This window comes from Luteimonas wenzhouensis (genome assembly GCF_007859305.1).
Lineage (GTDB): Bacteria > Pseudomonadota > Gammaproteobacteria > Xanthomonadales > Xanthomonadaceae > Luteimonas > Luteimonas wenzhouensis.
In genome coordinates, this window is the sequence record NZ_VOHE01000004.1 from 87,232 (window position 1) to 200,786 (window position 113,555).

At 72.0% G+C, this 113,555-nt stretch carries 95 protein-coding genes, 1 tRNA gene and 1 pseudogene (1 of these 97 running past the window's edge); 41 read left to right on the forward strand and 56 right to left on the reverse strand.

The window, feature by feature from the left end; translation table 11 throughout:
• From FQY79_RS15375 to plsB, 3 genes are all read right to left on the reverse strand, one after another.
• Positions 1-745 (reverse strand): BapA/Bap/LapF family prefix-like domain-containing protein (locus FQY79_RS15375; protein ID WP_186759906.1); only part of this gene is annotated, 745 nt, incomplete at its 3' end.
• Positions 746-1,149: 404 nt separating this feature from the next.
• Entirely contained in the window at positions 1,150-1,866 is a 717-nt protein-coding gene (locus FQY79_RS09130) for a response regulator transcription factor (RefSeq protein ID WP_146312619.1), read from the reverse strand.
• Complete coding sequence (gene plsB, locus FQY79_RS09135) at positions 1,863-4,502, reverse strand: glycerol-3-phosphate 1-O-acyltransferase PlsB (protein ID WP_146312620.1); 2,640 nt, start codon at positions 4,500-4,502, stop codon at positions 1,863-1,865. Before plsB ends, FQY79_RS09130 begins: the two co-directional genes overlap by 4 nt.
• Before the next feature lie 216 nt (positions 4,503-4,718).
• Between plsB and FQY79_RS09140 the strand changes: the two genes are divergently transcribed.
• The gene (locus FQY79_RS09140; protein WP_246123065.1) at positions 4,719-7,631 is read left to right on the forward strand and encodes a TonB-dependent receptor plug domain-containing protein; all 2,913 of its coding nucleotides are present in this window, start codon (positions 4,719-4,721) and stop codon (positions 7,629-7,631) included.
• Positions 7,632-7,677: 46 nt separating this feature from the next.
• On the opposite strand, the gene FQY79_RS09145 is transcribed toward FQY79_RS09140, so the two are convergent.
• From FQY79_RS09145 to FQY79_RS09160, 4 genes are all read right to left on the reverse strand, one after another.
• Positions 7,678-8,415 carry an endonuclease/exonuclease/phosphatase family protein gene (locus FQY79_RS09145; RefSeq protein ID WP_146312805.1) on the reverse strand — a complete coding sequence of 246 codons (738 nt, stop codon included), beginning with the start codon at positions 8,413-8,415 and terminating at the stop codon, positions 7,678-7,680.
• A gap of 31 nt (positions 8,416-8,446) precedes the next feature.
• Complete coding sequence (locus FQY79_RS09150; protein WP_146312621.1) at positions 8,447-9,313, reverse strand: thiol:disulfide interchange protein DsbA/DsbL; 867 nt, start codon at positions 9,311-9,313, stop codon at positions 8,447-8,449.
• Between the two features lie 67 nt (positions 9,314-9,380).
• Complete coding sequence (locus FQY79_RS09155) at positions 9,381-10,019, reverse strand: thiol:disulfide interchange protein DsbA/DsbL (protein ID WP_246123066.1); 639 nt, start codon at positions 10,017-10,019, stop codon at positions 9,381-9,383.
• Between the two features lie 32 nt (positions 10,020-10,051).
• Positions 10,052-10,933: a c-type cytochrome gene (locus tag FQY79_RS09160; protein WP_146312622.1), complete on the reverse strand. Its 882-nt coding sequence runs from the start codon at positions 10,931-10,933 to the stop codon at positions 10,052-10,054.
• A gap of 147 nt (positions 10,934-11,080) precedes the next feature.
• On the opposite strand from FQY79_RS09160, the gene yihA reads away from it, so the two are divergent.
• Together yihA and FQY79_RS09170 are read left to right on the forward strand one after the other, a co-directional pair.
• Positions 11,081-11,686 carry a ribosome biogenesis GTP-binding protein YihA/YsxC gene (yihA, locus tag FQY79_RS09165; RefSeq protein WP_146312623.1) on the forward strand — a complete coding sequence of 202 codons (606 nt, stop codon included), beginning with the start codon at positions 11,081-11,083 and terminating at the stop codon, positions 11,684-11,686.
• Positions 11,687-11,814: 128 nt separating this feature from the next.
• The gene (locus FQY79_RS09170; protein ID WP_146312624.1) at positions 11,815-14,292 is read left to right on the forward strand and encodes a cation-translocating P-type ATPase; all 2,478 of its coding nucleotides are present in this window, start codon (positions 11,815-11,817) and stop codon (positions 14,290-14,292) included.
• 25 nt (positions 14,293-14,317) lie between these two features.
• On the opposite strand, the gene FQY79_RS09175 is transcribed toward FQY79_RS09170, so the two are convergent.
• Positions 14,318-16,156 (reverse strand): glycoside hydrolase family 13 protein, encoded by a 1,839-nt coding sequence (locus FQY79_RS09175; RefSeq protein WP_146312625.1) that lies wholly within the window; start codon positions 16,154-16,156, stop codon positions 14,318-14,320.
• Positions 16,157-16,385: 229 nt separating this feature from the next.
• Here FQY79_RS09175 and FQY79_RS09180 point away from each other — a divergent pair, with 229 nt between their 5' ends.
• Together FQY79_RS09180 and ppc are read left to right on the forward strand one after the other, a co-directional pair.
• On the forward strand, positions 16,386-17,750 hold the full coding sequence (locus FQY79_RS09180; protein WP_146312626.1) for a glutamate--cysteine ligase: 1,365 nt from the start codon (positions 16,386-16,388) through the stop codon (positions 17,748-17,750).
• Positions 17,751-18,036: 286 nt separating this feature from the next.
• Positions 18,037-20,754: a phosphoenolpyruvate carboxylase gene (gene ppc / locus FQY79_RS09185; RefSeq protein ID WP_146312627.1), complete on the forward strand. Its 2,718-nt coding sequence runs from the start codon at positions 18,037-18,039 to the stop codon at positions 20,752-20,754.
• 68 nt (positions 20,755-20,822) lie between these two features.
• Here the strand turns inward: ppc and FQY79_RS09190 are convergent, their stop codons facing one another.
• From FQY79_RS09190 to FQY79_RS09210, 5 genes are all read right to left on the reverse strand, one after another.
• Positions 20,823-21,308: a hypothetical protein gene (locus tag FQY79_RS09190; RefSeq protein WP_146312628.1), complete on the reverse strand. Its 486-nt coding sequence runs from the start codon at positions 21,306-21,308 to the stop codon at positions 20,823-20,825.
• A gap of 25 nt (positions 21,309-21,333) precedes the next feature.
• Positions 21,334-22,890, reverse strand: a complete 1,557-nt coding sequence (locus tag FQY79_RS09195) for an XVIPCD domain-containing protein (protein WP_146312629.1) — start codon at positions 22,888-22,890, stop codon at positions 21,334-21,336.
• Positions 22,887-23,561, reverse strand: a complete 675-nt coding sequence (locus tag FQY79_RS09200) for a hypothetical protein (RefSeq protein WP_146312630.1) — start codon at positions 23,559-23,561, stop codon at positions 22,887-22,889. Before FQY79_RS09200 ends, FQY79_RS09195 begins: the two co-directional genes overlap by 4 nt.
• Positions 23,562-23,597: 36 nt before the next feature.
• Positions 23,598-24,143 carry a hypothetical protein gene (locus tag FQY79_RS09205; protein WP_146312631.1) on the reverse strand — a complete coding sequence of 182 codons (546 nt, stop codon included), beginning with the start codon at positions 24,141-24,143 and terminating at the stop codon, positions 23,598-23,600.
• A gap of 298 nt (positions 24,144-24,441) precedes the next feature.
• On the reverse strand, positions 24,442-25,113 hold the full coding sequence (locus tag FQY79_RS09210; protein ID WP_146312632.1) for a hypothetical protein: 672 nt from the start codon (positions 25,111-25,113) through the stop codon (positions 24,442-24,444).
• 210 nt (positions 25,114-25,323) lie between these two features.
• Here FQY79_RS09210 and FQY79_RS09215 point away from each other — a divergent pair, with 210 nt between their 5' ends.
• From FQY79_RS09215 to FQY79_RS09240, 7 genes and pseudogenes are all read left to right on the forward strand, one after another.
• A complete protein-coding gene (locus FQY79_RS09215) occupies positions 25,324-25,956 on the forward strand; it encodes a glutathione S-transferase family protein (protein WP_146312633.1) in 633 nt (210 codons plus the stop codon).
• Positions 25,957-26,190, forward strand: a pseudogene (locus FQY79_RS15785) (DUF4326 domain-containing protein); the annotation flags it as partial.
• A 78-nt stretch (positions 26,191-26,268) separates the two neighbouring features.
• Positions 26,269-26,544, forward strand: coding sequence for a metal/formaldehyde-sensitive transcriptional repressor (locus FQY79_RS15605; RefSeq protein ID WP_246123085.1), 276 nt, complete (start codon positions 26,269-26,271; stop codon positions 26,542-26,544).
• 63 nt (positions 26,545-26,607) lie between these two features.
• Positions 26,608-27,717: an S-(hydroxymethyl)glutathione dehydrogenase/class III alcohol dehydrogenase gene (locus FQY79_RS09225; protein ID WP_146312635.1), complete on the forward strand. Its 1,110-nt coding sequence runs from the start codon at positions 26,608-26,610 to the stop codon at positions 27,715-27,717.
• 76 nt (positions 27,718-27,793) lie between these two features.
• Entirely contained in the window at positions 27,794-28,636 is an 843-nt protein-coding gene (fghA, locus tag FQY79_RS09230; RefSeq protein ID WP_146312636.1) for an S-formylglutathione hydrolase, read from the forward strand.
• Positions 28,637-28,725: 89 nt separating this feature from the next.
• Positions 28,726-30,519, forward strand: coding sequence for a methyl-accepting chemotaxis protein (locus tag FQY79_RS09235; RefSeq protein WP_146312637.1), 1,794 nt, complete (start codon positions 28,726-28,728; stop codon positions 30,517-30,519).
• A gap of 72 nt (positions 30,520-30,591) precedes the next feature.
• Positions 30,592-31,161 (forward strand): hypothetical protein, encoded by a 570-nt coding sequence (locus FQY79_RS09240; protein ID WP_246123067.1) that lies wholly within the window; start codon positions 30,592-30,594, stop codon positions 31,159-31,161.
• On the opposite strand, the gene FQY79_RS09245 is transcribed toward FQY79_RS09240, so the two are convergent.
• The 5 genes from FQY79_RS09245 to FQY79_RS09265 all read right to left on the reverse strand — a co-directional run bounded on the left by FQY79_RS09245 (position 31,116) and on the right by FQY79_RS09265 (position 36,169).
• Positions 31,116-31,859, reverse strand: coding sequence for a Dph6-related ATP pyrophosphatase (locus tag FQY79_RS09245; RefSeq protein WP_146312638.1), 744 nt, complete (start codon positions 31,857-31,859; stop codon positions 31,116-31,118). The two genes, FQY79_RS09240 and FQY79_RS09245, sit on opposite strands and share 46 nt — an antisense overlap.
• A gap of 171 nt (positions 31,860-32,030) precedes the next feature.
• Positions 32,031-32,366: a hypothetical protein gene (locus tag FQY79_RS09250; protein WP_146312639.1), complete on the reverse strand. Its 336-nt coding sequence runs from the start codon at positions 32,364-32,366 to the stop codon at positions 32,031-32,033.
• 74 nt (positions 32,367-32,440) lie between these two features.
• Positions 32,441-33,382, reverse strand: a complete 942-nt coding sequence (locus tag FQY79_RS09255) for a DegV family protein (protein ID WP_146312640.1) — start codon at positions 33,380-33,382, stop codon at positions 32,441-32,443.
• Between the two features lie 100 nt (positions 33,383-33,482).
• The gene (locus FQY79_RS09260; protein ID WP_146312641.1) at positions 33,483-34,790 is read right to left on the reverse strand and encodes an amidohydrolase family protein; all 1,308 of its coding nucleotides are present in this window, start codon (positions 34,788-34,790) and stop codon (positions 33,483-33,485) included.
• Positions 34,787-36,169, reverse strand: coding sequence for an amidohydrolase (locus tag FQY79_RS09265; RefSeq protein ID WP_186759908.1), 1,383 nt, complete (start codon positions 36,167-36,169; stop codon positions 34,787-34,789). Before FQY79_RS09265 ends, FQY79_RS09260 begins: the two co-directional genes overlap by 4 nt.
• A gap of 254 nt (positions 36,170-36,423) precedes the next feature.
• Here FQY79_RS09265 and FQY79_RS09270 point away from each other — a divergent pair, with 254 nt between their 5' ends.
• Positions 36,424-36,969 (forward strand): DUF924 family protein, encoded by a 546-nt coding sequence (locus FQY79_RS09270; RefSeq protein WP_146312643.1) that lies wholly within the window; start codon positions 36,424-36,426, stop codon positions 36,967-36,969.
• Positions 36,970-37,096: 127 nt separating this feature from the next.
• Here FQY79_RS09270 and grxD read toward each other — a convergent pair whose 3' ends face one another.
• Positions 37,097-38,023: a Grx4 family monothiol glutaredoxin gene (gene grxD, locus FQY79_RS09275; protein WP_146312644.1), complete on the reverse strand. Its 927-nt coding sequence runs from the start codon at positions 38,021-38,023 to the stop codon at positions 37,097-37,099.
• Between the two features lie 99 nt (positions 38,024-38,122).
• Between grxD and FQY79_RS09280 the strand changes: the two genes are divergently transcribed.
• On the forward strand, positions 38,123-38,929 hold the full coding sequence (locus FQY79_RS09280; RefSeq protein ID WP_146312645.1) for a polysaccharide deacetylase family protein: 807 nt from the start codon (positions 38,123-38,125) through the stop codon (positions 38,927-38,929).
• A 5-nt stretch (positions 38,930-38,934) separates the two neighbouring features.
• Here FQY79_RS09280 and FQY79_RS09285 read toward each other — a convergent pair whose 3' ends face one another.
• The 3 genes from FQY79_RS09285 to FQY79_RS09295 are packed head-to-tail and all read right to left on the reverse strand — an operon-like array spanning position 38,935 to position 41,536.
• Positions 38,935-39,618 (reverse strand): methyltransferase domain-containing protein, encoded by a 684-nt coding sequence (locus FQY79_RS09285; protein WP_425463204.1) that lies wholly within the window; start codon positions 39,616-39,618, stop codon positions 38,935-38,937.
• Positions 39,619-39,638: 20 nt separating this feature from the next.
• Positions 39,639-40,271, reverse strand: a complete 633-nt coding sequence (locus FQY79_RS09290; RefSeq protein WP_146312647.1) for an SGNH/GDSL hydrolase family protein — start codon at positions 40,269-40,271, stop codon at positions 39,639-39,641.
• A complete protein-coding gene (locus tag FQY79_RS09295) occupies positions 40,268-41,536 on the reverse strand; it encodes an aminotransferase class I/II-fold pyridoxal phosphate-dependent enzyme (protein ID WP_146312648.1) in 1,269 nt (422 codons plus the stop codon). Before FQY79_RS09295 ends, FQY79_RS09290 begins: the two co-directional genes overlap by 4 nt.
• 132 nt (positions 41,537-41,668) lie before the next feature.
• Here FQY79_RS09295 and rsgA point away from each other — a divergent pair, with 132 nt between their 5' ends.
• Positions 41,669-42,760 (forward strand): ribosome small subunit-dependent GTPase A, encoded by a 1,092-nt coding sequence (gene rsgA, locus FQY79_RS09300; RefSeq protein ID WP_425463199.1) that lies wholly within the window; start codon positions 41,669-41,671, stop codon positions 42,758-42,760.
• A 4-nt stretch (positions 42,761-42,764) separates the two neighbouring features.
• Here rsgA and FQY79_RS09305 read toward each other — a convergent pair whose 3' ends face one another.
• Together FQY79_RS09305 and FQY79_RS09310 are read right to left on the reverse strand one after the other, a co-directional pair.
• Complete coding sequence (locus tag FQY79_RS09305) at positions 42,765-43,700, reverse strand: LysR family transcriptional regulator (protein WP_146312649.1); 936 nt, start codon at positions 43,698-43,700, stop codon at positions 42,765-42,767.
• Positions 43,701-43,738: 38 nt separating this feature from the next.
• Positions 43,739-44,971: an FAD-dependent oxidoreductase gene (locus FQY79_RS09310; protein WP_146312809.1), complete on the reverse strand. Its 1,233-nt coding sequence runs from the start codon at positions 44,969-44,971 to the stop codon at positions 43,739-43,741.
• A gap of 270 nt (positions 44,972-45,241) precedes the next feature.
• Between FQY79_RS09310 and ggt the strand changes: the two genes are divergently transcribed.
• The 4 genes from ggt (at position 45,242) to FQY79_RS09330 (ending at position 52,781) form a co-directional block, all read left to right on the forward strand.
• The gene (gene ggt / locus FQY79_RS09315) at positions 45,242-46,972 is read left to right on the forward strand and encodes a gamma-glutamyltransferase (protein ID WP_146312650.1); all 1,731 of its coding nucleotides are present in this window, start codon (positions 45,242-45,244) and stop codon (positions 46,970-46,972) included.
• 296 nt (positions 46,973-47,268) lie between these two features.
• A complete protein-coding gene (locus FQY79_RS09320) occupies positions 47,269-48,363 on the forward strand; it encodes a serine hydrolase domain-containing protein (protein ID WP_281289308.1) in 1,095 nt (364 codons plus the stop codon).
• Positions 48,364-48,579: 216 nt separating this feature from the next.
• The gene (locus FQY79_RS09325; protein WP_186759911.1) at positions 48,580-51,324 is read left to right on the forward strand and encodes a TonB-dependent receptor; all 2,745 of its coding nucleotides are present in this window, start codon (positions 48,580-48,582) and stop codon (positions 51,322-51,324) included.
• Positions 51,325-51,413: 89 nt separating this feature from the next.
• Positions 51,414-52,781 carry a serine hydrolase domain-containing protein gene (locus tag FQY79_RS09330; RefSeq protein WP_186759914.1) on the forward strand — a complete coding sequence of 456 codons (1,368 nt, stop codon included), beginning with the start codon at positions 51,414-51,416 and terminating at the stop codon, positions 52,779-52,781.
• A 12-nt stretch (positions 52,782-52,793) separates the two neighbouring features.
• On the opposite strand, the gene gltS is transcribed toward FQY79_RS09330, so the two are convergent.
• Together gltS and FQY79_RS09340 are read right to left on the reverse strand one after the other, a co-directional pair.
• Entirely contained in the window at positions 52,794-53,987 is a 1,194-nt protein-coding gene (gene gltS, locus FQY79_RS09335) for a sodium/glutamate symporter (RefSeq protein ID WP_146312654.1), read from the reverse strand.
• 13 nt (positions 53,988-54,000) lie between these two features.
• Positions 54,001-55,662, reverse strand: coding sequence for an N-acyl-D-amino-acid deacylase family protein (locus FQY79_RS09340; protein ID WP_146312655.1), 1,662 nt, complete (start codon positions 55,660-55,662; stop codon positions 54,001-54,003).
• 207 nt (positions 55,663-55,869) lie between these two features.
• Here FQY79_RS09340 and FQY79_RS09345 point away from each other — a divergent pair, with 207 nt between their 5' ends.
• Positions 55,870-58,188, forward strand: a complete 2,319-nt coding sequence (locus FQY79_RS09345) for an NADP-dependent malic enzyme (RefSeq protein WP_146312656.1) — start codon at positions 55,870-55,872, stop codon at positions 58,186-58,188.
• Positions 58,189-58,533: 345 nt separating this feature from the next.
• Here FQY79_RS09345 and FQY79_RS09350 read toward each other — a convergent pair whose 3' ends face one another.
• From FQY79_RS09350 to FQY79_RS09360, 3 genes are read right to left on the reverse strand one after another with little or no spacing between them, the layout of a single operon-like run.
• A complete protein-coding gene (locus FQY79_RS09350) occupies positions 58,534-58,935 on the reverse strand; it encodes a response regulator (RefSeq protein WP_146312657.1) in 402 nt (133 codons plus the stop codon).
• Positions 58,936-58,941: 6 nt separating this feature from the next.
• On the reverse strand, positions 58,942-59,382 hold the full coding sequence (locus FQY79_RS09355; RefSeq protein ID WP_146312658.1) for a response regulator: 441 nt from the start codon (positions 59,380-59,382) through the stop codon (positions 58,942-58,944).
• Positions 59,382-61,193 (reverse strand): sensor histidine kinase, encoded by a 1,812-nt coding sequence (locus FQY79_RS09360; RefSeq protein WP_146312659.1) that lies wholly within the window; start codon positions 61,191-61,193, stop codon positions 59,382-59,384. The genes FQY79_RS09355 and FQY79_RS09360 overlap by 1 nt, the downstream gene beginning before the upstream one ends.
• Before the next feature lie 476 nt (positions 61,194-61,669).
• Here FQY79_RS09360 and aceE point away from each other — a divergent pair, with 476 nt between their 5' ends.
• Entirely contained in the window at positions 61,670-64,360 is a 2,691-nt protein-coding gene (gene aceE / locus FQY79_RS09365) for a pyruvate dehydrogenase (acetyl-transferring), homodimeric type (protein ID WP_146312660.1), read from the forward strand.
• 345 nt (positions 64,361-64,705) lie between these two features.
• On the opposite strand, the gene FQY79_RS09370 is transcribed toward aceE, so the two are convergent.
• Complete coding sequence (locus tag FQY79_RS09370) at positions 64,706-65,512, reverse strand: protein NO VEIN domain-containing protein (protein ID WP_246123069.1); 807 nt, start codon at positions 65,510-65,512, stop codon at positions 64,706-64,708.
• 203 nt (positions 65,513-65,715) lie between these two features.
• Here FQY79_RS09370 and FQY79_RS09375 point away from each other — a divergent pair, with 203 nt between their 5' ends.
• The 3 genes from FQY79_RS09375 to ahr all read left to right on the forward strand — a co-directional run bounded on the left by FQY79_RS09375 (position 65,716) and on the right by ahr (position 69,019).
• A complete protein-coding gene (locus FQY79_RS09375) occupies positions 65,716-66,513 on the forward strand; it encodes a type I restriction enzyme HsdR N-terminal domain-containing protein (protein ID WP_146312661.1) in 798 nt (265 codons plus the stop codon).
• Between the two features lie 220 nt (positions 66,514-66,733).
• Positions 66,734-67,975 carry a GGDEF domain-containing protein gene (locus tag FQY79_RS09380; RefSeq protein WP_246123070.1) on the forward strand — a complete coding sequence of 414 codons (1,242 nt, stop codon included), beginning with the start codon at positions 66,734-66,736 and terminating at the stop codon, positions 67,973-67,975.
• A 27-nt stretch (positions 67,976-68,002) separates the two neighbouring features.
• Positions 68,003-69,019 (forward strand): NADPH-dependent aldehyde reductase Ahr, encoded by a 1,017-nt coding sequence (ahr, locus tag FQY79_RS09385; protein ID WP_146312662.1) that lies wholly within the window; start codon positions 68,003-68,005, stop codon positions 69,017-69,019.
• 171 nt (positions 69,020-69,190) lie between these two features.
• On the opposite strand, the gene FQY79_RS09390 is transcribed toward ahr, so the two are convergent.
• A complete protein-coding gene (locus FQY79_RS09390; RefSeq protein ID WP_222434273.1) occupies positions 69,191-69,646 on the reverse strand; it encodes an SRPBCC family protein in 456 nt (151 codons plus the stop codon).
• 138 nt (positions 69,647-69,784) lie between these two features.
• On the opposite strand from FQY79_RS09390, the gene FQY79_RS09395 reads away from it, so the two are divergent.
• Both FQY79_RS09395 and FQY79_RS09400 read left to right on the forward strand, forming a co-directional pair.
• Entirely contained in the window at positions 69,785-71,365 is a 1,581-nt protein-coding gene (locus FQY79_RS09395; RefSeq protein WP_146312664.1) for a tannase/feruloyl esterase family alpha/beta hydrolase, read from the forward strand.
• A gap of 551 nt (positions 71,366-71,916) precedes the next feature.
• Positions 71,917-72,588, forward strand: a complete 672-nt coding sequence (locus FQY79_RS09400; protein WP_146312665.1) for an SDR family oxidoreductase — start codon at positions 71,917-71,919, stop codon at positions 72,586-72,588.
• A gap of 38 nt (positions 72,589-72,626) precedes the next feature.
• Here the strand turns inward: FQY79_RS09400 and FQY79_RS09405 are convergent, their stop codons facing one another.
• Positions 72,627-73,412, reverse strand: a complete 786-nt coding sequence (locus FQY79_RS09405; RefSeq protein WP_146312666.1) for a hypothetical protein — start codon at positions 73,410-73,412, stop codon at positions 72,627-72,629.
• A gap of 37 nt (positions 73,413-73,449) precedes the next feature.
• Positions 73,450-73,662: a hypothetical protein gene (locus FQY79_RS09410; protein WP_146312667.1), complete on the reverse strand. Its 213-nt coding sequence runs from the start codon at positions 73,660-73,662 to the stop codon at positions 73,450-73,452.
• 209 nt (positions 73,663-73,871) lie between these two features.
• On the opposite strand from FQY79_RS09410, the gene FQY79_RS09415 reads away from it, so the two are divergent.
• On the forward strand, positions 73,872-74,270 hold the full coding sequence (locus tag FQY79_RS09415; RefSeq protein WP_146312668.1) for a hypothetical protein: 399 nt from the start codon (positions 73,872-73,874) through the stop codon (positions 74,268-74,270).
• 39 nt (positions 74,271-74,309) lie between these two features.
• On the opposite strand, the gene FQY79_RS09420 is transcribed toward FQY79_RS09415, so the two are convergent.
• From FQY79_RS09420 to FQY79_RS09430, 3 genes are all read right to left on the reverse strand, one after another.
• Positions 74,310-76,580 (reverse strand): HzsA-related protein, encoded by a 2,271-nt coding sequence (locus tag FQY79_RS09420; protein ID WP_146312669.1) that lies wholly within the window; start codon positions 76,578-76,580, stop codon positions 74,310-74,312.
• Positions 76,581-76,817: 237 nt separating this feature from the next.
• Positions 76,818-77,492, reverse strand: coding sequence for a DUF998 domain-containing protein (locus FQY79_RS09425; RefSeq protein ID WP_146312670.1), 675 nt, complete (start codon positions 77,490-77,492; stop codon positions 76,818-76,820).
• A 109-nt stretch (positions 77,493-77,601) separates the two neighbouring features.
• Positions 77,602-77,678 (reverse strand) — tRNA-Met (locus FQY79_RS09430).
• 148 nt (positions 77,679-77,826) lie between these two features.
• On the opposite strand from FQY79_RS09430, the gene FQY79_RS09435 reads away from it, so the two are divergent.
• The 3 genes from FQY79_RS09435 (at position 77,827) to bfr (ending at position 79,376) form a co-directional block, all read left to right on the forward strand.
• Entirely contained in the window at positions 77,827-78,417 is a 591-nt protein-coding gene (locus FQY79_RS09435; RefSeq protein ID WP_146312671.1) for an RNA pyrophosphohydrolase, read from the forward strand.
• 157 nt (positions 78,418-78,574) lie between these two features.
• Positions 78,575-78,790, forward strand: coding sequence for a (2Fe-2S)-binding protein (locus FQY79_RS09440; RefSeq protein WP_146312672.1), 216 nt, complete (start codon positions 78,575-78,577; stop codon positions 78,788-78,790).
• 115 nt (positions 78,791-78,905) lie between these two features.
• Positions 78,906-79,376: a bacterioferritin gene (bfr, locus tag FQY79_RS09445; protein WP_146312673.1), complete on the forward strand. Its 471-nt coding sequence runs from the start codon at positions 78,906-78,908 to the stop codon at positions 79,374-79,376.
• Positions 79,377-79,412: 36 nt separating this feature from the next.
• Here bfr and FQY79_RS15890 read toward each other — a convergent pair whose 3' ends face one another.
• From FQY79_RS15890 to FQY79_RS09460, 3 genes are all read right to left on the reverse strand, one after another.
• Positions 79,413-82,283 carry a hybrid sensor histidine kinase/response regulator gene (locus FQY79_RS15890; RefSeq protein ID WP_425463200.1) on the reverse strand — a complete coding sequence of 957 codons (2,871 nt, stop codon included), beginning with the start codon at positions 82,281-82,283 and terminating at the stop codon, positions 79,413-79,415.
• Between the two features lie 12 nt (positions 82,284-82,295).
• Complete coding sequence (locus tag FQY79_RS09455; RefSeq protein ID WP_246123071.1) at positions 82,296-84,110, reverse strand: EAL domain-containing response regulator; 1,815 nt, start codon at positions 84,108-84,110, stop codon at positions 82,296-82,298.
• A gap of 213 nt (positions 84,111-84,323) precedes the next feature.
• Complete coding sequence (locus tag FQY79_RS09460; RefSeq protein WP_146312675.1) at positions 84,324-84,905, reverse strand: DUF4126 domain-containing protein; 582 nt, start codon at positions 84,903-84,905, stop codon at positions 84,324-84,326.
• Positions 84,906-85,002: 97 nt separating this feature from the next.
• Here FQY79_RS09460 and FQY79_RS09465 point away from each other — a divergent pair, with 97 nt between their 5' ends.
• From FQY79_RS09465 to FQY79_RS09480, 4 genes are all read left to right on the forward strand, one after another.
• Positions 85,003-85,755, forward strand: coding sequence for a DUF6776 family protein (locus tag FQY79_RS09465; RefSeq protein ID WP_246123072.1), 753 nt, complete (start codon positions 85,003-85,005; stop codon positions 85,753-85,755).
• A 57-nt stretch (positions 85,756-85,812) separates the two neighbouring features.
• Positions 85,813-86,175, forward strand: coding sequence for an iron-sulfur cluster insertion protein ErpA (gene erpA, locus FQY79_RS09470; protein WP_146312676.1), 363 nt, complete (start codon positions 85,813-85,815; stop codon positions 86,173-86,175).
• Positions 86,176-86,180: 5 nt separating this feature from the next.
• On the forward strand, positions 86,181-87,071 hold the full coding sequence (nudC, locus tag FQY79_RS09475; protein ID WP_146312677.1) for an NAD(+) diphosphatase: 891 nt from the start codon (positions 86,181-86,183) through the stop codon (positions 87,069-87,071).
• 65 nt (positions 87,072-87,136) lie between these two features.
• Positions 87,137-88,054 carry a hypothetical protein gene (locus FQY79_RS09480; protein ID WP_146312678.1) on the forward strand — a complete coding sequence of 306 codons (918 nt, stop codon included), beginning with the start codon at positions 87,137-87,139 and terminating at the stop codon, positions 88,052-88,054.
• Between the two features lie 15 nt (positions 88,055-88,069).
• Here the strand turns inward: FQY79_RS09480 and FQY79_RS09485 are convergent, their stop codons facing one another.
• A complete protein-coding gene (locus tag FQY79_RS09485; RefSeq protein ID WP_146312679.1) occupies positions 88,070-90,013 on the reverse strand; it encodes an MFS transporter in 1,944 nt (647 codons plus the stop codon).
• A 149-nt stretch (positions 90,014-90,162) separates the two neighbouring features.
• Here FQY79_RS09485 and ygiD point away from each other — a divergent pair, with 149 nt between their 5' ends.
• Positions 90,163-91,023: a 4,5-DOPA-extradiol-dioxygenase gene (gene ygiD / locus FQY79_RS09490; protein WP_246123073.1), complete on the forward strand. Its 861-nt coding sequence runs from the start codon at positions 90,163-90,165 to the stop codon at positions 91,021-91,023.
• Positions 91,024-91,035: 12 nt separating this feature from the next.
• On the opposite strand, the gene FQY79_RS09495 is transcribed toward ygiD, so the two are convergent.
• The 6 genes from FQY79_RS09495 to prmA all read right to left on the reverse strand — a co-directional run bounded on the left by FQY79_RS09495 (position 91,036) and on the right by prmA (position 97,760).
• Positions 91,036-92,175 carry a pyridoxal phosphate-dependent aminotransferase gene (locus FQY79_RS09495; protein ID WP_146312680.1) on the reverse strand — a complete coding sequence of 380 codons (1,140 nt, stop codon included), beginning with the start codon at positions 92,173-92,175 and terminating at the stop codon, positions 91,036-91,038.
• A gap of 2 nt (positions 92,176-92,177) precedes the next feature.
• On the reverse strand, positions 92,178-93,467 hold the full coding sequence (gene purD / locus FQY79_RS09500; protein WP_146312681.1) for a phosphoribosylamine--glycine ligase: 1,290 nt from the start codon (positions 93,465-93,467) through the stop codon (positions 92,178-92,180).
• 95 nt (positions 93,468-93,562) lie between these two features.
• A complete protein-coding gene (gene purH, locus FQY79_RS09505; protein WP_146312682.1) occupies positions 93,563-95,149 on the reverse strand; it encodes a bifunctional phosphoribosylaminoimidazolecarboxamide formyltransferase/IMP cyclohydrolase in 1,587 nt (528 codons plus the stop codon).
• Between the two features lie 73 nt (positions 95,150-95,222).
• Positions 95,223-95,561: a DNA-binding transcriptional regulator Fis gene (fis, locus tag FQY79_RS09510; protein WP_146312683.1), complete on the reverse strand. Its 339-nt coding sequence runs from the start codon at positions 95,559-95,561 to the stop codon at positions 95,223-95,225.
• 86 nt (positions 95,562-95,647) lie between these two features.
• Positions 95,648-96,190 carry a DUF3426 domain-containing protein gene (locus FQY79_RS09515; RefSeq protein ID WP_146312684.1) on the reverse strand — a complete coding sequence of 181 codons (543 nt, stop codon included), beginning with the start codon at positions 96,188-96,190 and terminating at the stop codon, positions 95,648-95,650.
• Between the two features lie 652 nt (positions 96,191-96,842).
• A complete protein-coding gene (gene prmA / locus FQY79_RS09520; protein WP_146312685.1) occupies positions 96,843-97,760 on the reverse strand; it encodes a 50S ribosomal protein L11 methyltransferase in 918 nt (305 codons plus the stop codon).
• 114 nt (positions 97,761-97,874) lie between these two features.
• On the opposite strand from prmA, the gene FQY79_RS15625 reads away from it, so the two are divergent.
• The 6 genes from FQY79_RS15625 (at position 97,875) to FQY79_RS15380 (ending at position 104,980) form a co-directional block, all read left to right on the forward strand.
• Positions 97,875-100,571, forward strand: coding sequence for a glycosyltransferase family 2 protein (locus FQY79_RS15625; RefSeq protein WP_246123074.1), 2,697 nt, complete (start codon positions 97,875-97,877; stop codon positions 100,569-100,571).
• Positions 100,572-100,692: 121 nt separating this feature from the next.
• The gene (locus FQY79_RS09530; RefSeq protein WP_146312686.1) at positions 100,693-101,319 is read left to right on the forward strand and encodes a superoxide dismutase; all 627 of its coding nucleotides are present in this window, start codon (positions 100,693-100,695) and stop codon (positions 101,317-101,319) included.
• 176 nt (positions 101,320-101,495) lie between these two features.
• Positions 101,496-102,059, forward strand: coding sequence for a YqgE/AlgH family protein (locus FQY79_RS09535; protein WP_146312687.1), 564 nt, complete (start codon positions 101,496-101,498; stop codon positions 102,057-102,059).
• Complete coding sequence (gene ruvX / locus FQY79_RS09540; RefSeq protein ID WP_146312688.1) at positions 102,056-102,517, forward strand: Holliday junction resolvase RuvX; 462 nt, start codon at positions 102,056-102,058, stop codon at positions 102,515-102,517. Before FQY79_RS09535 ends, ruvX begins: the two co-directional genes overlap by 4 nt.
• Positions 102,518-102,591: 74 nt before the next feature.
• Positions 102,592-103,533, forward strand: a complete 942-nt coding sequence (locus tag FQY79_RS09545; RefSeq protein ID WP_146312689.1) for an aspartate carbamoyltransferase catalytic subunit — start codon at positions 102,592-102,594, stop codon at positions 103,531-103,533.
• 28 nt (positions 103,534-103,561) lie between these two features.
• Complete coding sequence (locus tag FQY79_RS15380; RefSeq protein ID WP_186759917.1) at positions 103,562-104,980, forward strand: hypothetical protein; 1,419 nt, start codon at positions 103,562-103,564, stop codon at positions 104,978-104,980.
• A gap of 58 nt (positions 104,981-105,038) precedes the next feature.
• Here the strand turns inward: FQY79_RS15380 and FQY79_RS09555 are convergent, their stop codons facing one another.
• The 10 genes from FQY79_RS09555 to FQY79_RS09600 form a co-directional block, all read right to left on the reverse strand.
• A complete protein-coding gene (locus FQY79_RS09555; RefSeq protein ID WP_425463201.1) occupies positions 105,039-105,848 on the reverse strand; it encodes a carboxylesterase family protein in 810 nt (269 codons plus the stop codon).
• A 90-nt stretch (positions 105,849-105,938) separates the two neighbouring features.
• The gene (gene mgtE, locus FQY79_RS09560) at positions 105,939-107,300 is read right to left on the reverse strand and encodes a magnesium transporter (protein ID WP_146312690.1); all 1,362 of its coding nucleotides are present in this window, start codon (positions 107,298-107,300) and stop codon (positions 105,939-105,941) included.
• Positions 107,301-107,446: 146 nt separating this feature from the next.
• Positions 107,447-109,174, reverse strand: coding sequence for a phosphoenolpyruvate--protein phosphotransferase (ptsP, locus tag FQY79_RS09565; RefSeq protein ID WP_146312691.1), 1,728 nt, complete (start codon positions 109,172-109,174; stop codon positions 107,447-107,449).
• On the reverse strand, positions 109,174-109,443 hold the full coding sequence (locus FQY79_RS09570) for an HPr family phosphocarrier protein (protein ID WP_146312692.1): 270 nt from the start codon (positions 109,441-109,443) through the stop codon (positions 109,174-109,176). The genes ptsP and FQY79_RS09570 overlap by 1 nt, the downstream gene beginning before the upstream one ends.
• Positions 109,444-109,451: 8 nt before the next feature.
• Entirely contained in the window at positions 109,452-109,847 is a 396-nt protein-coding gene (locus FQY79_RS09575) for a PTS sugar transporter subunit IIA (RefSeq protein WP_146312693.1), read from the reverse strand.
• Between the two features lie 110 nt (positions 109,848-109,957).
• Positions 109,958-110,803 carry an RNase adapter RapZ gene (gene rapZ, locus FQY79_RS09580; protein WP_186759936.1) on the reverse strand — a complete coding sequence of 282 codons (846 nt, stop codon included), beginning with the start codon at positions 110,801-110,803 and terminating at the stop codon, positions 109,958-109,960.
• 50 nt (positions 110,804-110,853) lie between these two features.
• Positions 110,854-111,822: an HPr(Ser) kinase/phosphatase gene (gene hprK, locus FQY79_RS09585; RefSeq protein ID WP_146312694.1), complete on the reverse strand. Its 969-nt coding sequence runs from the start codon at positions 111,820-111,822 to the stop codon at positions 110,854-110,856.
• An 8-nt stretch (positions 111,823-111,830) separates the two neighbouring features.
• On the reverse strand, positions 111,831-112,298 hold the full coding sequence (locus FQY79_RS09590; RefSeq protein WP_146312695.1) for a PTS sugar transporter subunit IIA: 468 nt from the start codon (positions 112,296-112,298) through the stop codon (positions 111,831-111,833).
• 15 nt (positions 112,299-112,313) lie between these two features.
• A complete protein-coding gene (hpf, locus tag FQY79_RS09595; protein ID WP_146312696.1) occupies positions 112,314-112,643 on the reverse strand; it encodes a ribosome hibernation-promoting factor, HPF/YfiA family in 330 nt (109 codons plus the stop codon).
• Between the two features lie 127 nt (positions 112,644-112,770).
• Positions 112,771-113,555: the 3' portion of an RNA polymerase factor sigma-54 gene (locus FQY79_RS09600; protein ID WP_146312697.1), read on the reverse strand. 658 nt of this gene lie beyond the right edge of the window; 785 of the gene's 1,443 nt are visible here — the last part of the coding sequence; the start codon falls outside the window, past its right edge; it ends in the stop codon at positions 112,771-112,773.

Sequence of the window (113,555 nt, forward strand, 5' to 3'; positions counted from 1 at the left end):
CGTTCACCGGGGTCACGTCGATGGTGACCACGCTGGTGGTGGTGCCGCCGTTGCCGTCGTCGACGGTGACGGTGAACTGGTCGGGGCCGTTGTAGTCCGGATCCGGGGTGTAGGTGTAGGCGCCGGTCTCGGGATCGATGGTGACGCTGCCGTTCGCCGGCGGCGTGGTGACGGTGTAGGTCAGCGTGTCGCCGTCGATGTCGGTGCCGGTCACGGTGCCGGTGACCGGTGTGTCTTCGGGCGTGGTGTGGGCTGCATCGTCCGCCGCCGGAGGACGGTTCGGCGGCGGTGGCGGGGCAGGAGGCGTGCTGTCGCCACCGCTGTCCCCGGACGCCCGGCTGAGCAGGCCCGCGCCGCCGGCAACCCCCAGGATGACGCCAGCCCACGCCGGAAAGCCGCCCGCCTCGGGTAGCAGCAACGCGGCGGCCGCGTAGTCCTCCTGGATCTCGGTGAAGTGGAATTCGCTCCACGGGCTGGTGTACTGGCCCCACCAGGCCACGCCCTCGGCGTCTTCCAGCACCAGGTCGTGGCGCTCGCCGTCCTCGTCGACGACGAAGAAGTTGTGGATCGTGATCGTGCGGCCGTCCTTGAGCACCAGCTGCAGGTCGTCGCCGACGCGCTCGAAGCGCGCCACCTGTTCCGGCCCCAGCTTGAGCCTGATGATGCCGGCCTGGTCGAGGGCGATGTCGCCGGTCCCTGCGGACACGGTGTTGCCGTCAGCCTTATGCACGATCTCTGTGGACACGGATATCTCCAAAGTGGGTGGTCAGGAGGGGCCGGAGCACAGCCGGCCCCGACGGAGCGGCAGGGGGCGCTCGCGTCGCAGGTGATTTCTGTGGTTTTCGCCGAGCCATCCGCGCTGGCGCTCGACGGCGCATTCCAGCAATGGCCGCACCCATCGGGGGGGCATATTTGTAACGGCCATCACACAATTGCGCAAGGCTTGCACCAGTCCCTACGCTCCGGACAGTGGGTGTCCGGGGCGGCGGTCGAGGGAACGTCCTGGCTTGCGTCGGCGTCATCCCCGGCAGGCGTGTGGCGCGAGTGACCCGGCGTCGGGCGCACGTATTGCGCATGGCCCGTCGCGATGCGCGCCGGGACTAGGGGCGAGTGCCTGCACGTGGGCAATAACGCCCGCCTCACCGAACCTCACTGCCGGGTGAGGGTGCGGTCGCGGCTTTCCCTTGGGCTTTCCCTTGTCTTTGCCGTCCCCCTTGGCGAGCGACCGCATGCGACGAAAGGCGTGGATGTCCTGGCTCGAAGCCCCGGCGATCGCCGATCCGGTCGACCGCCGCAACGCCCGGATCCTCCATGTGGCGTTGCTGGTGCTGGGCACCATGCCGCCGCTGCTGTGGCTCTATCGCACAAGCCACAGGGCCAGCTGATCGTGGTCCCGGCGGGGGTGTGCAGCCCCCAGCCGCCCTGGGCCAGGGACCATCCGGACCGGCCGCCCGCGCGCGTACCGTCGCCGGCGACCCGCCGCCCCAGGTTCCGCAGGGTCTGCACGAGTTCGTCCATCGCCAGCGGCTTCACCAGGTACGCGTCGACGCCTGCCCGCAATCCACGCAGGCGGTCGACGCCGCGGCCGTGCGCCGAATAGATCACGATCCCCATCCGCCCGCCAAGCGCGCGCAGGTGGCGGGCGATCTCCACGCCGTCCTCGTCGGGCAGGCCTACGTCCAGCAACACCAGGTCGAAGGGTGCGCGGGTCCATTGCCGATACAGCTCGAGCGCGCTGCGGAACCCCCTCGCCTCGAAGCCCGACGCCTGCAGCGCCGGCAGCAGGATCCGCTCGCGCAACTCCGCGTCGTCCTCGACGACGGCCAGGCGCAGGCTCGGCGCAGGCGCGTCCGGCGTACCCGTCATGGCGCCGGCGGCGCGGACCCGGTCTCGTCGGGCCGCACCGCTTCGGGGCTGACCTTCTCGATCGTGTGCCGCAGCTCGCGGCCGAGGATGATCTTGGCGTCCTTGGCCCAGCCCTCCAGGCGCTGGTCGAACACCAGCTTGCCGTTCTGGTCGAGCTTGACGAGCCCGAGTTCGCGCAGCTTCTGGATGAAGCCGCGGAACAGGCTCCTGTCGAAGAACTCCGGCGCCGCGGGCGCGTACAGCAGGCTCAGCCGCTGCGCCGCGAGCTGGCACAGGCCCTCGAGTTCGGCCGCGCCGAGCGTGCCGGACCCGTTCTTGGCCAGTACCGAGATCGCGATGTAGTAGCGCTCGAACGCCTGCTGCAGCGGATGGCCGAGCGCGCGCAGCCGGAACACCTCGTCGGACTGGCCGGCGTTGCGGGCCAGGATCCCGCCGTCGTCCTCGCCCACCTGCTCGAGCAGGCCCTCGCGCACGAACACCTCGATGGTGCGGCTGATGCGCCCGGCGAAGCCGTCCTCGTCCCAGGGCAGGAACAGTTCGCCCTGCAGGAACGGGTACACCGCGCGGCCGAGCCGCAGCAGGGTGTCGCGCGCCATCCGCCGGTTGTGCTGGAAGCAGCAGGCGATCCAGGCCGAGGCGGTGAACAGGTGCAGCACGTTGTTGCGGAAGTAGCTCAGCAGCACCGCGTCGTCGTCGCCGACGCTGAGCACGTCGCCCAACGGGTGCGGGATGCGGCGCAGCACGCCGATCTCCTCGCCGTGGGCCACGATCTCCTCCGGCGAGTGCGGGGTCACCGTCACCCGGTCGGAGTAGGGGACCTCGGCCAGCAGCATCTTCGACAGCGCGATCTGCGCCAGCAGGTCGGCTTCGCCCATCGCGTGCTTGGGCGTGGACAACAGCGCCAGCGCCAGCAAGTTGATCGGGTTCACGTCCGCGGCGCGGTTGATGTTGACCTGGATCCGCTGCGCGGCCGCGTCCACGGTGCGCGACAGCCACTCGGGCTTGTCCTCGTCCGGGAGCGCCTTGCCGTCCCAGTCGGTCGCATGCTCGGCCAGCAGGTCGGCCAGCGCGATCGGCTCGCCGAAGTTCACCACCACCTGGCCGTAGTTCTGCCGCAGCACCTTCGGAATGCCCCACAGCAAGGCCCAGATCGATTCCTTCTCCTTGGGCTTGCCGCTGAGTTCGTCCAGGTAGCTGTTGCCCTCCATCAGCTTCTCGTAGCCGATGTACACCGGCTGGAACAGCACCGGGCGCGAGAGCTGGCGCAGGTAGGCGCGCACGGTCATCGCGATCATGCCGCCCTTGGGCTGGAGCAGGCGCCCGGTGCGCGAGCGCCCGCCCTCGATGAAGTACTCGATCGAGTAGCCGCCGGCGATCAGCAGCGCCACGTACTCGGCCAGCACCGCCGAATACAGCGCCGAGCCGCGGATCGAGCGGCGGATGAAGAACGCGCCGCCCTTGCGCAGCAGCGAGCCGACCACCGGCAGGTTGAGGTTGATCCCGGCCACGATGTGCGGCGGCACGATGCCCTTGGTGTAGAGCAGGTAGCTCAGCAGCAGGTAGTCCATGTGGCTGCGGTGGCTGGGCACGTAGATCACCTCGTTGCCCGGGGCCACGGCCTTGAGGTGGTCGAGGTGGTGGACCAGCACGCCGCGGTAGATCCGGTTCCACACCGAGGTCAGCAGGAACGAGGCCGAGCGCACCACCGGGTGCGAGTAGTCGGCCGCGATCTCGTAGGCCATCGCGTGGGCCTTCTTCCACGCCTCCTCGACCGAGGTGCCGTCGCGGCGGGCCTGGTCGGCGATCGCGTCCTTGACCGGCTGCGAGGCCAGCACCTTGTCGATCAGCAGCCGGCGGGTGGACAGGTCCGGCCCGATCACCGCCTCGCGCAGGCGGTTGAAGTGGGTGCGCAGCAGGCGCGAGAGCTTGCGCACGCTGCGCTCGGGCGGCAGGTCCTCGGCCAGCAGCGCGCGGATGCTCACCGGGGCGGAGAAGCGCACCAGGGTGTCGCGGCCGTTGAGCAGGATCGCGAGCAGCCGGCGGAAGCGGCCGACGATCGCCCAGTTCTCGGAAAACAGCACCGAGAACCAGCCCGAGGCCTTGTCCGGCGAGCGGCCGACGAAGATCGACACCGGCACCAGCTGCACGTCCAGCGCCGGATCCTCACGGTGGGCGTCGAGCAGGCGCGCCAGCGATTCGGAATGGGTCCGGCGCTGCGGGGCCTGGCCGGTGGCCAGCGCCAGCGCCGAGGACGCGGTGCGCCGCGACAGGGCCACGTAGGCGCGGCGGCGACCGAGCGGATCGCCGGGCAGCGGCCGCAGCGGGGCGGGCATGCCGGCGTCGTGGCAGGCACGGTCGAGGATCAGGGCGTTGGACAGGCCGTAGTCCTCGAGCACGTAGCAGACCGGGCGGCCGTCGACCAGCGAGGCCGGTTCCTGCGGCTCGATCCTCAGGCTGATCCAGGGGCGCAGCAGCCGCCCCAGCAGCCGCGCCCACAGCGGGCGGCTGCCGCGCGCGGGCGTGGCGCGGGCGGGCGGTCCCGCCGGCGCGCGCGGGCCGGCGGGACCGGGGTCGGAGTCGCCGCCCTGGGGCGGCTCGGCCTCGAACAGGTTCGGTTGCGTGGGCATTCGGACCATTATGCCCAAGCCGGTCCGGCGGACCCGGCCGAGGGGTACGGTCAGCGATGTCAAGAGCAGCTGAACGGCTGCGCGGGACCCAGCAATGAACCGTGATTTTCGTCACGCAATCCCACCGGACGGGACTTGCGCGGCTTTACGGTTTGTTTACAAGCAGGGGTGCGGCGAAGGGGGCGCGCGCATTGCAGTGACTTCCCTGTCTCCTGGAGAGGAACCATGTCGCCCCGACCCACCCGACTGGCCATGGCCGTCCGCAGTTGCCTCGTCCTCGCCCTGCTCCCGCTCGCGGCGGCCGCGCAGCAAGAGGATGCGTCCACCCCTTCCACCCGCACCCTGGACGCCGTCCAGGTCACCGGTTCGCGGATCAAGCGCGCCGACCTGGAAACCCAGGTCCCGGTGCAGATCCTCAGCCGCGAGGACATCGACCGCAGCGGCTTCACCTCGGTCGCCGAGGTGGTGCAGGCCCTCACCGCCAGCGGCGCGGCGCTCAACACCAGGTTCAATTCCTCCGGCAACTTCGGCTTCCCGCCCGACGGCGGCGGGGTCGGCGCCGGCGCGGCCACGGTCGACCTGCGCCACCTCGGCGCCAAGCGCGTGCTGGTGCTGGTCGACGGCATCCGCTGGGTCAACGAGTCCTCGGCCTCGGGCGTGGGCTCGGCGGTCGACCTCAACACCATCCCGCTGGCGATCATCGAGCGCATCGAGGTGCTGGAGGACGGCGCCTCGTCGATCTACGGCTCGGACGCGATCGCCGGCGTGGTCAACATCATCACCCGCAAGGACGTCGACGGCGCCAGCGTGCAGCTGCACTACGGCGATTACGGCGGCCTCGCCGGCGGCGAGACCTGGGGCGTGGACCTGGGCTGGGGCGGCAGCAGCGAACGTGCGCGCTGGTTCGTCGGCGCGTCCTACCTCAAGCAGGAGGAAATCGCCTCGACCGGGTACGGCCCGGCCAGCGTGCCGGTGCCGGGCACCGGCCTGGCCAACGGCAGTTCGGCCACGCCGCAGGGGCGGTTCGTGTTCCAGGACCCCGGTACCGGCACCGTCTACGACATCACCCCGGACACCGGCGTATCCGCGCCCGGCTACCTGCCCGGCCTGCCGCCGTGCCGCGACGCCGACGGCAATCCCACCGGGCCGCGCGCCGACGACTTCCACTGCTTCGGCACCGCCGACCGCTTCAACTTCGCCCCCTACAACCTGCTGCTGACCCCGTCCGAGCGCAAGTCGGTGTTCGGCCAGGTGCAATTCGACTTCACCCCGACCTTCGGTGCCTACGCGCGGGTGCTCTACAACGAGCGCGAATCGGCCAACCAGGCCGCGCCCGAGCCGATCTTCCTCGGCACCGACGCCGGCGTGTACAACGAATGGGCCGAGACGCGGCTGGTGATCTCCGCGGCCAATCCCTACAACCCGTTCGGCTTCGACCTGACCACGGTCGGGCCCGACGCCAACCTGTTCCTGCTCGGCCGGCGCCCGGTGGAGGGCGGGCCGCGCCGCTACGTGCAGGAGGTCGAGACCTGGTACGCGGCCTTCGGGCTCAACGGCCTGTTCGATGTCGGCGGCCGCCAGTGGAGCTGGGATCTCAACCTGGTGCGCAGCGAGAGCAAGGCCGAGCAGACCAACACCGGCAGCTACAACGTGCGCCGCATCAACGAGGCCCTGGGCGACCCGGCGGCCTGCGCCGCGATCAGCGGCTGCGTGCCGCTCAACCTGTTCGGCGGCGTCGGCACGATCACCCCGGAGATGCTCGCCTTCATCCAGCCGGTCGTGCGCGACCGCAGCAGCAACGAGCTGAGCGTGGCCTCGGCCAACCTGACCGGCGACCTGTTCGACAATTGGGCCGGCACGGTCGCGTTCGCGGCCGGGGTCGAGTACCGCGAGTACGAGGGCGAGTACCAGCCCGACCCGATCACCGTGGCCGGCGAGTACAACGGCGTGCCCTCCGGCGCCACCCGCGGCCGGTACGACGTGCGCGAGGCCTATGCCGAGCTGCTGGTGCCGCTGGCGCGCGAGGGCCGGTTCGGCAAGAGCCTCGACCTGAGCCTGGCCGGGCGCTGGTCGGACTACTCCAACTTCGGCAGCACCAATACAGGCAAGATCGGCCTGCGATGGCAGGTGGCCGACGAGTTCCTGCTGCGCGGCTCGTTCGCGGAGGGCTTCCGCGCGCCCTCCATCGGCGAGCTGTACGGCACCCTGAGCCGGTTCGACGCGACCCTGGTCGATCCCTGCAACAACGAAGCCTCGACCACCCCACAGTGCGTCGCCGACGGGGTGCCGCCGGGCTACGAGCAGTCCAACCCGCAGATCTCGGTGGTCACCTCGGGCAACGTCGAACTGCAGCCCGAGACCAGCCGCAGCCTGATGCTCGGCGCGGTCTGGAGCCCGTCCTTCGCCGACGATGCGGCCTGGTCGGACGCGCTCGACCTGGGCCTGACCTTCTACCGCCACACCATCGACGGCGCGATCCAGGCGCTGGACGCGCAGACCATCCTCGAGCGCTGCATCGAAGCCCGCGATCCGCTCTCGTGCGGCTTCTACGAGCGCAACGAGCGCGGCCAGATCGTGCGCTTCGACAACATCCTCGGCAACGTCGGCACCATCCGCACCGACGGCTGGGACTTCAGCGCCGACTGGCGCCTGCCCGAGCAGGGCTGGGGCCAGCTGGCCTTCGCCTGGAAGACCACCTGGGTGACGAAGTACGAGCTGGTCAACGAGGCCGGCCAGGCCGAGCCGCGCGCGCCTGGCGTGGAAATCAACAACAGCGCCATCCCGGTGCGCACCTCGACCCTGGCCGCGGTCTGGCGCGGACCCGGCGGCTGGCAGGCGGGCTGGACCGCGCGCTACATCGACCGCCTGCGCGAGTCCTGCGCCGGCGCCAACGGCTTCGACATCTGCGACGACAGCGCCAACGACCGCAACGACCTCGGTGCCACCACCTACCATGACGCGCAGCTGTCCTGGGGCACGGATGCGTGGATGAAGGACTTCCGCCTCACCCTCGGCGTCAACAACGTGTTCGCCAAGGATCCGCCGATCTGCCTGAGCTGCTCGCTCAACGGCTACGACGCCTCGACCTACGACCTGCCGGGCAGGTTCTGGTACGCGCGGGTGGGCTTCGGCTTCTAGCGGGCGTGCCGCCACGCCCCGTCCCGTGCGCGGGAGCGGGGCGTGGTCAGCGCTGCAGCGCGGCTTCGGGCACGTCCAGGTTGAGCGACAGCGCCAGGTGGTCGGAGTAGGCGGCCGGGACCGCGCGCAGGCCTTCGCAGCGCAGGTTGTCGGAGACCAGGATGTGGTCGATCGCGCGCTGCGGCTTCCAGGAGGGGAAGGTATGCACCGCGCACTCGGGCGGCTGCAGGCGGGTCTTGCGGAACAGGTTGCCCATCTCGGGGCAGTCGGCCACACAGTTGAAGTCGCCCATCAGCACCGCGTTGGGGAAGTCCTGCAGCAGCTCGGCGATGAAGTCGAGCTGCATCCGCCGCGATTGCGCGCCCAGCGACAGGTGCGCCACCGCCACCGTGAGCCCCTCGCGCCCGGCGCCGAAGTGCCCCAGCAGCACGCCGCGGCCCGAGAGCCGCCCGGGCAGCGGATGGTCGCTCACCTCCACCGGCTCGAGCCGGCTGAGCAGGCCATTGGCGCTGGAGGCCACGTTGCCCACGCGCCGGTTGGGCTGGTGGGTCCAGTAGTCGAAGCCGGCGCGCTCGGCCAGGTAGTGGGTCTGGTTGGTGAAGCCCGAGCGCCAGCTGCCCGGATCGGCTTCCTGGAGGCCGACGATGTCGTGCTGCCCGACCAGCTCGGCGATCGCGTCCAGCGACACCCGCTTGCCCACCGGCAGCACGTGCGACCAGCTGCGGGTGGCGTAGTCGCTGTAGCGCCGGGTGCTCGATCCTGCCTGGATGTTGGCGCTGAGCAGCCGCAACCGTTGCGTCGACATACCCGCTGCGTCAGCCGCCGGCGCGCACCTGCGCGATCACCCGGTCGGTGTTCTGGATCACCTCTTCGAAGCTGCGGCCCTTGATGCGGTACCGGCCGTTGACGATGATCGTGGGGGTGGAGTTGGCGCGCTGCTGGGCGATGTACTGCCTGGCGCGGCCGAACTTGGCGTTGACCGTGAAGCTGGCCATCGTGCTCACGAACTGGGCCGGGTCGGCGCCGAACTTCGCGTACACGCGGGCGATGTCCTCGGGCGAATCCTGGCCGCGCTCGCCGCGCAGGCTGCGCTCGACGTGGATGGCGTGGAAGATGCCGTCGTGGGCCTTGTCGGCGATGCCCATCGCCTCGGCGGCGTAGTAGGCGCGCACGTACGGGTCCCAGTTGCCGCCGAAGGCGGCCGGCACGTAGGTGAAGCGCACGTCGGCCGGCTGGCGCGCCTTCCAGCTGTTGACCAGCGGCTGGAACATGGCGCAGGCCGGGCAGACGTAGTTGAACACCTCGACCACCTCGATCTTGCCGTCGAGCGGCTCGAACGGCTGCCCGCCCTGGATCAGGTCGTAGTGCTCGCCCTGCGCGGCGAAGGTGACGGCGGGCGTGCCCGCGTCGGCGGGCGCCGGTGCCGCGGACGCGCCGGCGCCGGCGTCCGCTTCCGCCCCCGGCTCCCCGGCGGCTGCGGCTGCTTCCGCGGACGCGGCGGGATCCAGCGCCGGTTCGCCGGCGATCGCCTCGTGCGGGGCCGGGTCGGCAGCCTGGCCGGCGGCCGCGTCGGCGGCCGGTGCGGGGGCGGCCGCGTCCGGCGTGGACGGCTGGCAGGCGGCCAGCAGCAACACCAGGGCGGCGGTGGAGAGGACACGTCGTGGAACGGAGCGGAGGTTCATCTGCAATGGCTTCCTGGCACGTAGGCGGTCAAGCGTACCGCGGCGCGGCCCGGGCCTGGCGCGGCGGTCAGCGGGCAGCGGCGCGTTCGCGTTCCATCGCGACCAGGCCGTCGGCGATGCGCAGGCTGTCGTCGAGCGTGCGTGCCTGTACGCGGTACCTGCCGTTGATAATGAGGGTCGGTGTGCCCTGGATCCCGCTGCGCACGGCGAACGCGTACGCGGCGTTCATCTTTTCGTCAGTCGCCGGGGCGTCCATGGCCGCGGCGACGGCCGCCGGATCCAGGCCCTCGCCGGCGAGGAACGCCACGATTTCCGCGCGCGAGGCGTTGTGCGCCGGCAGCGTGGCCTCGCGGTGGATCGCGTCGAACACCCGCGGGTGCAGCTCGGCCGCCCGGCTCAGGGCCTCGAGCGCGAAGTAGCCGCGGGCGTAGGCGTTGTCGGGCTGGTAGGCCGCGGGGACGTGGTACACCCGGACGTCCGCGCCGGCGCGCCGCGTCCATTGGGCGAGCATCGGCCGGAACCGGTCGCAGTGGCCGCAGGGGTAGGCGAAGACCTCGACCACCTCGATCGTGCCCGGCTCCGGGCGCCAGCGCTCGCCGCCGGGGATGCGGACATAGTCCACGCCCTCCACCGGCGCCTGCGCGGCCGCCGGCGCGACGGGCGCCAGCGCCAGCAGGCACAGCAGCAGGGACAGGCGGGTCAGCACGGGCGCGCAGGGGCCGGCGGCGGCCGGCCGGGTCAGCTGCCCTGGGCGTCGGCCTCGGCGGCCGGTTCGGCCGGCTCGGCCGGTGCGGGGGCGGCGGCGGGCGCCGGGGCGGCCGTCGCGGCCGCTTCCATCGCCGCCAGCGTGGCGGCGTCGGGGCGCTCGTGCAGGCCCTGCAGGTAGCTGGCCAGGGCCTGGATCTCCTGGTCGCTCAGCGGCGCGGCGATCTGGGCCATGATGTCGAACAGGCGGCGGTCCTGCAGGCTGGTGGTGCCCTGGCGGTATTCCTGCAGGCGGCGTTCGACGTAGGCCGCTTCCTGCCCGGCGACGGCCGGGTAGGCGGGGCCCGGGTTGCCGGCGCCGGCCGGACCGTGGCAGGCCAGGCACGCGGGCACGCCGCGGCTGGCGTCGCCGGCGCGGTAGAGCTTCTCGCCGATCTCGTAGAACTTCATCCCGTCGTAGGGGCCGCCCGCGACCGGGGAGTCGTCGGCCAGCCCGGCGCCGGCGGCCTTGGTGGCGAAGAACGCGCCCAGGTCGCGCATGTCCTGCGGCGACAGCGGGGTCGCGAACGGGATCATTGCCGCGGCCATGCCGCTGTTGCGCTCGCCGCTCTTGAACAGGGCCAGCTGCTGGGCGACATAGCGCTCGCTCTGCCCGGCGATGCGCGGGTAGGGCAGGCCGTCGGGCGGGTTGCCGTCGAGGCCGTGGCAGGCCGCGCAGGGCGCGGCCAGGCTGGCGCCGCGCTCGGGGTCGCCGGCCTGGGTGGTGGCCAGGGCGGCCAGCGCGCCGCTGTCCAGCGGCGCGACCTCGACCGGCGGGTTCTCCGGCAGCGGCTCGACGGTGGACTGGGCGAACGCGACGGCGCCGGCCACGAGGGCAACGAAACCGGCGAAACCGATGGCGCGGGCGTGGCGCATTGCTTGGCTCCGGGAAAACGGTAACGCGGCCGCCGGGGCGCGGTCGCAAGACCGGGATTATCGCGGTGGCCCACCGGGACGGTCAAACCGGCCCCTGCGCCGTGAGAAGCTAGGCGGCCAAGCCGCCCGTTCCCTGGACCTTTCCGGATGTCGAACCCGTTCGTGCGCGCCAGCTACCTGCTGGCCGCCCATACCCCCCGGCAGCTGCCGCCCGACGGCGGCGCCGAGGTCGCCTTCGCCGGCCGATCCAACGCCGGCAAGTCCAGTGCCCTCAACGCCCTGTGCCAGCAGAACGCGCTGGCGCGGGTGTCCAGGACCCCGGGCCGGACCCAGCAGCTGGTGTATTTCGCCCTGCCGCCGCACGAGGGCAAGTACCTGGTCGACCTGCCGGGCTACGGCTACGCCAGGGTGCCGATGGCCCTGCGCGAGCACTGGCAGGCCTTCATCGACGGCTGGTTCCGGGACCGGGCCGCGCTGCGCGGACTGGTGGTGGTGATGGACATCCGCCATCCGCTCAAGGACTACGACCAGCAGATGCTCGGCTATGCCGTCCGCCGCGGCCTGCCCGCGCATGCGCTGCTGACCAAGGCCGACAAGCTCTCGCGCGGCGCCGCCGGCAACGCGGTGCAGGCGGTGCGCCGCCAGCTCGCGGGCGCGTACGGCGACAGCGTCGGCGTGCAGGCCTTCTCGGCCGAGAACAAGATGGGCGTGGACGAGCTCAGGGCGGTCGTCGCCGGCTGGCTGGAACTCTAGGCCGGCCCCGGCCGCGCGGCGCGGCGCCGGCCTGCGCGGTTCCAATCGGTCGCGACAGGTGGTGCACTGGACCCGGCCCGTCCTGCCGGGGGCACGGAGGGGCCGGCGGCCGGCCGTCGGGGAGAGACATGCACGCAAACATCCCGTCGCAGCGTTTGCAGGGTCTGCTGGGCACCGATGCCGGCCTGTCGCAGGCCGAGGCCGCGCTGCGCCGCGCGCACTACGGCCGCAACGACATCGTCGAGGCGCCGCCGCCGACCTGGTGGATGCTGGCGCGCGAGACCCTGCGCGACCCGATGCTGTGGTTCCTGCTGGGCACCGCGGCGCTGTTCGCCTGGCTGGGCGACCGCGTGGAGGCGACCATCCTGCTGGCCGCTTTGATTCCGCTGGTCGGCATGGACGCCTACCTGCACCGCCGGACCCAGGCCTCCACCCAGGGCCTGGCCAGCCGTCTGGCCGGCACCGCCCGGGTGCTGCGCGATGGTGCCTGGACCACGCTCCCGTCCGGTGAACTGGTGCCCGGCGACCTGGTCGAGGTGGGCCCCGGCGAGGCGGTGCCCGCCGACGCCCTGGTGCACGCGGGCGAGGGCCTGCAGGTGGACGAGTCGATGCTCAGCGGGGAGTCGCTGCCGGTCTCCAAGCAGCCGCTGCCGGCCGGCGCGACGGCCGCCGCGCCGGGGCACTGGATGGCCGCCGGTACGCGCCTGCTCACCGGGACCGCCCGGATGCGCGTCGCCTACACCGGGGCCGAGACGCTGTACGGCGATATCGTGCGCCTGGCGGTGCAGGGCTCGCATGCGCGCACGCCGCTGCAGCAGGCGATCGCGCGCCTGGTCGGCGTGCTGCTGGTGGCCGCGCTGGCGATCTGCGTGCTGCTGGCGGCGATCCGGCTGCTCCAGGGCCACGGCCTGGTCGATGCCCTGCTCAGCGCCGTGACCCTGGCGGTCGCGGCGTTGCCGGAGGAATTCCCGGTGGTGTTCACCTTCTTCCTGGGCGCGGGCGTGTACCGGCTGGCGCGGCGCCAGGCGCTGGTGCGGCGCGCGGTGGCGGTGGAGAACATCGGCCGGGTCAGCTGCATCTGCTCGGACAAGACCGGGACCATGACCGAAGGCCGGCTGGCGCTGGTCCACCGGCTGCCGGCTGCAGGGCTGGATGCCGATGCGCTGCTGGGGCTCGCGGCCCTGGCCTGCCGCGGCGACAGCGGCGATCCGCTCGACGAGGCGATCCTGGCGCTCGTCGCGCCTGCCGCCGAGGGGGCGCCCGGGCCGCTGCGGGTGTTCCCGTTCACCGAGGCGCGCCGGCGCGAAACCGCGCTCTGGCCGGCGGCCGGCGGCGCGGTGCGGGCGGTCACCAAGGGCGCGCCGGAAACCGTGCTCGCCCTGTGCACCCTGGCCCCGGAAGAGGCCGACGCCTGGCGCGACCGCGTGGCCGGGCATGCCGACGCGGGGCACAAGGTCATCGCCTTCGCCTCGCGCACGCTGCAGGCCGTCGACCCCGACGCCGCCGAGCCGGATGCGGGGTTCGCCTTCGCCGGCCTGCTGGTGTTCGCCGATCCGCTGCGCGCGGGCGTGCGCGAGGCGGTGCGCGCCTGCGACGAGGCCGGCATCCGCGTGATCATGGTCACTGGCGACCATCCCGGCACCGCGCGCGCCATCGCCCGCGAGGCGGGGCTGGGCGGAGGCGAGCCGCGGGTCGCGACGATGGACGAACTGGGGCAGGACGAGGCGGCCCTGGCCGAAGTCGACGTGGTGGCGCGCGCGGTGCCGGCGCAGAAGCTCGAGCTGGTGCAGCGGCTGCAGCGCCAGGGCGAGATCGTGGCGGTGACCGGCGACGGCGTGAACGATGCGCCGGCCCTGCAGGCGGCCGACATCGGCATCGCGATGGGTGGCTCGGGCTCGCAGAGCAGCCGCGAGCTGGCCTCGATCGTGCTGCTCGACGACAACTTCCGCACCATCGTGGGTGCGATCGCCGAAGGCCGGCAGCTGTTCCGCAACCTGCAGTCGAGTTTCGCCTACCTGCTGGTGGTGCACCTGCCGCTGGTGCTGACCGCGGCGCTGGTGCCGCTGGCGGGCCAGCCGCTGCTGTACCTGCCGATCCACATCGTCTGGCTGGAGCTGCTGATCCATCCCACCGCGCTGCTGGCGTTCCAGGATCCGCCGCCGCCCGGGCGCATGGCCCCGGCCGACCGGGGCCGGCGCGCCGCCTTCTTCGGGCGCCGGGCCTGGGCCGCGATCGTGCTCACCGGGCTGGCCGTGACCGCGGCGGTCCTGCTCGCCTATCGCGCCGGACTGGCCGCGGGCGATCCGACGCTCGCCCGCACCCTGGCCATGGCCACCCTGGTGCTGGCCAGCGTGGCGGCCACCGCGGTGCTGTCGCGGCTGTCCTCGCCCACGGCGCGCGCGGTGGCGCTGGCTTCGGCGGCTTCGCTGGTGCTGCTGGTCCAGGTGCCGGCGCTGGCCGACTGGGTGCACCTGCGGCCGCTGGGCCCGGGCGAGTGGGCGCTGGCCGCGGTGGCCGGCCTCGGGACGGGCAGCCTGGCGCAGCTGTCCACCCGCTGGAGCGGACGGCCGCGGCGGCGCGCCCGCGCGCTGGCCGGCGCCGGCTGAGCGGCGGCACGCCCGCGGCCCGGGCTCAGTCGAGTTCCAGGATCAGCGGCGCGCGGGCCGGCAGGCGCAGCACCTCGCCCAGCGGCATCCGCCGGCCGGTCAGCACGTCGGTGCCGGTGCGCGCGTCGCCGATCGACCCGGCAAAGCGTCCGAGCGCGAGCGGCGCATCCGCCGGGTTGCGGTTGAGCGCGACCATCACCTTGCGGCCTTCGTGTTCGCGGAAGTACACGTACACCCCGTCTTCCGGGGCGTAGTGCACGAGGCTGCCCGCGTGCACCGCGGTCGCGCCCTTGCGCCAGTTGAACAGCCGGCGCACGAACTCCCGGGCCTCGCGCTGCCGTGCGTCCAGGCCCTCGCCGGTGAAGGCGTTGGCCGCGTCGCCGGCCCAGCCGCCGGGCATGTCCGCGCGCAGCTGGCCGTCGTGGCGTTCGGCCGGGCCGCGCAGCAGCACCTCCGAACCGTAGTAGAACTGCGGCACACCGCGGATGGTCGCGACCCAGGCCAGGCCGAGTTTCCACAGCCCGAGGTCGCCGTCGACGTGGGCCAGCAGCCGGGTGGTGTCGTGGTTTTCGGCAAACACCACCAGCGCGCCAGGGTCCGGATACAGGAAGTCGTTGGCCAGCGCCTCGTACAGTGGCATCCAGCCGCTTTCCCAGGTGTCCGGCCGCAGCAGCGCATCGCGCAGGGCGATGTGGGTGGGGAAGTCCATCATGCTGGTCATGTGCGGCACGTGGCCGCTGGCGTTGGCCTTGCCGCGCTGCCAGTGGGCGACGATCGCCGGGTTCGGGCTCCACTCCTCGCCGACCATGTCGAAGTCGGGGTATTCGTCCATCACCGCTTTCGCCCACCGCGACAGGAAGTCCGCGTCGGCGTAGCCGAAGGTGTCCTCGCGGATGCCGGCCAGGCCGGCGTACTCGATCCACCACAGGGTGTTCTGGACCAGGTAACGTGCCAGGTGCGGATTGCGCTGGTTGAGGTCGGGCATGGCCTCGACGAACCAGCCGTCGGTGAAGCCGGCGCGGTCGCCGGGCGCGGCGTAGGGGTCCTGGATCGTGGTGCGGCGGTGGTTGGTGGGGACGAAGCGGCCGCCGTGGTTGATCCAGTCGCGGCTGGGCAGGTCGCGCATCCACCAGTGCTCCGAGCCGATGTGGTTGAGCACCACGTCCATGATGATGCCGATGCCGTGTTCGCGGGCCTCGCGCGCCAGCGCGCGGAAGTCCTCGTTGCTGCCCATGCGCGGGTCGACCCTGTACAGGTCGGTGATCGCGTAGCCGTGGTAGGAGGTGGAGGCCTGGTCGTTCTCCAGCACCGGCGTGGGCCAGATGCGGGTGAAGCCGAGGCTGGCGATGTAGTCCAGGTGTGCGCGGATGCCGGCCAGGTCGCCGCCGTGGCGGCCATCCGGATCGGCGCGGTTGGCGCCCTCGCGCATGCCGGCGACGGTGTCGTTGGACGGATCGCCGTTGGCGAAGCGGTCGGGGGTGATCAGGTAGATTGCGTCGCGGGTCTTGAACCCGCGCGGTGGCGCGGGCTCGCGCGCGTCGATGCGCCAGGGATGCCGGGCGACCACCGCGTCCCCGTCGAGCAGCTCGATCGCCAGTTCGCCAGGCGCGGCGTCCTCGTCGATGGCCACGGTGACGAACAGGTAGTTCGGACTGTCCAGCGCGGCGGTGCCCAGCACCCGCACCCCGGGATGGGTGGTGCGTGCCTGCAGGGCCGCGATGTCGCGGCCGTGCAGCATCAGCTCCACTTCACTGTGGCGCATGCCCACCCACCAGTTGGCCGGCTCCACCCGCGCGAGCGTGGCGGCGTGCAGCGGGGCGAGCCAGGCCAGCAGCAGGCAGGCGAGCAGGGCGATCGGCCTCATGGTGCGTGTCTCCAGGTTGGAACCGGGCCCGAGGCTAGCGACCGGATCGCCGCAGGGGAATGCGAGGCGCGATGAATTCGTATGCATCCACCCACCGGCGCGCGCCGAGGCCGCGCGCGCCGGTGGCACGCCTGCGTTCCAGCGCCGGAATGCCGCGCCGGCCCGCCTCGCCCCATAATGCGCTGCGACCGCCCGCGTGCCGCGGCACGTGTCCAACCGAGCGATTTGCATGTCCAGCCCCAGCCACGCAGGCGATACCCCGATCATCCGTCGCGACCAGTTGGCCGCGGTGCTGGCCGACGGCGAAAAGCCGCGCGGGGACTGGCGCATCGGCACCGAGCACGAGAAGTTCGGCTTCCGCACCGACGACCTGCGGCCCCCCGGGTTCGACGGCGAGCGCGGCATCGAGGCGCTGCTCAAGGGGCTCACCCGCTTCGGCTGGGACGCGGTGGAGGAGGGCGGCCGGACGATCGCCCTGTACAAGGACGGCGCCTCGGTGACGCTGGAGCCGGCCGGGCAGCTCGAACTTTCCGGCGCGCCGCTCGAGCACATCCACCAGACCTGCCGCGAGGTGGGCAGCCACCTGCGCGAGGTGCGCGCGGTGGCCGACGAACTGGGCCTGGGCTTCCTCGGCATGGGCTTCCAGCCCAAGTGGCGGCGCGAGGACATGCCGTGGATGCCCAAGGGCCGCTACCGGATCATGCGCGAATACATGCCGAAGGTGGGCGGCCTCGGCCTGGACATGATGACCCGCACCTGCACCGTGCAGGTCAACCTGGACTACGCCTCCGAAGCCGACATGGTGAAGAAGTTCCGCGTCGCGCTGGCGTTGCAGCCGGTGGCGACCGCGCTGTTCGCCGACTCGCCGTTCACCGAAGGCCGGCCCAACGGTTTCCTCAGCTACCGCTCGCACATCTGGACCGACACCGATCCCGACCGCACCGGCATGCTCGACTTCGTGTTCGAGGACGGCTTCGGCTACGAGCGCTACGTCGAGTACCTGCTCGACGTGCCGATGTATTTCGTCTACCGCGACGGCCGCTACATCGACGTGGCCGGCAAGTCGTTCCGCGACTTCCTCGTCGGCCGGCTCGACGTGCTGCCCGGCGAGCTGCCGACCCTGCGCGACTGGAACGACCACATGACCACGGCGTTCCCCGAGGTGCGGCTGAAGAAGTACCTGGAGATGCGCGGCGCCGATGGCGGTCCCTGGAACCGGCTGTGCGCGCTGCCGGCGTTCTGGGTCGGCCTGCTCTACGACGATGCCGCGCTCGACGCGGCCTGGGACCTGGTCAAGGACTTCACTCGCGCCGAGCGGCACGCGCTGCGCGACGGCGTGCCGAAGCACGCGCTGGGCCTGCCGTTCCGCGGCACCACCGTGCGCGAGCTGGCGCGCCGGGCGCTGGAGATCGCGGCTGCGGGACTGGCCCGGCGCGGCTGCCGCAACGAATCCGGCGACGACGAGCGCGAATTCCTGGCGCCGCTGCTGGAAGTGGTGGACGCCGGTGAAACCCCGGCCGAGCGCAAGCTCGCGCTCTACCACGGGCCCTGGCAGGGCGACGTCGACCGGGTGTTCCGCGAGTTCGCCTATTGAGACGCGGGGGCCCGGACGGCCGGAGTGTGCGGTCGACGGGCGGCGGGCGCGGGGGGCACGGTGACCGCGCGGGTGCCTATGGCGTCCGTCAGCCCGTACCGGACCGGCAGCGCCGGGTCGCGGACCCTTGGCCGTCCGGCGACGGTGGCCAGGACGATCCAGGGCGGCACGGCCGGCCCGTGGTGGCCCTTGCCGGCCGGCGGGGCCGGGCATCGCGGCTGCGCCCGCAAGGTTGCGCCGGCAACGAATGCTGCGCTGCGTCAGCAAACGCGCTAACGTTTTCCGGATGAACATCCCCGACGGCCCGCTCCGCGAGCAACTCGACTTCGCCCAGACCGATGCGCTGCTGCGCGACGATGTCCGCCGCCTCGGCGCGCTGGTGGGCGAAGTGCTCGCCGAACAGGGATCGCCCGCGCTGCTGGAGGAGGTCGAGGCGATCCGCCGCGCGGCGATCGCGCGGCGCGAGCAGGGCCTTCCGGTCGATGCGCTGGCCGAGGAGATGGCGCGCGTTCCGGTGGACGACGCCGAGCTCGTGGTGCGCGCCTTCTCCACCTATTTCAGCGCCATCAACGTGGCCGAGCGGGTGCATCGCATCCGCCGCCGGCGCGACTACGAACGCATCAGCGACCTGCCGCAGCCCGGCGGTTTCGAGGCGGTGCTGCGCGACCTGCGCGCGGACGGAGTGACCTTCGAGGAGCTGGAGGCCACGTTGCCGCGACTGTGGGTCGAGCCGGTGTTCACCGCGCATCCGACCGAGGCGGTGCGCCGGGTGATGCTGGAGAAGGAGCGCGAGATCGTCGAACGCCTGGTCGAGGACATCGACCGCACGCGCACGCCGGTCGAGCGCCGGGTGGGGCTCGAGCGCATCCGGCTCTCGCTCACCGCCGGCTGGCAGACCAGCGACACCCCCGAGCACCGGCCCACGGTCGCCGACGAGGTCGAGCACGTCAGCTACTACCTCGCCAGCGTGCTCTACCGGGTGGTGCCGGTGTACTACGAGGCGTTCGCCGACGCGATCGAGGCGGTGTACGGGCGCCGGATCACGCTGCCGCAGGTGCTGCGCTTCGGCAGCTGGGTCGGCGGCGACATGGACGGCAACCCCAACGTCAACGCCGAGACCATCCGCGCGGCGCTCGACGCCCAGCGCGCCCAGGCCATCGCCCAGTACCGCGCCGACCTGCGTGCGCTCGGCAACATGCTCACCCAGTCGCTGGGCCGGGTGGGCGTGGACGAGGCGGTGGTGGCCCGCACCGACGCCTACATCGAACAGCTGCCCGAGGCCGCGGCCCGGCTGCGCCCGCGGCTGGCCGACATGCCGTACCGGCGCCTGCTGGACATGATGAAGGCGCGCCTGGCGCTCGCCGCCGAGGGCGATGGCAAGGGCTATGCCTCGGCGCGAGAGTTCATCGCCGACCTGGAGCTGATCGACGCCAGCCTGGCCAACCACCGCGGCGAACACGCCGGCCGCTTCGCGCTGCAGCGCGTGCTGTGGCGCGCGCGCACCTTCGGCTTCCACCTGGCCGCGCTCGACCTGCGCCAGGATTCGGCCGCGCACGACGCCGCCCTGGCCCAGCTGCTCGGCGACCCCGACTGGGCGGGCCGCGACGCCGCCGAACGCACCGCGCGGCTGCAGGCGCTGCTCGCCGACCCGCCCGCGGCCCCCGGCGATGCCGCTGGCGTGCTCGGCTCCACGCTGGCGGTGTTCCGCACCGTGCTCGACATGCGCCGCCAGCACGGCGTCGAGGCGATCGGCCTGTACATCATCAGCATGAGCCGCAGCGCCGCCGACGCGCTGGCGGTGCTGGCGCTTGCGCGCGTGGCCGGCTGCGTCGAGGACGGTACCGTGCCGCTGGACATCACCCCGCTGTTCGAGACCGTCGGCGACCTCGAGGCCGCGGCCGGGGTGATGCGCTCGCTGTTCGAGGACCCGGTGTACCGCGAGCACCTGGCCGCGCGCGGCAACGAGCAGACCGTGATGCTGGGCTACTCGGACAGCGCCAAGGACGGCGGCCTGTTCGCCTCGCGCTGGGCGCTGCAGTGCACCCAGGTCGCGCTCACCGAGCTGGCCGACGAGTTCGGCGTGCGGATCATGTTCTTCCACGGCCGCGGCGGCTCGGTCAGCCGCGGCGGCGGCAAGACCGAGCGCGCGATCATCGCCGCGCCGCGCGGCTCGGTGAACGGCTCGATGCGGGTCACCGAGCAGGGCGAGGTGATCCACCGCAAGTACGGCATCCGCGCGCTGGCGCTGCGCAACCTCGAGCAGACTACCGGCGCGGTGCTGCGCGCCACCCTGCGGCCGCGGCCGCGCGACCCGCGCGAGATGCGCTGGCGCGAGATCGCGCGGCACCTGGCCGAGGAGTCACGCGCGCATTACCGGGCGCTGGTCCACGACCACCCCGACTTTCCGGCCTACTTCCGCGCCGCGACCCCGGTGGACGTGATCGAGCGCATGCAGATCGGTTCGCGTCCGTCGCGCCGCCGCGAAGGCGGCATCAGCAACCTGCGGGCGATCCCCTGGGTGTTCGCCTGGTCGCAGAACCGCTCCGGACTGACCGGCTGGTACGGTATCGGCCACGCGCTGCAGGTGGGGGTGCAGGCCTACGGCCAGGAGGCGATGACGGAGATGGCGGCCGACTGGCCGTTCTTCGCCGCCATGCTCGACGATGTCGAAATGCTGCTGGCCAAGTCGGACCTGGCGATCTTCGAACGCTACTCGCGGCTCGCCGGCCCGCTGCACGACGAGTTCCACCCGCGCATCGCCGAGGAGTTCCTGCGCACCTGCGACGCGATCCTGCTGCTCAAGCAGCGCGACGCCATCCTCGCCGACGACTACCGCCTGCGCCTGTCGATCCGCCTGCGCAATCCCTACGTCGACCCGCTGAGCCTGCTGCAGGTCGACCTGCTGCAGCGCTGGCGCGAAGGCGGGCGCGAGGACGAGGACCTGCTGCGCGCCCTGGTCTCCACGGTCAACGGCATCTCGGCCGGGATCCAGAATACCGGCTGAGCAACTGCAAGGCGCGACCGCCGCGCTTCGCCGCCCATGTGGCGATCAACGCGCGCCATCGGCTTCGGTCATGGCGCAGGGCGATCGTCCAACAGGACGAACTCGCCTTGCGCCGAGCTCCACGTGGGCTGGTCCCGGTCCAGCAGGATGCAAGGGCGCCCGCCACATGACGAGATGCGGACACTGCGCAGCGCTTCCCGCGTTTCGGCGTCGATCTCGGCCGCCGTTGCCCGCGCCTCGGCGGCCTGCACGCGCTGATAGGAGTGTCTGAGCAGCGCCGCGCCAGCGGCCAGCAGCAGGGCGATGCCGGCAGTGGTCGCGATGAGCATCTTCCACGCCCAGGCGATCTGCGGCCGGAGGGTCGCGGCCATCTGCGCCTGCTGCTGCTCGAACAGCCGGGCGAGCGTCTGCTGGAACCGGGCCTCCTGCGCTTCCCGCGTCGCCTGGATGGCCGACTGGCTGTCCGCGGCCTGCCTTTGCAGCTGATCCAGCAACGTATCGAGCCGGCCGGCCGTCAGCACCATCCGGTTGAGCATCGCGTCCGTGTCCTGCATGTCGCCCCCGTTCCGTGGATGTCCCTCAGCGCTCCATGACCACGCCCTGCGCCTGCTGCTGCGCACGCGTGACTGCTTCGACCTCGCGCTGCCGTGTCTCCTCGCCCAGCCAACCCAGACTGTCCTCCAGTGGGCGCAGCGGGGCCCGTCCCGCGTCGATCGCGGTCCGCTCCTGCAGCAGGCCGTTGGGGCTGCGCCAGTGGGCCACCAGCCGGTCGTTCTCCATCGACAGCGAATCGATCCCCGGCATCTTCCGCCCTGCTGCGGTCGCCGCGATGGCGCCGGCCATGTCCTCCATCTGTACCCGGTCGCGATAGCCGCCCGCCTCGGGCCCCAGCCGATCAAGCTGCGTCAGTGCCTGCACGAACAGGGGATGGTCGCGGCCGGGCAGGGCCTGGTATCCGGCGAGCAGCTGTTCTTCCGCCTCCCTGGCCACGGCCTGCCCGGCGGCGGAGTTCGCGAACGCCTTGGCTGACCCGCGCGCGGTCGCGTCATCTCCGGCTTCCAGCGCGCGCAGGAAGCGCTCCACGTCCGGATCGGTGGCGGTTGCCGCCGGATGGACAGCCGCGGTGCGTGCCTCTTGTGCCGGGAGGCGATCGGTATGCATCGGATCCGATGGTCCCGGCCTGAGCAATGGGTCGCCGGGACGGCGGGGACCGGTATGCGCCACGTCGACATGGCGGCCACCACCGTGGCTGCTGTCGACGAAGTGGAACGGCCCGGCCGGAGGCTCGCCGAAGTTGAACTCCTGCTGGCGCAGCACCTGTGGATCCACGCCGAGTGCTGCCAGGTCGATCCGGGTCTGACCCAGACGCGACATCGGATGCGCTTCGCGATAAGCCGCCTCGCCACGCGCCAGCGCGCTGATCGCCGCAGCCGCGTAGAACTCGCGATAGCCGTGGTGTCCCCGGTCGCGATCGAAGAAGTGCCGGGCCACCGACTCGATGTTCTCCGGCGTGGCCGGCACGCTCTGGCTGACCGGGTCGAACCTGATGCCGGGTTTGAAGCGGAATCCGTCCTCCGAGGTGTAGACAAGTTCGCTGCTGCCCGAGTCGAGCAGCCGCTTTGTCAGGGCGGACTCGGTGACAGTTTCACTTCCTTCGTTGCGCATCCGGTCGGCCACCGCATTGACGCCGGCAATCTCCGCCCGCGACTCCTGCACACGACCCTTGTCGATGTACTCGCGCACCAGGTTGGTGGCGTCGCGAGGTCCAGGCCGCGCAGCCAGATCGTAAGCATCGCGCTCGATCGCATTGCTGAAATCCGACATCTCCCTGCGATCGAGCGCATGCGAGAGTTCGTGGGCGAAGACGTTTGTCAGCAGGTCAAGGTTCTTTTGATTAATCGGCCCCTTCAGTACATCCGAGTGAAGCCCGATCTCCCTGTAGTATCCGGAATACTGTCCCGACCGTGTGCCCGAATCGAGCAACGAAAGCCAGGTAAAGTCTCCCGCATCCCTCGCCCTCGTCGACATGGAACTCAACTGGGGCGACTCGCGTAATGCTGCCCCCAGCAGAAGAAGTTGCTGCTCGTTGCCGCCTGCCCTCTGGAAGCGGTGAAACGGAGTGTCCTTGTCGTTCATGTCGCTTCCTTGTAGAACTCCGGTATCACGAACGACACCAGAACAGAATCGACGCAAGTGCTGGCGTAGTCGAGATGTTGTTGGTCGAAGTAATAACGCACATCCACGACCATGGGGCCGCGAGTGTATTGCCAGTTGAAGTAGCTCCTGTCCGTGAAGATCCTGCTCTCCTCGTCAAACCCTCTCTCACGCAGTGCTGCTCGCAGCTTCTCCGTCCGCCAGGTGCAGGTGGGGGAGTTGCCCACCCCGAACTCGGCGTCGGGGCGGTAAGGATGAAATGACATTCGTACATCGTCTTCCGTGTACTTCTTCAGATCGAATGCATAGCTCCAACCCGCCGTGGTATCTCCAATTACCAGGTCGGAGAACATTTCCCCAGGCCGCTTCTGGAGCTTGAGTCCGATCGCCCGCTCGATGTTCTCCTGGTTCAGATCCTCGCGCCGCTCGATCGCATCGATCATCGCCAGCAGCTTGTCCCAGACCTGCTCGGGCGTCAGCACTGGGCCGCGCGGCAAGCGAGAGTCCGGCTCGGAGGTCGCCGCTGTCTCGGCCGGGGGCGAGCCCATTCTGTCTGGCGCCGGGCCAGTGCCGGCAGCAGCGACGGGCAATCCGCTGCAGCCCGCCAGCAGCAGGCACCCCGTCAACGTCAGCGCCGATACACGCAATTCCATTCCCCGATTCCCATCCTTGGCCGTCGAGATCTTCTATCACGTTGCGATTGGACTTTCCATGGATGTCGCGGTGGTACAGGCGTATGGCACCGGCATGAAGTCGGCCGAGTACCTGTCCATCCATGTTGCGTCCTTGTAGAACTCCGGTCTCACGAACGACACCAGAACAGAATCGATGCAAGTGCTGGTGTGGTCGAAATGTTCTTGATCGAAGTAGTAACGCACACGAACAACCATGGCGCCACGGGTGTACTGCCAGTTGAAGTAGTTCCTGCCTCTTACGGTTCTATTCTCTTCGTCAAACCCTCTCTCACGCAGTGCCGCTCGCAGCCTCTCCGTCCGCCAGGTGCAGGTAGGGGAATTGCGATCCGCGTCCATATCCAGGCGACGCGGGCGGAACCAGGCTGATATGTCGCTGTCCGTGTAGGCCACCAGGTCGAATACGTAAAGCCAACCTGCGGTGGTGTCTCCGATCACCAGATTGGAATGCGTTTCGCCAGGCCGCTTCTGGAGCTCGAGCCCGATCGCCCGCTCGATGTTCTCCTGGTTCAGATCCTCGCGCTGCCCGATCGCATCGATCATGGCCAGCAGCTTGTCCCAGACCTGCTCGGGCGTCAGTACCGGGCCGCGCGGCAAGGGAGAGTCCGGCTCGGAGGCCGTCGCTGTCCCGGCCGGGGGCGGGCCCACTCGCTCTGGCGCCGGACCAGCGCCGGCAGCGGCGACGGGCAATCCAATGCAACTCGCCAACAGCAGGCATGCCGTGAACGTCAGCGCCGATGCGCACATCCCGATCCTCCGATTCCCTTCCGATCCCAACAGAAGCAACTGCCGCTCGTCGCCACCGGCCCTCTGGAAGCGGTGAACGGAGTGTCCTTGTCGCTCATGTTGCGTCCTTGTAGAACTCCGGTATGACGAACGACACCAGAACAGAATCGATGCAGGTGCTGGTGTAGTCGAGATGTTCTTGATCGAAGTAATAACGCACATCCACGACCATCGGGCCGCGGGTGTACTGCCAGTTGAAGTAGCTCCTGTCCGTGAAGATCCTGCTCTCCTCGTCAAACCCTCTCTCACGCAGTGCCGCTCGCAGCTTCTCCGTCCGCCAGGTGCAGGTTGGGGAATTGCGACCCGCGTCCATATCCAGGCGACGCGGGCGGAACCAGGCTGATATGTCGCTGTCGGTGTGGGCCACCAGGTCGAATACGTAAAGCCAACCTGCGGTGGTGTCTCCGATCACCAGATTTGAGTGCGTCTCGCCAGGCCGCTTGTGGAGCTTGAGCCCGATCGCCCGCTCGATGTTCTGCTGGTTCAGATCCTCGCGCTGCCCGATCGCATCGATCATGGCCAGCAGCTTGTCCCAGACCTGCTCGGGCGTCAGCACCGGGCCGCGCGGCAAGGGAGAGTCCGGCTCGGAGGTCGTCGCTGTCCCGGCCTGGGGCGGACCCACTCGCTCCGGCGCCGGACCAGCGCCGGCAGCGGCGACGGGCAATCCACTGCAACTCGCCAACAGCAAGCATGCCGTGAACGTCAGCGCCGATGCGCGCATTTCCATCCTCAGATTCCCTTCCTTGGTCGTCGCAACGGTTCTATCACGTTGTGATCGGATTCTCCATGGATGCTCCCCGTTCCGGTCCTGTCGTCCGCCGGGGAAGACCGCCCCCCTCCCCGATCGGCGTTCATGCGCCGGGCCCTCGCATCCGTGACGGGACACGCCTCCCGCACAGGCGTATCGTCGCCTCCTGTCCCGACGAGGCGAGGCACGATGAGCGGCAGCGAACTTGTGTTCCACACCAACCCGATGTCGCGCGGCCGGATCGTGCGCTGGATGCTGGAGGAGCTCGGCGTCGAGTACCGCACGGTGGTGCAGGAGTACGGCACCGGCATGAAGTCGGCCGAGTACCTGGCCGTCAACCCGATGGGCAAGGTGCCGGCGCTGCAGCATCGCGGCGTGGTGGTGACCGAGGCCGCCGCGATCTGCGCCTATCTCGCCGACGCGTTCCCGCAGGCCGGGCTTGCGCCAGCCCCGGAGGATCCGCTGCGCGGACCCTACCTGCGCTGGATGTTCTTCGCCGCCGGGCCGGTTGAGGCGGCGGTCACCGCGCGCGCGCTCGACCGCCTGCCGCCGGCGGAGAAGGCGGGCTTCGTCGGCTACGGCAGCTATGAGCAGGCCATGGACGTGCTCGAACAGGCGGCGGCCGCGGCCTCGCCCTGGCTGCTGGGCGAGCGCTTCAGCGCGGCAGACGTCTATGTCGGCAGCCAGGTCGACTTCGGCCTGTTCTTCAAGTCGGTCCCTGAGCGCCCCGCGTTCACGGCCTGGGCCGAACGCCTGCGCGCGCGCGAGGCCTACCGCCGCGCGAGGGCGCTGGACGACGCGTTGCTGCCGTCGACGGACTGAGTGTGGCGGCGAGGGCCGGCACGCATCCAGCTCGGCCGGCGCCGCGGCTGGCGCCTGCCGGACAACGCGGTGAGCGTGGCGCGGCCCACGCGCTGGGGCAACCCGTTCCGGATCGGCGTCGATGGTGATGCCGCCACCTGCGTGGCGCGGTTCCGCGACTGGATGCTGGCCGAACCGGCGCGCCTCGAAGCGGCGGCGCGCGGGGCGCTGCGCGGCCGCGACCTGGCGTGCTGGTGCCCGCCGGACGCGCCGACTCGCCTCGCACCGGCCGTTCCATTATACTCCCCCCCACTATCTGACGATACGGCGGCCATGCCCCATTCGCCCGAGGAGAAGAGGAAGGTCCTCGCCCGCATCCGCCGCATCCGCGGCCAGTGCGAGGGCCTGGAGCGCGCGCTGGAGGCCGGCGCCGACTGCGGCCCGGTGCTGCAGCAGATCGCCGCCATCCGCGGCGCGGTCAACGGGCTGATGAGCGAGGTGCTCGAGTCGCACCTGCGCGAACAGTTCGGGCATGCCGCGCACAGTGACGCCGAGCGCGCCGCGCGCGTGGCCGAGATGACCGGGCTGATCCGCTCGTATCTGAAGTAGGCCCATCCCGAACCCGCCCGCGCCGCGGCGCGGGATCCCCCACCGCATTGCAGGAGCCACACCATGAAGACCCGTGCCGCCGTCGCCTTCGAACCCGGAAAGCCGCTGCAGATCGTCGAGCTCGACCTCGAAGGCCCGAAGAAGGGCGAGGTGCTGGTGAAGATCACCCATACCGCGCTGTGCCATACCGATGCGTTCACGCTTTCGGGCGAGGATCCGGAGGGCGTGTTCCCCGCGGTACTGGGCCACGAGGGCGCGGGGATCGTGGTCGAGGTCGGCGAGGGCGTGACCAGCGTGAAGCCGGGCGACCACGTGATCCCGCTCTACACCGCCGAGTGCGGCGAGTGCCTGTTCTGCAAGAGCGGAAAGACCAACCTGTGCGTGGCCGTGCGCGCCACCCAGGGCAAGGGCGTGATGCCCGACGGCACCACCCGCTTCTCCTACCAGGGCAAGCCGGTCTACCACTACATGGGCTGCTCGACCTTCTCCGAGTACACGGTGGTGGCCGAGGTCTCGCTGGCGAAGGTGAACCCGGAGGCGAACCCGGAGCACACCTGCCTGCTCGGCTGCGGCGTGACCACCGGCATCGGCGCGGTCCACAACACCGCCAGGGTGCAGGAGGGCGACTCGGTGGCCGTGTTCGGGCTCGGCGCGATCGGCCTGGCGGTGATCCAGGGCGCGAAGCAGGCGAAGGCCGGCCGCATCATCGCCATCGACATCAACCCCGCCAAGTTCGAGCTGGCGCGGCAGATGGGCGCCACCGACTGCGTCAACCCGAAGGACCATGACAAGCCGATCCAGCAGGTGGTCATCGAGATGACCGGCTGGGGCGTGGACCACAGCTTCGAGTGCATCGGCAACGTCGAAGTGATGCGCGCCGCGCTCGAGTGCGCGCACCGCGGCTGGGGCCAGAGCGTGATCATCGGCGTGGCCGGCGCGGGCAAGGAGATCAGCACCCGTCCGTTCCAGCTGGTCACCGGCCGCAAGTGGATGGGCACCGCCTTCGGCGGGGTGAAGGGCCGCAGCCAGCTGCCGGGCATGGTCGAGGACGCGATGGCCGGGAAGATCGAACTGGCGCCCTTCGTCACCCACACCCTGCCGCTGGAGCGGATCAACGAGGCCTTCGAACTGATGGAGAAGGGCGAGTCCATCCGCACCGTCATCCATTACTGAACGCGGGCCGGCATGGCCGCCGGCCGGACGCCGTCAACCGGGCCGCGCCAGGCGCGCCCGTGAAAGGAGCAAGACCATGAGCAACACCGAACGACTCGAACACCGCGCCTGTTTCGGCGGCTGGCAGGACGTCCATCGCCACCGTTCCGAAGTCCTGGGCTGCGACATGACCGTGGGCGTGTACCTGCCGCCGCAGGCAAAGGCCGGCGCCCGCCTGCCGGTACTGTACTGGCTCTCGGGCCTGACCTGCACCGAGCAGAACTTCATCACCAAGGCCGGCGCCCAGCGCTACGCGGCCGAGCACGGCGTCATCGTGGTGGCGCCGGATACCAGCCCGCGTGGCGAGGGCGTGGCCGACGCCGATGGCTACGACCTGGGCCAGGGCGCCGGCTTCTACGTCAACGCCACCCAGGCGCCCTGGTCCGCGCACTACCGCATGTACGACTACGTCGTGCAGGAGCTGCCGGCCTGGGTGGAGGCGAACTTCCCGGCCAGCGGCGTGCGCGCGATCAGCGGGCACTCGATGGGCGGGCACGGCGCGCTGGTGGTCGCCCTGCGCAACCCGGGCCGCTACCGCAGCGTCTCGGCGTTCTCGCCGATCGTGGCGCCCAGCCAGGTGCCGTGGGGCGAGAAGGCGTTCTCCGCCTACCTGGGCGAGGACCGCGAGGCGTGGAAACAGTACGACGCCACCGAGCTGGTGAAGCAGGCCGGGGAGAAGCTGCCGCTGCTGGTCGACCAGGGCGGCGGCGACGAGTTCCTCGAGGGCCAGCTGCGCCCGCAGCTGCTGCAGGCCGCCTGCGAGGACGCCGGCCATCCGCTCGACCTGCGCATCCACCCTGGCTACGACCACAGCTACTACTTCATCGCCAGCTTCATCGGTCGGCACATCGCCCACCACGCCGCGGCGATGGCGGCCTGAGCCCCGGCGCCGGGCCGCCGGGGCGGCACCCCTCAACCCGGGGGGGGCCGGCGCCGTTAATTTCCCCATTCACGGCTCCGGGGAATGCCATGGCCAGATCCGAGGACCACGCGACGGTCGGCCTGGCCGCGTTGCCCGATGCGCCGGTGGCGCTGGTCCGGCTCGACGACGGTGGCCGGATCCTGGCGGTGAGCCGCGCCGCGGTCGACCTGCTCGACCTGGCCGGCCTCGCCGACGGCGCCCTGGACTGCAGCTGCGTCTGGGGCCTGGCCCCGGCCGACCTGCAGGGCGAGGAGGGGGTGTGGGTGGCCCCGGGCGCCGATCCCGCGCGCCGGGTCTGCTACCAGCACGATCGCGACGGCGGCGGCTGGCTGCTGTCGCTACCCGATGCCGAGACCGCCGCGCTGTGGCGCGAACGGGCCGGGCCGGCGCCCGTGCCCGCTCCGGCGCCGGCGCAGGAGGACGGCGCGGCGCGCCTGCTGGCACGGGTCGGCGACCGGCTCGCGGCCTGCGAACTCGAACTTGCCCTCGACGCGGACCTGGCGGCGCAGCCGCAGGCGCGGCGGCTGGCCGCCGGATTCGGCAACCTCGCCGAGGCCATCCGCCAGGCGGTGGCGCTGTCGCTGCAGGTGGCCTCCGAGGTGCCGCGCGTGGTCGCCGAGAACGACGAAATGGTGCGCCAGTCGCAGGCCCAGGTGGATGCGCTGGCCACGGTCGAGGCGGCCACCCGCGACCTGCTGTCCGGGCTCGACGGCATCGGCCGGGACCTGCGCGCGGTCACCGAGGTCGCCGCCAGCGCCGACGACAGCGTGCGCGAGGCCACTGCGGCCGCGCGCGCCCTGGCCGCGGCGATGGCCGCGGTCAGGGAAAGCGCGGCGCGCGCCAACGAGGTCATCGAGGTGATCGACATGGTCGCCTTCCAGACCAACATCCTCTCGCTCAACGCCAGCGTCGAAGCCGCCCATGCCGGGCCCGCCGGGCGCGGCTTCGCCGTGGTCGCCACCGAGATCCGGCGCCTGGCCGAGCGCGCCGCGGGCGCCGCGCGCGACGTGCGCCGGATCCTGGGCGAGAACGGCGCGGCGCTGGGCGAGGGGGAAGTCTCGGCGCGCCGCACCGAGGACGTGCTCGGCGGCATCGGCGAGCTGCTCGGCCGCGCCGGCACCGCGGTGGAGGCCGTGGCCCAGGGGGTGCGCCGGCAGGGTGAGGCGATCGTCGGCATCGACCGCGCCGTGGCCCGGGTGGCCGGGCTCGGCCGCAGCAACCTCGAGCACGCCGCGCGCGTGGCCGAGCGCAGCGAGGCCCTGGGCGCCGGCGCCAGCGCGTTGCACGACTGCGTCGGCCTGTTCCGGCTGCCCGCCGATCCGCTGCGCGAGCCGCGCCACGCCCGCGCGTTCGCACTGGCCAGCGACGCCGCCGCCCGGGTCGGCGCCGCGTTCGGGCACGCGCTGGCGCAGGGCTGGATCGACGAGGCCTCGCTGTTCTCGCGCGACTACGTGCGCATCGAGGGCATCGAGCCGCCGCGCTACGAGACCGGCTTCGACGCCCTGTGCGACGACCTGCTGCCGCCGCTGCAGGAACCGGTGGCCAACGCGCATCCGTGGATCGTGTTCGCGATCTGCGCCAATCCCGACGGCTACGTCCCGACCCACAACGACCGCTTCCGCCAGCCGCTCACCGGCGATCCGGCGCGCGACCTGGTCGGCAACCGCACCAAGCGCATCTTCGACGACCGCGTCGGCCGCAGTGTTGGCGCCCATACCGACCGCTACCGCCTGCAGGTGTACCGCCGCGACACCGGCCAGATCATGTTCGACCTGTCGGTGCCGATCCACGTCGGCGGCCGCCACTGGGGCGGGTTCCGGATCGGCTACACGCTTGACTGACGGGGCGCGCCCCGCGGCGCGGGCGCCATGTAAGATCGGACTGCGCGGCCGTCGCGCGGACAGGGGGGACACATGATCGGCAAGACCGCCGGGCGCGCGTGCGCCTGCATCCTGGCATCGATGGCGCTGGTGATGGCCGGCGCCCAGGCCCGCGGCGACGCTGCGCCGCAACGCAGCGTCGCCGGCGCGCAGGAATTCCTGCGCCAGGTGCTGCCGGGCAACCGCTACGTCTCGACGCTGATGACCGAGATCCTGGAGAAGGCACGGCGCGAGGGGCTGCGCGGAAGCTACGAACCGCTGCCGCTGATCGTCGACGCCGGCCCGGTGGCCGAATGCCGCTCGATGCTGCTGGCCGACATCGAGCCCACCGACCTGGTGGTGCGCGACCCGGCCACCGGCGAGGGCGCCGTCAGCAGCCTGGCCGACCTGGTGTCCGACGGCATGGTCGGCAGTCCGGACGGATTCCATTTCGGCAGCATCCGCGCCCTGCGCCAGTCAGGCTCGCGCGTGCACCTGCGCTTCGCCGGCGAGCAGCTCGACGCGGTGGTGCACATGGAGGGCGAGGAGATCGCCGCGCGCGTGTACGAGGCCTTCGACTACCTGCGCCGGCACTGCGACCCGGCGGCCGCCACCGGGTTCTGATCCGCGCCGCCCGGCGGGACGGGCGCGAAATCGGCGACCGCGAAGCGGCCGTCGCGCAGCCACCGTCCCGCCGGTGCCAGCGCCAGCGGTGCATCGAACATCGGCCCGGCGTGCACGCAGGTGTGGAACTCGCCGTTCTCGCCACACGGATCCACGCCGGACGGGAGCGCATCGAGCAGGGCGGCGTCGAAGTCGCGGCCGGCGAAACCGCCATCGAGCTGCCCGGTATCGACGCAGCTCAGCCGCGCGCGCAGCCCGCCGCGCAGCATCGCACGCGCGAGCGCGGCGGTGTCGGCGCCGAACAGCGGGGTCTCGATGTCCCAGCCGATCCGCGCCATCTGCGCCGCGCGCCAGTCGCGGATGTCGGCCAGCAGCAGGTCGCCGAACGCGACCGTGCGCAGCCCCGGCCAGCGCGCCGCCGCCGCGTGCAGGGCATCGGCCATCGCCCGCGCATAGGTTTGGTTGTCGCTGCCGGCGCGCAGCGGGACCGGCAGCAGCGGCAGCCCGGCCGCGCGCGCCTGCGCCGCCAGCACCCCGCCCGACACCTCCTGCAAGGTGGCGCGCCCGTCCTCCAGCCGCACCGTGCTCAGCAGGCCCACGACCCGGACGTCGTCGCGCTGGCGCAGCACGTGCAGGGTCCAGGCCGCGTCCTTGCCGCCGCTCCAGGCCAGCAGCACGGGCCGTCGTCGCGCGCTCACGCGCTCCGCCCCCGCGGGTGGCAGGCGCGCGCGAGCGCACGATCCCCCGGGCGCGGCGGCATGCGGGGAAACCGGTCCATCCAGCCCTTATCCGCCATGCGCTTGCGGCGATCAAGCCCGCGCCGCCGGCATGGCCGGCGCACGCCGGTCGGAGGCGGCCGCGTGCCGCGGTCAGCGTACGTCGCGCAGTTCCCACGCACTGCCGGCGAGCAGTCGCATCCGGTGCTTGAACACCGCGCCGGGAATCGAGGTCGTGGCCACCAGGTCGACGTGCAGGTCGTGCTGCGCGCCTTCGACCACCGCCGAAGGATCGGTCGCGCCGAGCGCCGGATCGACCGCGTCCGGGTCCTCCTGGGCCGCGCGCCAGCGCTGGAACAGGCCGTCGCCGCGCAGGGCCTCCTGGAGTTCGACGGCCAACCCCTCGGCGCCCTGCGAGCGGAACGCGAACTCGCCCGCGGCGCGGGCACGCGCGGGATCGGGCAGGCGGATCATGTAGCGCACGGACATGGCGGTCTTCGCTGCGGATCGTGGACCTGCAGCCTAGCAGCCGGGCGTGGAGGCCGCGTCCCGGCCCCGCCCCCTCAGCCGAACGCGTGCGCCTCGGAAGCGAAGCCCACGCAGACCGCGCCGGTGCCGACGTTGACCATGCCGGTCAGGCTCATCACCGTCTCGAACACCTCTACGCCCTGGTCGGCGCAGGCGCTGCGCAGCGCCTCGTAGCCGGGCATCGCCCGCATCTCGTCCAGCTCGCCGCCGTAGCACAGGCACAGCGTCGGGGTCAGCAGCCCGGCCTCGACCCGGCGCGCGGCAAACTCGAACAGCGCCCGCACCGCCGGGTCGAAGCCGCGGATCTTGGCCACCGGCCCGGTCTCGCCGCGCACGCAGCACAGCACCGGCTTGATGTCGAGCGCGGTGCCCAGCGCCGCGCTGAACAGGCTCACGCTGCGGTCGCCCTTGTGCCGGGCGCGGTTGCGGATGTAGTACAGGTCGCGCGGCACCAGGTAGCCGTAGGTGTGCAGCGCCAGGTGCTCGAGCCGGCCGCGGATGCGCCCGGGGCCCTCGCCGCCGGTGCGCAGGCGCACGGCTTCCACCGGCAGGATGCCCTGGGCCGAGAACAGGTTGCGGGTGTCGACCACGCGCAGCGCGAACGGCGTGTTGTGGCCGGCGGCCGAGCGGATCGGCCGGTACTCGTTGAGGATCGCGTAGCTGGCCTGGGTGGCGTGGTCGAAGATCGGGCTGCGGGTGCTGGTGACCGTGATGCAGAACACGTGGTCGTAGTCGACCACCAGCTTCTGCAGGAACAGGTCGCGGATCTGCTCGACGCTGAACGGAATGGTTTCGGCGCTGGCGCCGCGCTCGGCGATGTGCGAGCGCAGGTAGGCCAGGGTGTCGGCTTCGTTGCGGTAGTCGACCTGCAGCTCGTCCCCGATCCGCACCGCGATCGGCAGGATCTCCACCTGGTGCTCGTGCAGGTACCCGACCGGCAAGTCGCAGGTCGAGTCGACGACGATTCCGATGCGCATGGCGCCACTCCTTCGCGGGCCGGCCGGCTGGCCGGCACCGCCCATGGTGCCGCGCATCGGCCCGCCCCGCATCCCTGCCGGACGCGGGGCGGGGGCGCGTTCAGTCGACGCGCGGCGGGTAGGCGCGGGGCAGGGCGCCGGATTCGGGCGCCGGCGCCGGGTGCAGGTAGCGGTCGCGCAGTTCGGTCTGGCGCGAGCGCATCGGGACCGCCCGGCCGCCCAGCCAGACCTGGCGCGCGGTGTGGGCGACGTCGAGCGGGTCGCCGCTCCACAGCACCAGGTCGGCCGGCTGCCCGACCGCGATCGTGCCGGTGCGGTCGGCCACGCCGAACGCCTGCGCCGGCACCCGGGTCAGGCCCGCCAGCGCGGCCTCCCAGGGCAGGCCGTTGGCGACGGCGTTGCCGGCGAGCTGGCGCACCTTGCGCGCGTTGTGCGAGGCGTCGTCGGACTGGCTGAAGCCGACCTCGACCCCGGCCGCGTGCAGGCGCGCGGCGTTCTCGAGCGTGGCGCCGAGGCGGTCGAAGTTGCCCGGCAGGTTGGCCAGCGTGTCCACGAACACCGGCACCCCGGCGCGGGCGAGCTCGGGCGCCAGCTTCCAGGCCTCGGCGCCGCCGGCGATCGCGATCTTCAGCTTGTGCTTGTGCGCCCAGCGCAGCAGCTGGCGGATGTCCGCGGCGCGGTCCACCGCCACCACCACCCGGCCGCCGCCGTCGAGGTAGCGGGCGAGCGTGGCGCGGCCGGCGGGGGTGAGCAGGGCGAAGCGCGAATCGGCGGGGATCCGCCCGCGGGCCTCGTCCACCAGCTGGTCGAGCAGCATCCACTGCCCGGCGCGCGAGGAGCCGCTGAGGCTGGAGGCGCGCGCGCCCAGCGACACGAACAGCGCCTTCGGCCCGATCGGGTCGGGGCTGCCGTCCAGGCGCACCACCGCGCCCTGGCCGCCGATGATCGAGCCGCCCGCGGTGGTGCCGGCGTTGAGCAGGGTGAAGCCGATGCCCTCCACCCGCGCCACCGGCAGCAGGATCGACTCGGGGTTGTAGGCCAGGGTCACGTCGAACTCGGGACGGACCGTGATGTCGCGCGCGTTCTGGCCCAGCGCCAGCGCGCCGTCGCGGGTCGAGGCCTCGCCCGAGACCTCCTCGATGCCGATCGCGGTGATCCCGCCGAACAGGGCCGGCGTCAGCGGCGCGCCCGCGGCGTCGACCACCTGCGCCGACCCGGCGGGCAGGCCGGTGCCGATCGCGGCGATGCGGCCGCCCTGCACCAGCACGTCCGTGTCCTGCAGGGTGCCGCGCGCGGTGGCGGTGTGCACGGTGGCGTTGCGGATCAGCACGTCCTGGGCGGCGGCCGACAGCGGCAGCAGCGCGGCCAGCAGCAGCGCGGCGCGGCGCAACACGGGGCGGCGGTTCATCGCACACCTCCCTGCGCGGTCGGCTGGCCGAGCATGAAGTCGGTCACCGGCTGGCGCGAGGCATCGTGGCGGTCGTACACCTGCGCGCCGTCGATCCAGACCTTCTCGGCCCGGGCGTAGACGCTGAACGGATTGCCGTTCCACAGCACCACATCGCCCATCTTGCCTGGCTCCAGGGTGCCGGTGACGCGGTCCACGCCCAGGGCGCGGGCGGCGTTGCGGGTGAGCCAGGTGATCGCGCGCTCGGGCGCGATCTCGATCCCGGCGCGGCGCGCGCTGGCGATCACCTTGGCCGCCTCCTGGTTGAGCCGCTGGATGCCCTCGTCCGAGTCCGAATGCACGATCGCGCAGCCGCCCGGCGCGCGGTCGACGATCGCGACGTTCTCCTGGATCCCGTCGAAGGCTTCCATCTTGAAGCCCCACCAGTCGGCCCACAGCGCGCCGCACACGCCCTCGGCGCCGAGCCGGTCGGCGATCTTGTAGGCCTCCACGCCGTGGTGGAAGGCGGCGATGCGGAAGTCGAACTCCTTCGCCAGGTCGAGCATCTGCGCCATCTCGTCGGCGCGGTAGCAGTGGATGTGGACCAGGATGTCGCCATCCATCGCCGCGGCCAGGGTCTCGAGCTTGAGGTCGCGCTTGGTCGAGGCGTCCTTCTCGCGCTTGCGGGCGTAGTCCCGGGCGTCGATGAACGCGGCGCGGTAGCCGGCCACGTTGCCCATCCGGGTGGACGGGCCGCCCTTCTGGCCGTACACGCGCTTGGGGTTCTCGCCGCAAGCCATCTTCAGGCCGTGCGGGGCGCCGGGGAACTTCATGTCCTGGACCGTGGTGGCGGCCACGTTCTTGAGCGTCACCCCGCGCCCGCCGACCAGGTTGGCCGAGCCGGGCAGGATCTGCAGCGAGGTGATGCCGCCGGCCAGCGCCGCGCCGAAGCCCGGGTCCTGCGGCCACACCGAATGTTCGGCCCAGACCTGGGCGGTGACCGGCGCGGTCGCCTCGTTGCCGTCGCTGTGGGCGCTGGCGCCCGGGCTCGGATACACGCCCAGGTGCGAGTGCACGTCGATCAGGCCGGGGGTCACCCACTTGCCGGTACCGTCCACGCGCACCGCGTCGGCGCCCGCGGCCAGGCCGGTGCCGACCGCGGCGACCTTGCCGCCCTCGAGCAGCACGTCGGCGTGCTCGAGCCGGCGGCCGTCGCCGGTGAGCACGGTGGCGCCGGTGATCAGCACCGGCGGCGCCGCGATCGGACGGTAGGTGCTGGTGAAGGCCGTGGCGGCCTCGCCGGACGGGGCGGCGGGCGCGTCGGCGCGTCCGCCGGTGCCGGTGCTGGCGCACCCGGCGAACAGGACCGCGCACAGCGCGGCAGTGAGTGGTCGGAGCATCTTGGCCTCCCTGGACATCCGGACGACGTTAGCCCGTCGCCCCGGCGGGGGCCAGCCGCCAAAGGTCATGGTCGTGCCGGAACGCGCGCGCTCGCCGAGGGGCGACCGCGCGGACGACGCCGGGCGTGCGCGATCCCGTGGCGGGCGCCGCCTGCGTCGAACGCCATGCCAGGCCGGGATCGACACGCCGCGGCCGATCGGCACCTGCGCCTGGACCCGCAAGCGCGGCGCCGGGGGAGGGCTATGATGGCCGCATGGGCAACCGCGCCGACATCGCGAAGGTCACCGGCTTCTGGCGCGAGGCCGGTCCGGGCAAGTGGTTCAACGGCGGCGAGGCCTTCGACGCCGAATGCGGCGCGCGGCTGGGCGACCTGCACATGGCCGCGGCCCGGCGCGAGTGCGACCACTGGCAGGACGACCCGGACGGGCTGGTGGCGCTGATGGTCCTGCTCGACCAGGTGCCGCGCAATATCTTCCGCGGCACCGGCCACGCCTTCGCCACCGATCCGCTGGCGCTCTCGCTGGCCAGGCGCGGGGTCGACGCGGGGCTCGACCGCGCGGTGGCCCAGGACCTGCGCGTGTTCGTCTACCTGCCGTTCGAGCACTCCGAGGCGCTCGCGGACCAGCAGCGCGCGGTGGCCCTGTTCGAGGCCCTGGGCGATCCGATGTACCTGCGCTATGCGCAGGCGCACCAGGAGGTGATCGAGCGCTTCGGTCGCTTCCCGCACCGCAACCGCGCCCTGGGCCGCGACAGCACCCCCGGGGAGCAGGCCTGGCTCGACGCCGGCGGCGGGTTCTGACCGCCGGTCGCCCGTAGGAGCGGCTTCAGCCGCGACCCGGCCATCCCGCCCTCGCGGAACGACCGCAAGCCCGCGCCAGTCCCGTCGCGGCTGAAGCCGCTCCTACGGGATTGCGCGGGGTCGTGGCTCAGTACTTCGGGATCGACGGATCCACCGTCTCCGACCAGGCGACGATCCCGCCCTCGACGTTGTAGACGTTGTGGAAGCCCTGTGCGCGGAACTCTTCCGCGGCCCGGCCGGAGCGGCCACCGCCGTGGCACAGGAATGCCAGCGCGGTGTCCTTGGGCAGCGCCTCGATCGCGGCGCGGCCTTCGTCGAAGGTGCGGAACGGCACCGGCACCGAGGCGATCGCGCGCTCTTCCGGCGGACGCACGTCCACCAGGACCAGGTCGCCGCGGCGCACCCGGGCGTCGGCCTCGGCGGGCGTGATCGCCGGCACCGGCCTTGGCGCGTTCGGGTTGTCGATCACCAGCCCGCGGCCGCGCATGTCGTCGGCGAAATCGATCGTCATGCCGTTGGCGCGGCGCGCGCCGGCGAGGTCGAACTGCACCCGCACGCCCTCGACCTCGACCGCGATCGCGTCGGGGTCGGCCGGACCGAGGTTGAGCCGGGTGCGGAAGTTGCGGTCGATGTCCACCAGCAGCGCGACCTCGCCGCCGGCGTCGTCGATCGCCTGGCGGACCATCTTCAGCGCCGCCGGCGTGATCGTGATCGAGGGCGGGGTGCGGTCGGGCGCCGGCAGGCCGAGCGCGACGTGCAGTTCGCCGCTGTTGAGCATCTGGCTGATGATGTCGCTGCCGCCGACCAGTTCGCCGTCGATGTACAGCTGCGGGATGGTCGGCCAGTCGCCGTAGACCTTGATGCCTTCGCGGATCTCCGGGTCGGCCAGTACGTCGACGTGGGCGTAGTCGGCGCCGAGCGCGTCGAGCGCGGACACCGCCTTGGCCGAGAAGCCGCACTGCGGCATGGACGGCACGCCCTTCATGAACAGCACGGCGCGGTTGGCCTGCAGCAGGGCATCGATGCGGGCGCGCACGGCGGGGTCGAGGGACATGGCGAAAGATCCTTGGAGCGGGCCGACCATGGTAGCGCGATCGCCCTGATGCAGCCCGCAACGCGGCGTTGCGCCGCCCGCCGGTGGCATCATCGGCCCATGGACGCCCCGCACCGACCACCGCGCCGGCCACGCGCCTGGCTGCCGCTGCTGCTGGCCTCGCAGGCGCTGGTGGCGGTGGCCTGGTGGCAGTGCGGCTGGACCGTGGGCCTGCCGCTGCTGCTGGCCAGCCACGGGCTCGCGCTGTGGGGCGTGCTGGCACCGGGCGCGCGGCTGTACGGGCCGGTGCTCACGCGGCTGCCGGCCACGGCGCCGGCGGTCTGGCTGACCATCGACGACGGCCCGTCCGACGACACCCTCGCGCTGCTCGACCTGCTCGATGCACACGGCGCGCGCGCGACCTTCTTCCTGGTCGGCGAGCGCGCCGCCGCGCGCCCCGAACTGGTGCGCGCGATCGCCGCGCGCGGCCACGGCATCGGCAACCACAGCCGCACCCATCCCCAGGCCTGGTTCTGGGCGCTGGGGCCGCGGCGCATGCGCGAGGAGATCGCCGGGGCCCAGGCCCAGCTCACCGCGATCGCCGGCCGGGCGCCGCGCTGGTTCCGGGCGGTGGTCGGCCACGCCAACCCGTTCGTGCACGCGCCGCTGCGCGACCTCGGGCTGGCCCGGGTGGCCTGGAGCGCGCGCGGCTTCGACGCGCTGGAGGCGGATCCGGCGCGGGTGCTCGCGCGGATCGACCGCGCCCTGGCGCCTGGCGCGATCGTGCTGCTGCACGAGGGCGCGCCGCACGGGCGCAGCGTGGAGATCGTGGCCGGCGTGCTGCGGCGCCTGGACCAGCGCGGACTGCGCGCGGTCCTGCCCGGGGCGGACGCGCCCGCGACCGCGCCGCGGCCCGCGGACGCCTGAGCCAGTCAGCCTGCGGCGGGCCCCGGCCTGGCCACCACCAGCCAGTTGTTGAACGGCGTGTTGCCGAACCAGGGCCGGATGTCGGCCTCCAGTCCCGCGGCGTCGAAGCGCGCCCGCAGTTCGTCCACGGTCGGGTAGTGCCGCGGGCGGTCGGGCATCCAGCCGGTCAGCGCGGCGAACCGGTCGCCGGCGCGGGTGCGCCGGATCCGGCGCCCGCCGTCGTCGAGCGCGGCGCGCATCACCAGCACCGCGCCCGGCGCCAGCATCGCGATCGCGGCGTCCAGCAGCGCGGCCTGCTGCGCGCGGGTGAGGAACTGCAGCACGTCCAGGATCGCCACGCTGCCGCGGTGGGGCGGGTAGCCGGCGGCCAGGTCGACCACGTCGAAACGCACCCCGGCCAGCCCCGCGCGCTCGGCGATGCGGCGCGCGCGCGCGATCTTGGGCGCGTCGATGTCCACGCCCAGGTAGGGCATGCGCCGGCCGTCGCGGCGCAGCGCGTGTGCCAGCAGGCCCAGGCCGCAGCCCAGGTCGAGCAGCGGCGCCTCGTGGCCGCACAGCGCGTCGAGTACCCCCGGGTACAGCGGATCGGTGCGCAGTTTGGCCAGGGTGTAGTAGTAGTCGTAGCGGTTGCCCAGCGCCCGTTCGGGCAGGAAGGCGCGGGCGATGCCCCGGGCGGCGTCGGCATCCATCGGCCGCGGGGCGCTGTCGTTCATGGCGCCGACAGTAACCCACGCGCGACCGGGCGCGCCAGCTGCGCCCAGGCGGCGTACATCGCCGCGGACGGATGCAGGCCGTCGTCGGCCAGCATCGCCGGCTCGGCACCGTGCGCGCGGCTGTGCGCGGTGACATCGACGAAGGCGACGCCGCGGCCATCGCAGGCCTCGCGCGCGATGGCGTTGAACGCGTCGAGTTCGCGTGCGACCTGCGTCAGGTCGCGCCCGGACTGGCGCGCGAACGGGGTCACGCCCCAGTCGGGGATCGACAGCACCAGGACCCGGTCCGCGCGTCCGCCGGCGAACCCGATCGCACGTTCGAGCAGTTCGCCGAACTGCTGGCGGTACTCCTCCAGCGGTCGGCCCCGGTACTGGTTGTTGACGCCGATGAGCAGGCCCACCAGCGCGAACGGCCCCTGCGGCGCGGCGGCGTCGATGCCGGCCGACAGCTCGTCGGTGGTCCAGCCGGTGGTGGCGATGATCTGCGGATCGTCGAGCGCGCGCCCGTCCGCGCGCAGTGCGCGCGCCAGCAGCACCGGCCAGCGGCCGTCCGGATCGACGCCCTCGCCGATGGTGTAGCTGTCGCCCAGCGCCAGGAAACGCCCGGGCCGGCCCGTGGCGCCGCTCACGCGGCCGGCCGCGCCTTCTTCTTCAGCGGCACGACCCTGGTGCGCGCCTGCGCGCGCCGCTCGAGCACGCGTTCGATGCGCGCGAACACCTCGCGCACCACCTCCGGCTGCGGCAGCAGGGTGACGCGGAAGTGGTTGCGGTAGGGCACGTTGAAGCTGGTGCCGGGCACGATCAGCACGTGCTCGGTTTCCAGCAGCTCCAGCGCGAAGGCGTGGTCGTCGAAGCCCTCGGCGGCCTCGCCGACCACGCCGGGGAAGGCATAGAGCGCGCCGGCCGGCGCCATCAGCGACAGGTGCGGGCTGGCCTCGCAGGCCTCGATCACCGCGCGCCGGGTCTCGTACAGGCGGCCGCCCGGGCCGCACAGCTGGCCGATGGTGTCGGCGCCGGTGAGCGCGGCGGCGATCGCGAACTGCCCCGGCACGTTCGCGCACAGGCGCAGCGCGCCGAGCAGGTCCATCGCGTGCCGGAACTCGGTGCTGCGTTCCGGGTCGCCCGACAGCACCGCCCAGCCCACCCGCCAGCCGCAGGCGCGATGCACCTTCGACAGCCCGCCGAACGACAGGCAGGGCGCATCGCCGGCGATCGGTGCCACCGGCACGAACTGGTGGCCGTCGTAGAGGATGCTGTCGTAGATCTCGTCGCACAGCAGCAGCAGGTTGTGGCGGTCGGCAATGGCGGCGATGCGCTCGAGCAGCTCGCGCGGGTAGTTGGCGCCGGTCGGGTTGTTCGGGTTGATCAGCACGATCGCGCGCGTGCGTTTCGAGACCAGCGCCTCCATCTCCACCGGGTCGGGCAGGAAGCCGTTCTCCGCGTGGCACTGGTAGAACACCGGACGGCCCTCGTTGAGGATCGTCGCCGCCGACCACAGGGGGTAGTCGGGCGAGGGCACCAGCACCTCGTCGCCGGGGTTGAGCAGGGCGCGCAGCGAGATGTCGATCAGTTCGCTCACGCCGTTGCCGACGAACACGCGCTCGGGCGACGCATAGGGCGTGCCGCGGGCGACGTGGTGGGCGGCGATCGCTTCGCGCGCCTCGGGCAGGCCCTGCTGGTGGGTGTAGGGATCGGTGCGGTGGATGTGGTCGGCGATCGCCCGCTGCAGGTGTTCGGGCGCGCGGAAGCCGAACGCGCCCGGGTTGCCGATGTTGAGCTTGATCAGCTGCCGGCCCTGGCCTTCGAGTTCGCGGGCCCGGCGGGCCAGCTCGCCGCGGATCTCGTAGCGCACTTCGGACAGGCGTTGGCGGACGGGCAGGCTGGGTACGGACATCGGCGGGGCAGGGGCGGGGGCAGGGGCGGCGGGCGCCGCGGAAACAGCAGATCATACGCCGGTCCCGCGCGGGGAAGGCGCGCGCGGCCGGTGCGGGCGGGACAGGGCCTAGAATCGCCGCATGCAAACCCCGTGCGCACGCGCTTGACCGCGACCCCCGACGCCCTGCGGGCGATCGGCTGGCCATGGCCGGCCGGCGCGGCCGCGACCGGCCCCTGGGCCGAGGCGATGGCGGCCCATCCACGCGCGCGGCCGGCGCGGGTGGTGGAACAGCACCGCGCGGGCTACGTGGTTGCCGATGCAACCGACCACGTCTTCGACGTCGAATCCCCGCCGCAGTGGCAGCGGCCGCCGGGGTACCGCCGCGGCAAGGTCGCGCCCGAGGCGCGCGCGGTGGTCGGCGACTGGGTGCTGGTCGAGGACGGGCGCATCGTGGCCTTGCTGCCCCGGCGCAACGCGCTCAAGCGCGCCGCCGCCGGCGAGCACTACCGCCAGCAGCTGATCGCGGCCAACGTCGACGTTGCCCTGGTGGTGTGCGGCCTGGACGGCGACTTCAATCCGCGCCGGATCGAGCGCTACCTGCTGCTGGCCCGGGCCGAGGAGGTCGAACCGGTGGTGGTGCTGACCAAGGCCGACCTGCCCGGCGCCGATCCCGATGCCGCGCGCGCCGCGCTGGCGAGCGTGCTCGACCAGGGCGTGCCGGTGCTGGCGGTCAACGCCTGCGACCCCGCGGCCGCCGACGCGCTCGCGCCCTGGCTGCGGCCGGGCACGACCGCGGTGCTGGTGGGCTCGTCCGGCGCCGGCAAGTCCACCCTCACCAACACCCTGCTCGGCCAGGCGCGGATGAAGACCGGCCAGGTGCGCGAGCGCGACGCGCGCGGGCGCCACACCACCACCTACCGTGCCCTGGTCCCGTTGCCGTCGGGCGCGTGCCTGATCGACACCCCGGGCATGCGCGAACTCAAGCCGACGGGCGAGGAGGCGCTGGACGACGGCTTCGCCGACATCGAGGCGCTGGCCGCCGTCTGCCGCTTCCGCGACTGCCGCCACCAGGCCGAACCGGGCTGCGCGGTGCGCGCCGCGGTCGAGGCGGGCGACCTGGATCCGGGGCGGCTGGCGAACTACCACAAGCTGCAGGACGAAGTGGCCCGGGCGGCCGACCGGCTGGCGCAGCGGCGTGGCGGCATCCCGCCAGGGCGCGAAGGCGGAGGCCGGCCGCGATAGCGGCTCAGCTGCGCCGCGCGGAGCGCGCCGGCCGCGGCGCGGGGGCGGACCTGGGCCGGGCGGCATCAAGCGCGGCCCGGAATTCCTCGATGAACGCCTCGGCGACATGCGAGGGCGGGCGGTCCTCCAGATAGACGCACTCGATCTGGAAGCGGATCGCAGGATCGAGCGGCCGGAACTCGAGCTCCGCGGTGGCGCTGGCGCGGGCGGTGAATTCGTCCACAACGCTCATGCCGGCCCCGCACCGGGTCAGCGCAGCGGCCAGGTAATAGGTCTGGTTGGATACCACTTCGCGGATGGTGATGCCCTGCTCTTCCAGCTCCCGTTCAAGCAGATCCCCGATCGGTCCGCTGTTGGCCAGCCCGACCATTTCATGGCCGGCCAGGCGCGATACCGGCACCCGTTCCCCCGGGTTGGCGAGCTCCGTGCGCTCGAACAGCAGCATCAGCTCGCCGCTGCCCAGGCGGCGCCGCTGCATGCGTGGGTGCATGGGCGGGGAATAGGCGAAAGCGACATCGCATTCGCGTTCGTACAGCGCCTGGAAGACATCGTTGTGGTGCAGGGTCTGGACGTCGAAGGTGACCTCCGGGAAGCGCCGCCGGTAATTGGCGATGGCGCTGGGCGCCACATGCAACCCCAGCGACGGGACCACCGCCAGGCGCACATGGCCGCCATCGATGTTGCGGATGTTGGCCACGGTCTTGCGCAGCGATGCCATGCGCTCGAAGATCTCCTTCACTTCCTCGAACAGCGCGTGCGCCTCGTCAGTCGCCACCAGCCGGCCCCGGACAAGGGTGAACAGCTCGAAGCCCAGCTGGGCCTGGGCGTGGTGGAGCACCTTGCTCACCGAGGGCTGCGACACGTGCAGCGAGCGCGCGGCGGCACTGATCGATCCGGTGGTGTAGACCGCGTAGAAGACTTCGATGTGGCGCAGACGCATCGCCACAGGTTAGGCGATGGCCAGGGGCTTGGCCATGCTCAGGCGGCCTCTTCGCCGAGGGCCAGCGCCACCGCCCGCTCGCCGCTGCCCATGGCCAGGGTCCAGCCGAGCATGCCGTGGCCGACGTTGCAGGTCAGGCCCTCGCGGACATTGGCAATGACCGGGACCGAGGCAGGCGTGGACGGGCGCAGGCCTGCCCAGGGATCCCGGATCCGGGCATAGTCCGCGGCCCCGGGCAGCGATTGCCGGGCCAGGGCCACGAGCCGCTCGAAACGGCCCTGGTCGATCCCGGGATCCCAGTCGTTGATGTCGGCCAGCCCGGCCACCCGGATGTGCTCGCCAAGGCGGCAGAACACGATCTTGCGCGAGGTATCGGTGATGCTGGTGGCCGGGGCCTGGGGGCCGCACGGTGCGGTGAAGGAATACCCCTTGATCGCCATCAGCGGCAGCCTGATGCCGAGCGGGCGCAGCAGCGCCGCGCTGTCAATCCCGGTGCAGACGATCAGCCGGCGCGCTTCGACGGCTTCGCCTTCGCGCGAGCGCAGCAGCCAGTGCCGTCCACTGCGCTGGAGCGTTTCCAGATCGAACCCGAACCGGGTGCTTACCGGATAATCGCGGCACAGCGTCTCCAGCAGCCCGCAGGCGAAACGCCACGGGTCGCCCACCGCCTCGTCCGGGGAATACACCGCGCCGCGGATCCCGGCGACCTGTTGCAGCGCCGGCTCGACCTGCCTTGCGCCCTCGGCGTCCAAAAGCGTCTGCCGCACACCGTGGGCGCGCTTCAACTCCACCATCCGCGCCCCGGCGCGCAGGGCCGGATCGCTGAAGTACAAATGCAGCTTGCCAGCGGTGCGGTGCTGGAACTGGATCGGGTGGCGGTCCAGCAGTCCGGCCATCGCCTGCTGCGATGCGCGTGCCAGCGCCAGGGTGCTGAGCGTATTGCGCTGCATCCGCGCACGGCTGGCATGGCTCAGCAGCGACAGCCCCCAGCGCCAGATTGACGGATCCCCCCGGAGCCGGATCCGGAACGCGGGATCGCTGCCGCTGAGCAGGGCCGGGATCTGCTTCCACAGCGACGGGCCCGCCATGGCGTCGGTGTACGCATAGCTGAGCTGCGCCCCGTTGGCGAACGAAGCGCCCCGCGCCGGACCTGCGGCCCGGTCGATCAACTCCACCGACAGCCCGCGCCGGGCGGCCGCCCAGGCGGTAGCCATTCCGACCACGCCGGCTCCCAAGACGGTGACCTCAGGGGTTTGGCCTGTTGTTGGCATTGCCGTTGTACCCATTCCGTGTCGTGGTGGTGAGACGGGCAACAGGCTGTCTCCGGCGGGTGGACACGTGCCGCTTTCCGGATGGAACAGGCACGGTGAAAAGCCTAACGCGAAGGTCCGGAAACGGGAGTTGCATTGATTGCACGGGGCAGAACCTGGGGTTATGGGCAGCCATAGCCGCAGGGCATGTTCCACCCCAGGATTGGTGCAGGACAGTGGGCCGGGATTTCTGCATGGTGTTGCGTGGCCGCATTCCTCGGAGGAGGAGCCATGGTCCGGAGCCTTGCCAGCAAGGTTGCCATTCTTGTTTCAGGATGCTTGCTGGCGCTGTCGCTGGGGGCGGCGGCGCAGCCGCGGCAGCTGCTCAATTACGAGGCCATCCACAAGCCCGAAGTCGGCCGTTCCGGCATGGTGGTCAGCCAGAACCAGGCCGCCAGCCGGGCCGGTGCGGAGATCCTGCGCCAGGGCGGCAATGCGGTGGATGCCGCCGTTGCCACGGCCTTCGTGCTGGCCGTGACCCTGCCCCGCGCCGGAAACATCGGCGGGGACGGGTTCATGCTGATCTACCTGGCCGACGAGGACCGCTACACGGGCATCGACTACCGCTCGGTGGCGCCCGCGCTCGCGGAGCTGGATGCCTACGTCGACGAAAGCGGGAACCTGGACGGCCATTCGGCCGGAATCCGCTCCGCCGGCGTGCCCGGCACCGTTGCCGGGCTGGCCCTGGCCCACCAGCGCTACGGGCGGCTGCCCTGGAAGCGGCTGCTGGAGCCGGCGATCCGGATGGCCGCGGAGGGAGTCGTGCTCTCGGCCGACGAAGCGTTCGCGCTTGACTGGGGCCGGGACCGGCTGGCCCGCAGCCAGGCCGGTGCGGCGGTGTTTCTGCATCCGGACGGTCAGGCGCTGCGGGCCGGCGAGCGCCTGCTGCAGCCCGACCTTGCCTGGACCCTGCGCCGGATCGCCGAACACGGTGCAGAGGACTTCTACCGGGGCGCGATCGCCGCCCGCATCGACGCCGGCATGCGCCGCCACGGCGGCCTGCTGCGCATGGAAGATCTGGCGGCATACCGGGCGCTGGAACGCGAGCCGCTGCGCAGCACCTACCGCGATGTGGAAGTTGTGACGATGCCGCCCGCCAGCGGCGGCGGAGCGGGCATTGTCGGAACCCTGAATATCCTGGAGCAGTTCGACCTGGCGGCCCTTGGAGCGGGGTCGGCGGATGCCCTGCACCTGTTCGCCGAGGCCAGCAAGCTGTCGTGGCGCGACCGGCTGGCCCACGTCGGCGATACCGGATTCATCTCCGTACCGCTGCGGGGCCTGCTTGCAAAACCGTACGCGGCCGCCCGCGCGGCGCAGATCGACCTGGACCGCGCCGCTCCCGTGGAGACCGTGGAAGCCGGGGACCCGTGGGAGCATGAAAGCCGGGACACCACTCACTTCTCGGTGGTGGACGCCGATGGGAACGCGGTCAGCAATACCTATACGATCGGCGCGGACTTCGGCTCCGGCGTGATGATCGAAGGTACCGGTTTCCTGCTCGGCAACCTGATCGGCAATTTCTCGCTGCGCGCCCAGCTGGACGCACGCAACGAAGGCCGGGAGCCCCCGCCGAACGCTTTGCAGCCGGGGCGGCGGCCGATCTCCAGCATGGCGCCGACCATGGTCCTGCGTGAAGCCCGGCCCTGGATCGTGGGCGGCAGCCCCGGCGGCAACACCATTCCCGGGACGGTCGTGCAGACCATCGTCAACGTGGTTGATTTCGGCATGAACATCGCCGAAGCCACCATGGCGCCGCGGGTGCACCAGCACATGTCCGGCGAGGGGGCACTGCAGGTCGAGCGCGGGCTGAGCCCGGACACGCTGCGGCTGTTGCAGCAGCGCGGCCATCGCATCGTCCAGGACGAAACCATCGGCAGCACGCAGTCGCTGCTGATCGAGCGCGACCGGGTGGAGGGCGCGGCCGATCCGCGGCGCCCGGGGGCGGCCGCAGTGGGCCTTTGATCATCGCCGCGATGGCGGAACCAACGCCGGGGGCCGCACCGGACCCTACGGCAGCACCGTCCGGCCTTGGCAGGACATCGAGCGAGTCAGGAGAAGGGAGATGGGAATGAAGGTTCGTTCTCTCACGGACAACACCAACGGCTTCAACCCGACGCTGTACGACGTGCTCGGGCACTATTACAGCCTGGGGGTGCGCTATGAGTTCTAGCAGCCTGCGAGGCGGCCGGGTGGCGGACAGATGCCTGCAGGCGTTCCGGGGTGGGGCGGCGGCGTGCGCGGTGGCGCTTTCCGTCTGGATGGCGTCGTTCCCGGCGGCCGCCCACGGGATCGGTGACACGCTCGCGTCGCTGATGGCCGAGCACGACACGGTGGGCCTGGCGGTGGTGGTGGTCCGGGACAATGCTGTCGTCTATCGGGACAGCCTGGGGTGGAAGGATCTGGAGGCGCGCACGCCGCTGGAGCAGGACGATGTGTTCCGCATCGCTTCGATCTCCAAGTCGTTCGTGGCCACTTCGATCCTGCAGCTGGTGGAGCAGGGCAGGCTGTCGCTGGACGACGATGCCGGCGCGCTGCTCGGATTCGCGGTGCGCAATCCGCGCTTCCCGGATGCGGCGGTCACGCTGCGGATGCTGCTCAACCACACTTCGTCGATCACCGACAGCCAGCGCTACCACAGTCTGGACATCATCAATCCGGCGACCAACGGCAGCTGGGCGGACAGCTACTCCGCCCATGCACCCGGCACCCATTACCAATACTCCAACCTGGGCTACAACATGCTCGGGGCGGTGGTGGAGCGCGCGTCCGGCCAGCGCTTCGACCGTTATGTCCGGGAGCATGTGCTGGAGCCGCTCGGCCTGGATGGCGGACATCTTCCGGACGCGCTGGATCCGGACCGCATCGCGCAGATCTATCGCCACCAGGACGGCGCCGGCTTCGTGCGCTCGGAAGCAGCCTATGCGCGTCTGGGCGATCGCCTGGACGACTACCGGCCCGGCTACAGCGCCGCGGTTTTTTCCCCGACCGGCGGCCTGAAGATCTCCGCGCCCGACCTGGCCAGGTACATGCTCATGCATATGAACCTGGGCGAATGGGACGGCGTGCGGATCCTGTCCCGCGAGCACGCCGCCCTGATGCAGTCGCCTTCGGTGGAAATCGATGCGGACGCGGATTACGGGCTGGCCCTGCGTATCGACCGGGCCCTGATCCCCGGCGTGACGCTGGTTGGCCATACCGGCTCGGCCTACGGGCTCTACAGCTCGATGTTCTTCGATCCGGTGCGGAAGTACGGCTTCGTCGTGATCACCAACGGCACCCGTGACCCGGAGGTGAGGACCGCCGTCAACCGGGCGCTGTACAGCCACTTCATCGAATCCGCGGAAGGCGGTTAGCCCCGGGCTATGGGTCGCAGCGATCTTTTCATTACCCCGCCCGCCAGCGCCTGACTATGTTGGAAAAGCGTTAGGCACAGACAAAGCCGGTTCCACCGTGCTTCCGGCACGGTGCGGCAACCACAGGAGATCCAGGTGTCGAATCAAAGTGATGTTGCGTCCGCGAACTCCCTGACCCCGTGCCTGCCGGGGCGACCGGCGAGGAACCGCCTTGCCGTGGCCTGCACGGCGATCATCGGGCTGGCCGCCTGCACCGGCGCGGTCCATGCGCAAACACCCGCCGAACCGGACGCCCGCGTCGCGGACCAAGCGGACCAGGCGGACCAGCGCATCCAGCAGCTCGATGCGGTGGTGAGCACTGCATCGCGGATCCGGCGCGGCGGGTTCGTCGCGCCGACGCCGACGACCCAGATCACCGCCGAGGAGATTGCCGCGTCCGGCCTGACCAATATCGCCGATGTGGTCAATGAAACCCCGTCCGTGCGCCCTTCGATGACCCCGGTCAGCACGGTCAACAATTCAAGCTGGTCCGGCGGCCACTATCTTGATCTCCGCGGCCTGGGCTTCAACAGGACCCTGGTGCTGGTGGACGGCAAGCGCTTCGTGCCGACCCAGATCTCCGGACCGGTCAACATCAACGTGATCCCCCAGGCCCTGATCGGCAACGTCGACATCGTCACCGGCGGTGCGTCCGCGGCGTGGGGTTCGGATGCCGTGGCCGGCGTGGTGAACTTCATGTTCGATCACCAGCTTGAAGGCGTGCGCGGCGAAGCCAGCTACGGCAGCAGCGATCACGGCGACTACCGTTCGCGGCGGGTGTCCCTGGCCTTCGGCCATCGATTCGGGGCCGATCGCGGGCACGTGCTGTTCGGCGCCGAAGTTGCCGACAACAGCGGTATCGCGCGGCTGGGCGACCGCGACTGGGGTGCCCAGGGCTGGGGCACCATCACCAATCCCGCCTACACGCCGGACAACGGCGAGCCGCGCATCCTGGTGGTGCCCAACGTCGTCAGCGCGGTGAACAGCTTCGGCGGCCTGATCAACTCCGGTCCGCTGGCCGGCATCCATTTCGACGCCAACGGCGACCCCGTCCCGTTCCGCTATGGCGAGATCGTCTCCGGCAACAGCATGATCGGCGGCGACGGCGCCTACACCCATGTGGACCAGACGCTGGCCGCGCCGCAGGAGCGCAGGAATGTCTACGGCCGCGTCTCCTACGACATCACCGACGCCACCACCCTGTACGTCGAAGGCGCATGGGCCAGGTCCGATTCCAGCCCGATCCCCAACCTGACCCGCAGCGACAACAGCATCCGCATCCACCGCGACAACGCGTTCCTGCCGGGATCGATCGGCGACGCGATGGATGCCCACGGCATCGACAGCTTCACCATGGGCCGCCTGAGCCGGGACTACGCGCGCACCGTCAACGAGCAGGAGTCCAGCACCGAGCGTGTGGTGGTGGGCCTTGAAGGCTACTTCGGCGACACCTGGAGCTGGGACGGCTACTACACCTACGGCAGCAGCGAATCGACGATGCTGGCGCACAACAACCGCATCACGTCCCGCTACAACGCCGCCATCGATGCCGTGTTCGATCCCGTTACCGGTGCCATCGTGTGCCGGGATGCGGCGGCACGGGCGGCCGGCTGCGTACCGATGAACCTGTTCGGCGAGGGTGCGCCCTCCGCCGACGCCGTGGGCTACGTGGTCGGTACCGCGTGGCGGCACTGGGACCTGTCCCAGCATGCGGCCGCGGCGACGGTCTCGGGCGAGCCGTTTGAAACCGCGGCGGGCCCGGTGTCGATCGCGGCCGGCCTGGAGTGGCGGCGCGAGGAGGCGATCGTGACCTCCGACGAGCTGTCGCAGGCAGCCGAATTCGTGACCGGGAACACGGTGCCCTGGGAGGGCGCGGTCAACGTCCGCGAGGCGTTCTCCGAAGTGGTGGTGCCGCTTGCCAACGACCGGCCGTGGGCCAAGGCGCTGGATCTGAACGTGGCCGGGCGGGTGACCGACTACAGCACCTCGGGCACGGTGTCCACCTGGAAGATCGGCGGCCTCTGGGACATCAACGATGTCTGGAGGCTCCGGGCCACGCGGTCGCGGGATATCCGCGCACCATCGCTCTCCGAGCTGTTCTCCGGATCGACCACCTCGATCTTCAGCGTGCTCGACCAGGAGCTGGGATCGACGTACTCGGTGCAGTCGCTCTCGTCCGGCAACCCGGGCCTGGAGCCGGAGGAGGCCGATACCACCACCATCGGCGTGGTGGTCAACCCCCACCCCAACCTGATGCTCTCGCTCGACTACTACAACATTGATATCGATGGCGCGATCATCACCCTGGAGGCCGCCGCCATCGTCAACCGCTGTTTCGGTGTCCAGCCGCAGTTGTGCGGCCTGATCACCCGCGGCGACGACGGACGGATCAGCCAGGTCAATACTTCGCCGCAGAACCTGCAGACCATGCAGCTGCGCGGCGCCGACCTGGAAGCCCTCTACCGCCAGCCGCTGGGCGCCGGGGACCTGACCGTGCGCGCACTGGTCTCCTACGTCGATACCCTGGAGCTGGACGACGGCGAAGTGGTCACCCGGCTGGCCGGCAGCGTCGAGCAGCCCACCATTGCCAGCGTCGGCGGCATGCCGCACTGGAACGGCTCGCTGCGCGCGTCCTACGCGACCGGACCGCTGACGCTCGGCCTGGGCGTCCGCCATGTCGGCGGCGGCAAGATCAACCATACGTTCACCGAAAAGGACCGGAATGTGCTGGAGGCATCCAGCCGCACCTATTTCGATCTCAATGGTGCGTATGACCTGACCGGGAACCTCTCGCTGTTCGGTACGGTCCGGAACGTGTTCGACAAGGACCCGCCGATCACCTCCGGCGGGTTCGCAACCGTCCGTTCGCTCTACGACGTCATCGGCCGCACCTACACCGTCGGGATGCGGTTCAAGTTCTGACGCCCAATCGAGGCAAGGCGCGGGGGCTGCCGCTGCGCCCGCGCCCTGCCTCGATCACCAGCACGACGCGCCACACGGGAGATGCACGATTGAAAGGACAACTGTCTTCGCTGGCGATTGCGCTCGGCCTCCTGCTGGGCGGCACCACCTCGGCCGCGGATGCGGACCTGCGGGACATCCTTCCGGGCTTCGGGGCGGCGCCGGGATGCGCCCTGGCCGCCCACCGGGACGGGGAACGGATCGGATTCGCTGCGTCGGGGCTGGCCGATATCGAACGCGGCGTGCCCATCGACGGGGACACGCTGTTCTACGCTGCCTCGGTCTCCAAGCAGTTCACCGCCCTGGCGATCGCGCAGCTGGTGGCGCAGGGCAGGCTGTCACTGGACGATGACGTCCGCCGGCACATCCCCGAATTGCCGGCCTACCGGGAGACGGTGACGGTCCGCATGCTGCTCAACCACAGCGCCGGGCTGCGCGACTCCCTGTCGCTGCTGCGCATGGGCGGGTACCCGTCTGCCGCGGACGCGACGATGGCCCAGGCACTGGAACTGCAGCTGGCGCAGCTGGACACCAACTTCGTCCCGGGAAGCGCGACCGCGTATTCGAACGGCGGCTACCTGTTGCTGGCCGAGATCGTCCGGCGTGCATCGGGCGAGGCGTTCCCGGATTACGTGCGGCGCCATATCCTCGATCCGCTGGGCATGAGCGACAGCTTCGTGCTCGATGACCGTGATCCGGTGTCCGACCACCTTGCGCACGGTTATGTCCGCGGCGACGCCGGCTTCGAGCGCCGCGATACGTATCCGCGCTTCGGCGGCTCCGGCGGGCTGATGCTCAGCCTGAACGACCTGGCCCGCTACGAACACGACATCGAGCAGGGCCAGCGCGTCTGGACGCCGGAGATCGCGCGGATCATGACCGAGGCCGGGGTCCTGGCGGACGGATCGCCGGCCTTTCGCGACGACACCGGCTTCGTTTTCGCCGCCGGGCTGATGCTGGGCACCCGCCTGGGGCACACAGCGATCCAGCACGGCGGCGGGGCGGAAGCGTTCCGGCACCTGTACGTGCGGCTGCCGGAGCAGCGCCTGGGCATTGCCGTGTTCTGCAACCGCAGTGACCAGCCGGTCCAGGACATGGTGGACGCGGCGATCGCCGCCCTGGCCGATCCGGCCCCCGGCGTCCTGGCCGGGGCACCCGCGCCGGGGCACTACCGCTCCCCTGAGCTGCGCGCGGACTACCGCCTGCGCGGGACCGGCCACGTGCTGTATCTGGATATCCTCCCGGACGCAGGCGCCGGGGAGCCGGTGACGGTGGAACTGGTACGGCGCAAGCCCGGTCGCTACGAAGGCCGCGGCCTCACCCTGCTGCACGAGGCGGGCGAGAACGGCTTCCGGCTGTCGACGTCCCGGGTTCCGGGCGTCCGGGTTGTCCCGGCGGTGGAGGGGGCCGGCGGCTGATCCCGCCGCCGGTCAGCTCCAGAAGTTGATGAAGCCGGTGATGATCAGCGCGTTGGTGAAGTCGATGAAGAACGCGCCCACCAGCGGCGCCACCAGGAATGCCCGCGGCGCGGCGCCGTAGCGCTCGACCAGGGTGCGCATCACCGCCATCGCATTGGCGGTGGTGCCGAGCATGAAGCCGATGAAGCCGCCGCCCATGACCGCGGCATCGTAGTCCCGGCCCATCAGCCGGTAGACCACGATGCAGAACGCCACCACCGCGCCCACCTGCAGCACCAGGTTCAGGATCAGCGGCAGGGCCAGGCCGGCCAGTTCCCAGAGCCTGAGGTTCATGAGCGCCACCGACAGGAACAGCGCCAGGCAGACGTTGCCGATCAGGTCGGTGGTGGGCACCGACATTCCGATCCAGCCGGTGCGGTCGTCCAGGTTGCGGATGAAGGCGCCGACCAGCATCGCGCCGACATACGCGGGCAGGGTGATGCCGGTTGCGGAGATCCAGCCGCTGACCCAGGCACCCAGCCACATGGCGATCAGGATGACCACGATGCTCTTGAGCGCGTTGAATTCGCGCACCGCCTCCGACAGCGCCGGGCCGGCGGCCTCGAAATCGGGCGCGGCATGGGTGCCGGACTGCGAAGGAGCCAGCCGGAACCGGCGGATCAGCACCGTGATCGCCGGCCCGCCCACGATCCCGCCCAGCACGATGCCGGCCATCGCCGCCGCGACCGCGATCGATTCGGCGCCGGCCACGCCGGCCTCCTCGAACAGCGGCGCGAACGCCAGGCCGGTCGCCGGCCCGCCGGTGAGCGTGGTGGAGCCGGCCAGCACGCCGAACAGCGGGTGCAGGTCGAAACCGACCGCCAGCGCCATCCCCAGCAGGTTCTGCAGGATGGCGAAGCCGCTGGCCAGTCCCAGGAACACCAGCACCTGGGTACCGCTGATCCTGAGCAGCCGCAGGCTGGCGTTCATGCCGATAGTGGTGAAGAACGCGATCATCAGCGGCGTCTGCAGGCTGGTGTCGAGCGCGAACAGGGTGGTGTCGCGGGCGTGGGCGATCCAGGCGGCGATGGCGAATACCAGGCCGCCGATTACCGGCGGTGGCAGGTTGTACTTGCCCAGGACGGGGATCCACCGGCACAGGCCATAGCCCAGAAACAGGGCGATGCCCGCCAGCGCAAGGGTCTGCACCGCATCAAGCTGCAGCATGGGACGGACTCCTTCAGTCGGCCGGGCGGGGTGCCGGATCGCAGGTGCCTGCGGGTGGCCGGTGGCGCAGGACCCGGCCGGGCAGGGCGTCCGCCGCCGCCTGGCCCTGCTCGATCACCGCGGTGCCGTTGACCCAGAGATACTCCACCCCCTCCGACAGCAGCGCCGGTTCGACATAGGTCGCCGCGGGCGCATAGCGCCCGGGATCAAACGCCACCACGTCGGCGAAATAGCCCGGGCGCAGCTCGCCGCGGTCTTCCAGCCCGAAGGTGGCCGCGGTCAGGCCGGTGGAACGGTGGATGAAGGCCTGCAGGTCGATCACGCCTTCCCCGACCACGTAGCGCGCGTATTTCTCCGGGAAGCTCGCGTACTGGCGCGGATGGCCGTCGCCGCCATCGGAGGCCGTCAATACCCACGGCTGGCGCATGAACGCCACCACGTCGTCGGGGTGCATGTTGAACGAGGCGACCTTGCGCGGCGGGCCGGCATCATCTGTCCCGTCGGTGCGGATGATCCTCAGCGCCGCATCCACCGGATCCACTTGCCACTCCGTCGCCATGTCCGCGACCGTCCTGCCGGACCACGGCCAGCCGTCGCCGATCATCAGCAGCGAGTCCGCGCCGCCGCGCCTGCGCAGATTCTCCTCCATTTCCGCCCGGATCCGTGCGCTCGTGGCCGGATCTTCCAGGCGCGCCAGCAGCGCTGCGCGGCCACCGTCCTGGGCCCAGCGCGGCAGCAGCGCCGCGTCCAGCCCCGTGCCCGAGGCCAGCCAGGGATACTGGTCGGCGGTGACCTGCAGACCGTCCGCACGGGCGCGCTCGATCCGCTCGATGATCCGCCCGGCGCTGCCGTGCACGTCCGTGCCCAGGGCCTTGATGTGGGCGATGTGGACCGGGATCCGTGCCCGCCGCCCGACTTCCAGCGCCTCCTCGACCGATTCGACCAGGCCGATCGAGTAGCTGGATTCGTCGCGCTGGTGGGTGTCGTACACGCCTCCGCGGATCGCCGCCTCCTCGGCCAGCGCCACCACCTCGTCCGTGTCCGCGAAGCTCTGCGGCGCGTAGAACAGCCCGGTCGACAGGCCGATGGCGCCCTGGCACATCGCCGCTGCGACCATCTCGCGCATCTGCTGCAATTCGCCGGGGTCGGGCGCGCGCGCCTCGTCGCCGAGTACCCGGCGCCTGACCGGGCCCAGGCCGACGTAGGCCGCCACATTGGTCCCCACGCCGTTGGTTTCGAACCACGCCGCCTGCTCGGCGATGTCCGGGGTGCCGCCGCCGTCGATCCCGATGAAGATCGTGCTGACCCCCTGGTGCAGCCACGGCAGGTTGCGCCGGACCGCCGCCTCCGGGGAGCGGATATAGGTGTTGGGATGGGTGTGCGGGTCGATGAAGCCCGGCGCCACGATCAGCCCCTGCGCGTCGACCGTGCGCGCGGCCCGGTAGCGCCCGGCCAGGTCCGGAGCCACCTCGACGATCCTGTCGCCGGCGATCGCGACGTCCGCCGGACGCCCGGGGCTGTCGCTGCCATCGAAGACGGTGCCGCCGACGATGAGAACGTCCACGGTCTCGTCGGCGGCTTCGGGCCGGGTTCCGGAACAGGCCGCGAGCAGCTGCGTGGCCATCAGCGCGATGGCGAACCCGGTGAGCCGGGCCGGGTGACGTGACAGGGACATGGATGACCTCGCTGTTCCGACGGTGGGCCGCCGCCCGCGCCCGTGCTGCGGACGGCGATTGTCCATCTTCACGGCTGCCGCAGGGCTTGGCCATTGAAATTGGGCCGGTCGCGCATAGCCCCGGGTTATGCACGGCGCACCGGGCCGCTGGCGTGCGCGGTATCCGGACCGGCTAGAATCAGGGCCCCTGCAGCAGGCCACAGCGCGATGTCCGGTACCCAGCCAAGCACCAAAGAATCCGCCGAAGAATTCCGCAAAGCGGCCCTGGACTACCACCGCCTGTCCCCTCCCGGGAAGATCAAGGTCACCGCCACCAAGGCGATGCTGACCCAGCGCGATTTGTCGCTGGCCTATTCGCCGGGCGTGGCCTATGCCTGCGAGGAAATCGCGGCCGATCCGCTGAGGGCCGGCGATTACACCGCGCGCTCGAACCTGGTGGCAGTGATCAGCAACGGCACGGCTGTGCTGGGCCTGGGCGACATTGGTCCGCTGGCGAGCAAGCCGGTGATGGAGGGCAAGGGCGTCCTGTTCCAGCGGTTCGCGGGCATCGACGTGTTCGACATCGAGGTCGACGAGCGCGACCCGGACAAGCTGGTGGACATCATCGCTTCGCTGGAGCCGACCTTCGGCGGCATCAACCTCGAGGACATCAAGGCGCCGGAGTGCTTTATCGTCGAGCGCAAGCTGCGCGAACGGCTGAAGATCCCGGTGTTCCACGACGACCAGCACGGCACCGCGATCATCGTCGGTGCCGCGGTGGTCAACGCGCTGGAGATCGCCGGCAAGAAGATCGAGGACGTCAGGCTCGCCACCACCGGCGCCGGCGCGGCCGGCATCGCCTGCCTGGACATGCTGGTGGCGCTGGGGCTGAAGCCGGAGAACATCACCGCCTACGACCGCGGCGGGGTGATCCACGCCGGCCGCGACGACCTCGACGACGCCAAGCGCCGCTACGCGCGCGACACCCCGCACCGCACCCTGGCCGAGATCGTGGCCGGCGCGGACATCTTCCTGGGCCTGTCGGCCGGCGGGATCCTCAAGCCGGAGATGGTGGCGTCGATGGCGGACAACCCGATCATCCTCGCCCTGGCCAACCCGTACCCGGAGATCCTGCCGGAAGTGGCGCGCGAGGTGCGTCCGGACGCGATCATCGCCACCGGCCGCTCCGACTACCCCAACCAGGTCAACAACGCGCTGTGCTTCCCGTACATCTTCCGCGGCGCGCTGGACGTGGGGGCCACGGCCATCAACGAGGAGATGAAGCTGGCCTGCGTGCACGCGATCGCGGCGCTGGCCAAGATGGAGTCGGGCGACCTGGCCACGGCCTACGGCGAGGAAGTGCCCAGCTTCGGCCGCGACTACATCATCCCGCGCCCGTTCGACCCGCGGCTGCTGACCATCGTGGCCACGGCCGTGGCCAGGGCGGCGATGGAAACCGGCGTGGCCACCCGTCCGCTGGCGGACATGGCCGCCTACGGCGAGAAGCTCTCGCAGTTCCACCACCGCACCGCGCTGGTGATGCGGCCGATCTACGACCGCGCCCGCGCCGACCGCCAGCGCGTGGTCTACGCCGAGGGCGAGAACGAGACCGTGCTGCGCGGCGTGCAGACGGTGGTGGACGAGGGCCTGGCGTTCCCGATCCTGGTCGGCCGCCCGGACGTAATCGAATCGCGGATCAAGCGCCTGGGCCTGCGCCTGCGCGCGGGCGTGGACTTCGAACTGACCAACCAGGACGATGACCCGCGCTTCAACGACTACTGGCGCCACTACCACGCGCTCACCGAGCGCCGCGGGGTGACCCCGGAGACCGCCAAGACCCTGATGCGCTCGCGCACCACGCTGATCGCGGCGGTGATGGTGGATCGCGGCGAGGCCGACGCGATGATCACCGGGCTGGTCGGCCGCTACCACAAGAAGCTCGGCTACATCCGCAGCGTGTTCGACCTGGACCCGGGCGTGCAGAGCACCTCGGCGATGACCGGCGTGGTCAACGACCGCGGGCTGTGGTTCTTCCTCGACACCCACGTCCAGGCCGACCCGACCCCCGAGCAGATCGCCGAGAGCACCATCCAGGGCGCCTACCGGCTCAAGCTGTTCGGGATCGAGCCCAAGGTGGCGCTGCTGTCGCACTCCAACTTCGGCAGCCACGACGACCCGAGCGCGCGCAAGATGCGGCAGGCGCTGGAGATCCTGCGCAAGCGCGCGCCCCGGCTCGAGGTGGACGGCGAGATGATGGCCGACACCGCCTGGGACGGCGACTTCCGCCGCCGGATCTTCCCCAACACCACGCTGGAGGGGCGCGCGAACCTGTTCGTGATGCCGAACCTGGACGCGGCCAACATCGTCTACAACATGGTGCGGGTGATGACCGACGGCGTCGCCCTGGGTCCGATTCTGATGGGCGTGAGCAAGCCGGCCCACGTGCTGACCACCGCCTCGCGCCCGCGCCGGGTGGTGAACATGACCGCGATCGCCGCGGTGGAAGCGCAGATCCGCAAACAGCGCCTGGCCGGCCGCGGCGGCTGACCCGTCGCGGCCCCAACGCATGCCGGCAGTGGCTCCCTCCCCCGCGCGCGGGGAAGGGCTGGAGTTTCGCTGCCCGGCGGTGTGGCTAGCGCACTCCCTCCCCCGCTTGCGGGGGAGGGCTGGGGTGGGGGCAACCGCCGTCCCGCGAGCATGCCGGCCGTATCCGTCTGCCTTCCAGGCTGCCCCCATCCCGACCTTCCCCCGCAAGCGGGGGAAGGGGCACGGCCTCCCACTCCTCCCCCGCGCGCGGGGGAAGGGGCACGGCCTCTCCCTCCCCGCTGCGGGGGAAGGAGCCATGACGTCCGTTCTCCCGCAAACGAGGGAAGACGCTACGGCCCCGGCGGCTCAGCCCCGGCCTTCGACCCCGGCCATCAACCGCGCCAGCAGCGGTGCCAGCGCGTCCAGGTCGTCCTTGAGCAACAGGCCGTCGGCCTGCGGCGGGCGCTCGCCCGGAGCGAGGCCGCCGGTGACGAACACGAACGGCATCGCCGCGTCATGGGCGCGCGCCAGCGCCAGCGCCTGTGCGCCCGAGAAGCCGGGCAGGTTCACGTCCGACACCACCCCCTGCGGCGCGAACTCCGCCAGCGCCCGCACCATCTCCGCCGCGGTGCAGGCGCGCCGGCATTCCACCTCCAGCCCGGCCTTGCGCAGCGCCCACTCGGCCAGCTCCGCGTCGTCCTGCGAATCGTCCACCAGCAGCACGCGCCACACGGGGCGGTGCACGGCGCGCGACGCCGGCGCGGCCATCGCCGCTCACCCCTTCCTTGGCGGTTCGTTGAGCACCGCCCAGAACCGCCCGAGCGTGCGCACCGCGTCGAAGAACTGGTCCACGTCCACCGGCTTGACCACGTAGGCGTTCACGCCCAGGTCCCAGCTGCGGGCCAGGTCGCTTTCCTCGCGCGAGGACGACAGCACCACGATCGGCAGCGATTTGAAGCGGTCGGTCTTGCGGATCTCGGTCAGCACTTCCAGCCCGTCCATGCGCGGCATCTTGATGTCCAGCAGCAGCACCGCCAGGTCCTCGTCCGGACGGTCCTTCCAGCGACCGCGGCACAGCAGGTAGTCCAGCGCCTCCACGCCGTCCTCGACGTGCACGATCGGGTTGCACAGGTTGGCCTCGCGCAGCGCGTCGATCGCCATCTCCGCGTCGTGGGGGCTGTCCTCGGCCAGCAGGATGGTTCGCAGTTCGCTCATCACGTGGTCTCTTGGTTGTCAGGCAGGTCGCCCGCCGGCGGAAGGGTGAAGCGGAAGGTGGCGCCCTCCCCGGGGCGGGAGTGGGCCTCGATGCGGCCGCCGTGGCGGGTCAGCACCCGGCGCACGCTGGCCAGCCCGATGCCGGTGCCGGGGAACTCGCTGGCCGGGTGCAGGCGCTGGAACACGCCGAACAGCTTGCCGGCGTACTGCATGTCGAAACCGGCGCCGTTGTCGCGCACCTCGAACTGGTGCGAGCCGTCGGACAGCAGGTGGTAATCCACCTCGATCCTGGCCGGCTCGCTGCCGCGGCTGTACTTGACCGCGTTGCCGAGCAGGTTGAGCCACACCTGGCGCAGCATGTTCTCGTCGCCCACCACCACCGGCAGCGGCGCGATCGACCACTCCACCGCGTGCCCGGGCGCCTCGCTGGCGTTGTTGGCGTCGAGCATCGCCCGGGTCTCGGCCACCAGCGTCTGCATGTCCACCACCTGCAGCCGCAGCGCGCTGCGGCCCAGGCGCGAATACACCAGCAGCTCGTCGATCAGCGTCGACATCCGCCGCGCCGAGGACACCATCACCTCCAGGTAGTGGCGGCCCTTGTCGTCCAGCCCGTCGCCCAAGTGGCGGGCGAGCTTGTCGCCGAAGCCGGCGATGTGGCGCAGCGGCGCGCGCAGGTCGTGCGAGACCGAGTAGCTGAACGCCTCCAGCTCGCGGTTCACGTCCGAGACCTGCTCGATCTTGCCCTCCAGCTGGCGGTTGAGCTCGCGGATCCGGCGGTCGCTGGCCTTCTGCACGCTGATGTCGCTGGCGGTGACCAGGGCTGCGCTGCCGTCGCCGTCGGGCAGCGGCATGCGTCGGGCGTTGATCACCATCGTGCGTTCGACGCCGTCGGCAGTGCGCTGCACCTGTTCGTGGTCCCAGAGCTCGCGGCCGCGGCCGAGCACGTCGGCCAGCCGCCGCAGGGTCAGCTCGTCGTCCCAGGCGCCGCCGCCGATGTCCTTGAGCAGCGCGCCGCGCGGATCGTCCCCCACCCCATACAGCTCGGCGAACGCCGCGTTGTGCATCACCACCCGCTGCTCGCCGTCGAGCAGCACGATCGGCTCGCGCACCGTGTCCAGCGCCACCCGCGCCCGCGCGCTGGCGCGCTGGGCGTCGTCCTCGGCGCGCAGCCGGTGCGAGACCTGGCGCGCGGCGTACAGCAGCAGGCCGCCGAGCAGCAGCAGCTGGCCCACCATCGCCACCCAGGTGGCCACCCGTGCGCGCCGCTCCTGGCGCTGCGCGCGCGCCTGACGCTCGGCCAGCAGCCGCTCCTCCTCGGACACGATCTCGTCCACCAGGTTGTGGATCGGGTAGCGCGCCACCATGGCGTCGATGTCGGCCACGGTCACGTCGTCGGCGCCGGCCTCGATGATCCGGTCGGCGTGCGCCTTGCGCAGCAGCACGTTGGTCTGCAGCGAGCCGATGCGCACCTGCTGCGTGGGGTTGTCGCGGGTGAGTTCCTGCAGCCGCTCCAGGGTGGGGATCAGGCGCTCGCGGCTTTGCCCCACGCGCGAACGCAGCAGCTCGTTGTCCACGCCGGCCGCGATCGACAGCGCGCCCGACTCCATGTTGCGCATGTCGCCGGCCAGCGCGTGCACGGTGGCGGCGGTTTCGTGGGTGTGCGCCACCATGTTCCAGGCCGCATTGGTGTTGTGCGCGGCCTGGCGCAGCAGCAGGAAGGGCGTGACCACGATCAGCACCACCGCCAGGCCGAGCGCGGGCAGGCGCCAGTTCGACAGCGGTTGCGGGAGGGCGGTGGCGGGGTGGGGCATCGAGGCGTTTCGGGACCGGTCGGACACGGGAATCCGGGACACCGGCCACGGCGCCTCACTCCCCTGCGATGGCGATCATTGCCGACACGGTCCCGGAGGGCAAACTGCCCTGGGGCTGGCGCGGACGCATGGGCGCCCGCCCGGAAAACGGCGCATGCTGACCGAGCCCGCGTGCACATGGTGCGAAGACGGGCTGCGCGCAGGTGCGGCGGGGGTAGGCGCAGGGTCGGCGTGGTGGGGTGCGCGCGGGCGGTGGTGGCCCGGGGAGTTCCGTCTGCAACTTCCGGGTCGGGCTGCCGTGCGCGCGACGCTGTGTTGCAGCCGCCGGGCGCGCGCCGCAGTGCGCAACCGCATGGTGCGCCGCCCGCCCGTCGCCGTCGCGCCACGGCCGTCCGGACAGGCGCGCCTGCTAGAATCGTTGGGCTGAATATCCCCCGGACACAGGACGCGGCCAGCGGGCCGCGGCGGAGCAAGCGATGAACTGGCTGACCGACGTGCTGCACAACGACCCCGACCCGACCGAGACCCGCGAATGGGTCGAGTCGATCAAGGCGGTGATCGACAACAGCGGGGCCGAACGCGCGCACCAGCTGCTGCAGAACATGGTCGAGCTGACCCGCCGCGCGGGCGCCCACCTGCCGTTCTCGCCCACCACCGAATACATCAACACCATCCCGCCGCACCTGGAGCCGAAGATCCCCGGCGACCAGACCCTGGAATGGCGCATCCGCTCGATCATCCGCTGGAACGCGATGGCGATGGTGGTGCGGGCCAACCGCAAGCCGGGCGACCTGGGCGGCCACATCGCCAGCTTCGCCAGCTCGGCCACGCTCTACGACGTGGGCTTCAACCACTTCTTCCGCGGCTCCGACGGCGACCACCCGGGCGACCTGGTCGCCACCCAGGGCCACAGCTCGCCGGGCATCTACGCCCGCGCCTTCCTGGAAGGGCGCATCAGCGAGTCGCAGCTCGACCACTTCCGCATGGAAGTCGACGGCCGCGGCGTCTCGTCCTACCCGCACCCGTGGCTGATGCCCGACTTCTGGCAGATCCCCACGGTGTCGATGGGCCTGGGCCCGATCGCGGCGATCTACCAGGCCCGCAACTGGAAGTACCTCGAGTCGCGCGGCCTGCTGCCCAGGTCCGACCGCAAGGTGTGGTGCTTCATGGGCGACGGCGAGACCGACGAGCCCGAGAGCCTGGGCGCGCTGTCGATCGCCGGCCGCGAGGGCCTGGACAACCTGATCTTCGTGGTCAACTGCAACCTGCAGCGCCTCGACGGCCCGGTGCGCGGCAACGGCAAGATCATCCAGGAACTGGAGAGCCAGTTCCGCGGTGCCGGCTGGAACGTGATCAAGACCATCTGGGGCAGCTACTGGGATCCGCTGCTGGCCAATGACCACCACGGCATCCTCAGGAAGCTGATGATGGAGACCGTCGACGGCGAGTACCAGAACTGCAAGGCCTTCGGCGGCGCCTACACGCGCGAGCACTTCTTCGGCAAGTACCCGGAGACCGCGGCCATGGTCGCCAGCCTCTCCGACGAGGACATCTGGCGCCTCAACCGCGGCGGCCACGACCCGCACAAGGTCTATGCCGCCTACGACCTGGCCATGAAGACCAGGGGCCAGCCCACCGTGATCCTGGCCAAGACGGTCAAGGGCTACGGCCTGGGCAGCGCCGGCGAAGCGCTCAACCCCACCCACAACACCAAGAAGCTCGACGACGACGCGGTGCGCGCGTTCCGCGACCGCTTCAAGATCCCGATCGACGACGACCAGCTCAAGGACGGCAACATCCCGTTCTACCACCCGGGCGAGAAGTCCGACGAGGTGCAGTACCTGCTCGAGCGCCGCCGCGCGCTGGGCGGCTTCGTGCCCAAGCGCCGCCGCAAGTCCGACGAGAGCCTGCCCGCGCCCAAGCTCGACGCCTTCGCCCGCCTGCTCAAGAGCACCGGCGAGCGTGAGATGTCCACCACCATGGCGTTCGTGCAGTCGCTCAACATCATCCTGCGCGACAAGCAGGTCGGCCCGCGCGTGGTGCCGATCGTCTGCGACGAGGCGCGCACCTTCGGCATGGAGGGCCTGTTCCGCCAGATCGGCATCTACGCGCCCGAAGGGCAGAAGTACAAGCCGGTGGATCGCGACCAGCTGATGTACTACCGCGAGGACGTTGCCGGCCAGGTGCTGCAGGAAGGCATCACCGAGGCCGGCGCCATCGCCTCGTGGATGGCCGCGGCCACCAGCTACTCCACCAACAACCTGCAGCTGCTGCCGTTCTACATCTACTACTCGATGTTCGGCTTCCAGCGCGTGGGCGACGCCGCCTGGCAGGCGGCCGACATGCGCGCCCGCGGCTTCCTGCTCGGCGGCACCGCCGGCCGCACCACCCTCAACGGAGAGGGCCTGCAGCACGAGGACGGCCACAGCCACCTGCTGTCGGGTGCGATCCCCAACTGCCGCAGCTACGACCCCACCTTCGCCGGCGAGGTCGCGGTGATCCTGCAGTACGGCATGAAGCGCATGCTCGAGGAGCAGGTGGACGAGTACTACTACCTGACCCTGATGAACGAGAACTACCCCCACCCCGACCTGCCCGAAGGCGCGGCCGAGGGGGTCATCAAGGGCATGTACCTGCTCAAGGACGCGGGCAAGCCGAAGAAGGGCGAGCTGCGCGTGCAGCTGCTGGGCAGCGGCACCATCCTGCGCGAGGCGATCGCCGCGGCCGAGCTGCTGGACAAGGACTTCGGCGTCACTGCCGACATCTGGTCCTGCCCCAGCTTCACCGAACTGCGCCGCGACGGCTACGACGTCGAGCGCTGGAACCGCCTGCACCCCGAGGCCAAGCCGCGCAAGGCCTACGTCACCGAATGCATCGAGTCCCGCCCCGCGGGTCCGGTGATCGCGGCCTCGGACTACGTGCGCAACTTCACCGACCAGATCCGCGCCTTCATCCCGCGCACCTACACCGTGCTCGGCACCGACGGCTTCGGCCGCTCCGACACCCGCGCCAACCTGCGCCGCCACTTCGAGGTGGACCGCTACTACATCGCCCACGCGGCGATCGACGCGCTGGCCAAGGACGGGAAGATGACGGCGAAGGATGCGGCCCGGGCGATCAAGCTGTACAAGATCGACCAGGAGAAGCCGAATCCGTTGGGGGTTTGAGGCGCAGGCGGCGCTCAATATCACCCTTCCCTCCTTGCGGCGGGTGGGATGCCTTCGACGTCATGCCTCCATCGTGAGGCCTGCCGCCGCCTACACTGTAGCCGCCGATGGGTCATCGCCTGTCAAGGCTGGGAAGCCCCGCGTTGCTCACGCACCTGTTCGGCATTGAGAATGGTGTGGGCGGTCCTTGTTCACGAGCTATGACGTGGGGAGATATGCCTGGCTGGTCCAGCCACTAGAAGTTCTCCTCCTCGAGTTGCCTACACAACTACCGATTCTTGTCAGGCCCCGGATTGCCGCTGCCATGCGATCAGCGCGCGCCGAACAGGACGTTCCTGCAATGAGCTAACCCCCCAGCTGGGCAAGAAACGTCGTCGGGTCCAGCCGGCAATGGGACTCGATACGGCCCGGCAGGTTGAACACGCGGGGACGCTTGCGGAAGTCGAAGACCCGGTACAGTTGGTAGCGTTCGGCATCCACATTGGAGCGCGCCAGTTCATTGCGGGTGACGAAGAACGGTGTAAGTTCGCCGAAGGCGGTGGTCTTGACTTCGATGAGGCGCTCGCGGCCGTCGGGCTCGAACGACAGCACATCGAAGCCCAGCCCGTCGCCTTGGGTTTCCGACACTTGCTCGATGCGATCGGCCAGCTGTCTGCGGCCAGCGGCACGCAGGCGTTGGGCCTCAAGCTCCATCACGAACAGCTCACCGGCTCGACCCAGCGAGCGGTTGCGCGCTTCGCGGCTGAGATAGTCGCGCTTGGCCGGCGAGAAGCGTGGGGCGTACTCCGGTGGCGCCTCGCGTTGTGTTCGTGCCTTCGGTGGAGGGACCCAGGCGGCGGCGTCGACCACGGTGTCTGCCACCAAGGCGGGACGGCTCACGGCGTTCTCAGCCGCTGCCTGCAGACTTGGGCGCGTCTTCAGCTGCGCTTCCACCACTTCCAGAAGCAGCAACTGGTAGTTCACCAGCGCCTTGTATCCGCTGACCGTCGGCCACTCCAGTTCCTGCATCACGGCACTGATGTTGCGGAACTTGTACTCGACCGAGGCCTTGCTGCGGCCGTCGAGCTTATGCATCAGGGCGCGGATACGTTCGCTCTTGTTGAACGTCTGACCGTTGAGTTCAAGCTCCAGCATCTGCAGGTAGTCAGCCACGCAGGCTTCCACCTCCAGCCGGGACCAGTCTGCTCCCGTCGCCACGTCTATCTCCCCCAAGGGCGTATGGCGCGCCAGGTTAGCGGGAAGCCGCCCCCACGACCAGGGCGAGACGGCCCGAAAGGCGACGGCTGATCCCGCCTTCCCGTGGGCTTCGGTGCTATGTTCTGGGTTCCTTTGGGGAAGGGAGAAAGGGGAGAAAAATGGCACAGGTACCCAAGCGGGTTGCAGAGCGCCTGGTTGCGGGCATCAAGCGATACCAGCCCATCCTTGCCGCCGCGCGGTCGCGGGACGTCGGGGAGTCGGACACCGTCACCATCGTCAAAGACATGCTCGCCGACGTCTTCGGCTACGACAAGTACGCGGACGTCACGTCCGAGTACGCCATTCGCGGGACTTACTGTGACCTTGCCATCAAGTTGGACGGGCAGCTTGAGACCTTGATTGAAGTGAAGGCAATCGGGTTAGACCTGAAAGACATCCACGTGAAGCAAGCGGTCGACTACGCCGCGAACCAAGGCGTCGATTGGGTTCTGCTCACGAATGGAATCATCTGGCGCGTCTACCACATCATCTTCGCAAAGCCGATCGACCAAGAGCTTCTGGTCGAGATCGACTTCAGTGCGATCAATTCCCGGTCAAAAGGCGATCTTGAGCGTCTCTTTCTCTGGTGCAAGGAAGGGTGGCAACGGTCCGTGCTTGGCGAGTATCGCAGCCAGAGGCAGGCGCTATCCCGCTTCTATGTGGGGGCCATGGTGCAGTCGGACGTGGTTGTCGATGTGATCCGCAGGGAGCTGCGCCGGCTCTCGCCCAACGTCAAGATCGAGGTCGAGCAGATCAGGGACGTGCTGGTCAACGAGGTGCTGAAGCGAGACGTCACCGAGGGCGAGCGCGCGGTCGAAGCGCGTAAGCGGATCGCCAAGGCCTCAGGCCGGGCATTACGTGCCAAAAAGCAGACGCGGGTAGCCGGCGTGACACAGGATGAGCAGGAAGCCGTGTAAGGCTAGTCCGCGGCCTGCAATCCCAGGATTGGGGTGACCCGGCCCAGTATGGCGCCGGGCGCCCCGCGGCGGGTCCAGGGCCGGGGTATACGACACGAAGGCACACGGCGCTGCCGGTGCATCACCATACGCAAGGTTCAAGTCCCGCCGCCCGCTGCCGTCAATCGTGGCCGAGAAGTCCCGCCCGCCGGGCGCAGGCTGATCTCCAACGGCCCACCCGATGGTCACCACAGCACCGCGCACCCACCCCGGCGGCGATCCGCTGGCGCCCACGACCCGCCATGGCGTGCTGCGCCGCTTCCCGCCCCGGATGGAAGCCGAATACCGCGTCTTCCAGGACACCGCGCTCAAGCCGCGGTTGCGCTGGGCGATGGGCGCGGCCGTGGTGGTGCTGGGGGTCTACGCGGTGCTGGACGTGGTGATGATGCCGCGCGCGATCCTGGCCGAGGTGCTGGCGATGCGGATCGGGCTGATGGTGCTGCCGCCGCTGCTGGCCCTGCTGGCCTCGCTGCGCGTGCAGTCGGGCCGGGTGCTGCACCTGCTGGCCGGCTGGGCCTGCCTCAACGCGGGGCTCGGCGCGGTGGTGCTGGTCGTGCGCACGCGCGTGCTCGGCATGCCGGTGGACTACGAGGGCGTGCTGCTGCTGATGTACGTCTACGGCTGCGGCGCGGTGCGCCTGCGCACGGCGGTGGCCTGCGGCACCACGATCTGCGTCGCCTATCCGCTGGCCGAGGCCTGGGCCGGGCTGCCGCCGGACGCGCTGCAGGCGCGCACGCTGTTCATCGTCACCACCAACGTGATCGGCATGGTCACCGCCTGGATCCTGGACCAGGAGGCGCGTGGCAACTTCCTGGTCGCGCGCCAGCTGCGCGGCATGGCGCACGTGGATTTCCTGACCGGGCTGCCCAACCGCCGCGACTTCTCCGAGCGCATCGAGGCGGCCTGGAAGCAGGCCTCGGCGGAGCGGCGTCCGTTGGCCATCGCCCTGGTCGACGTGGACTGGTTCAAGGCCTACAACGACCGCTACGGACACCCGGCCGGCGACCGCGTGCTGCGCGCGGTGGCGCAGGTGCTGGCGCGCCACGCCAGCGGCTCCGGCGACCTGGTGGCGCGGCTGGGCGGCGAGGAGTTCGTCTGCGTGTGGTACGGCGCGACCGCCGGCGCGGCGCGTGCCGCCGCGGACGCCATCCATGCCGACATCGCCGCGCTGGGCGTGCCGCACGCCGGCAGCGACGCCGGCCGGCTCACCCTGAGCATCGGCCTGCACGTGGTGGTCCCGCGGCCGGACCAGTCGCGCGCCGACGCGCTGTACCAGGCCGACCAGGCGCTGTACGCGGCCAAGGCGGCCGGCCGCAACACGACCGTGCTCGGGCGGGCGGACGGGGAGGGTGATCCGGCGCCTGCCGGGCGGGGAGCCGCGGCCGGCGGCATGTACGAGCGGGAACCCGGCGGCGTATCTTGATGGTCTCCTCCACTTGCAGGAACTGGCATGAGTACCCGCTACCGCGCCTGGGCGGCGCCGAGGGCCGGCGCCCCGCTGGAACCGTTCGAGTACGACCCCGGCCCGCTGGGCGACGAGGAGGTGGAGATCACCGTCGAGCACTGCGGGCTGTGCCACTCCGACCTGTCGATGCTGGACAACGAATGGGGCTTCACCGCCTACCCGTTCGTGCCCGGCCACGAGGTGGTGGGGCGGGTGACCGCGCTGGGACCGAACGCCAGGGGCGTGGCGCTGGGGCAGCGCGTGGGCCTGGGCTGGAACGCGCGCAGCTGCCTGCACTGCGACGCCTGCCTGGCCGGCGACCAGCACCTGTGCCGCGAGGTGCAGGCGACCATCGGCGGACGCCATGGCGGTTTCGCCGAGAAGGTACGCGCGCACTGGGTGTGGGTGGCGCCCCTGCCCGACGGGCTGGACGCGGCCGAGTCCGGACCGCTCCTGTGCGGCGGCATCACCGTGTTCGCGCCGCTGCGCGAGCTGGGCATTCCGCCCACCGCGCGGGTCGCGGTGGTCGGGATCGGCGGCCTGGGTCACATGGCGCTGAAGTTCTGCCGGGCCTGGGGCTGCGAGGTCACCGCGTTCACCACCAGCGTCTCGAAGGAGGAGGAAGCGCGTGCGTTCGGCGCGCACCGCGTGGTGACCACCGGCGACGCCGCGGCGCTGAAGCAGCTCACCGGGGCCTTCGACCTGATCATCGACACGGTCAACGTGTCGCTGGACTGGCCCGGCCTGCTCAACGCGCTGGCGCCGAAGGGCCGCCTGCACGTGGTGGGCGTGCCGCTGGAGCCGATCGCGGTGCCGGCGTTCGGGCTGATCGGCGGGCAGAAGTCGCTGTCCGGTTCGCCCACCGGCTCGCGCGGCGCGATCGACAGCATGCTCGGCTTCGCCGCCCGCCATGGCGTGGCGCCGCAGACCGAGCACTTCCCGATGAGCCGGGTCAACGAGGCGCTCGACCACCTGCGCGCCGGCAAGGCGCGCTACCGGATCGTGCTCGACGCCGATTTCTGAGGCCGGTCGCCCCGCTGGTGCCGGGTGGCCACGTCCGCGGCGGGACCGCCAGCGGGGCGATACGCGGCGTCCGCTGGTTGTGATGCGGTGCGGCCCGGCCGTGGGGACGGGCGCTGCCGCGAACGTCCGCGCCGCACGCCGCGTGGCCGGGCCGACCCGTACGGGCGCCGCCTACCCGGGGCAGCCGTCGGGGAACTGGTCGTGGACCAGGCCCAGCTCGATCCCGTGTTCCAACCAGGCCTTGAGGCCGGCCAGGACCATCGTGTAGCCGCCTTTCGCGTCCACCGCCTGCGCCAGCAGTTCGCCACCGTCCCCGCGGAAGCCGCGGGTGGCGATCCGGACCAGGGTCGCGTCGTCGCCGCGGGACTCGAAGGTCCATTCCACCTCGGTGGCGTCGCTGTCCCACTGGATGCGCAGCTTCCGGTCCTGCTCGAACTCGCGGACGACCAGTGTGTCGCCCACGCCGAACATCTCCCAGTCCCAGCGCACCCGTTTGCCCGGGCCGAGCCGGTCGCTGCCCTTGCTGAACCAGAAATGCGTGGTGATGGCCGGGTCGACGAAGGCTTCGAAGACCTCGGCGACCGGCCTGCGGACGAGCATCTGCGCATGGACGACGACATCGCTCACGATCGGGCCTCCTGGTGGGCGCGCCCGGTTGCGGTCCGGGCGCAACGTGGCGAAGCATGCCATGGAAGTTGTCCGCGCTGCCGCCGGCTAAGATGCCGTGCGTCGCCCGGCGGACCCGGGCCAACGGGGAGTGGACGGATGCGGATCTTCGGCGGCGCGCTTGCGGGCCTGTTCCTGTTCGGTGGCATCGTGGCTGCCGGCCCTGCGGCCGCGGGCGGCCAGGACGCCTGCGCGGCGCTCGCCGGCATGCGCGACGCGCGGCTTGACCTGGTGGTGACCGCCGCCGGGCGCGTGCCGGCCGCCGCGCCCGGCAGCGTGCGCGCGCAGCCATACCTGCCGCCGATCCCGGTGGCGCTGCCGGCGCACTGCAAGGTGCACGGACGGATCAACGACCGTACCGGTGCCGGCGGCGTGCGCTACGGCATCGGCTTCGAACTCGCCCTGCCCGACGACTGGAACGGACGCTTCCTGTTCCAGGGCGGCGGCGGACTCAACGGCTCGATCGCCCCGCCGCTGGGGGCCACCGGGGCCGGCGACGTGCCGGCGCTGGCGCGCGGCTTCGCGGTGGTATCGACCGACAGCGGCCATCGTGGCGAGGGCTTCGATGCCTCGTTCATGCAGGACCAGCGCGCCGCGCTGGACTTCGCGCACGCATCGGTAGGCACCATCACGCAGGCGGCGCTGCTGCTGGTCGAGCGCTATTACGGCGCCGCGCCGCGGCATGCCTATATCGCCGGCTGCTCCACCGGCGGGCGCGAGGCGATGCTCGCCACCCAGCGCTGGCCGGAACTGTTCGACGGCGCGCTGGTGACGGCGCCGGCCATGCGCACGGGCTTCTCCAACCTGGCGCTGGCCCATGCGCGTGCGGTCTTCGCCAGGGCCGCGCCGCGCGACGCCGATGGCCGGCCGCAGCTGGCGCGCACCTTCGGCGCGGACGACAAGCGCCTGGTGCTCGACGGCCTGCTGGCGCAGTGCGACGCGCTCGACGGGCTGGCCGACGGCGTGATCGAGGACGCCCTGGGCTGCCGGTTCGAACCGGCGCGGCTGCAGTGCCCGGGCGACAAGCGGGCCGACTGCCTCGACGCCGCCCAGGTCGCCGCGCTCACCGATGCGTTCAGGGCGCCGCGCGACGCGTCCGGCGCGCCGCTGTACGTCGACTTTCCCTACGACACGGGCATCGTCCACGAAGGCCCCGGCATTCCGGGCTTCCTGCCCAGCGACGGCCCGGACATCCTCGCCGCGGTGATGCCGGCGGCGGACGGTTTCGACGTCGACGCGCAGGCGCGCAAGGTGCGCGCCGACGCGGTGCAGATGCTCACCGATACCGCCACGTGGACCAACCTGGGCACCTTCCTGGGCCGCGGCGGGAAGGTGATCTACACCCACGGCATGAGCGATCCGTGGTTCTCGGCCTGGGACACGCTGGACTATTTCCTGCGCGCCGAAGCGGCGAACGGCGAACAGGCCTGGGCCGGGGCCAGCCGCCTGTACCTGGTGCCCGGCATGGGCCATTGCGGCGGCGGCACCGCGCGCGACCAGGCCGACCTGCTCACGGCCCTGGTGGACTGGGTGGAGCAGGGCCGCGCGCCCGACCGCATCCTGGCCGAAGGGGCATCGCTGGAAGGCCGTCGCCCGCTGTGCCCGTATCCGACCCACGCCCACTACCTGGGCGGCGATCCCGCTTCGCCCGACAGCTACGCCTGCCGCCCCACGCAGTAGCACGCATCGCAACGCCGACTCCCTCCCCCGCTTGCGGGGGAGGGTTGGGGTGGGGGCATCCCTGGCCGCGGCCCGATCTGGAGCGCCCCCCTCCCGGCCTCCCCCCGCAAGCGGGGGGAGGAGCAGTGCCGCGCCCACGCAAGATCGCCGTGCCTGCGTGCCACCACCGCCGCAGCGGACAGCCCCCTCCCCCGCGCGCGGGGGAGGGTTGGGGTGGGGGCATCCCTGGCCGCGGCCCGATCTGGAGCGCCCCCCTCCCGGCCTCCCCCCGCAAGCGGGGGGAGGAGCAGCGCCGCGCCCATGCAAGATCGCCGTGCCTGCGTGCCACCGCCGCAGCGGACAGCCCCCTCCCCCGCGCGCGGGGGAGGGTTGGGGTGGGGGCATGCAGCAAAGACCGCACAGCGCACACGCTCGTCCGCACGTTGGCCTGCGCGTCGGCCGAGACGCCAACCATGGCGCCGGTCGGACGGTCTGTTCCGGAACCGCCCCACGCCATGTCCGCAGTACCGGCTTGCCTAGAATGGATGCCCCCACCTGTCTGGAGTGCATCCATGGCTACCTGGCTGATCACCGGCGCCAATCGTGGCATCGGACTGTCGCTGTCGAAGCAGCTCGCCGCGCGCGGCGACACCGTCATCGGCGTGTGCCGCAAGCCGAGCCAGGCGCTGGTCGAGACCGGTGCGACCGTGGTCGACGGCGTGGACGTTTCCGACGCCGATGCCGTGGCCGCCCTGCCGTCGCGGATCGGCCAGGCGCGCATCGACGGCCTGGTGCTCAACGCCGGCATCTTCACCAACGAAACCCTCGACGCGCTCGACGCCGACGCGTTCGCGCGCATCCAGCGCCAATTCGAGGTCAACACCCTCGGCCCGCTGCGCGTGGCCGCGGCGCTGCAGGACCGCCTGGCCGACGGCGCCAGGATCGGCATCGTCACCAGCCGCATGGGCTCGATCGCCGACAACGGCTCGGGCGCCTACTACGGCTACCGCGCCTCGAAGGCGGCGGTGAACGCGATCGGCAAGTCGCTGGCGGTGGATCTCGCCCCGCGCGGCATCGCCGTGTGCCTGCTGCATCCCGGTCGCGTTGCCACCGACATGCTCGGCGGCCAGGGCGACATCGGCCCCGACGAGGCCGCGGCCAACCTCATCCAGCGGCTGGACGGCCTCACACTGGCCGACACCGGCACGTTCTGGCACGCGAACGGCACGCCGCTGCCCTGGTAGCGCGAACGCCGCGTGGGGCGCTCAGCGGCTCCGCGCGGCTACTTGCCCACAGGCGAGAGAGGGCGCGCGGGAAGCGTATGCCGGCCGCCGCGCCGATGGCGAAGCACTGCCGTCTGCGCCGCGAGCACGACCGCCAGGCCCGCCGCGATCCAGGCCGACGTGTCCGCGCCGGGCAGGGCATGCCCCCACTGCCTCACGGCCACCGCTACCAGGCCCCACAGCACCGCGGCGACATAGGCCAGGTTGCCGCGCATGCGGTGGTTGAGGACCAGCAGCGTGGCGGCCGCCGCCGCCCACAGCACCAGCGACCACGGCAGCTGGCGGTCGCTCGGCAGCAGTTCGTAGGCCACGATCACCTGGGCGAGGTTGAGGAACGCCGCCAGCGTGAGCCAGCCCGCGTGCAGCGACAGCGGCGCCCAGGCCCAGCCCAGCGGACGCCCGCCGGCCAGGCGTTCGCGTGACAGCAGCAGCGCACAGCGCGCCAGGCACGCCGTCGCGCCGAAGATCACCGCCAGGCAGAGCCAGAACCACTCCTGCGAGAACAGCGGCATCCACGCCGTGGTGAGGACGAAGCCGCAGGCCGCCCAGGGCGCGGCCCGCGCCAGGGTCGGGTCGCGCCGGCGCCAGCCGGTCGCCTGCCAGGCCGCATAGGCCAGGTCGAGCAGGAACACCAGGCCCCAGATCGAGAACGCATAGCCGGCCGCGACCAGCAGGGTGGGGTAGCGGCCGGACACGGTGCCGTTGTCCGGACCGAAGGCACCCGCGTTCGACAGCCAGGCCACGAGTGGCATGGCGAGGGCGGCCAGCAGCACCAGGATGCGCATCGGAGCCGTCCGGGCGATGGGGAGAACGGCGCGCGGGTCAGGCGTCGCCGAAGCCGCGGCTGGCCTGGGCGGCCGGGCGCAGCGGGGGCGTGGCGTCGATGCGCTCGCCGGCCAGGATCGGGTCGCCATGCGGCGCAGTGCGCTGGCCGTCGTCGGCGGGCATGGGCGCGCGGTGGGCCTGGTGCCGCTGCCAGGCGCGCCAGGCGACGGCGCCGAGGACGCCGGCAGCGAGCAGCTTGAGGATCGACATGGTCGCCTCCGGGTGCGGAAGGGAGCGCCAGCATGGCGGCGCGGCGGTGATCCGGGCGTGACCACCGGCCGGCCACCGGCCGCGCGGAATGGGCTACGATCCGGCGGACAGTGTTCGCGGGGGGAGGGGCGCGTCACGGGGACTGGCGTTCGCGCCCGCCCCGGTACGGCCGGTACCGGTCCCGCAGCAAGTGTGGAGAACGACCCGTAATGGATGGCGATGTCCGGACCCGGCTGCACCGGGAGTCCGGTGGACGGCTCACTGCGCACGTCACCGGTTCGAGCACCTTCGACAACACCCTGGCCTACTGGCGCACGATCGCCGAGGCGCTGCGCGCCCAGCCCGCGCGCGAGCTGCTGCTGATCGACGAGCTGCAGGGCCCGTCGCTCGACGCCGGGCAGTGGCGCACGGTGGTGGACGAGGTGGGGGCGGACCTGGCCAACCTGCGCATCGCCCACGTCAAGCCGCACGGGCTGGGCACGGTGGAGTACTGCGTGCTGCAGGCGCTCGAGTCGGGGCTGGAGGCGCAGGTGTTCTCCGACCGCAAGAGCGCCAGCCTGTGGCTGAGCTACGGCGAGAGCGCCGGATCGGAGCCCGCGCCGGGCTGAGCCGGGCACGACCCCCGGCGCCGCGCCCGGCCGCAGGATTCAGGTGCCGGGCGAGAGCGGACTGGAGCCATTGCGCCGGCGCGGCACCGAGCCGCCGCCGGCGTCGTCCTGCTTCCAGTGCCTGAGCAGGGCGCGCAGGGCTTCGGGCTTGTTGCGCGATGCGGCGGCGCCGGCCTGGTTGTACGTGTTCTCGCCGTGGCAGCCGGTGCAGGTGCGGATCTCGCCCGGCTGCATTGTCACCCACACGCGTTCGCGCACGACCGCTTCGCCGTCGGGATCGGTGGTCTGCCAGGTCAGCGCCTGGCTGGCCGGGACGAACGCGGCCGACGAGCCGTCGCGCGCGATCGCCACGCTGCCCGCCGGCCCGCCCGGGTTGGCCGGGTTGCCCTGCACCGACATCGGCTGCGCCAGCACCCGCCGGCCGCGGCGGAAATTGTCGTAGGCACGCACCTGGTTGCCCTGGAAGACCTGGAAGTGCGAGATCGAATACAGCCGGCCGTTGCCGTTGGTGGTCTTCACGCCGCCGGGCACCTGCAGGTTGAACGGCTGCTGGCGGTCGGCCCGGTCGCGGCTGGTCTGGTTGCGGACCACCACCAGGGCCAGGCCGCGCGCCTTCATCCACTGGCGCAGGGCGGCCTCGTTGACCAGTTCCTCGGCCAGCACCGCGCGCTCGGGCGCGTCGAGCTGCGCGGTCGGCGCCGGCGGACGCGGGCGCGCCACCACCTCCACCGGTTCGAGTTCCCACAGCAGGCCGTCGTAGGTCCGGCGGCTGGCCGGATCCCACCAGCTCACCGACTTGCGGATGCCCGGGGTCAGCGGGTCGCCGGCGGCCAGGCGGCCGCTGGCGTCGGTCTGGAGCTGGTGCAGGCGCAGTTCGATGCCGCTCTGGAAGCGCGCGCTCGGGGTGTAGGCGGCGACGAAGTGGCCCGAAGACAGCGGCAGCGGGTTGCGGAACCGGCCGCTGCCGGCCGAGACCGGGGTGATGGTCATCTGGTCGGCGGTGAGGGTCGGCGCGCCGGTCACGCGCACGATCCGGCCCGAGGCGCCCTCGCCGAATTCGTTGGCGTGGACGGCGTAGAAGATCCCGGGGTTGCGCGGGTCCTCGCGCAGGTTGAACAGGCCCGAGTCGATGTCGATCTCGGTGCGGTTGGCGATCAGCGAGGCGTTGACGGTGTCGGCCAGCGCACCGTCGCCGGTGAACGTGCGCGGCAGGTAGTTGAAGGACAGCTCGTGGCGCCCGATGTGGTTGAGGCTCAACTCGTCGGTGCCGTCCTGGTTCATCTGCCAGGGCGTGAACAGGTTGTAGGTGAAGCCGTTGACCTGGCCGTAGGCGTCCGTGCTCGAACGCTCGCGCGGCTCGGGGAAGCTCTCGTCGTTGTTGGCCAGGCGTGGCGCGTTGCTGGCCTCGTTGGCATAGGTCACCGGGCGGAAGGCCGAATAGTTCTGCTGGTCGCGCTGCAGGTGGTCCCAGCGGGTGAACACCACCCGGCCATGACTGTCGATCGTGGGCGAGAAGGCGCCGCTGGGCGAGTGGTTGAGCACCCGCAGTTCGCCGCTTGACGGGTCCAGGCTGAAGATGCCGGTGACGGTCTCGGTGCTCTCGTACTCGTCCAGCTGCGGGTACAGGTGGGCCTGGCCGTTGCGCGGGCGGTCGGAGGTGAACAGGATCCGGTCGTCGCTGGCGTAGACCGGCGAGATGTTGTTGTAGCCGGTGGGCTGGCGGGGGACCTTGGTGATCCGCGCGGTCTCGCCACGGCCCAGTCCGGTCACCTCGTACAGCTGCCACTTGGCGTTGTCGGCCCCGTGCTGGCGCTCCGGGGCACCGACCACCATGCTGAAGACGGCCTTGCTGCCGCTCCAGTGCACCGTCGGCTCGCGCACCGCGATGGCGTTCGCGCCCTGCTGGCCGTCCATGCCGTAGCCGGCTTCGCGGGTGAGGTTGCGCAGGGTGCCGTCGGGGTAACGGATCATCAGGTCGCCCCCGCGCGGCACCGCCTTGATGTCGGGGAAGTGGTTGGCGAAGGAGGAGACGCGGCTGCCGAAGGGATCGCCGGCGAGCGGCACCTGGGTCACGAACAGGATCGGGTTCTGCACCGTCACCGCCTTGGGCGCGGCCGCGGCCATCGCGCGTGGCGCCCCGGCCACCGCGACCAGCGCCGACGCGGCCAGTGCCTCGTCCTCCTCCACCTGCCCGGCGTCCGCCTGGGGGGGCTGGAGCCCGGCGCCGCACGCGGCCAGGAACAGGGTGGCGGCCAGGCACGTCCCGGCGCGGAGGCCGGCGCGGCGGGAGGAAAGGGCGGAATGGATCATGGACAGGGCGACCGGGGAAGCAGGCGGACGGGGCCGCGCGCCGCCCGCGGCGGCAGGGATGACCCCGCCGGCCTGTCGGTCGACGTCAGCGACGTGTTGTCTGGATCCCCCGGGCGAGGATTCTTGATCCCGTTCAGGTAACTGGAAGCTGAACGGTCGGTTTTCCCGGCGAATTCGTCGCTCGCACAGTGACAGGTCGCACGGAACTGCGCTTGCAATGCGCAGTAGGGCACGGTTTCAGCCGGTGCGGTCCGGTCCTGTGGAACGACTCCCGAGGTGGCCGGGGTGCGCGCCGGGCCCGCGCGGCCGGGATCGGGCCAGCAGCAGGCCCGCGGTCGCGGCCAGCCAGCCCACGATCATGGCGATCACCGCCTTCTGCGCCAGGCCACGCGGCAGTTCGCGCCACAACGCCAGCACCCAGACCGCCGCGAAGCAGGCCAGCGCCCAGGGCAGCAGCCAGCGTGCCGGGGCCCGCCAGCGGGGATCGTGCCGCAGGCGCAGCGACTGCAGCACCAGGCCGGTGGTCGCGAACAGGAACGCGCCCTGGGCGCTGATGCCGTGCACCAGGCCTTCCAGGGTGCGGTCGGTGCCGGGTATGTCCATCCAGGCATAGGCCGTGGTGGACAGCCCCGCGCCCGCCAGCGCGAAGGCCAGCAGTGGCGCGGCGCTGCGCGCCGGCGCGGGCGCGCTGCGGTACAGTCCCCAGGCCAGGCCGAGCATGGCCATCGCCAGCGCCAGGTACGCGCCCTGCAGCAGCGGGCCCCAGGGGCCGATCAGGTACAGGCTCATCTGGTGCCGCACCGGATCCAGGTCCGGCCGCAGCAGGTGCAGGGCCAGCGCTGCCAGCACGAACACGGCCAGCCCGGCCAGGGCCAGGCGGGGCCAGAGCGGGGCGGACGGGGAATCGGGCATCGTCGGCGGCGGACCGGGCGTGGCGTGGGTGCGCCCCGGCGCCGCGTTCCGTGGCCCTTCGTGCGGCCCTTCGTGCGGTACCGGAACCGCCGCGACGGCCGCGGCGGCATGGTGGCTATGGGTGGACTCGAACCACCGACCCCAGCATTATGAGTGCTGTGCTCTAACCGGCTGAGCTACATAGCCAGATCGATCGCGCCCACGCGGCGGCGAGCCGGTTATTGTCGATGCCGCCGCGGCCGCCGTCAACGCCGGCGCGGCCGCCGGGGCCGGATTGGAAGTTTCACCGCGCCCGTGGCAGAGTCGGACGCAGTGGATTTCTGGAGTCCGCATCGTGATCGATCCGGACGGTTACCGCCCCAACGTGGGCATCGTGCTGATGCACCCGGACGGCCGCGTCTTCTGGGCGCGGCGGGTGCGCCGCGACGGCTGGCAGTTCCCGCAGGGCGGGATGAACAGCGACGAGACGCCGATCGAGGCGATGTACCGCGAACTGCGCGAGGAGACCGGCCTGCTGCCCGAGCACGTGGCCGTGCTCGGCGTGACCCCGGGCTGGTTGCGCTACCGGCTGCCGCGCAACGCCATCCGGCGCAACGACAAGGTGGTGTGCATCGGCCAGAAGCAGGTCTGGTACCTGCTGCAGTTCACCGGGCAGGAAAGCGACCTGCGCCTGGACCTGACCCCCAAGCCCGAGTTCGACCACTGGCGCTGGGTCGACTTCTGGTACCCGGTGAAACACGTGGTGACGTTCAAGCGCGGGGTCTATGCCAGCGCACTGCGCCACCTGGCACCGTTCGCGCGCCAGGTCGCCGGCCCGCAGGCGATCCCCGCGGCGGCCGCCGACCTGTTCGAGCGCAGCCGCCGGCGGCCACGGCGCCGGGTCGGCGGGCACGCGCGCCATCCGGTCCGCGACCAGACCGACTGAACTACCTGAACCGGTCAATCACCTGATTTTCCATGGGATCCGGGCGACCGTCCGGGCCGGCGGTGTGCCGGGGGCTAATGGGACCGATAGTCTTGTTGACAATCATTCTCATGTTGTGGCGCAATAACGGCCCGCTCTCCTCCATCGGCCCACGACCTTGTACGTCTGCATCTGCAACGGGATCACCGACCAGGACATCCGCGCCGCGGCCGAGGCCGGCTGCAGTTCGTTGCCGGAGCTGACGATGCGCACCGGGGTCGGCGCCTGCTGCGGGACCTGCATCGAGACCGCCGGTGCCCTGCTCGAGGCCTGCCGGCCGTCCAGCCCGCCCGCGGCCACCACCGCGCTCGTGGTCCTGTCGCGCGCCGCCTGAACCCGCCCCCCTTCCGCGGCCGCGGATACAAATGCACCCGATTCGTGTTCCGCCACGTGTCCGCGCGTGGCGCTAGAGTGTGGTGTCCCCGTTCCACGCTTGCAGGAGTCCGGCCATGAAGGGCGACGCAGAGGTCATCCGCTATCTCAACAAGGCGCTCTACAACGAGCTGACCGCGATCAACCAGTACTTCCTGCATGCCAAGATGCTGAAGAACTGGGGCCTGGAGGAGTGGGCCAAGCACGAGTACGAGGAATCGATCGACGAGATGAAGCACGCGGACATGCTGTCCGAGCGCATCCTGTTCCTCGAGGGCCTGCCGAACTTCCAGGCGCTGGGCAAGCTGAAGATCGGCGAGACGCCGGTGGAGATCCTGCGCTGCGACCTCGCGCTGGAGCTCGAGGGCATCCCGCTGCTGCGCGAGGCGATCGCGCACTGCGAATCGGTGGGCGACTACGTCAGCCGCAAGCTGCTGGCCGACATCCTCGAGAACGAGGAAGAGCACGTGGACTGGCTGGAGACCCAGCTCGACCTGGTCGAACGCATCGGCGTGCAGAACTACCTGCAGAGCAAGCTCGACGACTGAGCCGCGACGCGCCCGCGCATGCGGGCGCGCCCCGGCTCATCCGCGCGCGCGCGCGTCGCGGCGGGCCAGCAGCTGCTGGCGGGCGCGGGCGAACTCGTTGGAGATCAGCGCCACCGCCACCGCCGGGCGTTCGAGCGAACGCTCGCGCGCGGCCAGCTCCACGCGCTTGGCCGCCGCCGACAGCGACAGCGCCCCGAGGTTGGCGCTCGACGACTTGAGCGAGTGCGCGGCGTCGCGCAGGGCGTCGTAGTCGGGACCGGCGGCGGCGCGTTCGAGCGCCCGGATCAGGCGCGGGCTGTCTTCGAGGAAGACATCGACGAGGCGGTCCACTTCTTCCCCCAGCATCGATTCCAGGTCGTCGAGGACGCTGGCGTCGAGCACCGGGGCCAGCGGACGCCTGGGCGGCTCCGATGGTGCGGCAGGCTGCATGGTGGCGGCTCCGGAAGCAGGCGCCGGGGGCGGGGACGCCGGTGGTGGTGGTGTCGGGGGAACCGGTGGCGCGGCCGCGCGCACGGGCGCGGCGGGCGCATTGGATGGGGACCCGCCAGGCGCCCGGGCGGGCGTGGCCGGCAGGATGGCCGGGCGCGGCGCGGGGGCGGCAGGCGCGGCCGGGGCCGGCGCCGGCTTCGGCGCGCCGGCCCACGACGCCGGCACCACCGGCTCGATCCGGCCGTCGGCGCCCGCGGGCTGGGCCGTGCCGGTGCGGGCGGGCCGTGGCGCCGGCGTGGGTCGGGCGACAGCGGGTGCGGGCGGGGCGGCGTCGGGCGCCGCGGTATCGGGTGGCATGGCGGGGGTGGGTGGTGGCGCCGGCGCGACGGCTGCCGCAGTGGCCGCGGCGGGGGCTGCGTCGCGGTCCGGCGCATCGCTTCTGGCCTCCGCGGTCGGCAGGCCCAGCAGCTGCGGGTCGAGCGAGGTCGAGGTCGGCGCGTCGATGGCGTCCGCACCGGCCGGCCGTCCGGCCAGGTCGGCGAACTCCGGTGGCACCGGGATCTGGTCCGGATCCCACCAGCGGTGCAGGCAGCGTTCGAGTTCGCTGCGGGTGACCGGCTTGGGCAGGTAGTCGTCCATGCCCGCGTCCAGGCACTTCTGGCGGTCGCCGGCCATGGCGTTGGCGGTCATGGCGATGATCGGCAGGCGGCGCCCGTCGCCGTTGGCCGCCTCGGTCTCGCGCCAGCGCTGGGTGGCCGTGTAGCCGTCCATCACCGGCATCTGGCAGTCCATCAGCACGATGTCGTAGCGCGAGGCCGACATGCGCAGCAGCGCGGCCTCGCCGTTGCTGGCGGTGTCGCAGGTGATGCCCAGCACGCCCAGCAGGCGCTGGCCCACCATCAGGTTGACCGGGTTGTCCTCCACCAGCAGCACCCGCGGCTTGCGCGCGGCCAGGCCGTCGGGCGCGGCCGGGGACGGGGTGGCGGCCGGAGTCGCAGCGACGGCCGCGGGCGCCGCGTCCGGCGCGGACTCCCCGGCGGCGGGCGCCTCCGAGGATTCGAACAACGCCGCGCGCAGGTCCGGATCGGGGGCCTGGCGGCTGAGCAGGGTGACGCTGCGCTGCAGTTCGTCGGGCACCGGATCCTCCCCGTAGAGGCAGACCAGCCGGAGGTCGCCGTACACGTTCTGGCGGCCGAGGTTGCGGTGCAGGGCGAGCGCGGTGTTGCGCATGCCCGCCAGGTCGGCCAGCACGATCGAATAGGCCCATGGCGGCCCTTGGTTGGCGGCGTTGCGCAGGCGGTCGAGCGCTTCCTGGGTGGTCTCCACCGAGGTCACGCGCAGGCCCCAGTTGGGCAGCAGCATGCTCAGCCGCAGCCGCAGCCGCGGGTCGCCGCTGAGCAGCAGCAGGCGGCCGCCCTGCTGCGGGCGCTCCTCGGCCTGCATGTCGCCCTGCACCTTGAGCAGCGGGATTTCGAACCAGAACGTGGCACCGAGCCCGGGTTCGGACTCGACCCCGATGCGCCCGCCCATCAGGTCGACGATGCGCTTGGAGATCGCCAGCCCCAGGCCGGTGCCGCCGTACAGGCGGGTGGTCGAGGCGTCGGCCTGGCTGAAGGCCTGGAACAGGCGCGACTGCGCGGCCTGGGAGATGCCGATGCCGGTGTCGCGGACCTCGAAGCGCAGCTGGTGCTGCGACGGCGTCTCGCCGAGCTTGCGCAGCGACACCGTGACTGAACCGCGCTCGGTGAACTTGACCGCGTTGCTGACCAGGTTGCCCAGCACCTGGCGCAGGCGCACCGGGTCGCCGCGCACCGGCAGCCGCACGCCCGGGTCGATCTGCATGTGCAGGCGCAGGCCCTTGCTCTGGGCGGGGCGCTCCATCAGCTGCATCACGCCCTCGAGCAGCTCGCGCAGGTTGAACGCGGTGGTCTCGAGCTCGAGCTTGTCGGCCTCGAGCTTGGAGTAGTCGAGGATGTCGTCGACGATCCGCAGCATCTGCTGCGAGGACAGGTAGGCGGTGCGCACCAGTTCGGCGTGGTCGGGCGCGAGCCTGGCGTGCATCAGCAGGTCGAGCATCGGCACGATGCCGTTGAGTGGGGTGCGGATCTCGTGGCTCATGGTGGCCAGGAACTCGCCCTTGGCCAGCACCGCCGACTCGGCGGCCTGCTTGGCCAGGCGCAGCTCCTGTTCGAGCTGGGCGTGGCGCTCGAGCTCGCGCTGCAGTTCGCCCAGCAGCTGCTCGTCGCGCTGGGTGCGCTCCTGCGCCTCGCGCAGTTCGCGCTCGCGCACGCGGATGTTGTAGAACACCGCGATCGCCGCGAACGCGGCCAGCAGCGCCATCACCAGGGCGACGCCGAGCCATGGGCCGTCCAGTCCCAGCGCATGCAGCGCCATGGTCACCGCGGCGCCACCGGCGGCACCAAGGGTGAACCATCGCAGCATCGCGCTGGAGGGTTGTCTGGTGCTGATCATCCCCATCAGCGTGCGTCCTTACAGGACCGAGTTGTGGAAATCGAATTCGAGCTCGCCCGCGGGCCGCTGCACCAGGTTGCCCTGGATGAAGTCGACCCCGGTCATCCACAGCGTCGCGGCCGACTGCGCGTCCTCCACCTGCTGGCCGATCACCTGCAGCCCGAGCCGGTGCGCGTGGTCGATCGCGCTGCGCATCTCGTCGCGCACCGCCGGCTCGTGCAGCTGGCTCGAGTAGCGCGCCGCCAGGCGCACGTAGCCCAGCGGCAGCTGGCCGAGCAGGGCATTGGCCTCGGGACCGTAGCTGTACTGGCTCAGGCACAGCTGGACGCCGCCGGCCACCATCTCGCGGCAGAACTCCTGCAGCGACAGCGCGTGCACCAGCGCGTCCTCCTGGCGCACGTCCACCACCAGCGAGCCGCCGTCCACGCCGGCCTCGGCCAGCGACTGGAGCAGCCACTGCGCGTGGCCCTGGTGGGCGAGGGTGGTCGGGGCCTGGGTCACGAACAGGCGCAGGGCGCGGTTCTCCAGCTTCTGCCGCCGCAGCGCGCCGATCGCGATCTCCATCACCCGCCGGTCGACGTCGATGGTGGCGCCGATCCGCGCCGCCGCGGCCAGCACCTGGCCGGCCGCGTGTTCGATGCCCTGCGAGTCGCGCATCCGCAGCAGCACCTGGAACTGGGCCTCGTTGCCGCCGGCCACCGCGACGATCGGCTGGAACGCGGTCTGCAGCCCCCCGGTCGCCAGTGCGTCGCGCAGTTCCTCGGCCAGCGCCGCCAGCGCCTGGTCCTCGACCGGCACCGGCCGCTCCCAGGCGGCGATGCCATGGACGTGCCCGCGCGCCGCGCGCAGCGCCTCCTCGGCTGCCGAGAGCGCATGGCCGGGGTCGTCGAAGCGCTGCGCCAGGTCGGCGAAGCCGACCACCGCGCGCAGCCGCAGCTGTTCCTCGCCGACCGCGAACACGTGCCCGCCCAGCCCGTCGCGCAGCTGGCGCGCGAACGCGGGCTGGGCGCCGGACGCCAGGCCGGTGGCCAGGACCAGGAAGGTATTGTCGTTCAGGCGCGAGGCGGCGTGCTCGCCGGCGATCTCGCCCAGGCGCCGGCCCGCGTCGGTGAGCAGCGTTTCCAGCGCCGCGTAGCCGAAGCGGTCGCGCAGGGCGGCCACGCCGGCGATCTCGACGAAGAACACCGCCCCGTCGCCGCCCCCGGGCACGGTGGCGTTGAGCATCTGCAGCATCTGCGGCCGGGTGTGCAGCCCGGTGGCCGGATGCCGGTGGCTGGCCCCGGCCGGCGACTGCAGGGCGCGCGCACGCACGATCCGGTTCTGCACCGCCGAAACCAGGTGCTTGGGTCGCACCGGCTTGCGCAGGAAGTCGTCCGCGCCCAGGTCCAGGGCCTCGAACCGGCGCTCGGGGTCCTCGTCGCCGGTCAGGAACACGATCGGGGTGGTGGCGAATTCGGGCCGTTGGCGGATCAGCGCGGTCAGCTCGGCGCCGTCCAGGCCGGGCATGTGCAGGTCCATCAGCACCAGGTCGGGGCGCAGCTGCTCCAGCGCGCCCATCACCTCGCTGGTGACCGATACCACCTGGGCCTGCATGCCTGCGCCATTGAGCACGCTTTCGGCGAACAGGGCCTGGCTCGGGTCGTCCTCGACCACCAGCACGCGCCAGGGCTCGGCCTGCTGGCCGGGGGCGGCGGCGGGCGGCGGCGCGACCTGGGCCGGGGCCGGGGGCGGGTCGGCGCGCGGCGGCTCGGGCGGCGCCGCGTCCCCGCACCAGCGGCGCCAGTACCCGGCCGGCGGGAATTCCGCGCGTTGGCGATTGTCGGCGTCAGACACCGCGGAAACCTTGCCGGAAAGGACGTGCACGGGCAACCGCGCACGTGCGGCACGACGGATGATCGGGCGGGTAGCCTGCCTGCGCAGCCACGCGAATCGTTCCACTCCCCCTGGGCCGGGCATTATCGCCCAAGCGCGCGCACCCCCACGACAGCCGGTGCCTCTGGACGCGCCGCCGGTCGGCGGGGCCGCGATCCGGACGCGGCCGGGCGCTCAGGGGGCCGCCGGCCGCGGCGCCCGCCGGAACAGCCGCCGCCACGCCCACCAGAGCAGCAGGAGCAGGCCGACGCCCAGGGTGACCACCACGCCCAGCACCAGCCACGGCCAGGTCCACATCAGGCCCAGCGCGCCGACCACCATCACGTCCTCGGTGGCCGAGGCGGTCCAGTTGCTCACCGGCTCGGGCGAGATGTTGAGCAGGGCGCGCGAACCGGCCTTGACCGCGTGGCTGGCCAGCGCCACGCCGGCGCCGGTCGCCAGCATGCCGGCTCCGAGTTTGCCATCGGGCGAGAGCGCGGCGGCGGCGAGGAAGGCGCCGGCCGGGATCCGCGCCAGGGTCTGCAGCAGGTCCCAGGCCGAGTCCACGCCCGGGATCTTGTCGGCCAGGAACTCGGCCAGCGCCAGGATGCCGGACACGCCCAGCACCCAGGGCGAGGTGGTGGCTTCGAGCGCCGGCGGCAGGTCCAGCCAGCCCAGCACGCCGGCCAGGCCCACGCCGAACACGGTCAGGTAGGCGCGGACCCCCGCCAGCCAGGCCAGCAGCACGCCGATGGCGAACAGGTGGGCTTCGGACATGGGCACTCCTCGCGGGCGGGCGGCGACCTTCGGCGCCTGCGGTCGGAGTATAGGGCGCGCCTTGACGCGGGCGCCGGCGCGTCGCTATACCGGCGCGATGACCGAGCCTCCATCCAGCCAGGCGGACGAGCGGCCCGCCGGGCGCGAGGAACGGGCGCCGGGGCCGGCCGAGGTGGTGCCGTCCTCGCCGGCCGGCTACGCCGTGCTGGCGGTGTTCGTGGCCGCCATCCTGTTCGGCCTGTGGGGGGTGTGGACCACGGTGGCGCGCTCCGGCCCCGGCGGGGAACTGGACGCGGCCGCCGCCCGGGCGCGGATCGAGGCGCTGGAACAGGAGGTCGCCACCCTGGCGCGCTCGGACCAGATCAGCCGCGATGCCAACCGCGACCTGCAGGGCGCCCTGGCCGAGCGCGAGGAGGAGATCTCGGCGCTGCGCGCGGACGTGGCGTTCTACGAGCGTTTTGTCGGGTCCACCGCGCAGCGCCGCGGGCTGGCGGTGCACGAGCTGGTCCTGACGCCGCGCACCGGGCAGGCCTGGCACTACACGGTCACCCTGACCCAGAACCTGAACCGCGGCGCGGTGAGCAGCGGCCGCCTGACGCTGGCGGTGGAAGGCACCCGCGAGGGACGCCTGGAGCGGCTGGACTGGGCCGCGCTGCGGCAGCAGCCCGACGCGGAGGGGGTGGAGTACTCGTTCAAGTACTTCCAGCAGCTCGAGGGCGAGGTGGTGCTGCCGCCGGGCTTCGAGCCGCTGCGGGTGGTGGCGCGGCTGGCGCCCACCTCCGGCAAGCCGCTGGAGAAGACCCTGGCCTGGCAAGAGGCCGTGCAGGCGCCGGCGCCGGCGGCCGAATGAACGCTGCGTGCCGGGCCCCGGCTTGAAGTCGCGGCGGCCGCGCCCCATCCTGATCCCATGTCTTCGCCCGCTCCCGACTATCTCGCGCTGCAGCGTCCGCTGGAATTCACCCCGGCGGCGGCCAGCAAGGTCCGCGAACTGATCGCCGAGGAAGGCAACCCGGCGCTCAAACTGCGCGTCTACATCCAGGGCGGCGGCTGTTCCGGCTTCCAGTACGGCTTCGAGTTCGACGAACAGCAGGCCGAGGACGATCTGGCGATCACCACCGACGGCGTGACCATGGTGGTCGATCCGCTCAGCCTGCAGTACCTGATGGGCGCGACGGTGGACTACGCCGAGAGCCTGCACGGCGCCCAGTTCACGATCCGCAACCCGAACGCCAGGTCGACCTGCGGCTGCGGGTCCTCGTTCGTCGTCTGACGGCCATGGCCGGCGCGACCCCGGGCTTCGCCTTCGTCGAAGGCGCGCTCGACCGCGCCGAATTCCTGCGCACCCGTGGCGACCGCCTGGCGGAGCTGTGGCCCGATGCGCGGCTGCTGCGGCTCGACGCGGACGGGCGCGCGCTGTGCGCGACCGGCGGCGCGCCGGTGGACGAGCGCGGCGCGGCGCATCCGGCGCTGCAGGCCGAGGCGGTGCTGCTGGGCATGGAGGGCGGTCGGGCCTGGTTCGCCGCGCCCGATCCCGCCACCGACCCCGGCGCGCCGCGCGTGGACCTGCGCACCGCCGCCGCGAGCTGGCCGGTGCGCGAGGCCACCGCCTTCGCCCAGGCGCGCGCGGTGCTGCACTGGCGCGCGCGCCACCGTCATTGCGGCGCCTGCGGCGCACGGCTGCGCTTCGAGCGCGCCGGCTGGCTCGGGCGCTGCGAGGGCTGCGCCAGCGAGCACTACCCGCGCACCGACCCGGCCGTCATCGTGGCCGTCACCGACGGCGAGCGCCTGCTGCTCGGGCGCCAGGCCGACTGGCCGCCGCGGCGCTACTCGACCCTGGCCGGCTTCGTCGAGCCGGGCGAAACGCTGGAGCAGACCGTGGTGCGCGAAGTGTTCGAGGAATCGGCGGTGCGCGTGCGCCGCTGCCGCTACCTGGCCTCGCAGCCCTGGCCGTTCCCCTCTTCGCTGATGCTGGGCTTCATCGCCGAGGCCGAGCCGGACGTGCCGCGCCCCAGCGACGAGGAGCTCGAGGACGCGCGCTGGTTCACCCGCGAGGAGGTGGGCGACGCACTCGAAGGACGCACGCGCGAACAGGGCCTGCTGCTCTCGCCGCGGCTGTCGATCTCGCGCTGGCTGGTCGAATACTGGCACCGGGGCGGCGCGGCGTGAGCGCGGACGCGGCCGCGCGGCGGCCCGGATTCGCCGGGCATCGCCGCGGCCCCTAGAATCGGCCCATGTTCGCCACCCTGCTCGCGGTCGTCGTGGCGCTGGTGCTCGGGCACCTGGCGCGCGAGCTGACTGCCCTGCTGCGCCACTACGGCTGGTTCGAGGGCTGGCTGGACTGGCTGCGCGCGCGCCTGGGCGAGGGCGGCGTCCTCGCCGGCCGCTGGGGCCTGGTCCTGGCCCTGGGTCCGCCGCTGCTGCTGGTGGCCCTGCTGCAGTGGCTGCTCGATGGCGTGCTGTTCGGACTCCCGGGATTGCTGTTCGCGGTGGCGGTGCTGTTCCACGCCTGGGGCCCGCGCGACCTGGACCGCGACGTCGAGGACGTCGTGGAGGCGCCCGATGGCGACGGCCGCCGCGCCGCCGCCGCGGCGCTGTGGCCGGAGAGCCGCAGGGACCAGGCCAGCCTGCGTCCGCCGGCGCTGGTGGGCGCGGTCGCCGGGGCCGCGCTGCGGCGCTGGTTCGGCGTGCTGCTGTGGTTCGCCCTGCTCGGTGCGGTGGGCGCGCTGCTCTACCGCCTGGCCGCGGTCGCCGCCGAGGAGGCAGTGGCCGCGCGCCTGCCCCCCGCGCTGGCCGGGGCCGCGCGCACCCTGCTCGCGGTGCTCGACTGGCCGGCGGCCCAGCTGGCGACGTTGTCGCTGGCCCTGGTGGGCAACTTCGACGCGGTACTCGAGGCCTGGAAGGAGGCTGGCGGCGCCGACCTGCGCCTGGACGCCGGCTTCCTCGCCGCCGCCGCGCGCGCCAGCGTGCGCAGCGAGATCGCCGACGAGGCGGAGGAGTACGCCGGGGCCGGCGTGCCGCCCGGCAGCGCGCTGGTGCTCGAACTCGGGCCGCTGCCGGAACTGCGCGACGCGATGAGCCTGTTCCGGCGCAGCCTGCTGCTGTGGCTGGCGGTGATCGCGCTGTTCGTGATCGCCGGCTGGGTCAGCTGAGCGCGGACCTCGCGCTCAGGCCCGGTCGCCACGCAGCGCGCGCACCTTCGCTTCCAGCTGCTGCGCGGTCACGTCCGGATCGGTGATCGGCGCGTCCGCCATCACCACCACGTGGGCACGGAAGCGCCGCGGCACCCGCATCCGCCCCAGCCGCGAGTCGCGCCGGCTCCACATGCTGGCCCACATCCCGCACAGCGCCATCGGCACCACCGGCACCGGACGCCCGGCCTCGGCCGCGCGGCGCACGATCCGTTCCACGCCCGGCTTGAACGGCGCGATGTCGCCGTCCCGGGTCAGCGCGCCTTCGGGGAAGATGCCGATGATCCCGCCTTCGGCCAGGGCCGCATCGATCGCATCGAAGGCGCGCTCCATCAGCGCCGGGTCCTCGCGCGCGCCGGCGATCGGGATCGCGCGCGCGGTGCGGAAGATCCAGCGCATCACCGGCACGTTGAAGATCTTGTGGTACATCACGAACCGCACCGGGCGCGGGATGGTCGCGGCCAGGATCAGCGCGTCCATGTAGCTCACGTGGTTGCACACGATAAGCGCCGGGCCCTCGTCGGGCACGTGCTTCTCGATCCCGTGCAGCTCCAGCCGGTACAGCGTGCGCACCATCAGCCAGCTGACGAAGCGCATCGCGAATTCGGGCACGATGGTGAAGATCCAGATCGCGACCAGCGCGTTGGCGATCGCCAGCGCCAGGAACAGCTGCGGGATGCTCCAGCCCAGCAGCTGCTGCACGGCGATGCCGATCAGGGCCGCGGCGACGATGAACAGCGAGTTCTGGATGTTCATGCCGGCGATCACCCGCGCCAGCTCGCCCCGCGGCGTGCGGCTCTGGATCAGCGCGAACAGCGGCACCACGAAGAAGCCGGTGAACATGCCGATGCCGGTGAGGTCGGCCACGATCCGCCAGCTGCCCGGCGCGTCGAGGAACTCCCGCACCGACAGCCCCGCCGCCAGCGCCGCACCGGGGCGGGCGAAGTACAGGTCGAGCATGAAGGCGCTCACGCCCAGCGCGCCCAGCGGCACCAGGCCGATCTCCACCGTGCGCCCGGACAGCTTCTCGCACAGCAGCGAACCGGCGCCCACGCCGATCGAGAACAGGGCCAGCGCGAAGATGTACAGCGCCTGGGTACCGCCGAGGTTGGCCTCGGCGTACATCGGCAGCTGCGCGGTGAGCACGGTGCCGATGAACCAGAACCAGGACACGCCCAGCACCGCGTTGCGCACCGCCAGCTGGCGCCGGGTGAGCTTCCAGATCCGCCAGGACTGGCGCAGCACGTTCCAGTCGATCCCGAGCGCCGGATCGCCTGCCGGCACCCGCGGGATCCTGCGCGCGACCAGGTTGCCGGCCACGGCCAGCAGGATGATCGCCACCGCGGCCACGTAGGGCCCCGACGCGCCGGCGAGCAGGAAGATCGAGCCGCCCGCGACCATGCCCAGCAGGATCGAGATCGAGGTGCCCATCTCGACCAGGCCGTTGCCGCCGGTCAGCTCCTCGGGCGCGAGCACCGAGGGCAGGATCGAATACTTCACCGGGCCGAACAGCGTGGACTGCAGGCCGGTGCAGAACAGCGCCACCAGCAGCAGCGGCATGTTCTGCAGCACGAAGCCGACCGCGGCCAGCGACATGATCGCGATCTCCATCGTCGTGGTGATCACGATCAGGCGCTGCTTCTCCAGCTTCTCCGCGATCTGGCCGGCAGTGGCCGAGAACAGGAAGTAGGGCAGGATGAAGATCGCCGGCGCGAGCTGGGTGTAGAGCGCGCGCGTCCCGGTCGAGATCGTGCCGGCGATGGCCATCGCGCCGAGCAGGCCGATGATCGCCTGGCGGTAGACGTTGTCGTTGAACGCGCCCAGCGCCTGCACCGTGAAGTACGGCAGGAAGCGGCGCTGGCGCAGCAGGTCGAACTGCGAATGGTGGTTGGGCGCGTCGTGCCCGGGCTCGTGCGCCATGCGTCCTCCGTGGGCTGGCGCCGAGTGTAGCGGGCCGTCGCTGCCCGGCGCACCGCGGGCCCGCCCGCGCCGGTGCGTTCCGGCGTTGGCCACGCCGCCCTCCGGCCGGGTTGCTAGAGTGGCCGCGTCCCCGCCCGGTGGAGCGCGCCATGTCCACGCCCCTGATGCCCGCCGCCTTCCTCGGCCACGGCTCGCCGATGAATGCGCTCGAACGCAACCGCTACACGCAGGCCTGGCGCGCGTTCGGCGCCTCGGTGCCGCGGCCGCGCGCGATCCTGGCGATCTCCGCGCACTGGTACGTGCCGATGCTGGCGGTGACCGCGATGCCGCGCCCGCGCACGATCCACGACTTCTTCGGCTTCCCGCCCGAGCTGTTCGCCGTGCAGTACCCGGCGCCGGGCCTGCCGGACCTGGTGGAGGAGGTGGCCGACCTGGCCAGGCCCGACCGGGTTGGCGCCGACCGCGACAGCTGGGGCCTGGACCACGGCACCTGGTCGGTGCTGGTGCATGCCTTCCCCGATGCCGACATCCCGGTGGTGCAGCTCTCGCTCGATACCCGCAAGCCGCTGGACTGGCACCTGGAGCTGGGCGCGAAGCTGTCCGCGCTGCGCGAGCGCGGGATCCTGGTGGTGGGCAGCGGCAACGTGGTCCACAACCTGCGCGCGATCGACTGGCAGCGGCCCGACGCCGGCTTCGATTGGGCCCACCGCTTCGACGAGCGTGCGCGCCAGCTTATGCGCGAGGCGCCGCACGAGGTGCCGTCGCTGTCCGCCCATCCCGACTACCGCGCGGCGGTGCCGATCACCGACCACTTCCTGCCGCTGCTGTACGTGGCCGGGATGGCCGCCGCGGCGCAGCGGCCGGCGTCCACCCTGGTCGAGGGCTACAGCTACGGTGCGCTGTCGATGACCGCGTATGCGCTGGAGGCGCGTTGCCCCGATGCGACGACCGGCGGAGGCGGCGCGGCCCCGCTCGCGACCAGCCTGCCGCCGGACGCGGCCAACGTCTGAGGCCGCGCGCGCTCAGCCGATGCGCGGCTGCGCCGCGAACCAGGGCGCGAGCCTGCGCAGCGCCTCCTCGACATGGGCCGTGGCCGGCGCGAAGCTGAAACGGATGTAGCGGTGGCCGTCGACCGGGTCGAAGTCGACGCCTGGCGCCAGCGCCACCCCGGTCTCCTCCAGCATCCGGGTGCAGAAGGCGAGGCTGTCGCTGGTCAGGTGGCCGACATCGGCCCACAGGTAGAACGCGCCGTCGGGCGGCGCGATGCGTTCCAGGCCCAGCGTCGGCAATGCATCAAGCAGCAGGGCGCGGTTGCGCGCGTACGTGGCGCGGTGCGCTTCGAGCTCGTCCGTGCAGTCCATCGCCACCAGCGCCGCCTGCTGGCTGGGCGAGGGCGGGGTCAGGAACAGGTTGCCGGCATGGGCGCGCGCGGTGTCGACCAGGCCCGGCGGCACCAGCAGCCAGCCCAGGCGCCAGTCCACCATGCTGTAGTACTTGGAGAAACTGTTGACCACGAGCGCGTCGGGCGCGTACTCGAGGATGGAGTGCGCCGGACGGGTGTAGTGCAGGCCGTGGTAGATCTCGTCCGAGACCAGCACGATGCCGCGCTCGCGGCAGACGCGCGCGATCTCCGAAAGTTCGTCGCCGGGGATGATCGTGCCGGTGGGATTGGCGGGGCTGGCGAGGATCACGCCGGCCGGCGCGGGGTCCAGCGCCGCGATCGCCGCGGCCGAGAGCTGGTAGCGCGTCCCGGGCCCGCAGCCGATCTCGAGCGGCACCAGGTGCGCGGCGCGCGTGGTGTTGCGGTAGGCGACATAGCCCGGGCGGGCGAACGCGATCCGGTCGCCGGCTTCGAAGCGCGCCAACAGCGCAAGCAGCAGCGCGGGCGAGGCACCGCAGGTGAGGATGATGCGCTCGGGATCCACGTCCACGCGGTAACGCTCGCGGTAGTGGCGGGCGATGCGCGCGCGCAGCGGCTCGCTTTCCCAGTAGCCGGGCGGATCGCGATCGAGCGCCTCGCGCACCGCGGCCAGCGCCGCGGCCGGCGCGGGCGTGGACGGCTGCCCGAACTCCATGTGCACCACCGGCCGGCCGGCGGCTTCCAGCCTGCGCGCCAGCTGGCTGATGGCGATCGCGCGGAACGGTTCGACGCGACCGCCCATGCTCAATGCCCCCGTTCGCGCTCGATCGCGCGCCAGCCGATGTCGCGGCGGCAGAAGGCGTGCTCCCAGGAGATCGCGTCGACCCCGGCGTAGGCGCGGCGCTGGGCGTCGGCCACGGTGTCGCCGAGCGCGGTCACGCACAGCACGCGGCCGCCGGCGCTGACCACGCGGCCGTCGCCGTCGAGCGCGGTGCCGGCATGGAACACCTTGACGTCGTCCGGCACCGCGTCCAGCCCGGCGATCGGATCGCCGGTGACCGGGGGGCCGGGGTAGGGCCGCGCGGCCATCACCACGCCCAGCGACGGCCGCCGGTCCCACACCGCCTCGGTGCTGTCCAGGCGGCCGTCCAGCGCGGCCTCGACCAGGTCCACCAGGTCCGACTGCAGGCGCAGCAGCACCGGCTGGGTCTCCGGATCGCCGAAGCGCACGTTGAACTCGATCACCTTCGGCGCGCCGTCGGCGCCGACCATCAGGCCCGCGTAGAGGAAGCCGGTGAACGGCGTGCCGTCGGCGGCCATGCCGTCCACGGTCGGCTGCACGACCTCGCGCATGATCCGCTCGTGCACCTCGGGCGTGACCACCGGCGCCGGCGAGTACGCGCCCATGCCGCCGGTGTTGGGGCCGGTGTCGCCGTCGCCCACGCGCTTGTGGTCCTGGCTGGTGGCCATCGGCAGCGCGGTGCGGCCGTCGACCATCGAGATGAAGCTCGCCTCCTCGCCTTCGAGGAACTCCTCGACCACCACCCGCGCGCCGGCGTCGCCGAACGCGTTGCCCGAGAGCATGTCGCGCACCGCGGCCTCGGCCTCGGCCAGGGTCATGGCCACGACCACGCCCTTGCCCGCGGCCAGGCCGTCGGCCTTGACCACGATCGGCGCGCCCTTGTCGCGGATGTAGGCCAGCGCCGCGTCCACGTCGGTGTGCACCGCGTACAACGCGGTGGGGATGCCGTGGCGCTTGAGGAAATCCTTGGCGAAGGCCTTGCTGCCTTCGAGCCTCGCGGCCGCGGCGGTGGGCCCGAAGATGCGGCGGCCGGCGGCGCGGAAGCGGTCGACCACCCCTGCCACCAGCGGCACCTCGGGGCCGACCACGGTCAGCGCCACGTCCTCGGCCTCGGCCAGCTCCAGCAGGCCGTCGAGGTCGTCGGCCCTCACCGGCGCGTTGCGGCACTGCGGCTCGGCGGCGGTGCCGGCATTGCCCGGCGCGACGATGACCTCGGACACCCGCCGCGACTGCGCCAGCTTCCACGCCAGCGCGTGCTCGCGCCCGCCCGAACCGATGACGAGGATCTTCATGCGCACCTATCCGTTGATCTGGTCTGAGTGTAAGCCCGCCGGGTCAGGGGCGGTTCGCGCCCGCGGCGCGAATCGGGGCGGACGCGCGGGCGGCATCAATGGCGGAAATGGCGCACGCCGGTGAACACCATGGCGATGCCGTGCTCGTCGGCGGCGGCAATCACCTCGGCATCGCGCATCGAGCCGCCCGGCTGGATCACTGCCTTGATCCCGGCCTGCGCCGCGGCGTCGATCCCGTCGCGGAACGGGAAGAACGCATCGGAGGCCATCACCGAGCCTTCCACCACCAGGCCGGCGTCGGCGGCCTTGATGCCGGCGATGCGGGCCGAGTACACCCGGCTCATCTGTCCGGCGCCCACGCCGATCGTGCGGTGGTCCTTCGCGTACACGATCGCGTTGGACTTGACGAACTTCGCGACCTTCCATGCGAACAGCAGGTCGTCGAACTGCTGTCCGGTCGGCGCCAGCTTCGTGACGACCCTGAGTTCGTCGCGGGTCACCACGCGGTCGTCGGCGGTCTGCATCAGCAGGCCCGAGCCCACGCGCTTGACGTCGATGAAGCCGGGCGACGGCGGCGCCATCGGGATCCGCAGCACGCGCACGTTGGCCTTCTTCTTCGCGTACTCGAGCGCGCCCTCGTCGTAGTCGGGCGCGATCAGCACTTCGACGAACTGGCGGTCGAGGATGGTCTTCGCGGTGGCCGCGTCGAGCGTGCGGTTGAAGGCGAGGATGCCGCCGAAGGCGCTGGTCGGGTCGGTGGCGTAGGCCAGTTCGTAGGCCTGGCCGACGTCGGCGGCCACGGCCACGCCGCAGGGGTTGGCGTGCTTGACGATCACGCAGGCCGGGGCGTCGAACTGGCGCACGCATTCCCAGGCCGCGTCGCTGTCGGCGATGTTGTTGTAGCTCAGCTCCTTGCCCTGCAGTTGGGTGAAGGTCGCCAGCGACCCCGGCGCGGGATGCAGGTCGCGGTAGAACGCGGCCTGCTGGTGCGGGTTCTCGCCGTAGCGCAGGTCCATGACCTTGACGAAACTGCCGTTGGCCTGGGCGGAGAACGGCGCGCGCACCGGGACGTCGCCGGACGCGTCGGTGATCGCGGACAGGTAGTTGCTGATCGCCGCGTCGTACTGGGCCACGCGGTTGAACGCGGCCACCGACAGGGCGAAGCGGGTGGCGGCCGACAGCCGGCCGTCGTTGGCCTCGAGTTCGGCCAGCAGGCCGGCGTACTGGTCGGGCGAGGTCGTGACGGCGACGCGGGCGAAGTTCTTGGCCGCGCTGCGCAGCATGGCCGGGCCGCCGATGTCGATGTTCTCCACCGCCTCGGCCAGGGTGCAGCCGGCGTTCGCCGTGACCTGCTCGAACGGATACAGGTTCAGCACCAGCAGGTCGATCGGGGCGATGCCGTGCTCGGCCATCACCGTGTCGTCGGTGCCGGCGCGGCCCAGCAGGCCGCCGTGCACCACCGGGTGCAGGGTCTTGACCCGGCCATCCATCATTTCCGGGAAGCCGGTCGCCTCGCTCACGTCCTTGACCGGCAGCCCGGCCTCGCGGATCGCGCGCGCGGTGCCGCCGGTGGACAGCAGTTCGATGCCGCGCGCGGACAGCGCACGGGCCAGGTCGACCAGGCCGGTCTTGTCGGAAACGGACAGCAGCGCCCGTCGCACGGGCAGGAGGTCGGCGGTCATCGTGGCTCGCGGCGGGAAACGGGGGGCGGGAATTATAGCCGCCGCGTCCGCCCGGCCGTGGCCCCGCGGGGCGTCAGGCGATGCCGTACTCGCGTAGTTTCTTGCGCAACGTCGAGCGGTGGATGCCGAGCATGGTGGCGGCGCGGCTCTGGTTGCCGTCGCAGTGCTCGAGCACTTCCAGGAACAGCGGGATCTCCAGCTCGCGCAGCGCGATCTGGTAGAGGTTGTCGGTGCTGTGGCCGTTGAGATCGCCCAGGTAGCGGCGCACCGAACTGGCGACGTGGTCGCGCAGCGGTGCGCGCGGTGCGCTGCGGGCGGTGCTGTCGGTGTGCTCCGGGACGTTCAATGGTAGCTCGGTGGCCGGTGCGACGCGGCGTGCGGCCTCGCCGCGGGCGGACGAGTCTAGCGCCATGCGGTCGCAGCGGACAATGCGAATTCGACCAGGGGCGCACCGCGTCCATGTTGCGGCGCGTCGAAGCGACGCGTGCGCGTGGCGCGTCAGGGACGGAAGTCGAAGGTGTAGGACACGGTCGCGACGGACGGTTCCAGGACGTCGAACGCGACGTCGACCGACTGTCCCGGTTCGAGCAGCGTGCCGCGCGTGGCGCCCAGGTACTCGTGCGGCTCGAATGCGCGCGCGGCCACCGCGCGCCCGTCCACGTCCGAGAGCACCAGCAGCAGCCGCGGCCAGGCCTGTGCCCAGCGCGCGTCGTTGCGGAAGCGGGCGCGTACCCGCAGCAGGGCGCCGTGGTCGGGATCGGGCCGCACCTCGCGCGAGAGCAGCACGATCGCCGCGGGCTCGCGCCAGACCGGGACCTCGCAGCCGAGCAGTCCGCAGGTGGCGACCACCAGCGGCCGCCAGCCGGCGTCGGCGGCCAGGCGCTCGCGGTCGGCGAGCACGAGCTGCAGCGCCAGCAGCAGGACCAGTGAGACGACCACGGCGATGACGCCGATGCGCCGGCGCGGCGTGGCGTTGGCCGCGTCGGTGGTCCGCGCGCGGCCGAACGCCGGTCGGGAACCCGGCGGCGTGGAAGGCGCCACGGTCCCGGCGGCGTGTCCGGTGGCCGCGGCTGCGGGAGGCTCGCCGCCAGCGGCCGCGGCCGTGGTCCCGGCTCCGGATTCCGGTTCGGGCCCCGATCCGGCGGCGGGCGCGGACGCGGGTTCGGCGCCTGGCGCCGGTGCAGGGGCGGGCGCGGATGCGCGTGCCGGGGCGGGGGGCGGCCGGGTCCCGGGTCCGGGCCGCAGCGGGGGGTGCCCGGGGGGCGGGCCGGGCGTGTCCGCCGCCGGTCCCGGAAGTGGTGCGTCCGGTGGGGACGCGACGGCCGGCGCCTCCGACGCGCCGGGCGCGGTGGGCGGTTCGCCGTCCGCATCGGCCGCGGTCGGCGGGGCGGGGATGCCGCCCGTCCCGGCATCGGCCGGGATCGATGCCGGCGCGGCTTGCCCGGGAGCGGCCGCCGGCGCGCGCACCGGCGCCGTGCCCGCGGCCGCGGCCGGCGCGGCCGCCGGTCCTGGCGGCGGCTCCAACGGCGCGGGCGCCGCATCGGCCCGCCGCAGCACGCCGCGGCAGCGCGGACAGTGCTCGGGCGGCAGGTCGGTGGCCGGATCGGTGGCGACCAGCGCGTGGCAGTGCCGGCAGTTGATGAACATGGCGCTATTCAACCACGCCGCGGTGCGGCGAAACGCCGGCGGCGGCTCAGCGCCGGATGCCGTCGATCCGCACCCAGTCGCCCTCGATGGCCACGTCGAGGGCATCGAACCATTCGGCGTAGCGCCGCAGCAGCGCGTCCTGCTGTCCATCGAGGATTCCCGACAGCGCGATGCGCCCGCCCGGCGCGGTGCGCGCGGCGAGCACCGGCGCGAGTGCGTCCAGCGCCGAGGCCAGGATGTTGGCGACCACCACCGGGTAGCGCTGCTGCGGTGCCTGCTCCGGCGCCCAGGCGCGCAGGCGGTTGGCCAGGCCGTTGCGTCCGGCGTTGTCCAGGGTGGCCTGCAGCGCCTGCGGATCGTTGTCTACCGCGTCGGCGCCTGCGGCGCCCAGGGCCAGGGCGGCCAGGGCCAGGATGCCGCTGCCGCAGCCGAAATCCAGCACGCTCGCGCCCTGCAGCCGGCCCGCGCCGGCGAGCGCGTCGAGCCAGCGCAGGCACAGTGCGGTGGTGGGATGGGTGCCCGACCCGAACGCCAGGCCCGGGTCCAGCCGCACCACCGCCGCGTCGTCGGCGCGCGCCGCGTCGGGCAGGGCGTGGTCCCAGGGCACGATCCAGGTGCGCGCGCCGAAGCGCAGCGGCGCGTACTGGTCCATCCACGCGCGTTCCCAGTCCTGATCGGCGACCACGCGGAACGAGGCGCCGCGCCAGTCCAGGGCCGGATCGAAGGCGTCCAGCGCGGCCAGCAGCAACAGCCCGTCGGCATCGGCCGGGAACAGCGCGCTCAGCGCGATCTCATCCCACAGCGGGGTTTCGCCCACGCCCGGTTCCAGGATCGCGCGTTCGTCGCTGGTGCCGGCCTCGGCATCGAGCAGGGTCACCGCCAGCGCGCCGACGTCCTCGAGTGCGTGCTCGCGACGTGGCTGCTCGGACTGCGGGCAACGGATGGTGAGTTCGAGGAACGGCATCGCGGCAGTCTAGCGCCGTGCGCGCACGCAAGCGCGAAAAGGCATCCCGTATACTGGCGCGCCACGCGTCGGGACCGGCGAGGTACCGCGCCCTTCCGACGACGAGCCGACCCGATGCGCGAAGACGCCCCGATGCCGGCAGGCGAGTCCCGATGGTTCGAATCCGGCTGGTACCGGATGTCCATCGCATCGTCCCCGCCGGATGCCGCTTCCCTCGTGCTGCGCCGCGACGAGCCCGGCGCGCGGGTACAGCGCTACCCGATGCTGGCCACCGGCGATGGCGCCGAAGGCATCGTCGCGATCGCGCAAGGCCACTGGACGGTGGCGGCCGCCGCGCCCGGCGTGGACGTGCGCTGCGAGGCGCTCGACCGCGGCGCCGCACTGCGCGCGATGTGGAGGGTGGTGGCCGGTGCCGGTGCCGCGTCGCGGTTGGCGGCGGCATGGCGGTTGCTGCGCGCCCTGCCGCGCGGGCCACGCGGCGTGGCCGAGGCGCTGGTCGCGGCCTACCAGCGCGAACTGCTGTTGCGCGCCGGATCGCGCGCCGGCGCGCAGGTGGTGCGCTACCGCCGCGCGCCCTGGCCCGCGCGCGCCGAACCGGCATTGCTGGCGCCCGGCAGGGCCGATGCGCCGGCCGCGCCGGGGGCGGTCGACGCCGCGGACCTGGGCCTGGCGCGGGTGCCCGACTGGCTGCCGATCGAGGCGGGCTGGTACCTGCTGGACCTGGACTGCCGCGCCGCCGACGGCCAGGTGCATTCGCTGCTGCTGCAGCCCGACCGCGGCCACGGGCCGGCGCCCGACCGGGGCCTGGTGCTGCCGGACGCGGCCGGCAGCGGCCGCCAGCGGCTGCTGCTGGTGCTCGACGCGCCGGCGCGCGGGCTGTGGCTGCGCACGGCGTGGCGCAACACGCAGCTGCAGGTGCAGGCGTTCTCGCTGGTCCGGGTCGGGCGGCTGCGCGCGCTGCGGGAACTGCTACGCGGCTGTGCCGCACGCACCGGCGGGTCGTGGTGGACGCACGCCGCGGGCTTCGCGGGCCAGGTACGGGCACAGGGCGTAGCGACGGCCGCCGGCGCCCTGCTGCGCCGCTACAACGAACTGCACGGGATCGGGATGGATCCCTACGCGGCCTGGGTGCGCTGCTTCGACACCCCGGGGCCGGCCGAACTGGCGCGGATGCGCGAACGCGCCGCGGCGCTGGGGCAGGGGCCCACCTTCTCGGTCCTGGTGCCGGTCTACAACACCCCCGAACGCTGGCTGCGGCGCTGCATCGACAGCGTGCGCGCGCAGGCCTACCCGCACTGGCAGCTGTGCATCGCCGACGATGCTTCGCCGGACCCGGCGGTGGCCCGGGTGCTGGAGGAGTACGCCGCGCTCGACCCGCGCATCCAGGTGGTCCGGCGCGAGCGCAACGGACACATCGCGCGCGCGTCCAATACCGCGTTGGAGATGGCGACCGGCGAGTTCGTCGCGCTGCTCGACCACGACGACGAGCTGCGCCCGAACGCCCTGCTGGAGATGGCAGAGGCGATCGTGGCCGACCCGGGACTGGAACTGCTGTACTCGGACGAGGACAAGCTCGACGCCCACGGCCGCCGCTTCGATCCCTATTTCAAGCCGGACTGGAACCCGGACCTGCTGCGCAGCCAGAACTACGTCTGCCACCTGACCGTGGTCCGCACCGCCCGGGTGCGCGCGGTGGGCGGCTTCCGCCCGGGGTTCGAGGGCAGCCAGGACCACGACCTGGTCCTGCGCTGCAGCGAAGGGCTCGAGCCCGCGCGCATCCGCCACCTGCCCAGGGTGCTCTACCACTGGCGCGCCATCGAGGGCTCGACCGCACTCACACGCGAGGCCAAGGACTACGCCGGCGCCGCCGGCGCGCGTGCGGTCGACGAGCATCTCGCGCGCTGCCACCCCGGCGCCCGCGCCAGCGAACTGTCCCACGGCCACTACCGGGTGCACTGGCCGCTGCCCGATCCCGCGCCGCGGGTCAGCCTGCTGGTGCCCACCCGCGACCGCGCCGACCTGCTGCGCACCTGCGTGGAGAGCCTGCTCGCGCGCACCGATTACCCCGACTTCGAGGTGGTGGTGGTCGACAACGGCTCGACCGAGCCCGACGCCCTGGCCTGCCTGGACGAACTGGGTCGCCGCGACCGTGTGCGCGTGCTGCGGTACGACGCCCCGTTCAACTATTCGGCGATCAACAACTGGGCCGCCGCGCAGTGCGATGGCGAGGTGCTGGGCCTGGTCAACAACGACATCGAGGTGATCACCCCCGGCTGGCTGCGGGAGATGGTGTCGCACGCGGTGCGCCCGGAGATCGGCGCGGTCGGCGCGATGCTGTACTACCCGGACGACCGCATCCAGCACGCCGGCGTGGTGCTGGGCATCCACGGCGTGGCCGCGCACGTGTATTGCGGCATGCCGCGTGGCTATCCCGGCCACGGCGGGCGGGCGCGCGTGGCCCAGCAGCTGTCGGCGGTCACCGCCGCCTGCATGGTGGTGCGGCGCGAGGTGTTCGAGCGCGTGGGCGGGCTCGACGAGTCGCTCCAGGTCGCCTTCAACGACATCGACTTCTGCCTGCGCGTGCGCCAGGCCGGCTACCGCAACCTGTGGACCCCGTTCGCCGAGCTCTACCACCACGAGTCGGCCTCGCGCGGGACCGAGGACAGCCCCGGGAAGCGCGCCCGCTTTGCCGGCGAGGTCGAGGCCATGCTGCGCCGCTGGGGCCCCTTGCTGCAGGCCGACCCGGCCTGGAACCCCAACCTGTCGCTGTCGAGCCTCAACGCCGACTACGCCTTCCCCCCGCGCGGCTGAGCCCGCGCCCCCGGGCGCCTGCGCGACGGCGGCGCGGAAAGCAGCATTGCGCGCCGGTTGATCCGGTTTTTACCCGGCGCTGGCACAATAGCACGGACCCCTGAACCGAATGGAGATCGCCGTGGCCTTTACCCTCCCCAAGCTTGCGTACGCCTACGACGCGCTCGAGCCGCACATCGACGCGCAGACGATGGAAATCCACCACACCAAGCACCACCAGACCTACATCAACAACGCCAATGCGGCGCTGGAAGGCACGCAGTGGGACGGCAAGAGCGCCGAGGAGATCATCTCCAACCTCGACGCGCTGCCCGAGGACAAGCGCGGCCCGCTGCGCAACAACGCCGGCGGCCACGCCAACCACTCGCTGTTCTGGACGGTGATGTCGCCCAATGGCGGCGGCAACCCGGTCGGCGAGGTGGCCAGGCGCATCGACAGCGACCTGGGCGGCTTCGACGCCTTCAAGGACGCCTTCACCAAGGCCGCACTGACCCGCTTCGGCAGCGGCTGGGCGTGGCTGACGGTGGACGGCTCGGGCAAGCTCGCGGTCGAGAGCACCGCCAACCAGGACAGCCCGCTGATGAAGGGCATCGCCTCGGGCAACACCCCGATCCTGGGCCTGGACGTGTGGGAGCACGCCTACTACCTGAAGTACCAGAACCGCCGTCCCGACTACATCGCCGCGTTCTACAACGTGGTCGACTGGAACGAGGTCGAGCGCCGCTACCAGGAGGCGGTGAAGGGCTGACCGGCGGGTTCCGCCGCCAGCCACGCGACGGGCCGCGCAAGCGGCCCGTTCCGTGTCCGGCCGCCGCGTCCGCGGCAGGTCCGCCGGCGTCGCGGCGGGCGGGCGGCGGGGCCGGCATACGGCCCGGCACCGGACCGTCACGGTGGCCGCCTTCGGGGCGGGGCTAGAATGGCCCCATGTCGATGCCGTCTTCCTTCGCCAACCAGCTGCTGGTCGCGTTGCCCACCCTGGCCGACCCGGGCTTCGCGCGCTCGGTTGCACTGATCTGCCAGCACGACGACGACGGCGCGATGGGGGTGGTGGTGAACCGCGCCTCGGAATACACGCTGGGCGAGGTGCTGCGGCAGATGGACATTCCCTGCGAGGATCCCGCGCTGCTCGAGCAACGGGTGCTGGCCGGCGGGCCGGTGCATCCCGAGCGCGGCTTCGTGGTCCACGACGGCGCGCGGCCCTGGGATTCCTCGCTGGAGGTCGCCGACGGACTGTGGGTCACCACGTCGCGCGACATCCTCGAGGCGCTGGCCGGGGGCGACGGGCCGGAACATGCCGCCGTCGCGCTCGGCTGCGCGGGCTGGGGCGCGGGCCAGCTGGAATACGAGATCGGCGAGAACAGCTGGCTCACCGCGCCGGTGCGCCGCGAGATCCTGTTCTCGCTGCCGCTCGACCAGCGCTGGCAGGCCGCCGCTGGCGGCATCGGCGTGGACATGATGCGCATGGCCGGGCACGTGGGCCACGCATGAGCGCCGGCGCGATCCGCGCCGACGGCACGGTGCTGGGTTTCGACGTGGGCGCGCGCCGGATCGGGGTGGCGATCGGCAGCCCGTACGGCGCCGGCGCACGTGCGCTGGCGGTGGTGGACGTGCACGACGGGCGCGTCGACTGGCCGGCGATCGACCGCCTGCATCGCGAGTGGCGTCCGGAGGCGATGGTGGTCGGCGACCCGATGACGCTCGACGGCGGCGACCAGCCGATCCGCGCCCGCGCCCGCGCGTTCGCGGCCGAACTCAAGGCGCGCTACCGGCTGCCGGTGGCGATGGTGGACGAGCGCAGCAGCTCGATCGAGGCGGCGCAGCGCTTCGCTGCCGAGCGCGCCGAAGGCCGCCGCCGACGCCGCGACGCCGCGGCGCTGGACGCGGTGGCCGCGGCGGTGATCGTCGAGCGCTGGTTCGCCGCCCCCGGGGACGCGACCCTGCTCTAGCGGCCGCCGGTCCGGCCCGGCCGGACGCCGCGCCAGGATGCGTCGGAGGGCACCGGATGCGGGACAATAGCCCCATGACCATCCAGACCGACGCCGACGGCCGCCTCGTCCACCTGCTCACCCTGGAAGGCCTGCCGCGCGAGGCGCTGCAGGCGCTGCTCGATCGCGCCGAGGCCTTCGCCGCCGGCGGCGACGCGCGCCAGTCCCTGGCGGGCATCGCGGTGTGCACCCTGTTCTTCGAACCGTCCACCCGCACCCGGCTGAGCTTCCAGCGTGCCTGCCAGCGCCTGGGCGCGGACGTGCTCGGCTTCGATGCTGCCAGTTCCTCGACCACCAAGGGTGAGACCGCGCGCGACACCTTGCGCACCATCGAAGCGATGGGCGTGCGCGGTTTCGTGGTCCGGCACTCGGGCGACGGCGCGGTCGCCGCGCTCGCTGCCGCCGCCGCGCCGGGTACCGTGCTGGTCAATGCCGGCGACGGCCGCAACGCGCACCCGACCCAGGGCCTGCTGGACATGCTCACCCTGCGCCAGGCGCTCGGACATGACTTCGGCGGGCGCAGCTTCCTCATCGTCGGCGACGTCCTGCACTCGCGCGTGGCGCGCTCGGACCTGCATGCGCTGCGGACCCTGGGCGCCGGCCGGATCCGCGTGTGCGGACCGCCGCGCCTGCTGCCCGGCGAGGACGTCCTCGCCGGCTGCGAGGTCTTCCACGAGCTCGATGCCGCGCTCGAGGGCGTGGACGCGGTGATGATGCTGCGGCTGCAGCGCGAGCGGATGGAGGAGGGCCTGGTCGGCTCGCTCGAGGACTACCACCGCGACTACGGCCTGACCGCCGCGCGCCTGCGCCGCGCCGCGCCCGGGGCGGTGGTGCTGCACCCGGGGCCGATGAACCGCGGCGTGGAGATCAGCGACGAGGTTGCCGACGGGCCGCAGTCGCTGGTGCTGCGCCAGGTCGCCAACGGCGTCGCGGTGCGCATGGCGGTGCTCGAGCGCCTGCTCGGCGGGCGCGGTTGAGCGCGCGGGTGCCGCCGCGCGGGCCGGCATGGACCTGACTCCGTCTGCCGCAGGCCACGCCGGTCCCACCCGCGCCGACCGGCTCGCGCTGGGGATCCTGCTCGCGGCGATGCCGTTGCTGTGGCTGCCCGCGGCGTGGACGCCGTTCTGGGGCGACGACTACCACTACCTGTCGGGCGCGCACCTGGCCAACGAGGCCGGGACCCCGTGGCTCACGACCTTCTGGCCGGAGCAGCCGCTGTACTTCTGGCGCCCGCTGTCGCAGGAGGCCTGGTGGCGCGTGGTGGAGGGCGTGCTGGGCGGCGACGTCCGCCTGGCGCATGCGGCGCTGCTCGTGTTCCACGCCCTGGCCGCGATCGCGGTGGGGCTGCTGGCCCGGACGCTGGCACGGGCCTGCGCCTGGCGCGACGCCGGCACCATCGCCGCGCTGGCCGCGATGCTCTACGGCGTGCTGGCCCTGCACCTGCTCCCGGTGCATTGGGTGGCCGCGGCGAACAGCCCGCTGCTGGTGCTGTTCTCCGCGCTGGCGATGGCCGCCTGGCTCGCCGCCGGCCAGGCGGCAGGCGCGCGGCAGGCGCTGCTGGCCGTGGCGACGCCACCGCTGCTGGCGCTGGCGCTGCTGAGCAAGGAGTCGGCGGTCCTTGCCCCGGTGCTGATGGTGGTGCTCTCGATCTTCGCCGGGCGCAGGCCCGGGCGCGCCCAGGTCCTGGCATGGGTCGCCTGCCTGGCGGTGGCGGCGGCCTGGCTCGCGCTGCGGGCCCGGGCCACCGGCGCTCCCGCGCCGGAGTATGCCTACGCCTTCGGCGGCAACCTGGTCCGCAATACCGCGTCGCTGTGCGCGTGGCTGCTGAACGTGCCGCGCGAGGCGCTGCGCATGCTGGCCACCGGCGCCACCGCCGCGGGCGCCGCGTGGGCCGCCGCGGCGGCGCTGCCGGTGCTGGTGGGACTGGGGCTTGCGGTCCGGGGCGGCGTGTCGCGGCTCGCGCCGCGGCAGTGGCTGCTGCTGCCGGTCGCCGTGGGCATCGCCTACGCGCCCTACCTGCCCCTGCAGTGGAACAGCTACGCCTACTACGCCGCGGTGGCCGCGATCGTGCCGGCGATCGCCCTGGCGCGCCTGCTGGCGGGCCGCCGGGTCGCGCCCGTCGTGGCACTGCTGCTGGCGGTCTCGTCGGCGATCGCGGTCGAAGGCACGCGCCGGCTCGACCACCCGGGGCTGCTCGGCCGGGCGCGCTGGGCGGAGTCCACGCTGCGCGAACTCGAGCGCCAGTCGCCGCGTCCGCCGCTGTCGGTGGTGGTCGAGGACGAGCAGCGCTTCTACGCGATCGGCGGTGCCGGACTGGCGTGGCGGCTGGGCCTCGCGCCCGGGGACGTGCGACGGGTCGCCGCCTGCCCGCAGGAAGGCGCCTGCCTGCAGGTCCGCGCCGACGGAAGCTGGCGCCTGGACTAGCGCACGCCGGAGGCCCGCGGCCCGGTCCGGGGCCGGGAACGCGAACGCCGGGAACGGGTCAGCGCTGCCCGGTCGCGCCCGGTCGCACCTGCGCGAACAGCCAGTCCCACAGCTGCGGGGTGGCATAGGCCGGGTCCCAGCTGTTGTGGTCGGCGTCGGGGAACTCGGTGTAACGGGCGTCGCGCGCGCCGGCGGCGCGGAAGGCGGCGTCGAGCCGGCGCGAATACTCGACCGGGACCGCGCCGTCGCGCGCGCCGTGGAAGATCCACACCGGGAGATCGCGCAACCGCTGCGCCACCGCCGCGTATGGATCGTCCTCGCCCTCCAGGCCGCCGACCGCCATCGACGGTCGCCGCGGATGCAACAGGCCGCCGCACACCGGCACCAGCGCGGCGAAGCGGCCGGGCTGGCGCAGCGCCAGGTCCCAGGCGCCATAGCCGCCCATCGACAGGCCGGTAAGGTAGGTACGGTCGGGGTCGCCGCCGAATTCGCGCGTGGCCGCCTCGAGCTGGGCGGTGACGACCTCGGCCAGCTGGTTCCACTCCGCGCCCTCCGGCGCCTGCGGGAACACCACGATCGCGGGGAAGCGCGCGGCCTCGGCGCGCACGCGCGGGCCCAGCCCGACCTCGAGCTGGCTGCGATTGTCGTCGCCGCGCTCGCCCGAGCCGTGCAGGAACAGCACCACCGGCGCCTTGCCGGGCGTGGCCGCGCGCGCCGGCACGAAGACCTGGTAGCGATGCGGACGGCCCTCGAGCACGATCTCGCGTTCGACGAAGGTGCCGGTGTCCTGGCGCTGCGGGGCGGAGCTGCAGGCGGCGAGCACCATCGCGGCGAGTGCGAGGGCGGGCAGTTGCAGGGACATGCTCATGCGGACCTCGTGGCGTGAGGGAACGATTGCCGACCATACCGTGCGCACGGCGGCGGGGGTACCGCCCGCGCCGCGGCGGCCGGCGCGCGGTCAGTGCAGCAGGATGATCGTGGCCAGGCCCAGGAAGCTGAAGAAGCCCATCACGTCAGTGATCGCGGTCACCGCCACCGTGCCGGCCACCGCGGGATCGATGTGCAGGCGCTTGAGCAGTAGCGGCAGCAGCACGCCGGCCAGTGCCGCCGAGCAGAAGTTGAGCACCAGGGCGGCGGCGATCACCGTCGACAGCAGCCATGAGCCGAACCACAGCAGCGCCACCGCGCCGACCAGGATCCCGATCAGCAGGCCGTTGATCAGCGCCACGCGCAGTTCCTTCCACAGCAGGATCCCGGCGTTGCTCTGGCCCACCTGTCCCAGGGCGATGCCGCGCACCATCAGCGTCAGCACCTGGACCGCGGCGTTGCCGCCGATGCCAGCGACGATCGGCATCAGCACCGCCAGGGCCACGATCTTCTCGATCGTGGCCTCGAACTGGCCAATTACCAGGGACGCCAGGAAGGCGGTGAGCAGGTTGATCCCCAGCCACACCACGCGCCCGCGCACCGCGCGCCGGATCGGCGAGAACAGGTCCTCGTCCTCGTCCAGGCCGGCCGCGCCCAGGGCCTGGTGCTCGGCCCGCTCGCGGATGATGTCGACCACGTCGTCGATGGTGATGCGCCCGAGCAGCACGTTGCCGTCGTCGACCACCGGCGCCGACACCCAGTCGTTGTCGGAGAACTGGCGCGCGACCTCCTGCGCCGGAGTGTCGACGTGCAGCGACTCGAGCTCGTCGTCGATCAGCTGGTTGATCGGCGTGGCCGGGTCGCGCGTCACCAGGTCCTGCAGCGCCACCCAACCGATCAGCTGGTGGCGGCGGTTGACCACGTACAGGTGGTCGGTGTGCTCGGGCAGCTCGCCGCGCAGGCGCAGGAAGCGCAGCACCACGTCGACCGTGGTGTCGGCGCGCACCGTCACCACCTCCGGGTTCATCAGGCGGCCGGCGGTATCCTCGGCATAGGACAGGACCTTCTCGAGCCGCTCGCGGTTCTCGCGGTCCATCGACAGCAGCAGCTGGTCGATCACCGCGTCGGGCAGGTCCTCGACCAGGTCGGCCAGGTCGTCGATGTCGAGGTCCTCGACCGCGGCGACCAGCTCGTCCTGGTCCATGTCCGCGATCAGGCTCTCACGCACCTCGTCGCCGACGTGGACCAGCACCTCGCCGTCGTCGGCGGGGTCGACCAGGCCCCACACCACCATGCGCTTGTCGGGCGGCAGCGATTCGAGCAGGTTTCCGATCTCGGCCGGCGCCAGGGTGTGGACCATGCGCCGGACCGGGCCCAGCCGGCCGCTGTCGAGCGCGTCCGAAAGCAGGCGCAGTTGGCGCGCGGTCTTGTCGTGGCGGACGGCTTCGGCCATGCGCGGCGGCTCCGGCGTTGCGAGGGCGTGGCGCGCGGCGTTGCGCGGCCGGTCATGCGTTCATGGGCGCATTATCCCCCGTGGCCGCCGCGGTTGCCCAGCCTCGCGGGCTTCGTCGCCGGCGATCGGTCGCGACCGGTGGGTCGTCAGTGCGCTGGCCGCGCGTGCCGCCGCAGCCAGCGCTCCATCGCCGCGCGGTCGCGACAGCGCAGCAGCGAGGGTGCCGCGGCGCGCAGCGCACCCAGGTCCTGGGCGCGGATCGCCTGCCGGACCTCCAGCAGCATGCCCGGGTGCAGGCTGAACTCCTCCAGCCCCAGCGCCAGCAGCATCGGGGTGAGGGCCGGGTCGCCGGCCATCTCGCCGCACACCGCCACCGGTTTGCCGCGCGCGCGCGCGGTGCGGATCACCGACTGCAGCAGGCGCGCGAGCGCCGGATGCAGCGGCGAGTACAGTTCGCCGAGCGCATCGTTGCCGCGGTCGGCGGCCAGCAGGTACTGGGTCAGGTCGTTGGTGCCGATCGAGACGAAGTCGACGTCGTCGATGAAACCCGACAGCGCGATCGCCGCCGCCGGGACCTCGATCATCGCCCCCACCGGCACGTGCTCGGCGACCTCGCGCCCTTCGGCGCGCAGCTCCGCCGCGACCTCGCGTACCAGCGCCGAGACCGCCAGCACTTCCTCGCGGCCGCTGACCATCGGCACCAGCACCCGCAGCGGGCCGTAACCGGAGGCGCGCAGCATCGCCCGCAGCTGGGTCCGGAACACGTCCATGCGCGCCAACGACAGGCGCACGCCGCGCAGGCCCAGGGCGGGATTGGGTTCGTCGGCCTGGGCCAGGCCGGTGCGGTCGGCCTTGTCGGCACCGATGTCCATGGTGCGGATGGTCACCGTGCGCCCGGTCATGGCCAGGACCACGTCGCGATAGGCGCGGAACTGCTCCTCCTCGTCAGGCAGTTCGCTGCGCTGCAGGAACAGGAACTCGGTGCGGTACAGGCCCACGCCGGCGGCGCCGAGCGCATGCGCGCCGGTCACGTCCTCGCGCGACTCGGCGTTCGCCCACAGCTTGATGTCCACCCCGTCCAGGGTGCGCGAGGGCTCGCGCCGCAGGCGGTGCAGCTGCTTGCGCTCGCGCTTTTCCTCGCGCAGCCGGGCACGGTAGACGCGCAGGTCGTGGGCGTCGGGCTCGACGATGATCTCGCCGGTGGCGCCATCGACCACCAGCACGTCGCCGTCGTTGACCTGCTGCAGCGCCTGCGGCGCGCCCACCACCAGCGGCAGGTGCAGGCTGCGCGCCAGGATCGCGCTGTGCGAGAGCGCGCTGCCGGCGGCGGTCACCACCGCCAGCACGCCCTGGGCCTGCAGCTGGCTGAGCTCGGACGGGGCGATGCTGTCGGTGACCAGGATCTCCCCGGCCACCCCGCGCAGGTCGGCGTCGCGCCGGTGCAGCATGGCGTGGATCCGCCCGACCACGTGGTCGATGTCCTCCACCCGGCTGCGGAAGTAGGCGTCGTCCATGCCCTGGAACACCGCGGCCAGGCGGTCGCGCTGCAGGCGCAGGGCGTAGTCGGCGCCGTACAGGTCGCGGCGCACCAGGTCGTCCAGCCCCTGCAGCAGCTCGGGGTCCTCGAGCAGCAGCGTGTGCAGGTCGAGGAACTCGCCCACCTCGTGCGCCAGCGCGCCGTGCAGGCGGTCGCGCATGTTGCGCATCTCCGCGCGCACCGCGTCGATGGCGACGTGCAGGCGCCCGAGCTCGGCCTCCACCGCCTCCGGCGCGATCCGCGTCTCGGCGACCTCCAGCGCGTGCGGCTGGCGGACCCGGGCACGGCCCAGGGCGCTGCCCCGGGACGCGCCGTGGCCGGCCAGCGCGTGCCGCATCAGCCGCCCTCGTCGAACTTGCGTTCGAACAGAGCGGCCGCCGCCTCCATCGCCGCTTCCTCGTCCTCGCCCTCCAGGCGCAGCACGACGGTGGTGCCGTGGCCGGCGGCGAGCAGCATCACGCCCATGATGCTCTTGGCGTTGACCTCGCGGCCCTTGGCCATCAGGGTGGCGTTGCTGCTGAAGCCCGACAGCACCTGGACCAGCTTGGCGGTGGCGCGCGCGTGCAGGCCGAGCTTGTTGGCGATGCGCAGTTCGCGTTCGATCATCGTCGGCCTCAGGCGTCGTCGTGGACCACCCCGTTGCGCGCGCCGGCGGCGGCGACCGCGGGAAGCTCCTCCAGGGGAAGTTCAGGATAATTCATCACCCGCAGCAGCATCGGCAAGCTCAGCGCCGACACCCGGCGCGCGGGCGTGCCCAGGCGCGCGAGCCGGGCGGCGAGGTTGCTGGGGCTGGCGCCGTAGAGGTCGGTGAGGATCAGCACGCCCTCGCCGCCGTCGGCGCGGCGCATCGCCGCGCTGGCCTGCGGCAGCAGGGCCTCGGGATCGGCGTCGAACGGGACCTCGAAGGTCTCCAGTCGCAGCGGCAGGTTGCCGCGCAGCAGGGTGTGCGCCACCGCGGCGAGCGCGGTGCCGATGCCGGGATGGGTGAGCAGGAGGACGCCGACGGCCATGCCCGCAAGTTAGCAGACGCGTGTGACGGCCCGGAAGCGCCGATGGCCGATGCCGGTGCGCGTGCCGGCGGCGCCCGGTGGCGGGGCCCGCGTCGGCGGGCCGCCGCGGCTCAGTCGAGTTCGCGGTGGAAGGTCGCGACCTCGGTCCAGCCGCGCTCGCGCGCGTGGCTGGCCAGGGTTTCGGCCAGGTAGACCGACCGGTGGCGGCCGCCGCTGCAGCCGAACGCGACCGTCACGTAGCTGCGGGTGCCCGACTGCATCCGCGGCAGCCAGGTGTCCAGGAACGCCGACACCTGCTGCACGTATTCGACCACCTCCGGACGCGCCTCCAGATAGGCGCGGACCTCGGCGTCGCGGCCGGACAGCGGCTTGAGCCGGGGGTCCCAGTGCGGGTTGGGCAGGCTGCGCGCGTCGAACACGAAGTCGGCATCGGCCGGCAGGCCGCGGCGGTAGGCGAACGATTCGAACAGCAGCGACAGCGACGAGTCCCGGGTCAGGCCCAGTTCGGTCAGTACCCGGTGGCGCAGCTGGTGCACGTTGAGGTCGCTGGTATCGAGCACCATGTCGGCCAGCGAACGCAGCGGCTTGAGCGCCTGGCGCTCGAGCGCGATCGCGTCGGCCAGGGCCAGCCCCAGGTGGGTCAGCGGGTGCCGGCGGCGGGTGTCGGCGTAGCGCCGCAGCAGCGATTCGTCGCTTGCGTCGAAGAACACCAGCTGCGGTTGCAGCCCCATCGCGCCCACCGCCGACAGCCATTCGGGGAGCTTGGCCAGGTCGCCGCGGTTGCGCATGTCGATGCCCACCGCGAGCTTCTGCTCGGCGCGCTCGGGGTGGGTGGCGGTGCGCACGAACTCCGGCAGCAGTTCCGCCGGCAGGTTGTCCACGCAGTAGAAGCCCAGGTCCTCGAAGGTGTTGAGGGCCACGCTCTTGCCGCCGCCGGACATGCCGGTGACGATCAGCAGCGAGGCGGGCGCGCGGCCGTTCCCGGCCGGGGGTGGAACAGGATCGGTCACGGCAGCGCAGGCTCCTCGCCGCTTTCAAGGAAATGGGAGTGGCGGGCCAGGAAGGCGGCCGCCGGATCAATGCCCTTCGAACGCAGGATATGGGTGCGGGTGGCGGCCTCGGTCAGCACCGCCAGGTTGCGGCCGGGCATGACCGGGAGCGTGATCATCGGCACGTCGAGGTCGAGCACGCGGCGGTGGCCGAGGTCGCCGGTCAGCCGCACCATGCCGTCCTCGTGCAGCGCCGGCTCGGCGTCGGGCTTGGCCAGGTGCACGATCAGGCGCAGGTACTTGTTCCGCTTGACCGCGGTGTCGCCGAACATCTGGCGGATGTTGAGCACGCCCAGGCCGCGCAGTTCCAGCAGGTCCTGGAGCAGGTCGGGGCAGGTGCCGTCGAGCACGTCGGGCGCGATCTGGGTGAACTCGGGCGCGTCGTCGGCCACCAGGCGGTGGCCGCGGGTGATCAGCTCCAGCGCCAGCTCGCTCTTGCCCGATCCGGCCTCGCCGGTGATCAGCACGCCGATCGAGTACACCTCCATGAACACGCCGTGCAGGGTTACCCGCGGCGCCAGCGCGCGGGCCATGTGGTACTGCAGGTGGTTGAGCAGTTCGTGGCCGCGGCGTGGCGAGACCCACAGCGGGGTCTGGGTTTCCTCGGCTGCGGCGCGCAGGTCCTCGGGACAGGCCTGGTTCTTGCTGATCACCAGCGCCAGCGGGCGGTACTGGATCACGCGCTCGATGGTTTCCCAGCGCAGCCGCGGGTCCAGGCCGTCGAGCCAGGCCAGCTCTTCGCTGCCGAGGATCTGCACCTTGTTGGGGTAGATGATGTTGAGGTAGCCGGCCAGCGACGGGCGGCGGGCGTTGGTCTCCACCGCCTCGAGCACCCGCGACTGGCCCTGCTGCCCGGCCAGCCAGCGCAGGCCGAGGCGCTCGTGCTGCTGCTCGAACAGGTCCAGGGCGGTCAGGCGCTGGCTCATCGTCGGGCTCAGGCGAGCGCGTGGGCGGGGGCGGTGGCGAGCAGCACGCGCCGCAGCGCGGCCACGCCGCGCGCCGCGCGCAGGCGCCCGCGGAACGCCGGGTCGGAGAACCGCGCCGCGATCTCGGCCAGGTGCTGCAGGTGTTCCTCGGGCCGGTCGTCGGTGGCCACGAGGGCGAACACCAGGTCGATGGCGCCGCCGTCCCGGGCCCCGAAGTCCAGTCCCCGCCCGAGCCTCAGGAATGCGCCGCGCGCGGCGGGGAAGGCGTCGCTGCGCGCGTGCGGGATCGCCACGCCGTGGCCGATCGCGGTGCTGCCCAGGCGCTCGCGCTGGTCCAGCGCCTCGGCGATCCCCGTCGCCGCGGCGCCGGGGCCTCCCGCCAGCAGCTCCGCCGCGGCCGCGAGCACCCGGGCCGGCGAGCCGGGTTCGTCGAGCACGACGATGCGGTCGGCGCTGAGCAGGTCGGTCCAGGGCATGGCGTGCTCGCCGGGTCAGCCGAAGCTGCCGTCGCGCGCCGGGTTGGCGCCGCGATGGTGGTCGGTCTGCTTCTTGTGCTGCTTGAGCAGCTGTCGGTCGAGCTTGTCCACCAGCAGGTCGATCGCCGCGTACATGTCCACGCCGGTGGCGTCGGCGTGCATCGCCTTGCCGCCCGCCGGGACCAGGGTGGCCTCGGCCTTGTGGTGGGGCTTGTCGAGGCTGAGCTGCACGCGCACCTCGAACGGCCGCTCGACGTGGCGTCCGAGCCGCTCCAGCTTGTTCTCCACGTACTCGCGAAGGGCCGGGGTCACTTCGATGCCATGGCCGTAGGTCTGGATCTGCATCAGCTGCCTCCTGTCTGGGAACCCCAGCATCGCCCAAAGCGGGCCGCCGTGGGTTGAAGACAGGTTAACGCAGCGTTACGCGCCCGGCGACCGACGCGATCATGGACAACCCCCCGGCCGGGGCGGTTCAATCGATCCTTATGCGCTCGTGCGAGGCGGCGATCTGCATCGCCTCGCGGTACTTGGCCACGGTGCGCCGGGCCACCGGCACCCCGGAGGCCTTGAGCGATTCGGCCAGGCGGGCGTCCGACAGCGGCCTGCGCGGGTCCTCGGACTCGATCAGGCGCCGGATCATCTGCTGGATCGCCACGCTGGAGGCCTCGCCGCCGCCCTCGGTGTCGATGCCCGAGGCGAAGAAGTCGCGCAGCGCGATCGTCCCCCGCGGGGTGTGCACGTACTTGCGGGCGACCGCGCGCGAGACCGTGGATTCGTGCATCCCGATCTCGGCCGCGACCTCGCGCAGGGTCAACGGCCGCAGCGCGCTGGCGCCGAACTCCAGGAACCCCGACTGCTGGCGGATCAGGCAGCGCACCACCTTGAGCAGGGTCTCGCCGCGCGCCTCGAGGTTCTTCAGCAGCCAGCGCGCCTCCTGCAGTCGGCCCTTGAGATAGCCGGCGTCCTCGCCGGCCGCGGTCTGGATCATGCGCTCGTAGGCCTGGTGGATGGTCAGCCGCGGCATCGAGTGCGGGGCCAGCATCGCCTGCCACACGCCGTTGCGGCGCACGATCACCGCGTCGGGCACCACGTAGCTGTCCGACGGCAGTTCCCCGACCTGGGAGCCGGGGCGCGGGTCCAGCGAGCGCAGCAGGGCGAGGGCGGTTTCGGCCTCCTCCGTGGTGCAGCCCAGCTGCTCGCAGACCCCGCGCACGCCCAGCCTGGGCAGGCGGTCGATCAGGGTGGTGGCCAGGGTGA

Excerpts from the sequence above, each read along its gene's own strand:
- FQY79_RS09310 (WP_146312809.1), bottom strand. The coding sequence starts at position 44,971 with ATGCCAACAACAGGCCAAACCCCTGAGGTCACCGTCTTGGGAGCCGGC.
- FQY79_RS09575 (WP_146312693.1), bottom strand. The coding sequence starts at position 109,847 with ATGGCCGTCGGCGTCCTCCTGCTCACCCATCCCGGCATCGGCACCGCG.
- FQY79_RS09395 (WP_146312664.1), top strand. The coding sequence starts at position 69,785 with ATGCGGATCTTCGGCGGCGCGCTTGCGGGCCTGTTCCTGTTCGGTGGC.
- ruvX (WP_146312688.1), top strand. The coding sequence starts at position 102,056 with ATGAGCGCCGGCGCGATCCGCGCCGACGGCACGGTGCTGGGTTTCGAC.
- FQY79_RS09405 (WP_146312666.1), bottom strand. The coding sequence starts at position 73,412 with ATGCGCATCCTGGTGCTGCTGGCCGCCCTCGCCATGCCACTCGTGGCC.
- prmA (WP_146312685.1), bottom strand. The coding sequence starts at position 97,760 with ATGCCGTTCCTCGAACTCACCATCCGTTGCCCGCAGTCCGAGCAGCCA.
- FQY79_RS09465 (WP_246123072.1), top strand. The coding sequence starts at position 85,003 with ATGACCGAGCCTCCATCCAGCCAGGCGGACGAGCGGCCCGCCGGGCGC.
- mgtE (WP_146312690.1), bottom strand. The coding sequence starts at position 107,300 with ATGGCCGAAGCCGTCCGCCACGACAAGACCGCGCGCCAACTGCGCCTG.
- FQY79_RS09555 (WP_425463201.1), bottom strand. The coding sequence starts at position 105,848 with ATGAGCATGTCCCTGCAACTGCCCGCCCTCGCACTCGCCGCGATGGTG.
- erpA (WP_146312676.1), top strand. The coding sequence starts at position 85,813 with ATGTCTTCGCCCGCTCCCGACTATCTCGCGCTGCAGCGTCCGCTGGAA.
- FQY79_RS09410 (WP_146312667.1), bottom strand. The coding sequence starts at position 73,662 with ATGTCGATCCTCAAGCTGCTCGCTGCCGGCGTCCTCGGCGCCGTCGCC.
- FQY79_RS09590 (WP_146312695.1), bottom strand. The coding sequence starts at position 112,298 with ATGCCCTGGACCGACCTGCTCAGCGCCGACCGCATCGTCGTGCTCGAC.
- FQY79_RS09200 (WP_146312630.1), bottom strand. The coding sequence starts at position 23,561 with ATGGAATTGCGTGTATCGGCGCTGACGTTGACGGGGTGCCTGCTGCTG.
- FQY79_RS09140 (WP_246123065.1), top strand. The coding sequence starts at position 4,719 with ATGTCGCCCCGACCCACCCGACTGGCCATGGCCGTCCGCAGTTGCCTC.
- FQY79_RS09215 (WP_146312633.1), top strand. The coding sequence starts at position 25,324 with ATGAGCGGCAGCGAACTTGTGTTCCACACCAACCCGATGTCGCGCGGC.
- FQY79_RS09400 (WP_146312665.1), top strand. The coding sequence starts at position 71,917 with ATGGCTACCTGGCTGATCACCGGCGCCAATCGTGGCATCGGACTGTCG.
- FQY79_RS09150 (WP_146312621.1), bottom strand. The coding sequence starts at position 9,313 with ATGAACCTCCGCTCCGTTCCACGACGTGTCCTCTCCACCGCCGCCCTG.
- ptsP (WP_146312691.1), bottom strand. The coding sequence starts at position 109,174 with ATGCGGCACGCGCTGGCCGGCCACGGCGCGTCCCGGGGCAGCGCCCTG.
- ygiD (WP_246123073.1), top strand. The coding sequence starts at position 90,163 with ATGTCCACGCCCCTGATGCCCGCCGCCTTCCTCGGCCACGGCTCGCCG.
- FQY79_RS15625 (WP_246123074.1), top strand. The coding sequence starts at position 97,875 with ATGCGCGAAGACGCCCCGATGCCGGCAGGCGAGTCCCGATGGTTCGAA.
- FQY79_RS09355 (WP_146312658.1), bottom strand. The coding sequence starts at position 59,382 with ATGAGCGAACTGCGAACCATCCTGCTGGCCGAGGACAGCCCCCACGAC.
- FQY79_RS09260 (WP_146312641.1), bottom strand. The coding sequence starts at position 34,790 with ATGAACCGCCGCCCCGTGTTGCGCCGCGCCGCGCTGCTGCTGGCCGCG.
- plsB (WP_146312620.1), bottom strand. The coding sequence starts at position 4,502 with ATGGTCCGAATGCCCACGCAACCGAACCTGTTCGAGGCCGAGCCGCCC.
- FQY79_RS09180 (WP_146312626.1), top strand. The coding sequence starts at position 16,386 with ATGTCCAGCCCCAGCCACGCAGGCGATACCCCGATCATCCGTCGCGAC.
- nudC (WP_146312677.1), top strand. The coding sequence starts at position 86,181 with ATGGCCGGCGCGACCCCGGGCTTCGCCTTCGTCGAAGGCGCGCTCGAC.
- ggt (WP_146312650.1), top strand. The coding sequence starts at position 45,242 with ATGGTCCGGAGCCTTGCCAGCAAGGTTGCCATTCTTGTTTCAGGATGC.
- FQY79_RS09375 (WP_146312661.1), top strand. The coding sequence starts at position 65,716 with ATGGCACAGGTACCCAAGCGGGTTGCAGAGCGCCTGGTTGCGGGCATC.
- FQY79_RS09340 (WP_146312655.1), bottom strand. The coding sequence starts at position 55,662 with ATGTCCCTGTCACGTCACCCGGCCCGGCTCACCGGGTTCGCCATCGCG.
- FQY79_RS09345 (WP_146312656.1), top strand. The coding sequence starts at position 55,870 with ATGTCCGGTACCCAGCCAAGCACCAAAGAATCCGCCGAAGAATTCCGC.
- FQY79_RS09270 (WP_146312643.1), top strand. The coding sequence starts at position 36,424 with ATGGGCAACCGCGCCGACATCGCGAAGGTCACCGGCTTCTGGCGCGAG.
- FQY79_RS09305 (WP_146312649.1), bottom strand. The coding sequence starts at position 43,700 with ATGCGTCTGCGCCACATCGAAGTCTTCTACGCGGTCTACACCACCGGA.
- FQY79_RS09320 (WP_281289308.1), top strand. The coding sequence starts at position 47,269 with ATGGCGTCGTTCCCGGCGGCCGCCCACGGGATCGGTGACACGCTCGCG.
- FQY79_RS15605 (WP_246123085.1), top strand. The coding sequence starts at position 26,269 with ATGCCCCATTCGCCCGAGGAGAAGAGGAAGGTCCTCGCCCGCATCCGC.
- grxD (WP_146312644.1), bottom strand. The coding sequence starts at position 38,023 with ATGTCCCTCGACCCCGCCGTGCGCGCCCGCATCGATGCCCTGCTGCAG.
- fis (WP_146312683.1), bottom strand. The coding sequence starts at position 95,561 with ATGGCGCTAGACTCGTCCGCCCGCGGCGAGGCCGCACGCCGCGTCGCA.
- FQY79_RS09380 (WP_246123070.1), top strand. The coding sequence starts at position 66,734 with ATGGTCACCACAGCACCGCGCACCCACCCCGGCGGCGATCCGCTGGCG.
- FQY79_RS09535 (WP_146312687.1), top strand. The coding sequence starts at position 101,496 with ATGTCGATGCCGTCTTCCTTCGCCAACCAGCTGCTGGTCGCGTTGCCC.
- FQY79_RS09425 (WP_146312670.1), bottom strand. The coding sequence starts at position 77,492 with ATGCCCGATTCCCCGTCCGCCCCGCTCTGGCCCCGCCTGGCCCTGGCC.
- yihA (WP_146312623.1), top strand. The coding sequence starts at position 11,081 with ATGTCGAACCCGTTCGTGCGCGCCAGCTACCTGCTGGCCGCCCATACC.
- ahr (WP_146312662.1), top strand. The coding sequence starts at position 68,003 with ATGAGTACCCGCTACCGCGCCTGGGCGGCGCCGAGGGCCGGCGCCCCG.
- FQY79_RS09280 (WP_146312645.1), top strand. The coding sequence starts at position 38,123 with ATGGACGCCCCGCACCGACCACCGCGCCGGCCACGCGCCTGGCTGCCG.
- purD (WP_146312681.1), bottom strand. The coding sequence starts at position 93,467 with ATGAAGATCCTCGTCATCGGTTCGGGCGGGCGCGAGCACGCGCTGGCG.
- FQY79_RS09495 (WP_146312680.1), bottom strand. The coding sequence starts at position 92,175 with ATGGGCGGTCGCGTCGAACCGTTCCGCGCGATCGCCATCAGCCAGCTG.
- gltS (WP_146312654.1), bottom strand. The coding sequence starts at position 53,987 with ATGCTGCAGCTTGATGCGGTGCAGACCCTTGCGCTGGCGGGCATCGCC.
- fghA (WP_146312636.1), top strand. The coding sequence starts at position 27,794 with ATGAGCAACACCGAACGACTCGAACACCGCGCCTGTTTCGGCGGCTGG.
- FQY79_RS09485 (WP_146312679.1), bottom strand. The coding sequence starts at position 90,013 with ATGGCGCACGAGCCCGGGCACGACGCGCCCAACCACCATTCGCAGTTC.
- purH (WP_146312682.1), bottom strand. The coding sequence starts at position 95,149 with ATGACCGCCGACCTCCTGCCCGTGCGACGGGCGCTGCTGTCCGTTTCC.
- FQY79_RS09190 (WP_146312628.1), bottom strand. The coding sequence starts at position 21,308 with ATGCAGGACACGGACGCGATGCTCAACCGGATGGTGCTGACGGCCGGC.
- FQY79_RS15380 (WP_186759917.1), top strand. The coding sequence starts at position 103,562 with ATGGACCTGACTCCGTCTGCCGCAGGCCACGCCGGTCCCACCCGCGCC.
- FQY79_RS09240 (WP_246123067.1), top strand. The coding sequence starts at position 30,592 with ATGATCGGCAAGACCGCCGGGCGCGCGTGCGCCTGCATCCTGGCATCG.
- FQY79_RS09420 (WP_146312669.1), bottom strand. The coding sequence starts at position 76,580 with ATGATCCATTCCGCCCTTTCCTCCCGCCGCGCCGGCCTCCGCGCCGGG.
- FQY79_RS09285 (WP_425463204.1), bottom strand. The coding sequence starts at position 39,618 with ATGGATGCCGACGCCGCCCGGGGCATCGCCCGCGCCTTCCTGCCCGAA.
- aceE (WP_146312660.1), top strand. The coding sequence starts at position 61,670 with ATGAACTGGCTGACCGACGTGCTGCACAACGACCCCGACCCGACCGAG.
- FQY79_RS09130 (WP_146312619.1), bottom strand. The coding sequence starts at position 1,866 with ATGACGGGTACGCCGGACGCGCCTGCGCCGAGCCTGCGCCTGGCCGTC.
- hprK (WP_146312694.1), bottom strand. The coding sequence starts at position 111,822 with ATGAGCCAGCGCCTGACCGCCCTGGACCTGTTCGAGCAGCAGCACGAG.
- FQY79_RS09570 (WP_146312692.1), bottom strand. The coding sequence starts at position 109,443 with ATGATCGAACGCGAACTGCGCATCGCCAACAAGCTCGGCCTGCACGCG.
- FQY79_RS09415 (WP_146312668.1), top strand. The coding sequence starts at position 73,872 with ATGGATGGCGATGTCCGGACCCGGCTGCACCGGGAGTCCGGTGGACGG.
- FQY79_RS09235 (WP_146312637.1), top strand. The coding sequence starts at position 28,726 with ATGGCCAGATCCGAGGACCACGCGACGGTCGGCCTGGCCGCGTTGCCC.
- FQY79_RS09295 (WP_146312648.1), bottom strand. The coding sequence starts at position 41,536 with ATGTCCGTACCCAGCCTGCCCGTCCGCCAACGCCTGTCCGAAGTGCGC.
- FQY79_RS09350 (WP_146312657.1), bottom strand. The coding sequence starts at position 58,935 with ATGGCCGCGCCGGCGTCGCGCGCCGTGCACCGCCCCGTGTGGCGCGTG.
- FQY79_RS09250 (WP_146312639.1), bottom strand. The coding sequence starts at position 32,366 with ATGTCCGTGCGCTACATGATCCGCCTGCCCGATCCCGCGCGTGCCCGC.
- FQY79_RS09545 (WP_146312689.1), top strand. The coding sequence starts at position 102,592 with ATGACCATCCAGACCGACGCCGACGGCCGCCTCGTCCACCTGCTCACC.
- FQY79_RS15890 (WP_425463200.1), bottom strand. The coding sequence starts at position 82,283 with ATGGGGATGATCAGCACCAGACAACCCTCCAGCGCGATGCTGCGATGG.
- FQY79_RS09195 (WP_146312629.1), bottom strand. The coding sequence starts at position 22,890 with ATGAACGACAAGGACACTCCGTTTCACCGCTTCCAGAGGGCAGGCGGC.
- FQY79_RS09265 (WP_186759908.1), bottom strand. The coding sequence starts at position 36,169 with ATGCTCCGACCACTCACTGCCGCGCTGTGCGCGGTCCTGTTCGCCGGG.
- FQY79_RS09460 (WP_146312675.1), bottom strand. The coding sequence starts at position 84,905 with ATGTCCGAAGCCCACCTGTTCGCCATCGGCGTGCTGCTGGCCTGGCTG.
- FQY79_RS09360 (WP_146312659.1), bottom strand. The coding sequence starts at position 61,193 with ATGCCCCACCCCGCCACCGCCCTCCCGCAACCGCTGTCGAACTGGCGC.
- FQY79_RS09255 (WP_146312640.1), bottom strand. The coding sequence starts at position 33,382 with ATGCGCATCGGAATCGTCGTCGACTCGACCTGCGACTTGCCGGTCGGG.
- hpf (WP_146312696.1), bottom strand. The coding sequence starts at position 112,643 with ATGCAGATCCAGACCTACGGCCATGGCATCGAAGTGACCCCGGCCCTT.
- FQY79_RS09205 (WP_146312631.1), bottom strand. The coding sequence starts at position 24,143 with ATGATCGATGCGATCGGGCAGCGCGAGGATCTGAACCAGGAGAACATC.
- FQY79_RS09225 (WP_146312635.1), top strand. The coding sequence starts at position 26,608 with ATGAAGACCCGTGCCGCCGTCGCCTTCGAACCCGGAAAGCCGCTGCAG.
- FQY79_RS09175 (WP_146312625.1), bottom strand. The coding sequence starts at position 16,156 with ATGAGGCCGATCGCCCTGCTCGCCTGCCTGCTGCTGGCCTGGCTCGCC.
- FQY79_RS09480 (WP_146312678.1), top strand. The coding sequence starts at position 87,137 with ATGTTCGCCACCCTGCTCGCGGTCGTCGTGGCGCTGGTGCTCGGGCAC.
- FQY79_RS09210 (WP_146312632.1), bottom strand. The coding sequence starts at position 25,113 with ATGGAAATGCGCGCATCGGCGCTGACGTTCACGGCATGCTTGCTGTTG.
- ppc (WP_146312627.1), top strand. The coding sequence starts at position 18,037 with ATGAACATCCCCGACGGCCCGCTCCGCGAGCAACTCGACTTCGCCCAG.
- FQY79_RS09170 (WP_146312624.1), top strand. The coding sequence starts at position 11,815 with ATGCACGCAAACATCCCGTCGCAGCGTTTGCAGGGTCTGCTGGGCACC.
- FQY79_RS09160 (WP_146312622.1), bottom strand. The coding sequence starts at position 10,933 with ATGCGCCACGCCCGCGCCATCGGTTTCGCCGGTTTCGTTGCCCTCGTG.
- bfr (WP_146312673.1), top strand. The coding sequence starts at position 78,906 with ATGAAGGGCGACGCAGAGGTCATCCGCTATCTCAACAAGGCGCTCTAC.